Raw genomic sequence first — 115343 nt, forward strand, 5'->3', positions numbered from 1 at the left:
TTGTTTGTTCTATTGGTGAAGCATCTCCTGAGACCATTCGTGAGTACATACTCGATCAGGGGTAATCGCTTACATCCCACAGACTAAAGACCTCTGGGTTTTACGCTCTATTTTATAAAAAGCGCTCGCTAAATACGCTCGCCTTGAAAAACCACCAATTATTGCTTTATCGACACCTAGAGAATCCAAAAGAACACGAAGGTCACTTGCAAAATCAAAAAAATCAGCGTCTTTCTTGGGAATCGGAGTCATTCCATGACCATAATGATCCACCGAAATCACAAAATAGCCTGCCTCTAGCAGCGCATTGGCAAAGGGTTGGAAATCATATGCAGAGAGTAAACTGCCCGGTATCCAGACAAAAACCTGATCTTCAGGATGTCCCCATGACAAGTAAGAAAGTGTGACATTTTCGGTTTGAACATATCTGCGGTGCTCTTTTTCAAAAGCCTGAAATTCTTGCCAGTCATTCGAAAATTGCTTAGTCCATCGGGCATCTTCGGATTGTCCCTGACAAACACCACCCATCAACAGAAAAAAGAACAAGGCAAATTTCAATTATTTCGCTGGGTTAACTGTTATTTTTTAAAAATTTGTAAAGCCTCCTTATCCTGAACAGCCTGGATCTCCTGAAGCAACAGTTTCTTCATTTTCTCCACAACCTTAGCATATTTTGGATCCGTATATACGTTCTTCATTTCTGAAGGATCTTTCTTCATATCAAATAATTCCCAGCCATCCACTCGCTTGTAAAATCGAATTAATTTATACCTTCCCTGGCTTACACCAAAATGGGGTGAAACAGCATGCTCACCATTCTCATAATAATGATAATAGATCTGTTTACGAACCGATTTTTTATCCCCCTTCAATAAAGACAAAAATGATTTACCTTGCATGTCTTCAGGCACAGAAGTTCCGGTAAGTTCAAGTAAAGTCGGGGCAATGTCAACGTTCATCACCATGCCATTAATGATTGACTTGGGTTTAATAACACCAGGCAATTTAGCGATCATAGGGGTGCGGAAGGACTCCTCATACATAAACCGTTTGTCGAACCATCCATGCTCGCCCATGTAAAAACCTTGATCAGATAGGTATAAAACCAAGGTATTTTCTTCTAAATCATGCTCTTTCAAATAATCTAAGACGCGTCCAATATTTCTATCCATCGATTCGGCTGTATTCAAATAATCAACCATATAGCGGTGATATTTCCATTTAGCAAGCTCCTGACCGCTTAGATTCGCCTTTTTAAACTCCTGGTAAATAGGCTGATAATAAGCAACATATTGATCAAACTGCTCATCAGTCATCCGTTTAAAATTGCCATCCTTTCGCATCAATTCAGGGCTTTCAAACATTTTTAAATCGTAACCCATTTGCAAATCTTTTGAAACGCTCATCTCTTGCACCGCGGCCGCCTGTCTGCTGGCATAGGTATCGAAAAAAGTTTCTGGTAGAGGGATAGCACTCGTATCATTTTTACCAAAGTCCTTCGGGTCTGGCATCCAGGTACGATGGGTGCTTTTGTGGCCAAGAATTAAACAAAAAGGCTCTTCACCATCTTTTTTAGCTAACCAATCTAAAGCCCGATCGGTTACCACATCTGCCACATATCCTTCTTTTCTTTCCTTAGTCTCAGGCTGACCGTTTACACTGCTAATAAAATCAGGATTAAAATAATGGCCCTGGCCAACTAAAATGCTGTAATAATCAAACCCTTGGAGTTCTCTCCCCAAATGTATTTTACCAATCCAAGCAGTATTGTAACCATTCTGTTGAAGTTGTTTGACGAATGAGTCTTGACCATGATCAAAATTGGATGTTTCGTTGTCCTTAAAGCCGTTTATATGGCTGTATTTACCGGTTAACAAACTTGCTCTACTCGGGCCACAGATCGAATTGGTAACGTATCCCCGATTGAACAAGGCACCCTGGTTCGCCAATCGATCTAAATTAGGTGTATGCCCTACTTTAGAGCCATATGCTCCGATGGTTTGATAAGCATGATCATCCGAAATAATAATCACAATATTTGGTTTCTTTTGAGCGGTAGCTCCCAAAGATATAAGAATAAAAAAAAGGAATACCAGTTTGCGCATAAATACTAAATTTAGGAAGCAACAAAGATAAACATTCGCAAGATATCATCCTATGCCCGAGGCAACTTAACTAAAAGGAAAAAAATTTCTTTTTTAAAGCAGAAATTCCAATAGGCACTTGGATTTCTTATGAAAATATCGCCAAAAATGCTGTAAAAAATAACCAGGTAAGATCCTTACAATATACGCTGTAAGCTAAGCGAATGAATTCCTGATGGCCGGTTCTGGTCGTGAGTACACAATCTAAAATGACCAAAATTATTTCGTAACTTCCGAGCATGAAAACGGGAAAAATCATGGCGTTAAAGTCTTTATCTAGTGCTTTAAGAAAGATAAAAGGCTGGTATCTAAGTAAAAGAAAGGATCTGTCTATTTCCTTCCAGGATGGAATACATCACGGATTAATTAGCCGGCAGAAGAGCGTCTCCAAACAACCCCAAGGATAAGAACTATGGAATATCAAATTCATACCCTGCATCGCGGAAAATTTATCTGGATCTTATTGGGAGGACTTTTCCTGGTCGGAATTGGACTGTCGTGGATCCAAATGCAGGAAATCTCAAAAATCATAACCCTTTTATGTTGTATTCCATTTATCATGTATGGCGCGGTAAAACTCAATCAACAATCCAGTACATGGGTTTTTTCGGATGATGCTTTGTCCATCACCAGAGCAAATAAAACAACCCACATTCCACTCAAAGAGATTGCCTATATTAAAAATCATACACGTTCAGGAGGAAATTTAATTGCTTTTCATTTCCACTCAAAAACAACCACCAAGAGATTTTGGAGAAACAAACTGTTTGTCTCTGTGGATCAATTCGATCAACTCACCCAAGCAATAAAAGAAAAACAAATCGAGATTATCAGCGGCTAATCAAGAGCGTGAAACAAGACCCATAGCATCCTTTTTGTTACGGCTGTTTGGCTGAGGTGATTTTTTTATATATTTGAATCGTAAACTACCCACGCACACTTTGTGATGGAATGGGCTTTAGACATCAATAATGCACAGTACAACTATACATATCGCATCTTTCGGGCAGATTTACAGCAGCCCCAAGCAAGGCGATGTTTTGAGCGGCATTAAAGTCCGCATCAATCACATCCACCTTGCAATTTTTATTTGTACACTTAAAAACCTTATTGGTTCTTTTACCAATATATCTACAGCAATTACTGGTTTGGGAGGTGTACTGAGGTGCTACAACGATCAACTTAACACCATTCAAAAGAGATTTGTATTCCAGAAAAGAACGCAACTGAGCAAAAGACCAACGACCAAGTTTTGTTCTAAACTTTTTATTTCTAGGTTTCGAACTAAAACGGATGTTAGTCAGGTTTTCAATAGCAATCCCTTGTCTTTTATCCTTAGCGGATTTTACAATCGATTTGGAAATGGTGTGATTGATAATAGCAGATGTTGTTCGTTCTTTGCCACTAAGCGGTTTGCTCAACCTTCTGGAGCTGCGTGTGCCTTTGCCTTGAATAGAACTACGAACCCGTTGTCTTTTTTCTCTGTATTGATTAAACAATACGAAGTATACAAAGTTAATCACATATCTAAAACTAACAGCTAATTAAACTAAAAAATAAGTAATATTTTAATTTTAAAATTAGGGGGTAGCTGCTTTCCCTCCCACACACGCTTAGGCGATCAGTGGGTTTCCGCAGCATTTTTATGAACTTGAAACAAATTCTATTCCTTCTCGCATTATCCTTGACAACATTATCAAGTTTTGCGCAACGAAAGTCTTATTGGGCTCAAAAAGTTGATTATTCCATGGATATTGATGTCAATGAAAAAACATTTCAATACGATGGGAAGATGAAGCTCATATACACCAACAATTCAGGACAAAGTTTGCCCAAGGTATATTTTCATCTTTATTTCAATGCCTTTCAACCAGGAAGCATGATGGACGAAAGGTTACAAAGCATTGTTGATCCCGATGGCAGGATGGTCATTAAAGAGGGCACCAAAGAAAATCCTATTGTAAAAAGTAGGATTGCCGGCCTATCAGCCGATCAGATCGGTTATCAAAAAATCAAATCCGTTAAATATAATGGTAAAGATGTTCCCTTTAAAGAAGACGGAACCATCTTAGAGGTCGATCTTCCACAGGCAATCCAAGATGACACTAAAGCAGAATTCGAACTGACCTGGCAAGCACAGATTCCAGAGCAAATACGACGTAGCGGCCGTAATTCAAAAGAAGGAGTTGCTTTATCCATGACACAATGGTATCCTAAAATGGCTCATTTCGACGAATTCGGATGGCATTTGGATGAGTATGTTGGTCGGGAATTTATTGCACCATTTGGTGATTTCGAGGTAACGATCCACATCAATAAGGACTATGTGATCGGGTCCTCTGGTAAACTTCAAAACCCCTCCCAAGTGAAGGGTTATGTGAAGAAACCAACCATTAAAGCGAAAAATAACAAAGCCACTTGGCATTATAAAGCAGAAAACATTCATGATTTTGCCTGGGCGGCAGATCCAAAATTTATCGTAGATTCTGCAAAAACCAAATCGGGCGTTTCCCTTTACACAGTTTTTCTTCCGAGCGATGCCCAAGTGAAGGAAAATTGGAAACAAGCCTTATCACTAGCCACTGAATTCTTTGATTTTACCGGCCAACATTTCGGCGCGTATCCTTGGCCAACCTACACCATTATCCAAGGAGGAGATGGCGGCATGGAGTATGGGACAGCTACGCTAATTACCGGTGGAAGAAATCTCAAAGGACTTGTTGGGGTTATTTTTCATGAGGCGGCGCACTCTTGGTATCAGCACCTTTTTGGAATCAACGAAACGGTCGACGAATGGATGGATGAGGGTTTCACCAGCTACATTCAAGATATAGCAACCCAAGAAGTATTTCTTAAACCAAACGAGCGTGCATTGAATCCTGTTGGCATGGCATATAGTGGGTATTACCGTTTAGCCGAATCAAAGCTAGAAGAACCCATGAGCTTGCTGGCAGATTATTACAACACCAATTACGCTTATAGCAATGAGGCCTATAATAAAGGCGCCGTGTTTGCAGAACAATTGGGCTATATTATTGGTAAAGAAAACCTAAACAAGACTTTTTTAAATTTCTATGATCTTTGGAAATTCAAGCATCCGACTCCAAATGATTTTAAACGTGTAGCCGAACAAACCTCCGGCATTAATCTCAAGTGGTATTTCAATTTGTTTATCAACACCACAAGAACAATCGATTATGCAATTCTTTCGGTAAGCGATACAAGCATTCACTTGCAAAACAAATCAAATATTGCGATGCCCATTGACCTATTGGTGGAATACCAGGATGGAAGCAAAGAATTATTCTACATTCCTTTACGGGAAATGCGAGGCGAGAAACCAGCTGAAAACTATCCGGTTTATGCAGGTGTAAAACGAACCGTGTTAACGGATTGGTTTTGGACCAAACCAACCTATAGCATAAAAACAAGCAAAAAAGTTAAACATGCTTGGCTAGACCCAACCCAGCGATTGGCTGATGTGAACCAAGAAGATAATACAGTTCAACGTTAACTAAGCGATAAAAAATCAAAAGGAGGTCTAGACCTCCTTTTGATTTTTTATTTTAGCTCCTTCTCTAGCATGTCCTTCATTTGCCGAAGGAGTTTTGGATGCTGTTTTGCAATGTTATTTTGCTCTCCAATATCCTTGGATAAATCATAAAGCTGATCCTTGTCAGAATTACCCAATTCAATTTGAACCAGAGGATAGAAGGCTCGCTTGTCATTTGGCAATATGTATTTGTAATTCCCCTTAATGATAGCTTTAGCACCCGAAGATTTAATTAAATAGTTCCTACCCTTTTGCTCTTTCCCTAAAAAGCTGGCCATATGATCCTGGCTATCTAGATCTAGATTTGAGATTGGAACTTTAAAAAATGAAGCAAAACTGGCCAATAAGTCCACTTGGGAAAGCAAAGCATTTGATATCTGATTTCCTTTAATAGTCGCCGGCCAGCTAATCAGAAAAGGAACGCGAGTTCCTGCTTCAAATGCTGAATATTTTCCACCTCTTAACCCTCCAGCAGGATCATGTCCATTTAATAATTCACGTGCTCCATCCTGATATCCGTCATCCAAAACAGGGCCATTATCGCTGCTAAAAATAACAATGGTATTTTGGTAAACCCCGTTGTCTTTTAAAGCTTGGATTAATTGGCCAACAGAATGGTCCAATTGTAAGATTGCATCTCCTCGAAATCCCAGTCCACTTTTACCTTTGAACATCGTGGCTGGCATACGTGGTACATGAGGTTCAGTCGCATGATAACTTAGAAAAAATGAGGTATCCTTATGATTCCTTATGTAATCAACCGCCTTCTCAACAAAGGTCAAACTAACTTCCTCATCCACCCATCTGGCCTGATTACCACCGCTCATCCAGCCGATCCGGCCGATACCATTGATGATTGTATTGTTGTGTCCATGGTTTGCCGAAGATTTCATTTTTAGAAGTTCTGGATTTTCTAACCCAGTTGGATCATTTCCTATTTTTGCAGCATAAGAAACCTCAATCGGATCATTTTGGTCAAGTCCAATAACGTTATGGTTTTCTAAAAAAACGGTCGGCACCCGATCTGCTGTAGCCGGAAAGATATACGAATAACCGTAACCAACCTCTAATGGACCCGGTAGCACCTCTTGGTTCCAATTTTTTTCGACCTGATGTCCTAAACCCAAATGCCATTTACCCACAATGGCTGTCGCATAGCCTTGTCGTTGAAATAAAAGAGGGAGGGTTAAATTTCCAGGAGTAATAATTAAAGCAGCATCGCCTGGCAAGACCCCTGTTCCCGATTTACGAAAAGGGTATTGTCCGGTCATTAAAGAAAATCTCGAAGGTGTGCAGGTAGCGGCCGTGGCATGTGCATTTGTAAAACGAATTCCCGATTCGCTAAGGGCATCAATATGTGGGGTTTTTAGTTTGGTCGCACCATAAACTGAAAGATCTCCATACCCTAGATCGTCCACATAAATCATTAATACATTCGGCTTGTCCTGTGCGCTCGCGCCTAAACTGGAAAGCAAACAAGCCATTAAGAAAGCATTGACTTTATTCATCATTTTAAAAGGTAGTTTTTAATAAATAACATTTTTAAATTCATCAGGGTAGTCATAAGGATAATCTGTACAGAATTCCTTTACTCCTAAAGATAATACCCGATCGATTTCCGATTTATCGTTGGTGTTCCCACAGAGTAAAATGATCCCCAATTCTCGGCACCTGCGCACTAATTCAGCGTCAATTAACTTAGGAACCGGCGCATAATAATCAAGCTTAAAACTCAAGCGAGCTAAATTCTCATCCAAAGTTCCCTGATTTACATTGAGCATTGTTTTCACGACTGGATACTCTTGGTGGACGATTTCCAAGGTTCGCTCATCAAAAGATTGAATAATTACTCGATCTTGAATATTTTTTTGCAGGATCACACGCATTAACAAACCTACAAATTCTTCCGGGGCAGGTGTGACAAGATGATCACGCGCTTTTGATGTTTTTGTTTCAATACTATACCAAGGTTTTGAAGCGCCAATGTTTGCAGCATGCAATTCCACAGAGTCGATTAAATCAGTAAGCCTGGGAATATAGCTCTGAAAGTTCTTTTGTTTCGGAAAGCTTTTATGCTGTTTACTTCCAACATCATATTGACGCAACTTTTTGTAGGGGATCTCAATAATTGGAAGACCTTTTCCTGATGGAATTTCATTTCCTTGTGGATCTAATGTGATTTGATGATCCAGCCAAGGGTCATGCGAGAGAACAGCTTGCTTGTCCTTTGTGAAGGCAATATCCATTTCTAAAACATGCGCTCCCAAACTAAGTGCATTCTTCATGGAAGCGATAGTGTTTTCAGGCATGAGTCCCCTAAAGCCTCTATGGGCATACACCAATGTGTCCATTTGAGCAAAGCAGTTAAAACAAAATAATATGCAAATTAGGATTAAGGTAATCACTCGAGAGAAATTCATACTCTTTTTAATTTCCTAAATTTAAGAAGATATATCCAAATAGTCCAACCACTATTTCGCTTTCGCCAAAAATTTATCTCCAAGTATTAAGTAGACAGGGCTGTAAATTTACAAGCGAATAAAATTCTGCTAGTCAACAACTAACCTGCCGTTCGGAATAAAAATAATTTTAAATTAGATTCAATTTCTTTATATTCAACGGCACAATACTTTCACAATACGATGCAAATGGTTTCAAGAAATTAGCAAACACTCGTAATTACCCTTTTAACCATGATTTAAACTTTCTATTTAAACCGATTAAAATGTTTACAAAACCAACTCATCTCATAGTATTAGTTTTCCTCCTGTTTTTCAGTTACACAAGCCATGCTCAAGAAAAGGACATCACATTTACTTCTGAGTATGCCCAAAAGAATAATAAAAAAGTCACTATTGAAATTCCAGAGGTCCAAGAGCTAGTTTGCATTATGTTCGCAATTACCAAATCTGGACGCACGGACAGCAATATGGTGAATTTAGGTACGGAATACCATAAAAAAATGATGACACATTTTGGTCCTTATGCCGAACATCCTTCGATCAAAACCATGGACTCACTGTTAAACCAAAGTATTATCTATTACTTACTTCTTTCTGCGAATGCCTATGGATTTACCTTGGAAAACTCGAAGTTAGTTCCCACCGGAGTATATAATTTTCCTGCCAGGGGTGTTGGTAGTTTGAGTGTCGAAACCAATCCAATTTTAAGCTACCAATCGGCTATAGAGAGTTTCGCTCAAGCGTCCAAATTTGAAGAATTTTACCACTCGAACCATGCTTATTATCAACAGATCAAAAAGGACTATAAACAGTTCGGTGCCATCGAAGAACAAAAAAAATGGTTAGAAAAAAGATTTGATCACCAAATTAATAGCTACCGGGTTCTTACAAGCCCGTTAATAGGTGGTATTCATGCAACCAGCACGTTTAGCGATAACTCCTATTCAGAGACCTTACTCTTTCTTCCTGTCATCAAATACAATCCTCATTGGAGCAAAACGTATAATCAGGCCATGAGTACCCGAATCATTTTCACTGAGATTGATCACAATTATGTAGGTCCCTTGAGTGCAAAATACCAATCACAGATCGACTCCATATTTGATAACCGAGAGTATTGGGTCAATCAACAAACCAAGGGTGTTGAGCACTATCCCAGTCCAATAAAGGTTTTTGATGAATATGTAACATGGGGTCTATTTATCCTTTATGCACATGAGCGGTTCAAGAATGAAAAAGACATCATAGAGCGCGTCATTGATCATGTCAATCAAAAATTAACCAAAAGAGGATTTCCAAGATCTAAAGAGTTTAATGAGAAGTTAGTGGAACTATATCTAAAGAGTGAATCGCAAAAAATTGAGTCCATCTACCCTGAACTATTAAAATGGAGCCAACTGCAGACAAAAAAATAAGCCATTAACCCTGGAGCTAATGGCTTACTTATTTACTTATTTATAAGAACAGAATTATTCCCATCCTTGGTTTTGAGTAAGATTTTCATTTTTAACAATTGCCGTTGCCGGAATTGGGTAATAATATTGACGATCAGTCCATTCCCGGGGCTCTGCTTTAAACCATTCCAAATGCTTATCAGAGGTTAGGGTTTGGAAATTTGTGGCCTTCCCACCAATAGCAATTTTGGCAACTCCACGTGGAACCTCAATACTTGGTCCTGAGGTAGCCCCATCGTAGAAAACCACATCAGCAGTTCCGTTTTTGTCCAAATCCATCAAGGTGTTAAGGGTAGGAACGTACATACCTGTCCAAGGTAGCTCAGCCATTAAATGCCCTTCTTTCCAACGCAATAGATCTTTGAATCTAAATCCTTCCAAGGCCAGTTCAATAGCACGTTCACGTCTAATTTCCATTAAAATTGGATCGTTAAGGTTCTTGTAAAACGTTCGCTTCATGTAGCTATCAACCTGAGTTGGCAGCACGTTTAATCCTCCCGTTATTCCAGCTCTTGCCCGCAATACAGCAATAGTTTTATTCCAATCTGCTAGCTTAAAGTCTCCCAATTCAGCTTTTGCTTCAGCATAGTTCAACAATACTTCTGCATAGCGCATCAATGGGATTGAGTTATTATTTAAGGCACCATTATCATATCTGCTTTCATCAAGCGTATATTTAATTGGTTGATAACCTGTATAAGAAAACCCATTAAAATTTGGTGCAGCGGCAACCCCATCTCGTTTATAACCAGGCGTTCTAATCAATTGCTTTAAGCGTGTATCCCTGTTTTGGGTTTCCGTATAAAAATCGTCAGTCAAATAGGAAACATTGTTGGTATAAGGTGATCCATCAGTCTTCAAAAATGTATTGATAAATGGACGTACCAAACTATAACGAGGTCCGTAAGTTGGGGAAGTCCACCACCAATTGGCTGAACCTAAAACACCAAGACCCTCATCCAAGGCTACTCCCAACATCACCTCCGAGGTAATCGGTTTCACACTCGTAAATAAATCCCGCTGAGATTGATCAACACCGGAGGCTACATGGATAGAATGTGGACCATCTTTCATCAGAATATCTCCTGCCTGAACCACTTGATTAAAAAAATCATTTGCAGAATTCTTCAGGTTTAATTCAGTATGGTATTTTCGAAAAGAGCCCTCGAATAAAGCGATCCTGGTTTTCAATCCCAAAACAGTCCATTTGGTCACCTCCGTTCCATCACCACCTGTGGTTTGAAGGTGTTCAAAAGCGAAATCTAAATCTTCCATGATTTTATCCATGACCAATACACGGGAATCACGGTCAGCGTAAAGAATATCCTCTTCTGATACGTCCAAAGGACGGTCTACCCAAGGTACATCACCAAAACGTACGACCTTTTCAAAATAAAAATAAGCCCTAAAAAATCTTGCGAGTGCGGAATAATGGTCACGCACCTGTTGTGGAACTTCCGGATTCACATTCTTGATCAAAAAATGGTTGATATTACGCAAAGCAGACCAACTCCAACCCGTACTGGTCTCAGCAGAATACCCATTCGGACGGATAAAGGAATTTAAATTATTGACAGCTCCATAATCAGCCATATCGTCCAATTTATAGGCTTCAGTGCCACTAGGCAACTCCCTATAAAAAGAATAACTGTATATTTTTAATCCATTTTCAGTACCAAACACAACCTCTTCAGTAACGGTTGCCTTGGGTGTTTCGGTTAATTCACAACTGAACATCGTCAGGGATAAACCGATTATATAAACTATTTTCTTCATAATACTTTCCTTCTAAAAACTAAGTGACAAACCTAAACTATAACTCCGCATACTTGGGTAGTTAAATCCATCCCCACTATTGCTCGAACTAATATCTGGATCTGATTTACCGATATTCGCCACATCGATATCCCGTGTATTTTTATACAAAGGAGACCAGGTCCAAAGATTTTCAGCCGAAGCGCTCACACGTAGGTTCTTTAGACGGATCTTACTAACCATAACCTGAGGAAAAGTATAACCCACCTGAAGGTTTTTCAAACGTATATAGGCCGCATTTTGCAAATATCTAGTTTGTGCATTGTTCTTGATTGAAGCGTTATAACCTGCGTAACGCGGCAGATAAGCATTCGGGTTATCTTCGGTCCAATAATTATCCAAATGCCAAGCAGGCAAGTTGTTATAAGGTCGATTGAACTGTCCCCAGAACACGGTTTCAGCATGTGGATACCAGTCTTGTTTCCCCACACCTTGAAAGAATGCAGAGATGAATATATTATTCCAATCTGCGCCTAAATTAAAGCTATAAATATAGCGTGGATCTGCATTTCCGATAATTCGTTTATCCCCATGATCATCTAATGTGTTGGACCCATAATTGATGACTCCATCATGGTTCAAATCAGCGAAACGCAAGTCTCCTGGATAAATTTTCCCTGAGGAAGAAGATTTAATAACCGTTTGTTTGGGAGCTCCGTCGATTTCTTCTTGCGATTGAAACAAACCCATGGTTTCATATCCCCAAATTTCGCCAATGTTCATGCCTACATAATAATCGCTCAAATTGCCGTTGGTGTTGTAGCGGTCAATAACTGATTTATAATCGGCAAGGGTTGCCTTCAAATTAAAATTCAACGGCTTTCCAGCTAGATTTACATGATTGTTGTAACTTAAGGTCAACTCAAATCCTCTGGTTGTCATATCCGCATAATTTCCTTTAGGAGAACTAGCACCAAAAATATCAGGTAAGGTTTTGCTTTGGGTAAACATATCGCTCGTGCGACGAATATAATAATCAGCCGTTAGGTTCAAGCGACCATTTAAAAAAGAAATATCAGTACCGATGTTGGTTGTGGTAGCGGTCTCCCAGGTTAAATGATTTGGCAAAACTCCAGGTACCGAAGTGTACCGATATCTTTCTCCAGCGATAATATAGTCCATCGTATTTAAATTATAGTTATCCAAGAAAGAATACGAATTAATATTACCATTTCCCAGAGAACCATAAGAGGCTCTAATTTTAAAATCAGAAATCACCTGCGGACTCAATGTCCAAAAGGATTCTTGGGAAACTCTCCAACCAGCAGAAGCCGAGGGAAAGAAAGCCCATTGCTGATCGATCGGGAATTTTGAAGAACCATCATAACGACCATTCACCTCGAACAAATAACGATCATTGAAGATATAATTTAAACGGAAGAACACACCTGCCAAACGGTATTTTTCATAACCACCTGTTGCCGTAACAGTTTCACCCAATGCCAGGTTGATATTATCGGTATCCGGCGTTAACAAACCATTCTTAGTCGTGTAGATAGAATTATACGTTTTTTGTTCGTAATTATACCCGAGTAAACCCTTGAAATAATGCTTATCGGCAAAAGTGTTTTCATATTCTGTATACAAATTGGTAAACAGGTATTTATCACGCTGCGATGCCTCGTACAAATCATTGTATTGAGTCGCTAGTTCAACAATTTTCCCCTGGTCCACAGAATAAGGAATGGGCACGCGCTTACGTGTAGTAAGTAAATCCTTATTTCTAAACGTAAAATCACCCTTTACCCGAAAGGTATTGTTAAAGAATTTGGTTTCAAACCCTGTGGTATTCCTCAGATTGCTCTCGTTAGAGTCAGAACCATTCTTTCCATAAATGAAATCTCCTATTGAATAGGCTGCTGAAAAAGAAAGCGAGCCATCCGGATTATAAATCGAAGATGTCGGGTGCCCCTCATCGGCAATGTTTCGCCAAATATTTCCACCCTCTCCAACTGTGATTGGATTATGGTATTGGATGTTGGAATAATCCAGACTATTGTAAACTCTTAACCAATCGGTGACCTGGATTCCACCCTGCGCTCGTAAGTTAGCACTCTTGTATTTATCTGTATTGTAACGATAAAGCCCCCCATTATCGTAATATCGGCCAGACATATAATAATCCACTTTCTCTGAGCTCCCCGAAATAGAAAGGTTCTGATCATGCGCAAATACATTGTCCTTTAATAAGGTCCCATAGTAATCCTCATTTGCATAGTATACGTATTTTCCATTCTCATCTACTGTCACTGGTTCGTTGATCCCAGCCTCATTTCGACGTTTAAATTCTTCCAACCAATCCAAAGAAAAAGCTTGCGTTTTATTCATCTTGTTAGGAATGGAAGAATAATTATTCCACGCATTGTAAGCCTCGAAAAAATGAGACGCGTAGGTATACCCATCCGTTACAAAATCAGGAAGAGTAGTTGGTTTCTGGGAAGCATAATTACTAGAATAGGCAATAGAGGTTGCTCCGGCTTTTGCTTTTTTAGTGGTAATTAAGACCACACCAAAAGTACCGCGCGAGCCGTAAATAGCCGCTGAAGAAGCGTCCTTTAAAACAGAAACGTTCTCGATATCATTTGGATTCAAGGTACGCGGATCCCCTTCCACCCCATCGATTAAAACCAAAGCACTACCACCCTGACCTATTGAAGTTGTTCCCCGAATGTTGTAGCTTGCAGAACGCGTTGGTTTTCCATCAGCGATATTTAAATTCAAGTTAGGTACAGCTCCTTGCAACATTTGCGTTGCATTTGCCGCCATACGACCCTCAAAAACCTCCGAACCGACCTGATCAACAGCTCCGGTAAGATTTGCTTTTTTCTGGGTTCCATACCCCACTACAATAATCTCATCCAGGAGTTCATTGTCCTTAACCAAAGTAATTGTAGAATCTGACTTGGTAATGTTTATTTCTTTTTTAACAAAACCGATGAAAGAAATAGAAAGTCGGTCCCCGATTTTACCTGAAACAGCAAAACGTCCCTGAGAATCAGAGGTAGCTATACTTTGGTTTTGTAAGTTCACAACGGTAGCCCCAACAACAGCTTGTCCATCCTCATCAGTCAATCGTCCAGTAATTGTTTCTTGTTGATTTTGGGTTAAAGTTTCCCAAGAGGATATGCGTTCGGCATACAATGGAGTAGAACTTACTGCCATTGAGAAAAATAGCCATAAGAGTTTGGTAGATTTACATTGCATAATTTGTAATACGTTAAAGTTTGGCGAATATACCCACCACAGGTTAGGTTAGCAAGTCATCTGTGTTAATAAATTATTAATACAATATTAATTACATAAAATCGAAAATGGCTGCAAACAATCAAGAAAATCACGAATGATTCCGGACGGAGCATCATCACATTTTGAGTAAATCATTAAGCATTTAAAACCTTTGACAAAAAACAGGAGAGAAGTTTTTTAGATAAGGGGAATCACTTCGCTGAAGGGGAATAAGGATACTAACTGAGATATTTTATCTTAGCTGCTTCTTATAAAGAAGTAAAAAATAATGGAAAGTGCTTTTCACTCAACATGCCCACCCTTTATTTCTTTTTTTTCTTCTTGTTTTTCTTCTCAAGCTGCTCAATTCTACTGCTCATAGCAGCTATCGCCTGTTCTTGAGATTGAATACACGTCTGTTGTACAACAATTATCTTTTCCAAAGCGGTAATGAGTTCGTCGGAATGGTCCTGAGTTCCAACTTTTGAGGGAAGTGTGATAGAAATATCCTGATTTCCAAAAGGGATATTTTTAAGCATATCACCCGCGCCACTAATGAGCCATTCAGCACTTATATTTTCATATTTAGCTAAAATACTAGCCACCGCGTCAGATCCTAGAGCGGAATGTTTTTGAGCACCTTTAAAATTTGCATAAGAGAGTCCCAATTCTTTAAAAAAGGTAATCTTACGTATTCCATTCGCTTCGGCAATCAGAAGAACTCTTTCTTTAATACTCAGCATGATTATTATTTAGTACTCTAAGTGGAGGTTAATACAAATTATGAAAATTAAATCAATCGTTTTGAAAAAATAAAAAACTTAACATGATTGAAAGAATAAATTAAAGTAAACAGATTAAAACTGGAAACATTGAGGTAAAAAACACATCTTCTTGTACCTAAGGTGTACCCCAGCGCTGGGGTACACCTTGTCCTTCAAGTCTTTTACCATGATGCGCTTGGCATAAGGAATAAAGATATCAGAAATTCCACAACACTTGGTCCTTATCGATTTAAAAAGAGTACAGATTGAATAATTTTTTTGTTACAAAGTGCATTAAGTATGACTAAATCGTTAAACACTGATTATCAAATAAATGGTGTTTTTTCTTTCAAACAAGCAATCATTGAAAAAACAGAAAGTCTAAAATAATGTTAAATTTTTCCCCACTAAAACGTCAAATTTTATATTTGGGCTTTCATATTCCGTAGAAATACGGGCACTTAGGTTAAAAGTGTAGCCTCCCTCTGCCCTGAGGGAGGCTAATTTTTTTACCGGATAACCATCCCATTTTTCTATGAAATCAATCTTAAAACAGCATAAAAAAGCAAACTATGGTTTCCTGAACAACTTATTTTGTAAAATAACCATTAATTGTTTCGTACCAAAAGAACTTAAATGCTCGCCATCGTAAAAATAGGTCTGACCAGATTCCCCGGATTTCCCCTGGACTCGCCGATACACATCTATATACTCCAACTCACCCCCCAGGGATTTCAAATAGTTATTCGTGTTTTCACGAAAGTCCATAATCTGCTCGCTAGGATCCAGGCCAACCGACCCCTGTAGCCAGTGAAGAACAGGATATTCTAATTTATAGCTTTCTGTTTGTCCAATATAAGTAACCGGGATCCCCAGGTCCAGAAAATACTGCTGATTTCCGTTCAAGAATTCCTCTAGTTGCTTTTTACTATAACCGGAATAATTCGCCATCAAAATAACCCGGTCAATATGTTGATGATTCCTTGGAAGATACCGTTGAAATACGTAATCCATAAGCGCTTTGGGTCCTGCAAATTTTGACGGTGAATGCATACTGGGAAAGGTTTCATCGGCAGTAGCTTGAATGAGGTTAACGTTATTTTCTTTAGCAAGCTGATGAAGGGTCTGAGAAAACATTCCAGCATGGCAATCCCCAATCAACAGATAGTTCGGTAATTGCTGCGAAAAATGATTTAGGCGAGTCGTATCAAAATCCTGGAAACGCTCTCCTTCTCTGAGATGTCCCTGATGAAAGCCGTATTGCTCGAGCGCACGCTGACGGGGATAGGTATAGAAATAGGAGAACAAATCAGCTCGCTCTTTGCTAAAAACATACGCATATAGGTTAGCCCTTGTTCCACAAAAAAACAATGCAGCACACAGACAAATAGCTCCAATAAGAAATTTGTTCGTTACCAAATAACTCTTTTTCTCGACAAACACATAGGTCAAATTCGCGAACATTAAAGATGAAAAAAATAGACCAACTTTTATAAACCATAAATCCCCGAGATTCAAGTAATAAAACAAAACCACCATTGGCCAGTGCCATAAGTACCAAGAATACGATCTACTGGCAATGAATAACACGATCCAATGACCAAATAATTTAATTTCTGAGGAAAAAAACAAGATTAAAGCGGTTGCGAATACCGGAATAAGTGTTAACCAAGAAGGCCAATATGCTGGGCTCCTACTATATGAACTAAAAAAAACAAAAAACAATAGAAGAAAGCCTAAACCAGAACATAACCGACGATACACGGTAGCCTGTTTAAGCGGTAAAACTTTTGCTAAGACAAACACAAAAGAACCCATTGTGAACTCCCATATTCTAGTCTGCAAACTGTAAAAGGCGTACGATTCATTCACCTCCTTAAGCTGGATCATCGTAAGAAAAGAAGCTATCGTTATTAACGCTAAAAAGACGCATAAAACGATATATCTATTTAAAAATATCCTTTGAGAAAATAGGATAAGCACAGGAAAAAGGACATAAAACTGACCTTCTAAAGAAAGGGTCCAGGTATGCACTAAAAAGTTCAATTGAGAGGCCGCATCAAAATAACCGGAATTTAAATAATAATACCAATTGGAAACAAATAACAAGCTGGAAAAAGCAAATCGACTGTAATCATACAGTTTAATACCAACGACGAAGTAAATTGGAAGAACAAACAAGACCAAAACGGTCAATAAGGCAGGAAATAAGCGGCGAAGTCTCGCCTGATAAAATTTCAAAATTAATTTAACGGATAGGTCTGGTTCCTTCAGAAGCAAAGAGCTCATCAAATAACCGGAAAGGACAAAGAAAATGTCCACCCCCATATACCCGGACTCAAAAAACGGGATATGAAGATGATAACAAACCACCGCAATCACAGCAAAAGCTCTTAAAAAAGCAATATCATTTCGAAAGAGAGGTTGAGAATTGGTCATTCTTAAACGAGCTTGTTTTGATCGAAGTTATAACTTAAAATTGTGAATTCGTTATCCTTTAATAAAAATTCAAACTAAGCAATGATTTCTCGCCTATACTAAAAAAAGTTTCAAATCATCCCAACTTAAAATCAAATTATTAACTCCAAAGCTATACAATATATAGAGGTCTTGTACCAATATTTGTAAAAAAAATCTGTAATATTGCTACAATATTCTGAAATACCTTTATTAATCTAGCCCAATGGATAATACCGCTGAGACGCAAAATAATACTATTGCGAGCACAACACTTGTTCAACAAATAGAAAGATACACCCATCATTGGAAATGGTTTGTTCTTTCATTGTTTGTATTTGGATGCTTGGGATATCTTTATTACAGATATGCTGAAAGAACCTATTTTACCCATGCCATGATCCTTCTTCAAGACGAAAAACAAGCATCTGGAGATATGGCAGGCTTGAGTGAATTAGCGAACCTAGCCGGTAGAACAAGCTCTTCTGCGGCGTATGTGAACGATCAAACGCAGATCATCCAATCGCGAAGAATAATGCGCAAGGTTGTTGATAATAACAGGTTAAACGTCAGCTATTTTGCTAAAGGTAAAATTAAATCAAAGGAAATCTTAGAAGACAGCTCTCCCCTTAAACTTATCCTATACGAACCCGAACATCCCAGATTAGATACCGTAGGGTATTCGTTAACCATCACTAAATCAGGAGATGGTTATGTTATAAAAGACGAATTCAGGGAACCTCACCGCTATAAGTTGGGTGAAAAAATCACTTCTCCATTAGGTCCAATCGCTATTGTACAACATAGGCCTTATGAATGGTCAGGAGATATAACAATCAATTACCTGCCGAGCGAAATTATGGTTAATATCCTGCGAAACATGGTGATGGTTTCTCCCAATGAAAAGGTCCAGTCTTTTGCGCTCAATATATCGATGACCTCTGCCTCTAGGGAAAAAGGAGAGTTAGTGATTAACTCCTTAATCGATCAATACAACAAAGACATTAGTTACGATAAAGCACAAGTTTCTAGATCTACCTCTAAGTTCATTAACTCCAGACTGGATTTGGTTGAACAAGATTTGAAATTTGCCGATTCCAGGATAGCTGGGTTTAAAAACAACAATGATTTGGTCGATTTACAGGCAGAAGCGCAACTCAATATGCAAAATGCCACAGAATATGAACGGAAATTAGTGGAGTATGAAACGCAACTTTTTTTGGCTGACATGTTGCACGAGTCCATTAAAGGAAAAAAATACAGTCTACTTCCTTCCAATATTGGCTTAACGGACCCTTCCATACAAACGAGTATTAAATCGTATAATGAAATGGTCTTGGAACGTGAAGATTTATTAAAATCCAGTACCCCGGAACACCCGCTGGTCATCAATATATCAAGAAGCTTGGAAGGCATGAATTTAATCATGCAGCAATCCTTAGACAACCTAAGAGCTACTATTCAGGCAAACGTGAATAGTTTACAAAGGCAACAACAGAGCGCACAGGGGAAATTAGGTAGAATTCCCAACCAAGAACTATCGTTTAAAAACATCGCAAGACAACAAAAAATTGTCGAGACGATTTACCTGTTTCTATTACAAAAAAGAGAGGAAAACGAAATCAATGCCTCAGCGAATCCGGACAACTTAAAAATTGTCGATCATGCGTATAGTTACACCCGGCCAGTTAATCCCAAATTAACATACGTGGCATTAGCATCCATGCTACTTGGTCTTTTGATTCCTTTCGGCATACTTTACATCCGCTTTCTAATGGATAATAAAATACATTCAAGAAAGGATATTGAAGAGCTTTTTGGTGCACCATTACTGGGAGAAATCCCCAATTCCAAAGAGAAAATCATCGAGCATAATTCCAGAACCTCTATGGCCGAGGCCATGCGGATTATGCGAACCAACATCAGTTATATGCTTGGTCAAAGAGATCCCGATACAGGAGCTGTTATCTATGTCACTTCCACAATCTCTGGAGAGGGGAAATCCTTTATTGCAACAAACCTTGCCAAAGTGATCGCCCTGAGTGGAGAAAAAGTGATTTTAATTGGTGCAGACATTCGATCACCTAAAGTCTTAAACTATTTAGGTCTTTCCCACCTAAAGCACACTCATGAGGGGATTACCCAATACCTGATCGACCCCAGTAAGTCCATTGAGAACATGATCATCCGCGAGCCTTCTCTCTATGAATTTGATATTGTATATGCTGGCTATATTGCTCCGAATCCTTCGGAATTGTTGATGAATGGCAACTTTAAAGGAATATTGGATTATGCCCGAGAACATTATGATTATGTGATTGTTGACACGGCTCCGGTAAGCTTGGTGACCGATACCTTATTAATTTCAAAATTCTCAGACATGACTGTCTATGTTGCGCGAGCAAATTATTTAGACAAACGCTTGTTAACAATTGCTAGGGATTATTACACCAAAGGAAAGCTAAAAAACGTTGCCGTCGCTTTAAACGATGTCGATTTTCAAGCAGGATATGGCTACGGATATGGCTACGGATACGGCTATGGCCATCAGAATCAAGAAGACGGCGATCAGAAATTGAGTTGGGTTAAAAAACTATTCAATAGCCTAAATATATTTAATAGAAAAAACACGTAATCACATATTTTCGTTTATAGAAACGACTAAAATGAAGACACATAAATCGTAAGCACACTGACTTCCACCTAACTTAACGTTAAGGTAGCCTTAACACAAATACAATATACAGTACCTGTTATTTCTATAATATTTATATTTTTTTGCAAATACTAAAACTTTTTCATAATATTGTTGTTATAACAAAAGGGCAATATTATTAACCGTCAGTAGGACATATAAATTTTAATTCAGAGCCCCCATTGTTGAAATGGGTGTAATTAAAGTAAAAACAAAACGTCAACACAGGATCCAGAAAAATTATTAACCAATTTATCTGGGCACAATTAATTATAGAAAATACAAAGCCATACAATATTCTAATTTAACCTTAGAATGTGCTGTGTATGTAATATAATTTTTACAAAAAGTATTTTTTTAACCAAAAAGTGTTCAATATGAAAAAAAATGAAACAAAAGTGTATGAGGCACCCCAAATGAAGGTGCTCTCAGTCGAACTGGAACAGGGCATTGCCGCTGCCTCAGTAGCGGCAGGCTCCAGTCCAGCATTGGATGACTGGACTGGTGGAGCTGGTGGTACATCAAATGGAGATTTCTAACCTGATTCTTAATTACCTTAACAAAAATTAAAATGAAATTAATTTCTAAGAATCTTGCAAACAGATTAGCAGGAGCTCTTCTTTTTGCTGTGGCTGGATCTCTTGTAGTAAGTTGTGCAAAAAACACAGATACTAACCAACCAGAACAGACCTACGAAACCCAAATCAGCGTTAAAGTCGCTGGAATTGACGAAAGTCCAATAGCTGATAATAACAAAAAAGCGTCAGCTGCTCAAACGGAACCGAAAATTACCTCTGCAGGTGATTTTGATGTCATGGTAGAAAAAGGCAATCAAATTCAAAGCAGATCAAATAATATTAAAATTAAAGGTTCTACAACCGCAAATGGCCAAGGCTTAAAAGCTGTCGCTGTTGAACCAGGTATCACATACATCTTAAATTTATACAAAGCATCGGATAATTCCTTTGTAAGTTCTACCGCATTAACGGCTGGTACTGCAGGAAATATCGCGGTTGTTAAAGGTGAGTCTTACAAATGGAATGCGGTGAGTTACAACAACACAGATGTTATCGCTCCACTTACTGCTGCAAGCTCAAAAATCGCTGTACCTTCAGCAAAAGATGTGCTTTATGCATCCGGAAATTTAGCAATTGCTGCTGATGCGACCTCAGTACCTTTGGCAATTACCTTCAAACACAAAGTTTCTAGAATTGCTATTGAATTAAATTCAATGGGTATATTCGGAAATATGACAGGAGCTACTGTTTCTGTAAGTGGTTTAAATGCAAAAACTGGAGATTTAGATCTTCTAACTGGAACCTGGTCTAACCTGGTATCTGCTCCTCAAGCAATTGACTGGAATTCATTTGAGAATATCGATCCAGCATTTAACGATGCAAAAATTGCCTATGTATATACAGCAGACGAAGCTACTGCAAACACAATTACTGTTTCAGTAACAAACCTAAACCTTACGCATGCTGACGGTGGATCTCGCGTATATGCTGGTGGTAATTTACCAGATTTCAGTGTGACACCTGTAAATGGTAGCACACATTTATTAAAAGCGAATATTATTGAATCCCCTATTGTAACAGGAACAGGCGCAACCGCTGTAAGATGGGCTCGCTCAAACCTGTACTATACCCCAGGACATAATCCTTACCGTTTTTACGAGAAAAACGTTCAAACTCTTGCTACTGAGGGTAAAGGTTATTTTGCTTTTGGAAGTGTAATTCCTAGAAAATTTGCGACTTCTGGTGGCATTCAGGACCCATGTACATTAGTATATCCTGCCGGAGTTTGGAGACAACCTACTCATGATGAGTTTGCACCACTTACTACTACTGACGGCCTATTAACAAACGTGTTAGGTAACATATTAGGTTTATTAGTTGCAGCACCAGCACCAAATGCAACTGGAGATCTTCCAGATGGTACATATATCGATTATGCAGGTGCAGTTACTGGCGGAACCGGAAACCCGGCTTTTGGTGCAGAAAGCAATACGCTTCGCTTCAACTACAACGGTCAGGTAACAAACATAAGTGCTGTAACAGATATTGGTGTTGATGGTCTGATTGTATTAAACTTAGGAACCAGCCATGGAAATGAAGCGGCAATTTGGACTAAAGATCAAGGAACTAATTTACTTGGACTAGTAGGCCTAGGTGCATGGGGCTATCATGGAGCAAACAAATCTACACTTGGTGTACCTCCATTGATCCCTGGAACACCTTTTATAGGAGCACAAGGAACAGCTGAGCTTTTGTCTGATGTAAATGTACTTGGTCTTAACCTTGTAAGCTCAACATTTAAAAATGTTCGTTGCGTTAGAAACTAAGTAAATCATATTTTTACATTTTATACTCAAAGCGGTCTGATTTTTTCGGACCGCTTTGTCTTTGAGAAAAAACAACAAAGAATCTTTATCAAGCAAGCGAATGACAAACACCTTAATCATTGATAATGAATCCTTTTTTACGGCTGCGAGGCAGGAGTTGCTAGCGGGAAATTCTGTGCGTTTTCAATTGAAAGGGAACAGCATGTCTCCATTTCTCAAAGATGGACAAAATATTCTCCTCACCCAGATACACCCGAACAAAACAAGAATGGGAGAAATTGTGCTTGCTAAATGGAAGAACAACTTTGTCCTTCACCGAATTATCTATCAAAATAAACAAGCTGTTTTTCTAGCAGGAGACCATAACCTGTTTCAAATAGAAAAAGTAGACAGAGCGAACCTGATCGCAAAAATTCAGGGTCGTTACGATCAAAATAAACTCCAAAAACTGGGATTGCTAAATCAATACGTCGGATTGTGTTGGTTTATTTTGCGACCTATTCGATGGATATTTACAGGAATTAAACGTAAATTGAGCGTATAAAAAAATAAATTATGAAATTAAGACAAGACTTAACACTAAGGAAGGTAGGAAAGGAATACTTCATCGTTGAGCCAGATCAAGGAATGGTTGACCTTTCAAAAGTCTTTACCTTAAATGAAACGGCCGCATTCTTATGGAATTCTCTTCAAGGCCTGGATTTCCAAACGCAAACTGCTGCAGACATTTTGGTAGAAGAATACCAAATCGACCCGTTGGTTGCCTATAGCGATTCACAAAATATATTGGAAATGTTTAAAACGCAAAAGTTAATTATCAATGAATAAATAAAGATATGATGCGTAATCCTTCCACATTAGCCTTTTTAGAAGCCCTGCAGAGCAGCCTTTGGAACCGAGAAATACACCGAGAACCTTTTGAGAAATTATCTCGGAGCGAGTGGATCGAAATCTTTAATTTATCCTTTCATCAAACCGTTGAAGGAATGGTTTGTCAGGCCATCCAAAAATTACCTGAAGACCTGCTTCCTTCCTCAGATATTATGCTTAAATGGTTAGTTCGATTGCAGCGAATCGAACAAAGAAACCAACAAATGGATAACGTGATTGCTGAGCAATTTAAGCTTTTCCTGCAGCACGATATTCAAGCTATTCTGCAAAAAGGACATGGGGTTTCCCTATACTATGAAGACCCCTTGGTGCGCGTTAGCGGGGATATCGATTGGTATTTCCCGAGCAAAGAAATTTACAAAAGAGCCAATACGTTAATGGAAAAACATGGTGATGATTTTAAAATCACTCCAGCTTATAGCTCTTGCTATCATTTTATGGATATTGAAATTGAGCATCATCAAAAATTAATTCAACTCCGAAATCCATTTATATTAAAAAAAATAGCACAACTCTATCAAAATCAAAAAGAAGAAAACATTCGGCACATCTTCCAGGATACTGCGGTTACTATTCCCTCGCCTATACTGAACATCGTTCAGGTGAATGCACATATTTTAAAACATCAAATTACTTACGGCATCGGTTTAAGGCAGCTCTGTGATGCAGCCAGACTTTACCATAGTTTATCAACCCAAATCGATGGTCATAAGCTCCGGCAAATTTATTCTGAATTAGGAATGTTAAGGTGGAGCTATGTCTTTCATCAGGTACTGGTGAATACACTCGGTTTGGACCCGGATAAACTACCATTCCCAAGCCCCAAAAACACCAAAAGCAACTGGATGGAGGATTATATTCTTCGTACAGGCAACTTCGGCTTTTATGATCCCGAACATCCTGATATTAACAATCCAGGGGGGCGGGTTGATCGGGCGAGCCGCTTATTTTATAACTTTAGAAAATTTGTAACCCTATCACCAGTGGAAACGATTTGTTTTCCGGCAGTTCATTTATTTAGTAAAGTTCATCATTAATAAATTGGAAGCTACACTAATCAATCAATTGAGGTTCTCTTGGAAATTTTCCAAGCCCTATCGAGGATCCTTATTGCTCTATACGCTAAGTGAATTGGCGGCCATCGCATTGGGATTGACGTTTATTTGGTATTCCAAAAAAGCGATTGATTTAGCTGTTTCCTCCCAATCTACCGATTTAACGAGCTCTCTATTTATAGCTGGGATTTGCTTATTTTCATCTTTTATTTTGGGCGTATTTGGTTACCGCTTAAACGAGCGTACCCGAATTTCAATGCTCATTGACCTTCAAAAAAAGATTCTACACCGGCAAATGACTGCAACTTGGGAATCTAGCAATGACTGGCATACGGGAGATCTATTGGTTCGTGCCAATACCGACAGTAATGAAACGGTACAGGTGCTAGGCAATGTTTTGATTTCCACTTGCATCACTTTGGTAAAGACCTTTGCTGCAACGGGACTATTGTGGTGGATGGATCCAAGCTTAGCGATTATCCTTTTGTGTATCTCACCATTGGTGGTATTCTCAAAAATATACCTAAGGAAACTCAAAAACCTCAATCAGCAGCTCAAAAAAAGTGAGAGCAGCCTGGGAGAAACGATGCAAGAAAACCTTCGTATGCGCATGTTTATCCAGGCCATTAACCTGGAGGATAAACGTTGGAATGAGGTAGAAAAAAAACAAAATCAAATTTACGACATGAAAATGTCCGTCTTAAATTTTATGACATTTTCTAAAGGATTAATGGGGTCGGTCATCCATATTGGCTATCTTGTTACCTTCATCTGGGGTGTTTTCAAATTGCAATCCGGAGAAATTTCTTTTGGCACCATGTCGGCTTTTTTACAGCTTGTTGCCAGAATTCAAGGTCCAGTATTAACGTTGTTCGGGTATATCCCAATCTTGGTTCGTTTCAGGACGGCCCTGGACCGCATCATGGAGTTATTTAGTCAGAAAAGCCAGGATAAACTTGCGGCCATTCCTCTGGATCATATCGAACAAATTAAACTTGAGAATATACAGTTCAGTTATAAAAACGAATCCCTGTTAAAGGACATCAATATTACGTTAAAGAAAGGTATTCCTACCGCCATCTTGGGTCCTAGCGGTCGCGGGAAATCAACCCTCTTACGCATTATTTTAAGCTTGCTTCAGCCAAACTCAGGAAAAGTTAGCCTAGTCCTTGCAGACAAAGAAATTGCGATGTCTCAAGCTTACCGGTGTAATTTTGCTTACGTTCCTCAAGGTGATAAATTGTTAAGCGGTACAATTCGAGAGAATCTCTCCAGCGTAGAAGGATTAGGCGAACAGGAGATTCACAACGCCCTTGAACTTGCCCAAGCAGAATTTGTGCATCAACTACCCAGCGGACTTGAAAACAGCATTGGTGAGAGTGGTCACGGACTCTCCGAGGGACAAGGCCAACGTCTTGGCATTGCACGGGCTTTATTACAAGATGCTCAGGTTTGGCTATTGGACGAAATAACCTCTGCATTAGACAGTCAAACGGCAAGCCAGGTCGTGAAAAATTTAATTGAAACCGGAAAAAATAAGATTATTTTATTTGTAACCCATGACCCCAAGGTAGCCGCTTTATGCGAACAGGTAATCGTTATTGAACAAGATAACCACGTCTTAACGACAAAAAAAGAGATAGATTAATGTTTGAAACCAACCAAATTTTGTACTATAAAATCGCAGATCATTTCCTGATGATTTCCTGCGCAGTTCAGATCAATGAACAGCTGGCATTGCCTAGTTTCATTCCATTTAAAAGCGATCCTCCCAAAGACAACCAAACCATCATCTTATCGGTACACCTTGATACACAAAAATTAACTATCGATGAATCAAAGACAAAATTACTGAGTAATATCTCCTTAATGTGGGAAGAGAGGTTCCGGTTTCAAGAAACAAGCACGCAGTACTTAACCAGCATTTTAGCACAGGATCAGGGAGATGATGATTGGATCATGGCCAGCTCTAAAGACTTCACCGAGGCCCGTATTCACCCTAAACAGGCTGAGATCCATACAACTCAAAAATTATGTTGGCTAATTATGGTGGCCTACGGACAAGCGTGTCTTAAACACAACACCTTAATGATTCATGCCTCGGTCATTCAAAATGGGCAAGAGGCCTTTGCTTTTCTGGGCAAGAGTGGCACAGGTAAAAGTACACACAGTAACTTGTGGATTCAACATATTCCCGGAAGCGAACTGCTCAATGACGATAATCCCGCTATCCGCATTCTTAGAAATGGGGAAGTTAAAATTTATGGGACTCCATGGAGCGGAAAAACAGTCTGTTTTAAACAACAACGTGCAGACCTTACGGCCATTATCCGTTTAGAGCAGCATCACCAAAACATATTAACGCGAAAAACGGGCATGGCAGCTTTAGTAAGTTTACTACCCAGTGGCTCCGCTATTCGTTGGAACAATGAGCTGTATTCGAACATGCTAAATTTGCTCGAACTGCTTGTCTCAACAATCCCTGTCGCCCATTTACAATGTTTGCCGAACAGGCAAGCCGCAGAACTCTGTTTTGAGCAATTGAGCCAAAAAGGAAAGGCAAAGGATTAAAATTCTTTAAGGACCACAGTTTATTAATACCTAAAAAAAGGCCAAATCTTATCGATTTGACCTTTTTGATTGTCCCTATTTCTTTTACTTAATTGTGAATACCGTGGCAACTCCACGTTCACCTTCATGATCGAATTTCTTGTTATCAGAAGGAAAATTCACCACACCTTGCGAATTGACCCAAGCCGTGGAAGACCCTCCACCATCGTAATTAACTGCAGAGACACAACCCAATGCTTTCATCAGGGAAGAAAGATGAGCAATACTCAATCCTTGAGATTGCGCAGAACGCCCGTCAACGACAACAACAATCATTTTTTGATCAGCAGTAATTCCAACGGCAGTCCTTGGATGTCTATTGGCATTAAAATCAACATTTAACTGCGTAAGTTCCTGCCCATCAATAATCATTAATGGACCGGCAGCTAAGGCCATTGGCTCTGAAACAGCATTCCAACCCGCTGATGGTTTTTGGATAATTTTTGGCTTTCCTGAAGCATCAATAACCACTGCCCCATTTTCTCTATAACTATTAAAACCGTTGACAGTTTGGTTAATAACCTGACCTGCTGTTTTAAAAAAGACAGTCGATCCACCGCTGGTGGTATTGAAATAACTTCCATTAAAGGCCACCAATGCTTTTTTAGCAGTACCCGCTTCACTGGTTTTTAAAAAACCCGATTTCACAAAAGGGATATCAATTGCAAAACCTTTTGTTAAATCAACCTCGAACAAGTTAACGTACTGTCTGGAGTCAAAAATCTGTGGAAATTGATAATGTTTCCAGATTAAACCCGGCGCAATTTCAGTCGTTTTCCAGGGAGCTTGATCAATTAATTGTTGTAAATCTTCCTCTTGTACTTGCGAATAATCATATGGAAGTTGTGTACCATCATCTGTTTTCGAACAGCTAACGAAAAGCAAAAGGGTCACAATATAATATAGAACTGTCTTTTTCATTTTTTTTGGTTTAAATTTTTAATCTATCCATTTTAATCGTAAAGGCTTAACCTGTAAAACTTTCTGAAGCTCATCATTCAGACTAAGGAATTCTTGATTTCTAAAAAGCGTAACAGTGCCCGATTTGTAATCCAAACTAGCTGCGCTTATATTTCCCTTTCCCCAGCTGAACGGCCAATTTTCAAAATACTGATCCGCAGACGTGATGGTTTGTAAATCGAAAACCTTCCCATTTTTAACGCCTATAAGAAGTGCATCAGCTGAAAATAAAAAGATCTTATTCTCTTTGATAAAGCCTGAGCTCATTTGATATTCCCAGTTTTCTGGTAAACCTTTCACCAAATCTTGAAGCTTTATTTTCTGCGTCATTTTTCTGGTCTTCTTTTCTACTTTGATAAGATTGCCCTGATTACTTACATACCAAAATTTGCCTGCATCAATAAAACTCAAATCCTGTGATTCTCCGGTTAAATCAGGAAAATACTGGGAACGACTGCCGCTATGAAACGTGCTGTTCTCCTCATTACTCACATACACCATTTCCTGGGTCAGATAAAATATAGAATCCCTTTCCCTCCAGAGGGCCTGAGGTGTTAACCAACTACCTTTACGAATGAGTTTTTCATTATCTGTCTCGGCATTAAAAATCGATGCATAATCTAACTTGTCCGTAGGTTTAGGATCTATAGTTCCTTCAATAAAGAATTTTGCAAATACACCATCGTATTTTTTCAATCTAGCGGCCACCGGTATAGCATGCCAATGATTAGACACCACAAAAACCGTATCGCCTGCCTGTATGATACGCTGACCTCGCTTGTCTTTAAGCTGTCGACTAAAAACATAATTCTGAAGCGTTGTTTTTGCATTTTCTTCTTTGTGAATAATTTGTGCAGGCACTCCATAAGCTAGTAAACCGTTAAACATTTTAGTAGCCTCACAAATGGCCGAACCATGTGCAGCGCAGCCGCCAGAAACAATGATTGCATCAAATTTTTGTATGGCATATAAACGCGCTGCAACATCAATACGTTCTTTAAGAACCACCGAGTCAGCCGAACCTAGGACCAACATCACCACCTTGGACTGCGCGGAGCTCTTGAGAATTACCAGCAAGATGAAAGCCAGAGTTAACACGAAATTTCTCATGGATTCTTCTGTTTTGTTTTTCAAAAATTAATTCACTCTTGCACCCATGATCTTCTGAGTTCTCTCCTTGGAATTCATATCCTGAAGAATCCTTTCTTCTAACACCGGGTTATAGGTTTCAGAGATCGCCTTCAATTCAGTAGCATTCAATCCTTGGCTCAACGCTGGATTATTTGCACCTGTGGGTACATACCCAGCTCCCAACATTGTTAAAGGATTAAAGGTTAAGCCCGCTAGAACGGAACCACTTTGCCCGTAAACGGCCGATGAAATTACAGAATTTTTAAAGATCGGTTGGATATCCTGATCCGTGTAAGCATCTACATCAGTTGAGCTACTTTCTTGAGTATTTCCAGAAATAATTGAATTAATGACTGTTAAATTATTCTTGTTATTACGTCGGTATACCCCTGCTCCAGGACCAGCGGTTTGATTTGCTGTAATTGTAGAACTGATAATATCAGCTTGTGAGTCATCATATAACATAACAGCTCCACCCCCATTTTTAGAGGTGCTGGTATTCTCACTCAATAAACAATTAACCAATATCGCTTTTGAGTTATCACGCATGTATAGCCCCGCTCCATAAGAAGTATTGCTGTTACCAACCACTTGGGAGTTGTATAACGTAATCCTCGCATCAGGATATCCGTGGACCCCACCTGCAGTTCCCTTGGCAAAATTGTCATTGAATTCACAATGGTAGGCCACAAAGTCTGAGGAATGAATCCATACTCCACCTCCATTATTTGATGTGTTTTGATTTTGATTTACTTTGGAATTCTCCATAACAAGGCTTGCTGATGAAAAAACATACAAACCAGCAGCAAAACCAGCTGTGCCCTTTTCATTGGAGGCCTTATTTTCTATAATCTCAACGTTCTTCATGTGCACCTGAGAGCCGCCAATGGTGACACCACCTCCTTGGCCCCTGCTGAAGTTCAGACCATTGATGTTGATGTTTGTGGTTCGATCAGTTGCGTGACCACCGGTGATTATTAAACCCTCCAAATATACCTGAACACCTGTTTCTTTTATCGCAGTAATACTCAAGGTGTGAAAGGCTTGCGCTCCCCCTCCAAGATTACCATCTAAAATAGTCTTATATGCCTGTGCATTAGGTTTTGCGCCAATCGTTGCATCCTTTGAGAACCCGCCAATGACCGATACATTTTTAGGAATTTCAAATGTTTTATCGGACGAAATCCCTGATTCTCCATTGCGAATCGTCTTGGTAGGCGTGTAAACTCCTTCCATTAAATACAGGGTGCTTCCGGTTGTTGCTTTTTCCATAGCGGTATTAAAATCCGTCGTGGATTCCCAAGAAGAACCGTCTCCACTGCCTGAAGGGCTCACAAAAAATACCGGTACTTTTCCTGACTCCTGACTTACCAAAACTTGCTTGGTTAATTCCTGGTTCACGCGAACAGTAATGACCCCGGTACGCTCATCGTCTGAGTTGGCCAGTACCGAGAAAAGTACTTGGCGCTTTCCTTTGGCAATTTCAGGCGTATCCAATACAATCCAATCGACGTCCGCCTGAAGGCTCATATCCAAATTAGAGAGCACATCAAACTGGTAACTTCCCACCTTACTGGATACTTCAATAATTTCAGTACTTGCTAAGAGTTTTTCCTGGAAAGCTTCATTTTCTTTTTTACAACTGCTTATCACAATAAGCAACAATAAAGCACAAAAGCTGCAATATATATATTTCATTATTTTTGTGTGTTAAGTGTTAAACTGGTTTGGTAATCATTCCAGAGAGTTTCATAACAATCTACGATTTCCTTTTCATCGTTAAATTTACATTCATGCATGAAAACTCCCTGGTATCCAATGTGCATCAAGGCGGAGAAAATCTTATTCCAATCGTTATGACCGCGAGGATCACAGGGCAAAAAATGATCCTCCGCTTTTCCCGTTCCGTTGGCAACATGCAGGGTTTTTACACGCGAACCAAATGCAAGCAGAAGTTCCTGTGGATTAGAAATATGGCACATATCGACCGCTATTCCTACCTCAGCTGGAAAAGTTTTAAAAATTTCCTTGCATTCCTGAACCGTCCGCATCAACGGTCTTTCCATATCTCCTTTTCGAAGTTCAGGTCCCAACATATTTTCCACCACCATCACTGAACCAGCCGACTTCACCAAAGGATTCAGGGCCTCAACTGATTTGGTTAATTGCGAAATCCTTTGTGCCCTTTCCCCAAGACCTAGATAATAAGACGGATGGAACAGGATGATCTTCGCTCTTAGCGGTTTTAAGACCTTAAGCACATTGGTATGTGCTTGGATCACGGAAAGTCTGTTCTTTTCATCGATTAAAGAAAGATCAAGTAACCGGCTGAAAGGCATATGAACAGACCACACCTGAACATCATGTCGCTTTAAAATGCGCGCTATTTCTTTGAATCTGATTTCCCATTGTGCATCCACCTGGGTACTTGTCAGCTCCTTATCCAGTAAGGCACCTATCCCAGAAAGCTCAATATGATCAAATCCTAAGGATTTTATGTATTTCACTTTCTCGTCCGTAATCTTGGCTATGCTCAAAGCATAGCCAATTTTTAATTTATGGTTTTTGTTCTGCGCAAAAAGTCCATTAAAGGTCCCCAAGAACAAAATTAAGCCGATGCATATAATTTTTCTCATCTTATTGCCAACCTGGGTTTTGAACTAGATTTTTATTCAATGTTAAATCCTCGGAAGGAATGGGCGCATAATAATCCCGGCCCTCCACAAAAACTCCACCTTGAGCGAATGGATCCAAGTTTCCAGAAGTCGCTTTCTGTTCCCCTGTGATGGGGTTGCGCAAAGTTCTTTGATTTATATTGATCATGGAGCTCACCGAGGAAGGTGCAGAAGAGGTATTACCGGTATGGACATACACATCAGCATTCCCGTCTCCTGTAAAATCATGACTTCCAGTCCCCGAAAAATAAACACCAACCATAGGTTTGGTTAATTTCTGTCCTTCTTTCCAACGCATCAGATCGTCCCATCGTTGTCCCTCATTGAATAATTCAATTCGGCGTTCACGGCGTATCTCAAGAATAACCCCTTTATTTGCTGCCTGAACATTGGGGTACATTTGCTCCAAATAGGGATCCGGCAGGCTATTCGCCTGAGACAAACTTAAAGCAGGCATGCCAACTCTATCTCTTAATTTATTGATGGACATATCCAGGTCACCCTGAGTTAGGGTCATCAGTTCAGCTTTAGCCTCGGCATACACCAATAGCGCCTCAGCATATCTAAACAATATAATATCAAAAACCGACCCTCCCGTTGCCCACTGGGCACGGTTAGGGAGCGCTTTAATCAAACGATAACCCGTGGTGGTAATATTTAAGGTAACGGGTTCGTTTTTACTCTCTCCGTTAACTCTAAAATCTGGACCTGCTGTGGTTTGGATTAACCGTGGATCGCGGTTTTGCATTTCCTGGAAATAAGACATCGTCTGGTAACCATTTTTATCTGTGAAGCGAGAACCATCGGTCATCAAATAACTATTTACCATGTCTTTCATTAAGCCATAGGCTCCCGAGGTCGGTGAGGTAAAGGTTGATGCTAAACTATGCACTTTAAGCCCAAATTCATAATCGACAGCTAAGATGGTCTCGATAGCATCTTGTTTATCCCGAGCAAACAAATTGCGGTAAGCAGCTTGATTTCCACCTTCGGTATACAAGGAATAAGCCCTACTGTTTATCAACTCGGATGAGGCTTTTACGGCTTCATTTAGGTATTTTTCATACCCATCAATTTTATGATATTTACGAAAGGTTCCCTCAAATAAAGCGACTCTTGACTTGAGTAATAACGCAGTGTATTTGGTAATCAGGTTAACCTCCTTCTGCGCAGGAATATGTTGAATCGCGTAATCCAAATCTGCGAGCACAGAATCCATAACCAACTCTCTTGAATCGCGAGCTTTGTATAGATCAGGGTCTTTTGCATCCAATACCTTCGAATACCAAGGCACATCGCCAAAGGTTTTCACTTTATCGTAATAGAAATACGCCCTAAAAAACCGAGCTATTCCACTGTATTTATCCTTTGCCTGTTGGTCTGGAACCTTATGGTAATTAGCAAGAAAGTAATTGATCTTACGTAAATCTCCCCATGCCCATCCTCCTGATCCACTAGCCACTGGAACAATTCGATTGCCCTTAACCTTATTGGCAGGATTCAAAGGCATTAAATTATCTGAGCTGGCATCTTCCGTATACACGGTAGTGGTTGCCAAAAAGGAATACATATCGTTGGTTGCTACCTCCAGATCTTTCGCCGTATTGAAAAAATAGGGAGCTTCTACCTGATCCTCCGCAGGACGCTCTAGAAAATCCTTATTGCATGAGCCAAAAAACAATACGCTCATCGCTGCAATTGTGTATAAATTATATTTAGAGTTTTTCATTTGTTCTGAACATTATAGATTTAACATGACACCAAAAGAAAAGGTCTTACCCATTGGGTAACTACGAAGATCTCCGCGATCATCGGCAGAAGCAGGTGAAGAATAATTCACCGCGCCTCCAGCTTGTTCGGGATCCAAATATTTGGTCAGACCACCAAAGCTCCAGGTCAGGATATTTTCACCGCTAAAGAAAACCCGGAATTTATCCAGCTTAACTTTTTGCGTCCAGGCTTTAGGTAAAGTATAGCCTACACTAAAATTCTTCACTCTGATATAACCCAAATTCTTCAAATAATAATCATTGAGTTCATACAGTGATCTACCAGAACCCAAAGAGGAATAACCACGATAGATTTGGGGATAGGTGTTCTGTGTTTGTTCTGGAGTCCAAGCGTTGTCCACCATGTCTTTACGAATGAACGATAGATAAGGCCTTTGGTAAGATCCCCAATATAAATCACCTGTTGGATACCAATCCTGACGTGCAACACCAGCTACTGCTATGGCCATATCAAAATCCTTCCAGCGCATATTTAGGTTCAGCCCAAATGGAAACTGTGGCATGGAATTACCAATGCGTTGCAAGTCACCATGGTTCTTCACTGTGTTGTCTCCTTTGTCTATTTTTCCGTCCTTGTTTAAATCAATGTACTTGATGTCCCCTGCCCGCAAATGATTCCATTCACTGTTTTGCATAATATTAAGGATATCGTTATATACCATGGACAGATTATTCTCCGGATTTTCAAATGAATTCTGATAATCTAGGGCTTCTTGATCGCTTTGAAACTGACCATCCACGTGGTATCCCCAGATCTCTCCGAGTCGTTGGCCCTCATAATAAGAACTTAAGAGTCCTTGAGAATTATTATAACGTGTAATGATTCCTTTGAAATTCGAAACATTTGCAGATACATTAAAATTAAAAGGAGAACCCGCTAAATCAAATTTGTCCTGGTAACTCAAACCAATTTCATAACCAGTATTCTTTAAAGAGGCGTAATTTTCTTTCGGTTCATTTGCCCCAAATACAGCAGGCAAAGGCTCCCCTGGTAAATACATACCTTCCACATCTTTACGATACCAATCAACATTCAAGAACATTTTATTGTTTAATAGTCCAATATCTGCACCTAGATTGATACTTTTTGTCGATTCCCAGGTCACTACATTGGGAAGTGGTCCGGGAGAGGAAGCGTAAATCAATTGCGATCCATTATTTAACCAATTCGACACCCCAACAGACATTAACTCTTTGAAGGTATTGACATCCACCGTCTGATTCCCTAATTTACCATAAGATCCTCTGAGTTTAAAGGCTGACACATAAGGACGTATTGGCTGCCAGAAATTTTCCCGATCGACTTGCCAGCCCAGCGACAAGGAAGGAAATAATCCCCAACGGCTTGTGCTTGGAAAGCGAGAGGAACCATCATAGCGTCCATTTACCTCCAAGAGGTATTTATTGTCAAAATCGTAATTCAAACGACCAAAATAGCCTTGAATAGCCCAATTTGTTGCCGATCCGGAGATCGAGTTCATCACTGTAGCAAGGGATAGATTCGACAGATCTTCGATCAATAATTCATCTCCTGTAGCCGCTACACGATCTCTATCAAACATTTCCTGGTTGTAACCTGCCAGAATTTTCAAGTTATGCTTTGAACCAATGCTTTTGGCATAGGTAGCAAATAAATTTAAGGCATTGTATTTATCCTTCCAGCGGTATTCGCTTAAACGGTTAAGACCAACAGTGGTGTGTGTCAATTTATTACCAGCCAGATACTCGAAGGGATTTAAACGGAAAGTACGCGAGGTATTTTCAATTCGATTGCTGTAATCAAAATTAATTTGCAAACCTTCGATGGGTTTTGCAACTACCCTGAATGTATTGGTAAATTCTTCATTATTAAATAAACGCCAGGTTCTTCCTGAATGCATACCGGCACTACCTCCTTGGCCTCCGGTCCCTGTACCTATATCGGTAGGAACGCCATCCACCATAATGGGATAAAACGCCATTAAATTGTACCAGGTTGTTGTACTCCACAATCCCCCAAACCCGTTGGAATACCCTCCATAATCTTTATCCTGTTCATTGATAAACTGAATATTATTGGATACCTCTAGCCACGAATTGGGTGTGAAGACTAAATTGGCCTTCATATTCTGACGGTCCATATTTGCATCTTTATTGATGTTATTGATGCTCTGACGCTCATAGATTCTTCCCGAAAGATACCCCTTCAATTTATCACCTCCCCCTGAGATGGAAATGTTGTGAAAGTTAGAGGCTTGGTTCTTTCTAAAAAGATAATCCCACCAGTTCGATTTGTAAAATAGTTTATTGGTACCGTCGTTTTGCAACTCATGGAACGGTTCAATTTCTCCACGGGCAACCATTTGGATCGTCTCCCAATCCATCTCATTGTAATTGGTATAAGAGGTTCCGTTATAACCGTATAAAGCTGCATCCACGGTCTTGCCGTAAACATAAGGATCTGTAATGTAATCCGTTCTAGCGGTTGGAGTAGTCCAGCCGAAATTATTGGTATACGCAATAGAAATACTTCCTGATTTACCGGTTTTAGTGGTGATTAAAATAACGCCAAAAGCGCCACGAGCTCCATAAATGGATGCCGAAGCCGCATCTTTTAAAACCGTAACACTCTCAATATCACTTGGATTAACCCTGGTAATATCACCCTCGATTCCATCAATTAATACCAATGGACTTCCTCCGTTAATTGAATTGAAGCCGCGTACATTGATGTCCGGCGTTTCAGTAGGATCACCATTGTTCATCTGGATATTCAATCCTGGCATTAAGCCTTGTAAGCTGGCAGCGATATTCGCATCAGGACGCAAAGCAATATCTTCGGCATTTACTTGAGAAACTGCTCCGGTCAGGTGCGCCCTTTTTTGAACGCCATAACCCACCACCACTACTTCGTCTAAATCACTAATTGCTTCCTTTAAAATAATCTGTAGTGGTTGTTCAGTTGTCGCTTGTAATTCCTGTGACTCATACCCTAAGGCACTAATTAAAATACGGTTACTTTTCACTGCACTTTGAAGACTAAAATAACCCCGTTCATCAGTAGAGGTGGCTAAATTGCTGTTGAGCAGGGTAACGGATGCGCCTAGCACAGGTTTATTGTTTTCGTCTTTCACGTACCCCTGAATCAAGGACTGCATTTGTATATCGGGTGATGACAACTCTGTCCGGGTTTTAATAAGGACCATGTTATTCTCGAAAAAATAAACCAATCCTTGAGGCGTTAATACCTTATGAAGAACCTCTTTGATATCTTTATTTTGCATAGAGACATTCATCGGTTTGAGATTCTTCACCTGGGTGTTGCTATACAAAAAATCATACTTTGTTTGATTTTGTATATCCTGCAAAATATCATGTAGAGTTGCTTGTTTGGCATGCACAGTTATTTTTTGTCCGAAAGTAGACGCGCTAAGCTGTAGCATGGATCCGAGTAACAACATCGAAACCAGTTTCATAATTAACAAAATTTTGTTAACCCCTAGGTTCTGGGAATAGGGATTTTTGGTAAAAAAATGATACATTTGATTAGTATAGGGTAAATAATTCACTGTTAATAAGGTTTTTATCCATACAAAATAGCGGGAGCGTTGCCGCGCTTCCGTATTTTTCATTTATTTAGGGTATTAATTTCTTACGAATACCCTCCTTCCTCTAATTTCAAATTTCAGATTTGAAATTTTTTCTATTCCAGCCAACACATCTTTTAAGCTTCTACTGCGTTGAATAGAACCTGTAAAAAATTCATTGGTATTACTTTCATAAACGATTTCCTCAACAGCATACCAGTTCATGATATCCTTCATAATTTCTTTAATTCCCAAATTAGAGAACCTAAAGTAACCCTCTCTCCAAGCTAATACTTCACGAAGATTTGCCTTATTTTTCCCAAGAACACCAAGGGAAGAAATCGTTGCTTGTTCTCCCGGCATTAATTGCAATTCACGACCTTTGGCAGATACATGCACCAAGCCTTCTACTAAACTGGTATTCGATCCAGTGCTTGATGGATAGGACTTGATATTAAACTGCGTCCCATAGACCTGGATGAGTTGATCAGAAGTTTTCACGCTAAACATTTTCTCTTTGTTATGCTTGACATCAAAATAAGCCTCACCGATAAGTTCACAATCACGGTTAGCTTCGTTAAAGCCCGCGCTCAATTTAAGTCGAGAACTGGAATTAAGATGCACCTTTGTTCCATCGGGCAACAACAAACTATAACTGACCCCTCTTTTTGTCGAAAATTCATGAAATTCATTTGCCTTAGGTTTAAGGGCATTGACAAGCGAAATTTTAATCAGATTATCTTCACCTTTTGAGAGTAGCACGCCATCATAATTGACTTGCTGTTGAGCAATGTCTTCCAACTCTAGTTGCGTTCCATCAGCGAGTCTAATGGCTCCCCCCTTGTCCTCCGTTAGGCTAGAAACGACATTCTCTGAGCTGGAATTATTCTGGCTCAAAAGACGATCATTGGATGAGTTGCTCCAGGGATAAAGTGAAATCCCTAAAACGAATAGCGCACAAGCCGCAACCCCTGCAAGCGTATAAAGATTAATCCGTTTGATTTTTCTGGAAGATTTAAAGCGTTCAGATTGAACAAGTTTCTCAAAAGCAGGTTGACTCGAAAAGTCATCCTCCTGGGGTAAAATCTCCTGTTGATCAATTTCCTGCTCAAGCAAATGCTCATACCGATCCAATGAAGAAAAAAATTCACGGAGCTCCTGTTGATCAATGGAATTGTTTAAATATTTTTTAATGAGGTATTTGAATCGTTCTTCTTGCACTTTGAATATTTAGTCTATATCTCTTAGTACACATGAAACCAGAGAGAGGACTATAAGAAAAACAAAAAAATATATAGATAAAAATAATCTGCCTTTTGAAAGACGTTGCGGAGGGTTTTTAAGGTTTGAACCATGTTATTTTTAACCGTATTGGGTGAAATACCCAATTCATCGGCAATCTCCTTATGTGATTTTCCTTGTTCTCGGCTCATCAGCCAAACCTGACGTTGCCTTTCTGGCAACCGTTCAACAGACCGTTGAAGTAAAAACTGGATATCCCGGAGGTTTGATCTAGAATCCTCAAAAGAATCATGGATATGATGGATCAATTCCTGTTGGTAAGCCAAATCATATTTAATAGTTCGCAGCTGATTAAAACAAAGTCTCTTGGCAATCACATATAGGAATGGCCAAATTTCTCGACTGAGATCCAAATCACTTCGGGTAAGCCATAATTTTAGAAAAGTTTCCTGAACAATTTCTTGCGCCAGCTCTTTATTTTTTAAAAGTTTTACGGCTAAACTGTAAATACTTGGGCTGTAAGCTTCAAATACCACTTCAAAAGCAGAAAGATCTCCCGCTTTTAAATTAATTTGTATACGCTTGCTTACCTCCATTAATTGAAATCTTTGAAAAGCTCAAAACTAAATTGGCACAAATTTAAAATTCTAATATTAACCTGATGTTAAGTATTGAGATTAACAGGTTTTATTGGTTATCTATGATTAGAAACTATTTACAAAAATAGAAATAAAAAACTAAAAGCCTAGAGCAATCCTTTGTAAGGGAGTAAAAACCGTTTTCCCGTCTTTATCCAAAACCAGGACATTAATCTATTCGTTCAACATGGCCGTTAAATCCACGCACTTGCTCAGGTAAATTACGGATGTTAATTTGTGAATGGTCTCTGGCAATATATCCTTGGATTTTGGCTTTTTTAACACGCGAGCTTCTAGGAATTTCAATAACCGCATAGGATTTATACACAGGGCCATCATGTCCTATAAGTCCACGCGGACCTCCTCCTAAACACCCCGCATGCAGGAGCGTTACCTTTTCCTTGGAAGCTGGATAAAATACATGCTGGTGACCTGAGATATACATGTCAACCCGGTGGGTCTTAAAAAAGGAAAGTGTTTGATCGGATTCCTGCAGAACCTCTCCCATTTTATTTTTAGCCTCCACGATCGCATAAAGGGGTAAATGCCCCATAACGATTCTTCCACGAGCTTTTTTTGCACTATTTGACTCCAATTGTCCTTGCATCCAGCGTTTTACCTGATCAGGAATGTTGGAAGAAGAGGCATCCCAGCTGATGATAAAAATATTGTTTTTAATGTATGAAAAGTAATATGGAAAATGCTCGTCATCGATAAAGGTAAGGCCAGTCTTTTGCTTATTTGCTATCCAGAAACTAGAGGCGGCCTTGCGGTCATTGGTGTAATTCGGTGAAGCATCATGGTTTCCCAATGTAAAGCCAAATGGTAAACCGCGTTCAGCAATGGGATCTAGCACATCCCGTAAAAAACTAGCCCACATCGCATTCAATTGGTCTACCGTTAAGGATTTCTTCTGCCCGGCAACCATGTCCCCCGCGCATAAAACAAGGTCAGGTTCTAGACGATCGATTTGTTTAACAACATCGTGTACCTGCTCACTGTAAGTCAATGAACCGTAACTATCGTTTAAATCCGAGATTAGCAATATCTTTAAAGATTCATTACGACGCTCATCCTTAAGTGTTTGAGCAAAGACCCCAGAATTTATAATAACTCCAAAAAAAACAAAAATAAACACCTTCATAAAAATGTGAACTTAACCCGAGAGCATTAACTATTTCCCGGAAGAACGAAATTTGCTATAAAGTAACCGAAAAAAAAGCAAACCAACGAGTGCATACCGAGTTGATAATTCACAATTTAACGTATCTTGCTTATAAACTCCCCACGCTCTAAAGGTCTGGGAACTTATATCTCAATTTTATGAATTTGTTACCTTTATTCTTGATCCTCTGTATGTTGTTTTTTAGCGGTTGTGCGCTCAAAAAAGAAAAATCGCAACCAGCCTCATCTTACCATTCAAAAACCAATCAACCCCTCACACCAAAATTAAAACAGGTGAAAATTATGCCCAGAAGCAGCTGGAATGCACAACAAGCACGCCCATTTAAAAAGCATAAACCGGTTCGTATAACCATCCATCATGAAGGGGGAAAAGTTTTAAAAAAGAGCGATCTGGCTACCCAAAGGTTAAAAAACATACAAACTTGGTGCATGGGAAGCGATAGAGGATGGACGGATATTCCCTATCATTATTTAATAGCACCCGATGGAACCGTATATCAAGGTAGAGATCCATTAACAGTTGGAGAAACCAATACCGATTATGACCCCAGCGGACATCTCTTAATTTCTTTTTTGGGAAATTACAACCAGCAAAAACTTGACGAGCATCTGCTCCAAGTTCTGACCCAATTAATTGCCGGCTTCTGTGAACAATATGCTATCTCTGCTGAAACTATTGCAACCCATCAAGACTATTGCGGAACCACCAATTGTCCTGGGGAACATATTTATACCTATTTTGAAAATGATTATGTTAAAAATAAAGTAAAAGAAATCCTGAACTCCAACGGACTTTAGAGTAACATCTCTCCGTCCAACTCTTGAGAAATCTGCTCTTCTTTTTTCACTGCGCAAAGAACTTATTGATGCACTAAAGCATCCGATAAGATTTGATCAACTCCTCTCTTATTCTCCTATCTCTTAAATTCTTTACATTCTATAGAATTTCATTGTACTGATAACCAGGTTATTATGCAAAACTTAAATTGCTTGTTTTTAATTAATCTAAATAAGATTTACATTTGACAGACAATTTTAAAACAAATGAAAAAATATATACTAAGCAGCATCCTGATGTGCATCGCTTTTTTTGCCCAAGCACAAGTTCATGTTTCCGGTAAGATACAAACAGAATATTTGGAGCCTCTAGCCGGGGCAACGGTATCTTTAGACACCTTAAACCTAAAGGTTCAGGCCGATCAAGATGGGGCGTTTTCTTTTGATCTCCCTCAGAAGGGCAATTATACGCTTCACATCCAATACCAGAACAAGGAAGTCTATGCTCAGGCCTTCAAAATTCAAAGCAAGGATCATTATATCGGACTAATCACCGTTAAAACAAATCAAATTCAAATGGAAGAGGTCCATGTGACAGGCTATAAAACACCGATGGTCTTGGAAAAGCCGACGTATAATGTTGCAAAAATTCCGTTAAAAAATCTTGAAAATGCCCAAGTATATAGCGTCATTGATCGTAAACTTTTAGATCAACAGCTCATTTTCACTATTGATGAAGGGGTCCGAAATATCACCGGGCTTCAAAATATATGGAACGCAACCAGCCGATCTGGGGATGGAGGAGCCTATGTAAGCCTAAGGGGTTTTGTTTCTTCCAATACGTTGAGAAATGGTTTAGCAGGCGGGATATCAGGAACGGTTGATGCGGCAAACTTGGAGCGTTTGGAAGTATTAAAAGGCCCTTCAGGAACCCTTTTTGGAAATGTACTTGCTGGGTATGGTGGGATGATTAACAGGATTACAAAAAAAGCGCAGAATTACAACTTTGGTACGGCTAGTTTATCCGGGGGATCAAATCATTTATTCCGTGGACAATTGGATCTAAACACTGTTTTAAACAAACAAAAATCGGCGTTATTCAGAGTAAATGCAGCCTATAACACCGAGGCCTCTTTCCAAAATAAAGAACTAAATACTTCGTATTTTTTTATTAGTCCAACTTTTACCTATAGCCCAAATCCTCGTACTCATTTAACCCTAGAGGGGGAGTATACCCGAGGAAAGAGTAGCAACCTAGGACAAATGCTTGGCTTTTATTACCACAACACACAATATGGAGTAAGATCCATCAAAGATTTTCCAATCGATTATAAGACATCCTTCCAGGGTGATGGTCTGGAGCAAGATTATAGAAATCTAAACCTCTTTGGCAGTTTAGATTATGAGCTTTCTGCTTTTTTAAAATCAAGCACTAATATTTCATATTCCAAAAATTATTCTGATGGATTTGGGGCCTATTATTATTTTCTTCCAAATTCAGCGATATCGGAAAATCCGCAGGATATCGGCGCCGACTACCTAACTCGTGCTGATCAATCAACTACCGAGAGTCAGAAAAGTTACTTTCAAATTCAACAAAATTTTAATGCAGATTTTAAAATCGGTTCCATGCGCAATAGAACGGTTCTTGGCTTGGATTTTCTACGGGTAAAAGATGATCAGTATTTTTATGGCAGCACCTATGATGTCATTGATTTAAGAAATACTGGGTTCGATTTGTCTGGTTTTAATGGACAGAACATGTCCGATAAATACGCCAAAGGCGAAATTGACTTTACTTATCCGATGGACGGGACCACTGAAACCTATAGCGCATATATTGCGAATGTTCTAGATATAACCCCCAAGTTAAACTTTATGGCTGGATTAAGGGTAGATCATTTTGACAATACGGGAGGACTCCTGGGAGCTGTTGAATCTGAAAAATACAATCAAACAACATTATCACCAAAATTTGGTTTGGTTTACCAACCCATTAAGTCAATCTGGTCGATTTTTGGGAGCTATCAGAACAGTTTCACCAATAAAGGAATGTATATGGCCGAAGGAGGTGTGAGCAAAAGTGCAGTTCCAGAACACGCCAATCAATGGGAATTTGGCTCGAAAGTCGAGCTTCTCGGGAAACGCTTGAACGGAACAGTATCATACTACCATGTGAATGTAGAAAATGTTTTACGTGGAATTCCAACCAGTACAACCGGGGAAATGGTTCAAGACGGGACCCGTTTGAGCCAGGGGGTCGAGTTAGAGATCCAAGGAACACCAATCAACGGATTGAATATACTAGCCGGTTTTGCCTTTAATCATTCGGAATACATCAAAGCGGATGCAGATGTTCAAGGAAGACGTCCAGGCACAGCAACCTCCCCCTATTTGGCGAATTTTTATGCCAGTTATAGCATATTGAATGGACCTGTTAAAGGTTTGGGTCTGGGAATAGGCAGTAATTATGCCAGTGCGTACGATGTGGTTAATTCGGTCAGTTTGGGTACCATCGAACTGCCTGAATATGTACTGATCAATGCCAATGTCTTTTACGATTATAAAGCAAAATATCGTCTAGGAATAAAACTAGATAACCTGAGCAATCAGAAATATTGGATAGGCTGGGGTAATGCCGTTCCACAGAAACTAAGATCTTTCTCCGCTAACCTAACCTACAACTTCTAGGATGTCAAGAAAAAAGAACCTTTTCACCAAACTTATCGGCAAGATCCATTTGATATTGGGTCTGACGGTTGGCAGCATTGTTTTAATTGCCTCCATTACAGGATGCTTGTATGCTTTTCAAAAGGAAATAGACACCTTTTTTAGAAAGGATATCATCTATCATCGTGAGCCAGATGTCCAAGATAAAAAGGTGCTTCCTTTAGCCACTCTGGAGAAAAATGTTATGGCTTATTCCAAGGAGGAGTATCCGGTATTTTGGGTGGAAATTCCCTTGGATAAACAAAAATCCTATATCTTCACCTATCTGGAGATGGATGAGAATGCTTGGAATTATTTTGATGAATTCGTGTGTTACAAAACCGTCTACATAAATCCGTATTCCGGGAAGGTCTTAAAAATGATTAATGAAGAATTAAACTTCTTTCATATTGTAAAATACATTCATTATAGTCTGCTACTTCAATCCACCTGGGGTAAATATATCGTCGGTATTCCTTGTCTGATTTTTATCGTGATGTTGCTCTCGGGCCTGTATCTATGGTGGCCAAAATCACGCAAAGCCATAAAACAACGATTCTGGTTCCGCTGGAAAAATGTAAAAAACTGGAAGCGTAAAAACTATGATTTACACAATATCCTGGGATTTTATGTCCTTCCTTTTGCGCTGGTGTTGACCATTACGGGAGCCTTTTATTCCTTCTTTTTTGTCCAAGGTTTAATCTTTTCTGCATTCGCAAAACCAGGCGAGACCTTTCCGGATTATTCCGCTTATATCCGCCCGATCGATCAACAGAATTATCAATTGGAGATGTTGGATAAAATCAGTCAGCAGGCCGCTGAATTGCATCCCCTGGCCTCAAGCTATTTTATAACATTTCCTTACGAACACCTAGAACATACGCATCCGGAACATCCATACGAAGTGTATATCAAAGAGTTGGATCATTCCTATCACATCAGTCATATGATGTTATTTGACCCCAATACAGCTGAGTTACTTAAAAGCGTAAACTACAAAGACAAAAGCTTTGCCCACAAGGTAGTGGATGCTAATTATGATATACACATTGGAGCCATTGGAGGGATTTGGGGAAAAATACTCGCCTTTACAACCAGTGCAATCTGTGCCACACTACCCCTGAGCGGCTTTATGATTTGGTATGGTAGAAGGAAGAAAAAAAGAAAGAAAAATCTAGAAAGCTAAACGCCAATTTGCCAATTAAGCACTTATCTGAGTCGGCCCTGGGTACAATCATGGCCAGGGCTGACTCAGGCAAGTGAACACAGATCCTTGAAAAATATCTTGGTGCTATGGAACAAAAACAGCGCACTAATATAGCCTCGTTTCACACGTTTTATTCAGTCATGAAGTATTTATTCACTCTGGAGAATAAATTCAGAGACTCACACGCTGCCGCAAACAACCGTATCGAAAATAAAATCTAAGCAAGTATTTTCTCAATTCGTTTGTCTGGAATAATCCATAACATGGCGATCACAAAATATATCAAAATACCAATCGTAGGATATACAATGGTTGATCCGATACCCAATAAGTAACCCACAATGGAGAATAGTTCTTTTCGTTGGCTACCGATTGATTTGGCCAAGGTAGATTCTTTTCCTTCAAATTTTAACGAGACTTTTTCAACAATGGTAAAGGCGATGCTGCTCATCAGCAAGATTGCTCCATAAATTGCGACAGGTGCTTTTTCAGTATAATGTTCCCCCATCCAACCTGTTGCTACAGGCAACAATGACAACCAAAATAAGAGGTGAAGATTTGCCCAAAGGACAGCCCCATTGATTTTAGTGATCGCTTGAAATAGATGATGATGGTTATTCCAATATACTCCGACATAGACAAAACTTAACACATAATTCAGAAGTTTTGGGAATACAGGAATCAGATTATGCAAATCATATCCAGTGGGAACTTTCAATTCTAGAATCATTATGGTTATAATAATCGCTAATACGCCATCACTAAATGCCTCTAATCGTCCTGTTGTCATCGTTATTTATTTAAAATTAGGTATTGCTATTACCGAGAACAATTTACGAAATTTAGGATGATTTGCAATAGACTTGACGACTTGCTTAATCCTCATTTTCAGCAAAAGGCCGGCCTGAGTAATCTTGTTTAATGTGATCAGCAACCCAAACACCGCAACTAAAACAAGCCTGCAACAAGTAACCACCGGTTGGCGCCTCCCAATCTAACATCTCCCCAACACAATAAACATTCAGGTATTTTTTCAAGGCCAAGGACTCGTTGAGTTCATCAAAAGGTACTCCCCCAGCACTGGAGATAACCTGATCAACGGGTCGAAAAGAAGTAACCTGAATAGGAAAATTTTTAATGGTGTAGGCTAATTTCACAGGATCGAGATAGGTTTGTTTGTCCAGGAATTTTAATAACCTAATGCCCGTCTGGGAAAGATTTATACTATTTTTAAGAACCGCTGCAATATTGGCCTTACCCTTTAATTCCTTCTGAATACCCTGGATTGTATACGACGGTTTTAAATCAACAAACAAGGTCAGAGGGAAGGATTGATCACGGATGAAACGATTCATATAATATACCGGAGATCCCTCAATTCCATAGGACGTAAAGACGATCTCTCCATGTTTTAATGTATCCAAAAACCTGATTTGACAATTTTTCAAAATCTTACCGGCCAACTCAGAAAAATCAATTTGCGTATTAAGCCCTGAATTTGCCGGGGTGAGTTCATTCACTCCAATCTGTTTTGCCCGCAACAAATCCACCCATTTGCCGTCTGAACCCGTTTTAGACCAAGAGCTTCCTCCTACGGCTAGAATAAGCTTTTTATACTTTAAGGTGGTTAATTTCTGTTGATGCATAAAAGTTAGCGATGATTCATCAAAATTAATCATTCGATAGCCATAATGAATCTGCACGCCCAGATCAGTTAGTTTACCCAGAATAGCCTGCAGGACCGTTATTGGTTTTATTCCCTTTTGGGGGAAAATTTTCCCAGAACTTCCTACATAAGTAGGAATACCCATTTCCTTTAACCAAGCGATGGTCGATTGATTATCAAAATGTTTGACAATTTTCTGTATCTCAAGCCTGTCATAACGTTCCAGAAACGTATGGATATCTTCACTATGGGTCAGGTTAAATCCACCATGACCAGCCACCAAAAATTTTCGGGCAGCGGCCTTATTTTGTTCATAGATATCAACCTTGAAACCGCTCAAAGCAAGTCGCCAAGCCGCTATTAGTCCAGCAGCTCCAGCTCCAATGATACTGATTGGTGGTTTTAACATCTGACAAAAATAGAGAATTATTTTGGACCGCTTGGAATCCCGATTTTCGAGCTTTAGAAATACATACTAAATAACTATCCGCACGGGAGTTGCAACCACTAGTTATAGTAATTCAAAACAAAAACATGAATAGAGCTTGGGAGATGACAATGGAGTATATGTATTGTTTGTCCGGGAAACGGGTTTAAAAGTAAAACCCACTCCTTGGAATGGGTTTTACTAAGTTCAAGAAAGCACTTTTTTAACCACTCTCCTGAGCTACCCTAATCATCCACTGCAAGATGAATGTTCAAAATGAATGAGTTTTTCAAAAATTGCCCCTAAGAAAACAGGTGTCATTCAGGTTAAAAACGTATAAATTCACTAGTCTATTTATAAATTTTTATTTGCACTAAAATATTATCTTTTGTAATAAAAGATACCGTCGTATTGTTGTTGTTCAATACAGCATTCTCAAGCATGCGATCCTTGATTAACGTGATCCGCTCAATTAAATCCTGTTCGATTGTTTTTATCTTTAACTTTTTCATAGTTAATGAATTGATTTGGTTAGTATGACCCCTATGATAAATTAAAGATAGGCCAAATCAAGAATAGAAAAAATACCCTATACTAGGTATTTTACTATTTAATAGAACTAGAAAAGTTTATCAAATCCACTGTCTTTATACCATTTTAAAGTTCTGTAATAGCTGTGAACCGTGTTTTCATTTTCAGCATTAGGCACATAACAAGTTAATCCTGAATTAGTGTTAATTTCATATCCGTTAAAAAAAGCAGTATTTGCTGTATAACGGACAGTCTCATTAACGACTTTATTCAAGTTTTCGGTCCCTCCTGGAGAATAATTTTGGTTAATAAAATCCAAAAAATCGAAGGCTATTAAAGGATTGGTAAATCGATCAAAATCCATTCGCTGAATTTTATCTCTGTTTAAATCAGAAAATAAGGGGGCTTGAGTGCTTAAAATTTGCTTTGTAAGTTGGGCTATTTGAACAAGTTTTGCGGCATCGATAACGGATATGGTTGCCGATTGATATAAACCGTCCATTTCATTGTAATGTTGAAAATACTTTTGAGCGATCGAGTGATAGGCCTGCTCTCCTTTTTCAAAGAAAATATTGATGGTTTTATCGTATGGCATTCCATTTGAAATTACCTCACCCGGAGATGCAATAAAATATTTTGCCTTATCCTTTATTTCATACAAGACCTCTAAACTGGCCATAGAACATGCGTCAAAAAGAATAAAATCCAGACCAGCAGGCAGAGCCATTGCCAAATCTTTTACATCCATTTCCCTTCCTTGATCATCGCCAAAAGATTTTAACTTAATTCCCGCGGATCCTGGTGGAATCCATCCTGTAGCATGAGACCATAGAATCAGACCATACGAGGAAGCCTCAAAGTTTTGTTTTACATCCTCAAAAACGCTTTTGAGTGTACTTGGATCAGAAGAATTGTGATTTGGATATTCTTTTATTTTGATTTTGCGATCCGTTTGTTTATCCGAGTTGGAAATTTGGTATAGAGCAGGAGCTTGATTGGGTAATTTGGTATAAACAACCAAATGACCATCAATATCTCCAATACCTTGTATCATCTGCTCAATGTTTTTATACGCTTCCAATTCCAAGCTGTTATCGGCCGCCAGATACACCAGGACTGTTCTAAATTTCTTTTCCTCTTGAACAGGGTGATTCGACTTCTCACAGCTCAATAAAAAAAACACGAGTAGGCTAACGAATAGATAAATTCGGTTCATAATTACTCTAAATTAGTTATATAATTCCAGTCATTCCAGATCTTGAGGTTGTTTTTTTACAAAACTCGAAACGAATAAAGTAAACAGAAATATCAGTGTACTTATCGGAATACAAAATAAAAGTTCAGTTAATTCTTGTGACATGGTACAAAATTTAAAAAAGGGCGACATGTTATTGCCGCCCTAAAATTTAACAAACTATTCCACTTTTAATTCTAAATGTTTGGGTTAACTTTAATTTTAACCTCTTTAACAACTTCAGATTTTGTAACCGCTACATCACCAAGGTTAAACTTGTTCGTTACTTTAATCGTATAAACTAAGTAAATTGGTTGTTGTAAGTTAGCGCCTGAATTTGTCCAAACTAAATTATCTCCAGCAACACTTGCACTAGCACCTCCTTGTAGAGAGATCGTATTTCCAGCTGCATTTTCTGCACGTGTGAAGGTAACATCAGTAACACTAAATGTGTTGTTTACACCGCTGATGCCATAATCGCCGATCAATGTTGCATTAAATACATTGCTCGCAGGATTATTATTGAAGTCAAACAAAGTAACATTGTTGAAATCCGATAATTTAATTAATCTTCTTACATCTACATTCGAAGTATTCGTTCCTGAAACTTCCTTATCTTTAAATTCTTTATAAGGTGCTTTGGCAGTAATTGCTTTTACAGGATTAATGAATTTAACATTGAAGTCACGTTGAGGCAAGTCGTAAACAACACCATTTACGCTTCTAGTTACTCTCAAAATTACATCTCCATTATTCACTTTTGTACGACCAGCAAGAAGCGCTTCATTTAAGATCACCTGATCAGCTACCACGGTAATACCTGTCAATGGATTTACAACAGAATAAGTATACGTAGTTACTGGTTTAGTTGGATTACTGATTACTGTCTCAGTCCAATAATCCCATAGATCAGCTTGTAATTTCCAGTCAGCTCCAACAAGTTTACCGTTAATAATACCGTAGCTCAATGCTGTATCCCAGAATGGAGTATCCTTGGTTAATGAAGAAATTAAGTTTCCACCCACAGTCACAGTGATCGTTACTTTCACTACTGGATCAATAGAGATTGAAGACCTGTATTCACCTGTTAAAGTATACGTTCCTGGCATAACTGTATTAGCAATCATCAAATCACGTGCTGTTCCTTGTGTACTGTTATTCATGCTAGCCATATCAAAGGTAAATCCTGCTGGATTTGTTGCACTTGGCGTGAAGGTATATACAGAGTGGAAGTCAGCAGCAGATCTACTGGTTTTATTGTAAGCTGCATCTAAGGTTAATGGTGTACTCCAAGTTATTGTTTTTGTTGAACTTAAGGCACTAACAACCTGATGAGCTACCGTACCGTTAACCGCAATATCTTGAGCTACATCCTGTACAAAATTAACTTTAATAAAACGCGAACCAATTAGCTGAGGTGCTGCGTTTCCTGAGCCAGCAAAAATTTTAACACGAACCACTGCTGAATTATTAATAGCTGCAGAGTTGTAAGTGTTCGAATTTGTTGTTGAAATCTTCACAGAAATTTTACCTGTTTCCGGATCCAAAACCAACCAATCTCTTTCCTGAGCTGCCGGAGCATAATGATCCAGATCGTAACGTAAATTATAGTCGCTCAATCCGTGGTCGTCCATAGAGACAATCACATTATTGATTTGTGTACGTGCATAGAATCCATTCAACGCATCGTCTAAAACGATACCACCTGAATAATTTGAATTATTGTCTAAATTACTCTCAGCATCATTTTTAAAGTGCAAAGTGAAATGAGAAGCCGTCCGAGCATCAGCCAACACCTTAGTGTGAGCTAAAGTTGAACTTGCTGACCCAGCATCAATAAAGGCGCCTGCTGCAAAGGTAGGGTTAACACCATTTAACAACGTTACTTTATCTGTTGTTGCTGATGCATTTCTTGCTGATTTTTCGATGGTAATCTCATCTTTTTCAACAATCTCTTCTTTTGCAATATTAAACGAAGAGGCAACAAACTGCTGGTTAGAAGCCGCTTTATTATTTTTAACCTGTAGAGCAATATGCAAATCATCAGCATCTGTTGCCTTCGGGAATAACATATTTGCGTTTGTTGGTTTGTATTTTACGGTAATGTCTCCAAAAGTTTTCATCGAGGCACCTGCCGATACAAAACTAGAACTAACTGCTGCTCCTGTGGAACGGAAAGTCACTTTATCTGTATTTTGGGTTAATAAGCCCGTTGCATCATAATTTGCTGTAGCTACACCAAATGGATTTACATTATATTTAATGTTACCGTATCCTTGTAAAATTGTCATTCGTGTCGTATTTGCATCAACTACACGTGGAAAGAATACAACTGGTGTATTACTATTGGTCAATTCAGGAATTAAAGACAGGCTACTTACAGCAACGGCCTCAGTGGCTAAAAAGATCGGCGCTTGCGCAGTACCATCCGCATCCGTAATAGCGACATTGTATCCACCATCAGTTTGGATAAAGGAAATATCCCCAACTGCGGCTACTACATTTGTGTTTGCGTCATTTATAAACCAGTAATACTTGCCACCCGCACCAGGTTTAATTTCTAATTTTGCGTCTTTCCCGTTGGTACCATTTGTGCCATTTGTGCCATCAGTTCCATCGGCTCCGTCCGTTCCATCAGTTCCATCCGTTCCGTTTTCACCTTTAGCTTTAATTGTGGTGTTTACCCATGTTGCTCCACCATCACTTGAGGATTGCCACAAAGAAGTTGCTGCGTCAATTTTCCACATCGTGCCTGGTGCACCATTCGTTCCATTGGTACCATTCGTGCCGTTGGTACCATTGACAATATCATACGAGAATGTACTGCCGTCGGGTTTCTTAAAGGTAACTTTAAAACCTCCTGAAATAGCAGTAACAGATTCAACAACGTTCGTAGCTGAAATTGATTGCAATTGAGATTTTAATGTACTCAGATCAGAAGTATTCTGATCAATGCCTTGTTCAAGTCGTGTGATGTCATCATCATACTTCTTACAGCCTTCAAGCATCACTGCGCTACTGATCGCAACAGCTAAGGCTAATCTGGAGAGGTTTCTAATTTTCATATTCGATTTTTAAAATTGTTTTTCGAAAAATTAATAATTGATATATTGATTGTATTTATTTTTGTAAAAGTACAATATATTATTGTATTTGCAAATATTTTTTTTATTTGTTCTAAGAATACGTTTTAAGCTCCATCTTTAGGTTATAAGTCTCCCCATCGATATCTTTTATGACAACCTCATAAATCGTCTTTGTATTTGATTTTTGAATAGAGATATGATCTTTTACATAGTCCCAGTCCTTTACATAGATGTTTTTTAATGATATAAGATTAATTACATCAAGCACTGTAATCTCATTACTCTTCACATGAGCAGGAGAGTCATGAACTTTTTTCTTGCTTTTACCCATACAACATATTCGAAGTAAACTTCTGGCATCTGGTTAATTGTTCCTTATACCTGGTTAATAATTCGACAATAATACAATATTAATTTGTATATTTCAATAATTTATTGGTTTTTACAATTTTTTTCGTTTTCTAATCTTTTGGCCTTATTTTTGCCTTTAACACGAAGTAGCTAAAAACATCGCTTCATTATTTATAATATCCACAATGACTAATTGGGAACGTCTAGAACAGGTAATACAATATTTGGGTTTAAATGTCAATTCTTTTGCAAAAGAAATTGGCTTAAAACGATCGGAACGCCTTTATCAAATAAAAAAAGGGAATTATGCTATTAGCAAAAATTTAGCAGGAGTTATTACGAGTCGCTTTCCAGAGATTAATGAAACTTGGTTGATTACCGGAGAGGGACCTATGTCAAAAGACAAGGAGTTAACCACTAAAATACCCTTGTACAATATTAGTCCAGATCAATTTGCAGTAGACTTATCTAGCCTACCGGTTGCTCATGAACTGGAAATCCCATTGCTATCGGGAAGTGATTTTGCGTTTGTAAACCACGGCGATGCAATGAAACCAGAGATTGAACACGGAAATATTGTTTTTGTTAAAGAAGTTGATAAAAACGCTGTTATTTTCGGTGATATATATTTGGTTATATCAGATCATTTGAACATCGTACGCTTTATCAGGGATGGAAATGACAACCAATGGCGTTTGGTTGCAAAGAACTCAGATGATTTTGACGAATTAAGTATCGACAAAGATTCCGTAAAAACAATTTACAAAGTAAAGGGTGTGCTCTCAATGGTCTCCCTATAGTTTTGAATAGCACTTATTTTTTATCAAAAGTTAAGGCTTGAAAATCGAAAAGTTCGATTAGTTTACTGAGCTCCGATATTTTATTCACTTTGAGTTTTTTGTAAATATTTTTGGTATGCGTTACCACCGTGTCCGAGGAAATAAATAATTGATCGGCTATTTCTTTTTTGCTTAAACCCGAAGCCAACAACATCGCAATTTCCCGCTCTCTTTTGGTCAGTGAGGTAAAGTTTGAATACACCGAAGGCTCCACTCCTCCTGAGAGCTCATCCATCACCGTAAGGGCTACCTTGGGACGATCCTTTTCATCTCTGATAATAGTCGTGGTTGAACCCATGGTTAATTTCCACGAATTGTTTGCATCCCGGAGTTTATAATTTAGATCAAGAATCCCCTGTTTATCCTTTCGAAAAAAGGAAATAGATTCGATAAGCGCATGATAGGTAGAGGTGTGAATGGTTTGCAAATAATAAAAATGGTCAAAACCTTTTAGAACCTGTTTTTGGAACCCATAGAAGGCCCGCATTTTTTCGTTCACACAAAGCGGTCGAAAATATTCAACATCATGTACAGTGATATAATATTTAGATTGATTAATCACCTCAAGAAATCTTTCCTCTTGAGGAGCCCGAGAATCGAGCAAATCAACTTGAGCTAAATCAGAAATTAATCTTTTTAATTCCTGATGAAGTTTCTCATATCCATCCATAGACTAATACTGGTTAATTGGTTTAACGTACCCAAATATAACCAAAATACTCGTGTGGGGAAATCAAAAATAAACTAAATCGATAATTTACCCTCTTTTCTTTAAATTATGGAATAGTTACAGCAATAAGGACCTTTCAAAAACAACATGACACCCCATGATGGTTAAACAAATTTTGATGGGTATCTTGTTTAATGCGCTACACCCTATCACTGATTATTTCTCTGGGATATATATTATCCGTTTCTGCTCAAAATCAGAACAACGTATCCCCTGTGGGACCATTGCATTTCACCAAGATGAAAGTATCTTCAGAAACCTACGAATCCGTCGGTGTGCTGGATGTGAACGGGGATGGTCAAGCAGATCTAGTTTCTGGGGCCTTCTGGTACCAAGGACCACTTTTCATCCAAAGACATTTCATTGCAGAGGTTAACCGTGTTCAAGAATATTGGGATGACTTTTCAAGTATTCCATTGGACGTAAATGGGGATGGAAAAATAGACGTTGTAACCGGCGGTTGGTTTGCAGGTACGCTTTTTTGGCTGGAAAATCCTGGAACAAACGGGCCATGGAAACGGCATATTATTGATGAAACAGGAAATATTGAGACCGCAAGAGGATGGGACCTTGACGGGGATGGAATTATTGAGATAATTCCTAACACGCCTGGTCTTGCACTAAAGTACTATAAGTTACAAACTAATTCACAGGGAAAAGGAATTGGAAAATTCACAAAAATAGATGTTGACTCAACGCAAGGTCATGGTTTAGGCTTCGGTGATATCAATGGAGATAAAAAAGACGATATTATTGTTAATAACGGCTGGCTTCAGGCACCGACAAGCCAGAACGCAAAATGGATCTTACATCAAGAATTTGAGTTTGGAGACGCCAGCGTTCCAATGTTAGTAGTGGATATAAACAAAGATGGACTTAACGATTTAATTGTTGGTCAAGGTCATGGCTATGGTCTGGATTGGTATGAACAAAAAATAGGTTCTAACAGTAAACGGGAATGGATTAAACATCCAATAGACCCCAACAACTCACAATATCACACCATGGAATGGATGGATATAGATGGCGATGGCCAAAGCGAACTTATCACCGGAAAACGCTACAGAGCCCATAATGGAGCAGACCCTGGAGCAAACGACCCTTATGGTCTATACTATTTTAAATGGAATGGGGAGTCATTTACCAAAAACATAATTAGTTATGGTCCCGTGGATCAAGGAAAAGGCGCTGGTATTTATTTTTCAATTCATGATTTGAAAAACACGGGACGAAAGGACATTATTGTGGCTGGTAAGGATGGTCTGTATATATTTTTTAACGAAGGGTCAAAATAAGGATTTGCTCTCTGGTAAAAATGCGTTGTTAGCCTGGTCTATTGGCTTCTGCTTCTATAGACGGAGTGTACTGCTCAAAATTCTTTTTCTTCAAGTTTGAAGATTTCATCCACAGTCGTCTCGAAAAACTTGGCAATTTTCAAAGCTAGAAAAGTGGAGGGAACAAATTTCCCAATTTCAATCGAATTAATGGTTTGACGTGAAACATTTACCTGTTCGGCCAGCTGCGCCTGGGTAATGTTCTTTTTTGCGCGTTCTACTTTTATTGAATTGGTCATTTCGGGTCAATTACCTGAAGGAATAAAATCTGAAATAATAAATTAATAAAGAAAGAGAGAACACCAATATCATAAAATGATTGATTGCTGTCATTTCTATAGGAAAAAGATGATGGGAATACAGATTTGAACTCAGAATCTTAAAAACATACGCTAAAATAAACCCGGTATATAATGATGATGTTTTTAAACTTACCGATCTCTCATCTTCTTGTTTTTGGGAAGCGGTGAACAACGTAAAAAGACCAACCAATAACAACATTTCAGAACCCTTATTTGGATCTAAAAAAAGAATGGGAATCCCAATAATAATACAAAAAATACCAACATATCGTTGGAAAGTAAATAGCTTAACAAAGCTCTTGGATCGTCTATCCATTGTGTTAAATTTAAAGCAACATAAAGATAAATAAACTTTTCATAAAGACAAGTTTATTTTACATTTTCCATTTAACAGTCTAGGCAATCGCTCCAGCAATGCACTATAAAAACAACAAGGCCTTTGTTTTTGCAAAGACCTTGTTGTTTTATAGTGTATCGGAATTATTTCTCCCACCATACTTTCGTATGGAAATCATCACCGCCCATCTGCTCTACCGCCTTAGCATAATTATCTGGATTAAATCTTCGCGGATCTGCATGGTACATAAATCGCGAAGGCATCACCCCATCGTAAAACATAAAGTCCGTTTTTGGCAATTTTGGAAACCCTGTTCTACGGTATTCAAACCACTGTTGGTAGTCAACCATAAACAGCCCAATATATTTTTGCAACATAATTCGCTCAAGCGTCCCATCGTACTGCGCTAATTCATTGGAAAAGTAATCGTTGGGTAATGTCCCTCCGTATTGCTCTACAGAAGCTTTTACACCTTTTTCATAGGCCTGTTTAGCGAGCTCGTTTTGTCCCAATCCTAAATACACTTCTGCTTTGATGAATTCAACTTCAGAATAAGGCATAATAATTTCCTTGATCACTGTACCAATGGTACTTGGATACATCAAGTCTCCATTAGGGGTACTTGGATTATAGTCTAATCCAGTAAGATCACCCGAGTGGCCCGCTTGGATCCCGCGATACCCTATACGTTCAACAGTACCATTAACAAGCCGGCTTGCTTCTGTCATAATGAATGGTCGTCTAGGGTCATTCATTTCATTTAGGTTGTCCACAAAAAAATCGGCCATCGCTGTGAAGTTCACATAATCTTGTCTTCTACCCCAAGCATAATCATAAGGAGAGAGACCATTTATGCTTACCATGGCGGCTTCTTTATTTGAGGTGAATATAGGATACTGATCTGGTTTGTCTAAAATTTCCTTAATCTTTTGATAAGCATCTGTACGTTTAGAAAGGCGTAGGTAATACCGCAACAATAACGAATTATTGAATTTTCGCCACAGTTTTTTGTCATTATTATATAAAATATCCTCGCCTTCCATTACACCTTCATTGGTATAATGGATGTTTGCCTGTTCGAGTTCAGCAATCATCTCCGTGTAAATTTGCTCCTGAGTATCAAATTTTGGTTGCGTTACTCCCTGTTCGGCAAGTAATCCTTCAGAAATCGGAACATCACCAAAACTATCCGTCAAAATTCCGACAATATATGCTTTCAAGGTTGTTGCGACTCCTTCATACACCGGGTTATTTATACGCTTGGCGGCTTGTTCCATCTCGCGAATGTTCCGAAGATATTGATAACATGTATTCCATGTCCCATTACCACTAGTTTCGGTAAAGTAATACCGGTGAATGCCATTCGCTGCGCTTGGATGGGAAAGGCCTGTTTGCATGATTTCCCAAGTAAAGGCATTGCTCCTTACGGTAAAATACGTGGACATACCATACACCGTTGGGCTCACCAAAGAACTAGGCGTAACCTGTTCAATCTTATTTGGATTTGTATTGAGTTCATCGAAATGATCTGTGCAACTGCTAGCCACCGTTAAGGTAGTCGCCAGCAACACACTGTTTATATGTTTGATTTTCATCTTATTTCCTCCAGTTAAAAGTTAACCCTTAAATTCACACCGTATGTTTTTGTACTTGGCATCTGCCCCATTTCTACCCCAGGCATAATCGTTGCTCCGTTAAGCGCCGCGGTCTCAGGATCGTACATCGGAAAATCTGTTATCATAAAGAGGTCTCTTCCGAACACCGCCACTGATGCACTATTCATTTTCCAACGGGATACCAATGATTTAGGCAAACTGAGTTCTAAACGTACTTCTCTCAATTTTAGGTAAGAAGCATTAAAGCTATTCGTTTCCACGTTCGCTCTACGGTAATAATCACTATACCATGTATTTATGGCTACTTCTTTTGAATTTTGCGAAAATGTACCATCGCCATTATCAATCACACCTTCTCCTATAATTTTTCCAGTCTCACGTCCTACCAAAGTATGTTTTAGTTTACCCTGCTCGGTCATTTTATGATGCGTTTGCGAATAAACAATTCCACCGTATTGCCCATCAATCAATGCGCTTAACGAGACATTTTTATAGCGGAATTCGTTGTGAAACCCTCCGCGCCAGTCCGCATACACATTACCAATCTTCACTTTATCTTCTGGTCGAACAGCAAGTCCTGTACCTGCATCAATGATCACATCACCTTGATTATTTCTCACCAATCCATACCCCCATAAATCACCCGTTGATCCCCCAACGGTCGCTATAATTTGTGCGGCACCTGACCCACTTGAGGAGATAATTTGTTGAGGAGTTTCTACACCTTCACTGAGCTCCAAAATTTCATTCTCGTTCGTTGCCCAAGTTACTGTTGAATTCCATGAAAAATTTTCATTTCTTACCGGAGTCCCTGTTAAGCTGAGCTCCCATCCTTTATTTTGTATTAATCCTCCGTTGATGATTGCCGAGCTATATCCTGTTGTAATGTCTAATGGCACCCTTAAAATCTGGTTTCTAGAACGGTTATAATAGAAATTAATATCAGCAGTAAGTCGGTTATCAAAGAAAGCAATATTTAGACCCGCCTCTGTAGAAGTTGAAATTTCAGGTTTTAATGAAGCATTATGCAATACCGAAGGTGCCTCTGCTGAACCTGGGAATACGGAGGATGAATAATATTTCAAAGTCTGATATGAATCAGCATCATTACCTACCTGCGCCCAAGACAAGCGGAGCTTAGCAAATGAAATCGCTGCCGGCAATCTCATCAAATCACTGAGCACAAAACTACTACTTACTGAGGGGTAAAAGTACGAACGGTTATCAGAGGGGAGTGTTGAGGACCAGTCATTACGTGCCGTTACATCCAAGAAGATCTTATCTTGCCAAGATAAGTTCACCAATCCAAAGATACTTTGGATCTCTTTACGCACCAAACTGTTGTCATCAGCGAGTGAATTAGTGAGTGCATTGCTTAACTTGTAGATCCCCGGCAAGTTCAATCCGCGTGCCACGCCCATTGCCTCTTTCAAGTCCTGTTTCATCACATTCCCTCCTAATGAGGTACGGATCTTAAAATCAGCGCCTAAATTATCGTTAAATGATAACAACGCATCTGTGTTGGATTCCATATAGAATAAATCCTGTTGCTTATAATATCCTTTAGGAAAATTTGCCGTATCCCAAGGGCGACGTTGTTCACGTCTATCTGATCGCATATTTATCCCAGATCTTAACATAATCTCCCATTTTGGGTTAAAGGTATATGCTCCTTGCAACATCCCATCAAAGCCATTACTCACCAAGCTATTCGTCATCTCGTGTGCAATAATAAATGGATTTTCGATATATGAACTAAAGGGATGAATCTGCTGAACATTTTCTTGATTTTTCATCCACATCGGACGGTACCAATCCAAATCAATGCTTGGATTTTGGAAAATCATAAAATAGGCAATAGACTGGTTATTGTACCCAGTCCCTGGCAAGTTATCGCTGCTTTTATTGGTGTAATTTCCTTTGAAATTTATTTTTAACTTATCGCTTAAATTAGCAGAACTATTAAACGAGGCCACCAATCGCTCAAACCCAGTATTTGGCATAATCCATTCATTCTTGGTGTGAGTTAAAGACATTCTAGAGGTAAAGTTATCGGAACCTCCATCGAAAGCTACACTATTCATATAGGTTGCCCCTGTCCTAAAAAATCCTTTAACATTATCTTCATAAGGTACCCAGGGTGTACGGGTTAACCCCTTCCCTTCAAGCTCCGGATCATACTGAAAATAACTTTGTCCATCGAACTTAGGTCCCCAAGCACTTGAAGTGCCACGTGTACTTGCTCCGTCTTCACTCAGATCATACGAATAATAGAGCTCCCCATCAGCATTACGATTCAAATTACCTTGCCCATATTCATATTGAAATTCAGGCCATTTTAACACATTCTGAAAGCTACTGTTTGAGTTTACAGTTACCCCTATTCCCTTGCCATTCCTTTTTCCAGACTTGGTGGTAATAATGAGCGCTCCATTACCGGCACGGCTCCCATATAAAGCGGTAGCAGCTGCACCTTTCAATACTGAAATTGATTCAATATCGTCTGGATTAATATCACCTAACCCATTACCGAAGTCAACCGGTACATCTTTATCAGCACCGCTCGAACCCGCTCCATAGGCATCTGTAACCCCGGAGCTAAAACGACCATTCACCAGTGGAATTCCATCCACTACAATTAAGGCTTCGTTTTTTGCAGGGTCAAGCGAACGGTCACCACGTAAATTAATTCGCGCGGTATTCAGCGGACCTGAACTGGCTTGGCTAATATTTAACCCAGCAACCTTTCCTTTCATCGCATCTACCCAATTGCTTGATGCGGCATCTGTCATTTGTTTCCCAGAAATTTTGCTTACCGCGTAGCCTAATGATTTTTCCTCACGTTTGATTCCTAGAGCGGTCACCACAACCTCAGAAATTTGTTCATCCGAATGTTGTAAAGAAATTGCCACATTGCTCGCAGCCGCTGACCATTTTCTGGTTAAGGACTGAAAACCAACAATCCGAAATGTCACCTGCTGATCGGCAGACACCTGAATCTCAAACCTACCTTGGTTGTCTGTTGTGGAGACAGAAGTCCCATTAACAAGAATTGTGACACCGGCTAACGGCGTACGCACATGATCATCTATTACGTAGCCCGAAACCGTAAATTTTTGCTGAGTGATTTCGACTACCTCTAAAGGTTTGGATAAATAGCCTGCAAACACAGGTGTGAAGCCGAGCCCTGACAACAAGAGACAGGCTCTCGCCGTCCATGCAGAACTACGGTAATACCTTGAAGTCATTTTTTTCATCTTTTTTAGTCAATACAGGTAATAAAATAAGGATATAATTCTTACCGGGACGAAGCTAAGGATGCAACATTAACCCGGTGTTAAGCAAATATTAATTTAAATATACGATTAATATTAATTACTTAAAACGATCATAATCACACACTTGAAAGAACACGCTCTAGTGAAATTTCAGTATACTCTTTCTGATTAAGGACAGTACGAGCAACAAACAGGAAACATTTATTTCTTTTTTACTGAAAATTGGTTATCATTTTTAAACACATTAATTTATCTTTATTTTATTCTTAACCAGTTATTAAAAAAATGAAATTCTGGAGTCTTTGCCTATTTTCCATTGCCTTGATTACATGTTCATGTAAACATTCTTTCCATGTTGTTGAAAAGTACAATTCAAATTCAACACTAATTAAAAATGGAAAAATCTACAGTGTTATTTTCTCCAAAAACGCAGAGTGTTTCCTTTGTAATCTTGGAGAACAAAGATTTACGCCAACAATTGATGAGATAAATACAGCTGAAGAAATTTTACAAGCAAACATAAAATCAGCTAATAATCCCATGCATAACCAGGGAAATGGCTGTCCTGTTATTCATAATAATCTAAAAAATTACAGAAGGCAATACTACGGTTATCTTGATAGAAATGGGAATAGATTACTTTATGTAAATTTTTCCTGGGCAAGGTATAGGTTATCTGATAGGCTAAAGGGTTTCCATAAAGACGAATCAAAAGCTTGGAAAACAGATAGAGTAATGGTGCTTGATGGTTGCAGTAATTACTGGGAGATAGATATTAATCTGACTCGGAAACACGTACAGAATTTACGAATAAATGGGATAGCTTAAGCACTAACAGCAATATTATCTGATTGGATTGTTCGTATATGTAAGCGATTTGTTTAAATTCGACTTTCTTTCAAGATTTGATAAACGAACACGAATAGCCAAACGAATGAATCTGACATTATCTGAAGATAAAAATCTTCCAATTGATCAAGTAATTAAACTCTATACGGATAACAAATGGAGTTCTGCCAACAAACCAAACGAGCTAATGAAAGCTCTAGAAAATTCTCATTCATTAATTACGGCTTGGCAAGGGGATACTTTAGTTGGATTAGGAAACGCCATTTCCGATGGTCATTTAGTTGTTTATTATCCTCATCTATTGGTATTACCATCTCATCAGGGAATGGGTATCGGCAAATTAATTATGAAAAAAATGCAAGAAACCTATGGAAATATCCACATGCAAATGTTAGTAGCGGACAAAGATTCTATCGATTTTTACACAAAAGCAGGGTTTACTCAAGCTGGTCAAACTACGCCCATGTGGATTTACTCAGGAGATGACCATTAGCAAATACCTTTTTCAAATTAATTAGTTAAATGATTAAAGTTATCAAACAGCATCAAAAATTAGTTAAAGTTCTATTTTATTAAAATCTATTACCAGAATCTGATCCATTTAATTGGACTTCATAAATCTGATTAAACATAAAACCATTAGAATTCATTGGCTTAATTTCTTTATTATCAAAAAAAACCTTGGTAATTTTCATGTTGTTTTTCTCAAAAATCCAATCTGTTTTTAATCTAACTTCCTTTCCCTTGGTAATAGTAGAATGATGGATCGTATAATTAATCGAATTTATGATTTCATTCGGTCCGCTGGCAGCCTCTATCCTTAAGATGTTTTGTTGATTTACGTCAATCATCCGGGTTGAAGAACGCATTGTAATCCCTTGCGAAGTTTCTACGTTAAGGAAAAAGCCCATTTGTTCCTTTTGCAAGGTATTTAATAGATTGTTACCTTGATCGTCTGTTATTTTCAGCAGAAATTCGTACACTTTTGGGACCGGAACAGGAGTTTCTTTAGTTTTATCACAACCTGCTAGCAGAGCGATTATGAACAGCAGATTAAATACGTAAATTTTCGACATGATTGTAGGTATGAATACCAAATTCTTTCTTCTCAAATTAAAATTCATCCAACCTCTTGTCTTATTCCATAAATTTATAGGACGAGCTGATTTTCAATGTCATATTTCCAAACCTCAGTCTTTGCTCTTCTAATAATTTAGATTTATCTTTCGAATAGTATCCACTTCTTAAATGATTAAAAATTAATCCCCAATCATTATCAATAAGCGTATAGGACTTATCGTCCTGCAAAACATTAAGCTGGATTAAAACGTTTTCTTGTTCATCTTCTGTGCGATGGATTTTAGGAATTAAATTCTTTTGAGGAATTTTAAAATTCAACCCAGCACCCTCTCCATTAACGTCCTTTACCAGGTCTGTCTTAAATAAAGGTTCCTTGCCCGTAATCATATCGCTTTTATGTTTATATATAGACACGAAGGCATCTACAGACTCTTTCTTATTTAGTCCCCAATTGAGATAGGGACTACTAAAGGATAACGTGTCCACTAGGACGGAATCTATTTGAAATAGGTCATCAACTTTTAGAACCTTGGAGACAGAATCTAAAGGATGAATAGACCTCTCCCTATCATCATTGTTTGCATAAACGTATTGAGTTAATTTATATCTACCCACTTTATATATATTCAATGTGAGTTCATTCCGACTATCGGTGGATACAATTGATCCATTGGATAAATCCATAAGTTTCCATTGAATAAAAACATCTTGATGAGTTGGTGTTCCTTTTCCTGATTTATATTCTCTTCGGGAATTACTTTTAAAAGTAGCGCCATTATACCCATCATATATCCCGTCCATTTCAACAATAAATCCATCAGCCGGTAAATAAATGATCGAGTCCGAAAAACTCTTGCCTTTAGGATTTACATAAGAAAAATCAGTAATTAAGACGCGATCATTCAGATTTTCAGAAGGATCATCTTTTTTACAGCTAAAAAGGAACAGAATGGAAATAAAAATGATGGACAGCTTCATAGTTAAGTAATTTGCAACAATTACTAAGATAAGTGAATACTTACATAAAAATTAACTTTATGTAAGAAAAATAATCTAAATCCACTATTTTTTTAACGTACTATGTATGTTGTCTACTTAAAATACGGATTATTTTCCGTTAACGTTTCATGGAAACAATAAATTGATTGACTTTGATTTTTAAATAATTTTTTCAAAATATGTCAGTCTATCATTATCAAAAAAACTTTTACGAATTAATGGAATAGCTTAAATCAGAAGAGTAAAGGGCACTAATAATATTCTTTAGTATAATCATTAGTTTAACAAAAAAGTAGCCAATAAAAAAACAATCATTCCTAAAAGTTATTCGATAATTCGATCACTATCAGTCTGATAATATTCTATATTGTTGGTCTGGTAGTTGTTTGAGTTAGTGATCCAATGTACTTTATGAGTTTAGGAGGAATATTTGGATAACCCTCATAACTGAGCGGTGATCTCCAATCACATAATACTTTCCGCTGGAATCTCAAATAAGAATCATGGGATTGAAAATTATACCTGCTGTCTGACGACAAAGAGAGTTTTCTAATTTTTTAACTTTAATTTAAGTCAAAGGCATATTCATAACTAATTACACCTTTGCCTTTTTCGTTTTTCTTCCAGGCTTCTTCCAAATGACTTAATTCAATAATGTCTTTTGTACTTGTTTCTTTAAATGCAGCCGCCACTTTTTCCATTGTTTTCAATTCATTTTCTGAAAACAAATCTGGATTAAACGGTCTATCTTTTCGTGCTACAAATCGTTCACCTGTATAACCCTGTGGAAATTCCGTGGTAAAAACATCCATTTCATTATTATTAACTAAGTACTCATATATACTTTGAAAATTATTAGGCACAGGTCCCATATCTATTGCTTTGTAACGCACTCCGCTGATGGAAAAACAACTTTCCTTAAACATTAAAAAGTCTGCATAGAACAAAAGTTTGTTCATTTTGGTTTTGAATGGCGATAATTTGAATGAAAAATAAACCACCATTTCGGTGAATTTTTCCAAGTTTGGATTTCTGTAACCTGAAAAAACATCTGCTAAATGTCTACCCAATAAGTAATCTTTAAGATTTAAATTGAAGATATTCCTTTTCTCTTCCTCAACCAATAATTGTGCTTTTTGTATATATTTAATTTTGAGTTTATCTTCTAATGTACCGCATAAGGTTACCATTTCGATGAAAATTTTTGGATCCTTGACCATTTGAATCAATTTGGCATTTGCTACACTTGGCATTTCCCCTGCTTCGTACTGGCGATAACTGTTTATACCAAATCCTAAAATCTCAGACATCTTAGCAGCAGATAAATCATATTTTCCGCGTATTCTAACGACTTCGTCAGGAAATGGAATATTGAATCTATCGCGGTATTGGTTATATATCTGATTGATATTCACTTCATCCAATGTTGTGGTTGTAAAGTGTTCTCCGCTATCCTTGCATTTAAAATAGTGGAAAACAATTTCAAATGTTTCCTTTCTGAACTCCATTGATCTGCATTCTTTGATCATTAACATTTCTTTACCTGTGATTGGACTTTTCATATCATTTGTTTTAAAGGATAGTTCATTTTGTGTTGAGCCAAGTGAAAGGAAATGCAAATAACACTGCTACCCATTGACCCCATTGTAATTTTGATATACACTTCTTTTTTTTTAATAATTTTTCCAAACACCCACATATCAGCAGTTCCATAGAGTTTTTCTTCAAGGGGACCTTCACTATAGTCCAAAATTTCGAGTGCCTCCAATTTATCTTTACGATCTATGGGGCGAAGTTCTAAATCTACCAATGCTTGGACATTCTTCCCTCTATCCTCACGAAAGAGTACATCCCAAACCTTCATTTTATCTTTGAAGTCTTTTAAAAAATGTGCTACTTCTCTTTCTTTGCTCATACAATAGGATTGGTGCGTCAAAAATAAATAAACCATTTTAAAAAAACAACTATAACATTGAATATATCACTTTAAAATACAGATTATAAACTTTAACGTTTAATACAGTATTACACAACCAATTTAAGTGACTTAATCCCATAGCTTTTCAATTTACCTACATATAACCGGAGTGTTCACGTAACGTGAACGATTAAAAAAAATGAACAAATGATAACTCAACAGGAAATCAAGATCGTAAATCTAGCTTGAACAATCTCGAAGCCGTAACTGGTATACATGGGGAGTGGAAGTTCTTAGAATATACTGAAAACACAGGGATAGATGGAGTATTGACAATTGCTTTTGGCGAAAATCGAATTAAATTTAAAACGGACGTAAAGAACGAAATCCGCAATATACATTTACACAAATTAGAGCTCGAGCTTACGTAAATGATACGTTCTTACTCTTAGCACAAAATATTTTTCCTAAAGCTAAGGAAATGCTAAGAAAAGAAAACATAGCGTATTTAGATATTGTCGGCAATTTCTATTTCCGAAATGAGCAATACTATATTTTTATTGAGGGTAACAAAATCCCTGCATTAGAAAAAGAAAAACCAAACAGAGCTTTTACCCCTACAGGACTCAAAATCGTCAATTGAATTGAAACAATTTATTAACAGGTTTCAAAAACACTGGCCAATTCGCTAATTCTTGCTTACTTCAATAGCTTTTTCTAATAGTTCATCTTTTCCCTTCTTGATTCCATCAACCGTTGGTTTTACAAAAACATCTGGAATAATACCAATCTTTTGTGTTTGTTTTCCATCCGGATATAAAATGCCTATTCCAGAAATTGAAGTGGATAGTCCTCCTGGTAAGTGAAAACTAGACATATTTCCATCAGCTCCAGCGGTAGCATTACCCAATAAAGTAGTATTTAATCCTGCTTTAAGTGCCATTGCTGTATATTCTTGTGAGCTTTGCGTATTTGCATTTACCAGCACAACTACTTTCCCTTTAAACGTATCCCCAAATGGGTGGATTTTATGTGGTGACCGTAAAATAAATTCACCTGGCCTATTCATATTCATAACCGCTGTACTAACGAATGGGACAGAACTATCAACAAATAATGATCCTAATGCTTGATATATGTTAGCCCCCGGTACTGCGTGTCTTAAATCGATTATTACTGCTTTAGTAGATCTCAATTTTTCCCTTAATTCAGCCATATGCTTTGGTGAAAAAGAACTTGTATTAATATATCCTACATTTGATTCTAAAACTTTAAAATAACTCTCCCTCGACTTTTTATTATAATAGTCCAACATATTTAGCTCGTTTCTTGGATATAATATAATCTCTTTTTCAACAGGGTGTCCGCCGCTTAAGAAGTTAACTTTCACTTTATTATTTACTGATCTTAGAATTTCGTGCGCTAAATCTCTTTTTATTGTTCGCTCATTAGATCCGGAGTAAAATATTTTTAAACTATCTATAAGATACTCTACTGTTTTATCATCAATATGTGTGATAATATCCCCAATTTTAAAAGGGGTATATATTTTTGGAGCTACTCCAAAGTGACCTGTTACAACCAGTTTGTTTTCTATAAATTCAACTTTTGATGGGGAGAAGTAATTCCCCTTTAATTGGTCTATTTTGTCAGCGCCAGACCATATATTAGCATGAGAATCCCCGATTTCACAAATTAATTTTAAAGTCGCTAACTCGTACTCTAGCTCGTTTTTGCAAAGAATATACTGAGGTAGATATTCCTCAAAAACTTTATCCCAGTTTTTTTCTATTAAATTTCTATATGGATAATAATATTGGATAATATTCCAGTAACGCATTAATGACAATAAACGAAATCCTGCATCGGGATATGGCATATTTTCATAAGCAGATTCATTTCTAAAAACAGGTGTCTCCGATTCTTGACCAACCCTGATATAATAGTGATTGTTGGTTTCATTCCATCGATTTTCGTATATCTGTGTAAGCTTGTTTTTTAAATTTGAAGAAAATTCCCCACCTTTAATCCAATCCAAATTATTTTTTAAGAATATTTGAGGATTACCTTGATTGCGTTGGACAAATGTGTCTAGTTGTAGTTTTTATTACTTATATAATATTTCTTTGATTAATTAATAATGTTCACTAAATTCGCTTGTTCACGTAACGTGAACGATTAAAAAAAATGAACAAATGATAACTCAACAGGAAATCAAGACGGTAAATAAAGCATTGAACAATCTCGAAAATGTAGCAGGTATACATGGAGAGTGGGAGTTCTTAGAACATACTGAAGATACAGGGATAGATGGAATATTGACAATTGCTTTTGGCGAAAATCGAATTAAATTTAAAACGGACGTAAAGAACGAAATCCGCAATATACATTTAACACAAATTAGAGCTCGAGCTTACGTAAATGATACGTTCTTACTCTTAGCACAAAACATTTTTCCTAAAGCTAAGGAAATGCTAAGACAAGAAAACATAGCGTATTTAGACATAGCTGGAAATTTTTATTTCCGCAATAAGAACTACTATATTTTTATTGAGGGAAACAGAATACCAACATTGGAAAAAGAAAAACCTAACAGAGCATTTACTCCTACAGGACTGAAAATAGTGTTTTTGTTACTCACTAAAAAGAACGTTTTAAATATGACTTATAGGGAAATTGCTCATCGAGCAAATGTAGCATTAGGCAATGTCCCTTTAGTCATAAATAACTTACAAGAAGCTGGTTATCTAATCGCCAAAAATAAAAATAAATATATACTAACGCGTAAACGAGAGCTACTAGACCGATGGATCACAGGTTATGGCGAGACATTAAGGCCTAAACTAAAGATAGGGCGGTATCGGATTTTAAAAAATAATAAGCATTGGACAGAGCAACAGCTTGTGCCTGGTGATGTATGGGGAGGAGAAGCTGGTGCGAACCTGATGTCAAATTATATTGAACCCGAAATAAAAACACTTTACACCAAATTATCAAAGATGGACCTAGTGAAAAAAATGATGCTTGTACCGGACTCTAAAGGTGATATTGAAATCATACAACATTTTTGGCAAGAAACGGATAATTTAGAGAGAGACTATGCCCCGCCAATATTAATATATGCTGATCTAATCCTTAGTCAAGATCCAAGAAATATAGAAGTTGCAGAATTGATTTTTGACAGCTATTTAAAAACTGATTTTTACTAATATGAACACGGAGAACTTAAACATATATTTGATATATTGGAGCGTAGCTTCAATCAATTAAATATAGACTTTTACCTAATAGGCGCATTAGCTAGGCAGGTATGGTACGAAAAAGGTAGCATAAGTTTTAGAACAACAAAAGATGTTGATTATGCTGTATTAGTGAGTAATCACGATGAATACCAGCGGATCAGAGTGTATCTTATAGATACAGAAAAATTCACGCCATATAGAGAAAATGCATTTGTTCTGATTGCCCCAGATGATACGCAAGTGGATATATTACCATTTGGTGAAATTGAAGATGACGGAAGTGTCACTGTTAGTGGACAAGGCATGACCAGCATTCGTATAGATGGATTAATAGAGGTATACAATAATGGGATAGAAGATGTAGATTTTGAGACCGGACATTCGTTCAAAGTAGCAACATTACCTGCAATAGCCTTGCTCAAGTTCATCGCTTACGATGATAGACCGGAACAGCGTCAAAAAGATGCTACTGATATCTCGAATCTAGTTATTCATTTTTTTACATTAAATGACGAAATGATATATGAACATCATAACGATTTATTTGATGAAACAAAAAGTATAGTTTTCGAAAGCATTGGCCTTATTGTATTAGGAAGAGAAATGAGAAAAATTGCAAATAGCAACGAGGGTTTAGTAGTAAGACTTAATAATATTTTAGAAAAACATATACAAGTGGGAGAAAACAGTGCATTTGTACGATTAATGGTTCATCCATCAAATGAAGATTCAACAGTTGATAGTGTTATAAGCATCTTAAAAGATATACATAAAGGTTTTAGTAATTCTGTATGAATATTTGCACATGCTAATTCCTTACCATTGTTACATCAAAAACGGGCACCAAGAACATTTAATTAACTAAATTTCAATACGTTACAATTTGTAAACAACAAATTAAAAAACATAGATTTCTTTATTCTTTTTTGACAATTGAATGATTCAACAACATTATTGTTTATTTTGTATACAGAATTATCTACTTAATGAAACCAAAAAACTTCATTATTTACTTAATAATATTATTGAACTGTTCATATAAAAGTTTATATTATCATATAGAATCGCTCGATTCAAATGCCGAATTGATAAAAAAAGGGAAAATAGAAAGTGTAATTTTTTCAAAAGATGCCGATTGTTTTCTATGTAATTTAAGTGTAAATAGATTTACTCCAACTATACAAGAAATTAATGAAGCTGAAGAAATTCTCAAAAAATATATAAAGTACGCAAACGATCCTAGGTATAATCAAGGGATGGCTGTCCAATTATACATAAAAACCTAAAAAATTACAGAAGACAATATTACGGCTACATCGATAATATGGAACACAAAATTTATATGTGAATTTCTTATGGGAGAGGTATTCTGTATTAGATCGACTAAAGGGATATCATACGGACGACTCTGAATATTGGAAAAATGACAGAGTTATTGTCTCGATGGATGCAGTTACTATTGGAGTATTGATATAAATATCACAGATCAAAAGTTACAGAATATGAATGTAAATGGTTCTGCTTAAATCAGTACCTTTGTCTCATAAGAACTGAGCGGGCACCCATGATTTATTTCCATATTCCTTTTTGTAAACAAGCATGTCACTATTGTGATTTTCATTTTAGCACTTCCATGCAATACAAGAATGAGATGTTAACATGCATGTTAAAGGAAATTGACCTTAGGGCTCATTATCTTGAAGAAAAGACCATTCATTCCATCTATTTTGGTGGTGGCACTCCTTCGGTGTTAGAAGAATCAGAGATCAGTATATTAATCGATCGAATCTCCAAGCATTTTGACATTAGTGCTAATGCAGAAATCACACTTGAAGCAAATCCAGATGATTTAACCCCTCAGAAGGTCCGAGAATTAAAATCATCCTCCATTAATCGATTCAGTATAGGCATTCAATCTTTCTTTCAAGAAGATTTGACATGGATGAATAGAGCCCACAATGCTCAACAGGCAAAATCTTCTATCATGAGAGTTCAAGATGCAGGATTTGAAAATATCACTTGCGATCTAATTTACGGATTTCCTTTATTAAGTGATGAAAAATGGTCTTCCAATATGCAAACCTTAATTGAATTGGAGGTACCGCACATCTCAAGTTACGCGATGACTGTTGAAAAAAAGACGGCTCTAGATCACATGATAAGTAAAGGGAAAACACCCGCATTAGATGAGCAGCAAAGTGCTCACCAAATGATCATGTTGATTGAAACACTTTTTAATGCAGGCTATGAGCAATATGAGATTTCTAATTTTGCTAAACCAGAAAGATTTGCCAAACACAACAGCAACTACTGGAAAGGAGAGCCCTATTTAGGAATTGGCCCTTCAGCACACTCGTATAATGGCAAATCAAGATCATGGAATATTGCAAATAATGCACGTTACATCCAAAGCATACTCATCAAAGAACTTCCTTTGGAAACAGAAGTTTTAAGCAAAAACGATCAATACAACGAATACATCATGACTTCCTTGCGAACAAAATGGGGAGTAAATCAAAAAACCATCCAGCAAAATTTCGGATCAGACTACCTGAATGAATTCCTTAAAAATATTGAACCTTACCTAGAAAGTAAGCAAGTACTTCTCTGGGACAACAAGGTCTTTACACTGAGTTTAACAGGAAAGTTGATGGCTGATCAGATAGCCTCTGCTCTTTTTATCGTTGGAGAAGAATAATATTTAGCATCTTTTTCATCGCCGCTCACCTTAAATTATGGTTGAGTTTGTGTTACTGTAAAATACCATCAAGGTCCTCCACTAGGGAGACGTCCATGATATAAAAACAAAAGGGCTAGCGCGCACACGCCAACCCAATTGTGGATAGAATCTCTACTCATTTTGGCAAACGAGTAGGTTCACGATTCAAAAACAACCAAATCTAACTAAATCTATTTCTTGATTTTATCTTCTAACATCTTTATAAAGTAACCACCTACAACTGATCTTGCCTTAAAACCTCTGCGTTCATTTTTATCCGTAAACACCCAATCAGACATCGGAACCCGATCTACTGTTTCATTCATGAAACGATGGACTGGTTTAATAAATTTCTGGAAGTCATTCGCATTATCCGCCATAGTTGCAGACCAAAATATCCAATCTGTTTTGGTATATGTTTCACGGTTATCCAATGGTAATCCATATTTATTTTGTTTTCCGAGATAATACTTCACTTCTTTTTGGATGATCTGTGGATCAAAGATTCCCATTCCCAAAAGCTTGTCCCAAACCAAATTGTACTTCTGGCTCCAGGTTCCCGCTTTATCAAAGGTCAACTTATAATGATCACCATCATTCGCCATCACTTCCCATTGTTTGGCCATTTCCTTTGCCTTGCCCAAATACTGATTCGCTTCTTGCTCACGTCCCATCATTTTAGCTAAATGACCATAGGAGGCAATTCCCAGGATCGCTTTCACCGATAAGTTTGCATTGTGAGCGAAATGTCCAGCAAAGTCATCTGTACAGAGCTGGTTTTCAGGATCCAACCCCTTTTCAACCAAATAATCAGCCCAAGTAGTTAATACTTTCCAATGCTTTTTAGCATACTCTGCGTTGCCTTCTGCCCGGGCGATCGCATAGCTTAAAATCAGCATATTTCCGCTTTCCTCAACAGGCATGTCCCCACCATAGGTTTGACCATTCGCAATGGGATAGGTTCCTATGTCATGAGCAGGAAAAGGCTTCTGCCATTTTGAGGATTCTGAATAATAGAAAATAAAATTAACCAAAGCCTTCGCCAGTTCAGGGTTATAGTAGAGAAACAACGGGGCTGAGGGGTAGGTAACATCCACTGTACCGATTGATCCATTACTATCGTTTTCCTTTGAGAGTAAAAGTAGATCTCCATTCGGGGATTCCACCAATTTATGCGCCGCGATGGCCTGTCTATAGGCTAGCGCACATAACTCAGCATATTCCCTTCCATGCTTTTGATAATCTTTCATGAATTTTGCATCAAAGGCGTCACTTTTCTGAATGATTTGATCATAATCAGAGAAAGCAAGCTTTATTTGCTCTTCTATATTACTTTTGCCATCTTTATTCCAATATGGTCTCAAATTCTCTCCAAAATACTGGATAGCATACACATCATCATAAGCAATAACGAACCTTCCTTTAATGGCTGAATTTTTTAGCTGAATTTTTTGGCTTAGGGCGAGTTGTCTTGTTCCAGTCAGCTCGTGGTTTTTGCTTGCGACTCCGGTCGTAAAAGATTTTCTTAGAGCGGTACTTGTCCCTGTTTTTACAGATGTATTTTCAGAATCGCTGGCCAAATAAAAATACCCCCAATCGTTGCGAACATGATCTCCTTTGCGCTCAAGAATCTTTTGCGCTTTAGACCCTGTTTTTAAATAGGAAATCCCGTTCTTTTGAAAGCTCTCCGAGATGGACTCCTGAGTTGGTAAATGCAATGCCCAATTTGGGGAAAGCTCTACATATAATTCCACTTGTTGTGGTTTATCTGCCTTTATTTCATAGGACAGATAATTCACTGGTCTACTTAACAAATTCAAATCATCTAGGAATAGCGGGGCAGTAAAAGTGAATTTTAACTCCACCTCTCCACATTTGAATACATAATGTGTTTGCATAGGCTGAACCTCCACACTGATTTGCTGAGCAGTTTTTCCAAAAAAGGCTCCATCACTACGCTCCATTAATAAACCAAAATCCAAAAATCCATTTGCACCCCCATTAAAGCAATAAGCAGCAATGACATTTTTACCCTTCTTCAAACTTTTTAACGCTTCACCCTGAATTTTTATTCTCTTGTTTTTACCTGTACCGCCTTTAGCAAGCACACGAATTCCATTGATAAAAATTTCCGTATCGTCGTCGTGGGAATATTCCAGAAAAATACTTTTGTCTGATAGATTTTCTTTTAAATCAATGACTCTTCGTACCCAAATTTTTTCGGTGGTCCAATTTGTCTTACTTAAGGGTTCGTTTTCAAGCGTACCAAAGGCGCCCTTTCCATCTTTCCAAGAGGAATCGTCAAAATTCACGCTAGCCCAATCTTCGGCTGATACTGAAGTGCTGTATTTCCCTTGCCAGGGCTTATCCTCACCCGAGGGGACAAGCGTAAAAAGATCGAGCTCTTCTGTACCCATGAATCTATAAAATTCTTGCCCAACCTTTAATACACCCATCAAAGGAAGTTTCTTATCTGACCAATGTGCGGGGCTCGATTCATAGAGCTTATCCGAATAAGACCAGGCACTCACGTTCGGATCCAAAGTAATCAAGGGATAGGCCGGTGCCCTGAGGGAATTAATCTGAGATTGTCCGTGTGTTAGTAAGCTATTGCAGAACAGCAAAACCATTAGAACAAAAAATGCATTCGTTTTCTTTAGGTATCTCATCGTTGATTTTATCATTAATTTAAGTACGATTTAGTCTAGTATTTGTAGCAAAGCCACCGCGGCGCTAGCATCATAAACTTCATTTTTATCTGGAGTTTTATGGTGAAAATTCTTGCCCATTAATCCATTTTTATCTCTATTTTTCCAAGCCAAATCAGTATTCTTTTTGATCCATTTTCGGTAGATTCCCGAGGAATCATAAGGAAAAAGCTGTTGGATGTATTGCGCAAAAATTGCGGTATAAATTCCTTGCTCTATGCCATTTTTAAAAGGCAATATGCCTTGATCATCCGCCATAGTATGCATCACATAATCTGCACAAAGCTTAGCATGGTCAAGGTATTTTCTATCCTTGGTTTGCTCGAATAAAAGAACGGCAGCCCCGATACAAGTGGCCTGATTATACAGATTAACGGTCCAATTGGTCTTCTGACCAGGAACTTGATGATCTCCAACCTTTCCCAGAGATTGATCGAAAAGATTTTGGTAAGACCAATCATAAACCTGTTTGGCCTTTTGTAAATAAAGATCGTCTTTGGTCGAATCATACAACAACATTGCGGCCACCACCGCTGGATAATTTATGCAAGCGGTCTTGCCACGTTGATCGGATTTCCATCCCCAGTATAGCCCGCCCCGCTGGGGATCAAAGGCACCCTTATCTGCAAGTTTTGGCGTTCCACTCCAAACCCTATCAAAACCCAAAATGGCATGGGCCAAATAAACAGGATCTTCGGTCAATTGATAACCCCTAGCAAAAGAAATGACCCACCACATAATATCGTCATAAATAAACCAGACATCCGTATTATTCCAGTTAAACCCATCGTAGTGTTTATAATTACCTTGATAAATTTTATTCATTAAATCTTTCGAGGATTTATCTTTGCTCTTGCTATAAGCAGTCATGGCCATATCCCAATAAATTGCTTGCGTCCAGATAGCTGCAACTTGTTGATTCTTCCCAGGATCTACCCGATAAATCCCTGTGGAATCAAGGTAAGACCGGTTAAAATTATGAAAGGCAAGCTCAGAATCCTGAGCTTCAACAGACCCCGTTAAACAAAAAACAGTAAGGATGGAAATAAAAAATCGCATGTTTACATTGGTTAAGATGACCGAGGTTATCTATGCTAAAGATAGAAACTAAAACGTTTTATCAAAACTCTGTAAACAACTTTTTACAATTCATTACCTTTTTAGTTCTGGGAAGTCCAAGAACTCTTCAGAATAAAGAAATAGAGAGAAAAACTTGGTAATATCTTCAAAAATGATAAAAAAGAATGTCCTCATAAGATTCACAAAACTGTTTAGATGAAGGCGTCAGGATGATAAAAATAAGGATGGTAAAAATCTGGCCAGCAAACCTTCTGTTTATAGCTATTTCATAATACTTTCAGTTCCTCCTGCTTTTTGTTGCACAATTTTGAGGGAAGCGCTCATATAAGGGCTATGAAAAAAGTATATATGAGCGCGATCAAGATTAGTCAAGATAAATGTTTGCCCACAATGTGGATGGATTTAATTTTACGAATGGTACGTATGGAAAATTTAATGGTTGCAAAAAGCTTCCTAAATGAACGCTTACTGCTAATGATAGTTAGGCAATTTGTGGTGTTTTATGTAAAAAACTCTTATTAAATTATTTATTAATTTCGCTGCACGTGAGGGACTTTTTTGGGTTATGAGAGTTTAGACAAAACTGACCACTTTTTACCTCTCAAGCCACTTTTCTAAGTCCGGAGACATCAATTTATCTTTAAGAATATTACTAGCTGCTAAGCGTCGAAGTTTAAATGGGATTATTAGAGCTGCGTTAAAACGTCTATAAAAACAGTCCAATCTGAAGGTTTGTTTTGCGCTGAAAAGGCGGGTGAAGGGAATGAAAACGGGTTGAGCTACTTTTGTTTAGTGCAGGTTCGGTGGGTTAAGAATTAATTATCTTTAATAAGACTTCGTGGGGCATTCGCTACCATTCTCGGCAGCCTCTCAGGGTTACAGTTTGATCCGAAACAAGGGGGCGGTTTCATTGTCGTTTTATTCAACAAAAACCTAATTTAACTAACGCACTGATAAATTAGTTGGCGCCAGAGGACACTATAATACGTACTAATGTTCCTTTTTTGTTCAAGATCTGGATTCCGTTTTTTTTTGTACTTTAGTTTATTAAACCTGAAAAATCCGCTTCATGACACTTAATCATAAGCACATATTTTACAAGGCGTTATACCTTTGGATTGTTGTCCTGTGTTTCATTGCCTCATCTACTTACGGGCAAGATGATACTATTGCCTTTAAAACTGCTTCGGAAGCGTTCCAGCTGGCCTTTACAAATCCCGATTCAGCATTGCTGCTGGCTAGAAAGCTTATACACACATCCGATAACAACACTTCAGCAACAGCCAATGCTTACAACTCAATTGGTTGGGCCTATATGCATAAAGGTGATCTGGATTCATCATTGTTCTATCTTAATAAGTCGCTGAAGCTATTCACAAATCAGGGCAGCCTACGTGACATAGCCAGGGTGAATATAAATATTTCGGAAGTATATACGCGGCAAAGCAATTTCACCCTGGGGTTAAAGTATATTCTTCAGGCGGATTCTCTTAGTAAGATTTTGGAAGATATCGGTTTGTTGACGCATAGTAAAAGACAGTTGGGGATCATCTACAGAGAATCTGGTGACAATGAAAAAGCTGCAAAGTATTTTAAAGATGCTTTAAGGGGATTCGAATTGCAGCAGAATTATCCTAAATATATAGATGTCATTGTAAGTCTGAGCATACTATACCGAAGCATGACTCAGCCAGACAGCAGCTTACAGGTTCTGTTGCATGGTATTCAACTGGCTGATAAACATAACGCTTCTCCCTATCAAAAAGCCATGTTACAGGAACATCTTGCGGATTCTTACCTCATGAAAAAAGAATACCAGCGGGCACTCGGACATTATACCAATGCCTATCATCATTTTCGTAAATCGAATAATTTAGGGGATCTTGCTTATGAGGCATTTAATATGGGTAAGACGCTCGCTTTATTATCCCAGTATTCCGAAGCGGAAAAGTATTTGCAAGAAGCCTACACATTGAGCGATTCGCTTGATATGCTGAACTTCCAAGTTGAAATTTCGGAAGCCCTTACCGATATGCATGGGCAATCGGGAAACTGGCAAGCAGCTTTTCGTTATTCGCAACAAACAGGTGCTCTGAAGGATTCATTCAATATCCATGCAAAAATAGCAGCCACTAACGAAATAAAGGAAAAATATGAAGCTGAAAAAAAGGAGGCCCGAATACAACTTCTGCAAATAAAAAACAACCGGATCAAGTGGGGATTCCTAGCACCCATATTAGGCCTAGCTCTTGCCTGGGCAATGATATGGTTGTATCGCTCCCGCAAAAGAATAAAAGAAGAAAAAATTCTCAACTATTTTGCTACTTCATTGTATAACCAAAACACGGTGGATGATGTCTTCTGGGACATTGCCAAAAACTGTATATCCCGGCTCAATTTTGAGGATTGCGTTATTTACGGGTATGATGATCATCGAAAAATGCTGGTTCAAAAAGCGGCTTTTGGCCCTAAAAACCCAGATGGATTTACGATTGCTAACAAGATTGAAATACCTTTGGGTAAGGGTATTGTAGGATCAGTTGCTGCCTCCTTAAAACCTGAAATCATCGGTAACACAACCAAGGATCCACGTTATATCGTCGACGACCAGACGAGGTTTTCAGAAATTACGGTACCCATTATACTCAACGGAAAACTGTTAGGAATTATTGACTCAGAGCACCGCAAAAAACACTTTTATTCCAAGCGTCATTTAAAACTGCTACAAAGGATAGCGGACACCTGTACGAAAAAGCTGACTAAATATTTTGTGGAAGACAATATCAGGAAACAGATTGCAAGCGACCTGCATGATGATATCGGATCTGAGTTATCGAGTATTGATATCAGCAGCCGGACCGCTCTGGTAAAAAATAAAGATGCCGATTTTGTAATAGACCATCTGAAAGCGATCAGCCATCAGGCACGGCAGACCATGGAAAACATGAGTGATATTGTATGGTCGATAAACCCTGAGAACGACAATTTTGAAAGCATGCTGACCAGAATGAAGGGTTTTGCAATAGAGCTTTGCGAGCCGCTGGACATCAATTTTCAATTTCACGACAATCTTTCAGACAAATCATTCATTGCCCTTGACCCGATAGTCCGCAAGAGTGTATTCCTAATTTTTAAAGAAGCAGTAAACAATGCGGCTAAATATAGTGAGTGTACACTGCTTACTATTCGGTTCATCAAACAAGCTCCTAATATCCTAATCATGGAGATTACTGATGATGGCAAAGGATTTGATCCGGCAACCGTAAAAATGGGCAACGGTTTGCGGAATATGCAAAACAGGGCAGCACAAATTAATGCCGCTATTGCCATCCGGTCTGAAGTGGGACAAGGAGCCAATATTGAATTGCGGCTTACGATTTAAACCCGAATTTTGGGGTCTTGATTTATGTAGGAATTCCTGAAATTTGACTAAATTATTATGATGATAACCATATGGATATTTGAAGATAAGGACTTACTGCGCAATGGATTGGAAGAATTGCTTAAGCTGTCGGAAGAATTTGTAGTAACCGGCTCTTTTCCGGATTGTCTACAAATAACGGAAACCATGACTTCAGGATTGCCAGACGTCATACTGATGGATATTGACATGCCTGGCAGAAACGGCATCGAAGCTTTAAAGCTGATCAGAGCGCAAAACCAAAAGACTGCCATTATTATGCTCACAGTTTTTGACGATAACAAGCATGTACTGGATGCCATCTGTGCCGGTGCTTCCGGTTATCTACTCAAAAAGAATATTTCAGGAAGACTTATTTCAGCCATTCATGAAGTATTGGAAGGTGGTGCTCCTATGAGCCCGCCTATAGCCAAAATGGTAATAGAATCCATGCAACGCACATCGGACAATCCCTATCAATTCACCAAAAGTGAACAGGAAATTCTCGCCCTGCTCTGTCAGGGCAACAGCTACAAAATGATAGCAGCTTCTACCCGGTTTAGTTTTGAGACTATACGTTCCTATATCAAGAATATCTACGAAAAACTTCAGGTACATTCTGCCACCGAAGCGGTATCCAAGGCCATCAACGAACGCCTGATTTAAAACGGACGTTTGATATGAAAAAGCAATTACGCACAGTAACCAATCGTATCAGTCCGAGCACTCCGCACGCCCAGCCACCGTCTCCACCTAGAACGAACATGTCGCAGCGCGCAGGCCAAATTGGGAAGCTATGGGCTTTTCTTGCAGTCGCACTTATCTTTCTGAACTTGCTGCTGTTCTCAGGATGGATTATCCTCGGGACAGGTGCCCTGGGCTCCATGACCTCGATAGTCGTCATTACAATCACGTTTGTCGCCTTTTTTATTGCCATTGTAGTGGTTTTCTGTCAGCGTTTAGACCTCGCCTTAAATCCAATCGTGTATCGTGAAACGCACGAGTACGGGTTGCCAGCGATGGCGAATGTGTTGAAGATTGAACGCACCATGTGGCGTGTTAGGCGCAGTCGTAATTTTCGCCTGCAATTGCGTCCTCAGCGGTTCGAGTATCAGATGTGGGTGCGGGTTACACGAGAAGGTGTGGCGGAATACGAAGCATACCTAGCGGAGTATCTCGCCGGGCATGATGTGCCCAAGAGAGGTGAGATAATCGCTGTGAAGGTTCACCCGCAGCACCCAGAGGTCGTGGTGGTGTCGCGAGATATATGATATTCCTATTCTCTTCTGAAACAATATATTAAACCCTCATTTTGGGGTTGTTCGGAATTTTATCAACGCTCAACTTTACATAAGCTTAGGGCAAGCCTGACACAAGGATGCCATGAGCAAGAATATCATTGAAATTGAATATATGAAAACTGCAAAACTATTGTTGATGCTACTGGCCATTGGATATATGCTGACGGCTTGTAAAAAAGAACAGGTGATTGGGCCTCAGGGTGTCAAGGGTGAGGATGGAACCACCATTTACAGTGGTATTGGTGTTCCGGAGGTGGGACTGGGTATTACAGGTGATTTTTACTTTCGCACCGTTACAAGTGATTTTTACGGGCCTAAGTCTGCCACAGACTGGGGTACACCGGTCAGCCTCCTGGGCAAGGCAGGTGCAACCGGACAGCAGGGAACACGGGGGCCTTCCGGAAGCCCAGGTGCCCGGATACTGAGTGGTACCGCCGCACCCACGACTGCCATTGGCATAACAGGCGACTGGTACATACGAACAACCAATGCTGCACTTTATGGTCCCAAGACCGCCTCTGGCTGGGGTAATCCGATCAGCTTGCGTGGCCCGCAAGGTCCAGCTGGCCCTCCAGGTACAGCCAATGTGGTGTCTTCCGGCTGGATCGACTATCAGATTAATGCTACCCCCAATACCTCAACCGTAAAAACGATGGAATATACCTTTCCCGCCAATGTGCTTTCGTTGATTGGCGCCGCAGATATTGCAACATTTCTATCCAACGGCGGCATACTGATTCTATATGGAAAGAATTATGGAAATACACAACATAAGATGTTGCCCTATAACCATTCCGATGTAGATTATACCTGGATGAGTAAGGGACTTGGAGGAGCCAACGCTATTCATATTCAGATCGCAAGTACCGACGGATCGGCACTTACAGAATATGATTATGCCGGTTTCAGAGGGAATGAGTTCCGTTATGTGCTGATACCTGCAGGTATCAGGGTGAGCGGGATGGCCCATGCCAGGGATATTGACTGGAGCAAGATCAGCTATATCGAAGCAAAAGAAATGCTCGGTTTAAAAGACGAATGAAACCATGATAAGCATACAACTTACAAAAAGCAATGAATATGCTGATGATAGCTTCTTAGCCAAGAAAAACAAATTATATACTGATGAAAATAAAATTTGAATTGAGATGTTTTTAGCAATATATAAAAATACGATCGTCCTTTTTTCATTGTGCGCCTTGTTTATATTCTATACCAGTTGCAATCCGCTTACCAACCGTATTGCCTCGGAGCATGATGAATATGCATGGCTTGGGAATGGCTTATTATATGAGCAAAAAAACACAACCATTGCAGTGGGCATCAAACGGCATGGCGACGTGTATTTCTATAAAGAAAACCACGGATCGGCTACCAAGGCGATGGAGAACAGCTACTATTTGGAAAGTTACGATGCGGAAAACATGCGCCGAATCGCTGGGGTGAAAATAGATGTAAATGATGACAAAAAAAAAGGAACAACGCCGCAGATAATTGGAAAAGACGCCGAAAAGATTTGGATATTCACGGATCAGCTTACGGCCTACCATCCTTCAACATTAGCCCTAGTGGCGGACCGGAAAAAAATAGAGGAAAAGAATCCGGGGCTGAAGGCCCTTTTACTGAATGAAGTAAAATATTACCGATGGGATAATCAAAGTAAGGTAATAAATATTACCACCGCTGATGGAAACATCTGGCAATTAAACACCCAAACCCTAGCGGTTTCACCTGCCACCACTTCCAGCGAAAACAAAGTGACGGCAAGAAAGAGGAAACGCAGTGAAGACCTGTGGCGCTCTGGCTCAGAAAGGGCGTTTATAAGCAGCCAGGACACCCTGGACAATACTTTTTTTGGATTATACAGTGCTGAAGAATTACCCGTATATGCCAGAACCATTAGAAATGACGCGTCAAGTTCTCTGAATGCTATCAGAAGCCTTTGGTCTGCCTCACTCAATAATAACAACGCTAAGGTGACGATTGATATCAACAGCCTTGAACCCTTGTCTGATAAAAAACTTATCAATGGTTTTTTCCTGGTCAGCAGGAATACATCCGGCGTATTTCACTGCACCAATCCTTCGGGTTTCATCATTGGTTATAAAACCGCTATAGGGAAAAGCAGCCTGATCAACTTTACCAGGGTCGCAAAGGATGGTAACGAGGTATGGAGCATTGAAACGAATATCAAAGAAATTAAAGGATTGGATTTTACAGATCGCTATATGCTTATTCAGGCTTCACAGAGTGATACTGATGATAATCATCTTATTAATAAAATGTACAGCATCCGGTTAACCGACGGCAAAATATCAGAGGCCGGGTCGTAAATAATTATGCTCTCCATTTAAAATCTTAACGATATGAAACCCATTCGAACATTGATCTTCTTCTGCCTGCTTTCATTTGGTAATATGCTTTTTCATGCCTGCAAAAAAGAAAATGGCAATTCTCCGAAGACATCAGAGACGCCAGATTGCCGCATCCTGACAGTTAACTCCGGTAGCGAGATCTCCCAAAACATCACCTATAATTCAGAAGGGAAAGTAGCCACCATTACCGAAACGCTTTCCGGTTTTACAATCGTCAAAAACTTTCAATACAGCGGAAACATGATCATTATCAACGCCACGAAATCCGGTTCGTTTTTTCAACGGCATACGATTACGCTGAATGACCAGGGCCTGATAGCGAATATGAAATCAGAAAAAAATGCCTCGGGTACGTCCTGGGATAAAAGGGTGTTCGAATACAGCAACGGCAAGCAGCTTATTAAAATCACAAAGACCACTTCTTCAGGCGGTACGCCGGATCTCGAAACCTATACCTGGAAAGATGGCAATCCTCTTAGGCGGGAAAATGCCGCGATCGGCAGCATTACATTTGATTATTACCCCGACAAGCCAACCGCAACAGGAGATTATTTCTACCTGAGCCAGCTGACAAGTTATGGCGGGCCGATTTATCTTACCCCTAAAAGCCTGCTTAAATCCATAAAAAAAGGATCTGACCTGTTGTATACCATCGAATACAAGTACGATGGTGGTGGAAACATCACACAGATGGAAATCAACGACGGCTCACCGCAACGAATAACGACCAGTTATCAGTATCAATGTAACTGATAGGCACAAGCATGAATATACCTATAAGAATACAGACATATAACCATCTATTGATAATTTAAAAAACTAAAACCTATCAACCATGAAATATTCAATGATTCTCTTGACAGCATGTTTGCTGATGGGCAGTTGTAAAAAATCAGACAATCCGCCAACAGCACCTCCTCCCGGTGGAAATGCCTTTAATATCACAGGTAGCCCTGATGCAGTAATTTACTTGGGAGACGAAGTCACTATAACCGGAACAGGTTTTAGTACCAACAAGGCGGATTACCAGGTGACGATGGCAGAATTTAACATTCAGCATCAGGATCCCAATAAGCCAGAAATTATATCTGCTACCGCTACAGGTATAAAAGTACGGATTCCAAAAGTAGCTAAAACGACAGCATCGAGTGAAGTGTACTACGATGGACCTGATTGGGGCGATCGGATTATCATTGATATGAAAGGTAAAAAGGATACTACCCAAGCATTAAAAATAGCTGGGTGGTCGGATATAGGTGATGTGTATACCGCTGAAGATGGTAGTACTATAAATTTGGTTTCGGGTCAATATATCGAGCTGGAGATATCCGGCGCGACAAATCCCCTGGCGCCTAAGGAAGTAGAAAGAAATGTGGAACTGCATGCAATTGTGAAGGGAATGAGCCACTTAATCTCATTTGAATGGGTGGAACATACGCACAACCAGGCGACAGCAAAATTTTACTTAGACCCCAATTTTTTTGCTGATGTCGACGTATGTGAAGAGGATATTGATTGGAACAATGGCTACCGCGAGATTGAATTTAAAGTGAAGGTGCCCGGTACAAATGCAGAAACATCCAAAAAGTTTAGAATGAAATGGCGCCCCCTTTCCAGCACTGATAATGTTTACGGGACACTGACATTTCAGAAAAACACAGGGCCGTATCCTCTAAATGCCGAGATGAAAGTAACCGGCAAAAACATGTACCACAAAACGGCTAAATTTATTCCCTATTCCAATGAGGTAGGCTCTACATCAATAGCTATTGTAACAACTGGCCCCCCTGTCTTCTACGATGAAGGGTCGATTACGATTCCGTTATATAATCTCCAGGCTACATACATCTATAAAGTCTATCTCGTAGATCATTGCGGTAAGCAAAAATACTTCAGAGATGTAAAAATCATACCCTAAAATTTACATAGCATGAAAACGACAAGCAATAAAAACAGTAAATTATTAACCAGTATCCTGGTGCTTTGCACCCCTATAATGCTGCTCCATTCTAAAGACGATAACACCCCAAGTTCCACAACTTACAAAACAGATGTTTGCATGGCTGGCGATGTGTATAAGAGTATAATAGTCATTAACCAAAGTATGGAAGAACGTTCAACCAACCAAACTTAGCACTAATGGTGCCGGTGCACTGTGGGTGGGCTGACGACTTACAAATATCGCCAGATCGCGCCAATGCTTCAACGTGATAGGATATACCTTCGAATTACAATGATCAATTATAATATATAAAAATATGGCAACAAATAAAAGGCTTACAGATTTAACCGATTATAAATCTGTCCTACCTTATTCAAGCGAGATATTTGGAGTTTATCAACCTTTATTGGGTTGGAAAGGAAAACGAAATATAGAAAGATTTATTGAACGACCCGACTTCTCAAACACGATAAGAGACAAACGTTTTTTTGAACGACTAAAGGAAAATGTTATTATTAACATGGCAGAGAGACCTGCCGCCATGATGAACACGGGTAACAACCTTGTGAAAGACTTATCTATTTTTACTGCAACATCTGATAGCAACAGAAGCCTTTTTGCAGATGAATTGGTCAAATTATTTGAAGGTAAATTCGATGAAAATAGAGCTAAACGTTTTTTTACTACTCGAATGTTTGATGAGGTATTGCAAAGAATAGCAGCATCTATTTTAGAAAATTATAAAAAAGATGTTTTAGAGCATTCGCCTTCGGCATATGAAATATTAAATAGAAGGGCAAGGCAAGAATCAATCATGGCCGGTTCATTATTAAGTTTATTTGAACGCAAAGAGTTTAAGGCAATTGAAAAAATAATTTTTTCAAAAAACCCCTTTATTACTGTAAAGCCTTTAATCGAAAACCCTTTTGAAAGCTTTGATCCTACACATGAATTGGACAGAGTTTGCCTTTCACCTGTTGGCATTGTACATTTATTTCGCCAATATTTTTATGAGTTAGACACTTTCTTAGGGACCCCTGTGGGGCATGTATGGTTAAGTCCAGGCTCTACTGTTGAATTGATAGAGTCTAGTACAAGAAGGGAAATAATAGAAAAAACGACCGAGTCTTTTGTAGAAACGATAATAAAAAATGAATCTACAGTAACCAACAAGGATGAAATTTCCGATGCTGTAAAAGAAGAAAATGAAAACAACACTAAGTTTGGAGCAAATGTATCCGGCGAGCAAAACTGGGTTTGGGGAGAAGCTGCCCAATCTGCAAGCTTTGATATGGGTACAACTCAAAAAACAGCAAGGGAAAAATCTCATAAACAAATGAGAGAACAAACTACAAAACTTTCCTCAGAGATACGGAAAAATTATAAATCAACATTTAAAACGGTTACAGAAGTTACAGATGTAAGTAGTAAACGAATGGTAATTTCCAATACTACTGATAAGTTAATAAATTATGAGCTAAGAAGGAAAATGAGGCAAGTAGCCGTTCAAGTACAAGACATAGGTACTTATTTATGTTGGCAAACTTACGTAGATGAACCTGGAAGTGAATTGGGTTTAGCTAATTTAGTACATATTGCTAAAAAACCTGATGGAGATTCTCCCAAGACCCCTGATGAGTTAGAAATATTGCAGCCATACAAAACTACGGCTCCCTTGGTGATAGCATATGTATCTGTTGGTGAGGTAAATGATGATGATGCTTTGGATGAATTTTATGTTATAAACCCAAAACATAATGATGAGCTTATTGAAGACAATGGAGATGGTGAAGATGATGATAACTATAGAATACGCAGATTTCATCACATGAATATGAAGCCGGATAGACAAGGATATAAATTACAAGCTGTACATGTACAAGGCAACTCAAATGTAACACTTAACACGGAAGTGACCGATGCTTTAAATGGAGACTTTACAGTCATACTTAATACCATACATTTTAACGATCAACAAAGTGTAACAGTACAAGCAGAGTTCGAATGGATAGTATGTGAGTCAAATGAGAGCAGTTATATTTTTGAAAGAAATAAAAAACAAGATGAGAAGGTAGAAGCCTATAAAAACGAGAAAAAAGAACTAGTAAAAATGCAGTATATAAATGCTGCAAGAGAAAGAATAAAATTAGCAAGCAATATTTTGCCCAGAAAATATGAGGAGCTAAGAGAGGAGGAGCGGATTATCGTTTACAGACGACTAATAAAAGATTTGGGGAAAAATGTAGTTGGACCTAAGAAAAAATCAACAGATACAGATTATCATGTTTTTTCGGAATTACTAAACTCAATATTCGATATTAACAAGATGCTATATTTTGTTGCTCCAGAATGGTGGAAAGCAAGAGAACAGAGTCATTTACAAATGGGAGGCGTGGATGCAGAGAATAATCAATCTACCCCTAACGTAGTCATTCCAGAGGAAAATTTTGTTTCATGGGGTACACCACGTAAGGATAATTATTTAATAACAGAAGAATCAAACCCCGCTAAAATGGGCAGTTCATTAGGTTGGTTATTACAACTGGATGGTGATAATTTAAGAAACGCCTTTTTAAATTCTCCTTGGGTAAAAGCAGTAATTCCTATAAGACCAGGAAAAGAAAAAGAAGCCCTAAACTGGTTGAAACATATAGAAGGGATGAATGGAATAGGGCCCACCGATATGTACCAAGGTCCTGAGCCACAACATCAAGGCAAAACGATTATGACTGTTTTAGATGAGTTGGCAGAAAAAGTAAAGTCGAAACACAAACAAAGTTTTATTACAAAAAATTTTCCTGAAGATGATGAAACGGAAACCATTGATGATAGAAATATCGTATCGGCAACGCCAGTAGATCGGGTATACGAGCATGGTTTTTATCCCTTACAGGGAGGTTTTAGACTAGATGTAGATAAAGAGTTTCAACTATTTGACCAATGGCTAGAGGTATTACCAACTGATCAGGTGGTGCCGATAGAAGTTGAATATGACCCTAAAACAGGTAGACAAAAATAAACCTGAAAATGGCAAAAGACTATTTTATAACATCCGGCTTTCCTAAAAGAGATAAAAATTTTGTAATGCCGTTCATTAGTGGTGAGGAAGCCTGGCGGCAAGTTTCTTTAGCACTTAAAAATGCCAAAGAGTCCATTCACTTGGCATTTTGGGGCTTTGATTTAGATGCTGAATTAAAACGAGATTCTAAAAAAACTTTTGAGGATCCTGATAAAAGAGAAAATGATAAGTTAGCAACTATATTACTTGACAGGCATAATAATGGAGTAAAAGTAAGAATATTACTTTGGGATTGGGCAGTACCTACGGCTATTAATCCTGGCATTGATAGCATTTTATACACTTGGGGAAAAAATAATGTGTTCGAAGTAATTTATCAATCACATCCTAGTGTCATAGGATCGTGGCATCAAAAAACAATTATCGTTGACGATACAATTGCATTTGTAGGAGGTATGAATGCCAAACAAAACGACTGGGATACAACCAGCCATCCTTTATATGATTATAGAAGAACGCCACATAAAACATCGGGTAGTGAAAGAATCAAAATGAAAAATAATAAGGATATTCCTACATACCCTCCTCGACAAGATTATATGGCACAAATGTTAGGAGAAGTTGTTGCAGATGTACAAAATAATTTTATTGAAAGATGGAATGATTGTATAGATGTAAAAGCTGATTTTTCAAGTAAGAGTTCTAAACTTGTCAAAATAAACCCAAAGGGTTTTAGTACGTTAAAAGCACAAATCAGTAGAACTGTACCTATATATCCACCGACTCCTACAGGTGAGCAAAATATTTTAGAGACATACCGCAAAGCCATCTCCCTTGCGGAAAAATACATATACATTGAAAATCAATATTTTAGATCACAAGTAGTGGCAAATGAAATAGCCAAAGCTTGTAAAAAAAATAATAAATTAAAAGTAATCGTTATAACACAACCAGATTACTTGTCGGAGATCGAAGAAGATGAAAAATGGAAGTTAGCTAGCCCTTCTGCATTCTGGACTACAAAGGCCTTTGATATAATAAAGAGCGCTGTGCCAGATTTTTGCTTGTTTTATTTAAATGTTACAGAAACGGATAGTGGTGGTAAACGTATTTTTAAGCCTATAAATTTGCATGCAAAAATTATGATTATTGATGACGAATGGTACACTTTGGGTTCATGCAACTTTAACGATAGAGGGTTTCAAAGCGAAGGAGAAATAAATGTTTCGGTACAAGATGAATCAGTAAAAGATTTTCGAAAAAAAATTTTCTCTATGAATCTAGAAACCTCTTGTCCAGATGATATTGACGATACTATAAAATTATTTTATAATCATGCACAAAAAAATCACGAAGCCTGGAAGCATAGCACATCACCAGTAAGTAAAGTATATCCTTTTAAACAAAAAGGGCCAGCTTTGCCATTGGTACCTAAAGATTGGTTTTGATATAAAATGTTTTGCCGTGTCATAGTTTGGCATTGATGCAAAGTGGAAGTATATCCAAAAATGATAAAAAAGAATGTCCTCTTAAGATCCACAAAATTGTTTAGGTGAAGGTATCAAGATGCTATAATCAGCCCAGCAAACCTTCTGTTTGTAGATATTTCATAATAATTTCAGTTGCACCAGCTTTTTGTTGTACATAATTCCTTGCTGCCAAACCTGAAAAGGAACGTTTTACAGGGTCAGATAAACCTGCAAATACATCGAGTAGCTGCTGTTGATTTGAGATAGAAAACCCAGAGCCGATTTCAATTAGATCCCTGGCTTCTTGGAATTTCTCATATTTGGGCCCAAAGATAACTGGAATACCATAGGTCGCAGCCTCAAGAGTATTGTGAATTCCGGCTCCAAAACCACCACCAACATAGGCTATTTTTCCATAAAAATAAAGCGAAGAAAGCAACCCAATTTGATCGACCACAAGAATCTGGGACTCCTTAAGTTGCTCAGAGGTGTAAGAATCATATTTGGAAAGTAGCAAAGCATCTGCAAAAATCTGCTGAATCTGGGCTATTCGAGCTGCATGAATCTCGTGTGGGGCAATAATCATTTTCCACGCCTTATGTTGCTGCATTAAAGCTTTTAAAATTTCCTCATCCTGCTGCCAACTACTGCCGGCAACCAGAACATCACTGGACTGAATAAATGCTTCAATTTGCGGGTTGGGTTGATGTATAACAGGTAATTCCCTAACCCGATCAAAACGTGTGTCACCAGCTAGACCAGCCTTGGTAATGCCAATCCATTTGAGCATATGAACGCTATCCATATTTTGCGTAAAAAACCAACTCACTTTTTTTAGCATGGAACGATAAAATCCACCATAAGGCTTAAAAAACAACTGGGATTCTCTAAAAATTGCAGAAATCATCAGTAGCCTCACCGAGCGTTTATTTAATTCCTTAAAATAATGATACCAATATTCATATTTGGTGAACACGGCAAATTCTGGATTAATCAAATCTAGAAATTTACGCGCATTGGAGGCTGTATCTTGGGGTAAATAAAAGACATGATCAGCTAAGGCTGTATTTTTCCGGATCTGATAACCAGAAGGAGAAAAAAATGTTACAATTATTTTTTTATCAGGATAACGCTTTTTGATTTGCTCCATGACGGCGCGTCCCTGTTCGAATTCTCCTAAAGAAGCAAAATGAAACCAGATGTGTTTTTGTCCTTTTTCAACCGATTGTTCTATGTGATCAAATAAGCGATTGCGGCCGCTCACCCATAGCTTCGCTTTGGGGTTAAAAGGCGATAGGATCCTCAAAAGAACACCATAGAGAAAAATACCTAAATCGTAAAGGAAACGCATAATTTTAAAATATTGCTTATCTTGCCCAAAGATATTCAAACCTTTTCAATTTCACTATTGTGCAACAAAACAAGCGCAAACGAATTTTAATCACCGGAGCAGCAGGATTTTTAGGATCACATCTTTGCGATAGGTTTGTCGATGAGGGGTTCTTAGTTGTTGGAATGGATAATCTGGTCACAGGCGATATAAAAAACATAGAACATCTTTTCCATCTCCCAAATTTTGAGTTCTATCATCACGATGTTACAAAATTTGTTCATATTCCGGGGGACTTGCATTATATCTTGCATTTCGCCTCCCCTGCCAGTCCAATTGATTATTTAAAGATTCCCATCCAAACCTTAAAAGTGGGCTCTTTAGGAACGCATAATTTGCTTGGGCTCGCCAAAAACAAAAAAGCCAGAATCTTAGTTGCTTCCACCTCGGAGGTGTATGGAGATCCTTTAGTTTCACCACAACCAGAAGAGTATTGGGGAAATGTGAATCCCGTTGGACCAAGGGGTGTTTATGACGAGGCCAAACGATTCCAAGAGGCGATGACCATGGCATACCATAATTTTCATGGATTGGAAACCCGTATCGCTAGAATCTTCAATACTTTTGGTCCCAGAATGCGCCTGGATGATGGGCGAGCGTTACCCACCTTCATTGCACAAGCTTTGCAACAGAAAGATTTAACCGTTTTTGGAGATGGAAGCCAAACTCGATCATTCATCTACCTTAGTGATCAAATCGAGGGAATTTATAAATTGTTGTTTTCTGATTATCACTTGCCGCTGAACATTGGCAGCCCGCAGGAGATTCCATTAATTGAGATCGCCAAAGAAATCATTGCCCTTACCCAGAGTCAGTCCAAAATCACCTTCCAAAAACTACCTGTTGATGATCCAAAACAACGGAGACCTCAGATCAATAAAGCAAAAGAAATACTAAACTGGCAACCCGTTGTTTCCAGAGAAGAAGGTTTACAAACAACAATAGCATATTACCGCAATATATTTGCAAAAGATAAACACAACAACACGTTATAAGATATGAACAAAATACTAGTCACTGGCGGAACAGGATTCATAGGATCACATACCGTTGTGGAATTACACAACGCAGGGTATACCCCAATTTTAGTGGATAATTTATCCAATTCAAGTATAAAAATCCTAGATCAGATCGAAAGAATAATCGGTGTTAAACCTGAATTCCATCAATTTGATCTTTGTGATTCCATCAAAGTAAATGAATTTGTTGAATCCAATCCAGATATTACGGGTATCATTCACTTTGCAGCCTCAAAGGCGGTAGGTGAGTCTGTGCAAGACCCATTGAAATATTACCACAACAATTTTTTCTCCTTAATCAACCTGCTGAATGCGTATAAAGGAAAACCAGTAAACTTTGTTTTTTCCTCCAGCTGCACGGTGTATGGAGAACCGGATGAATTACCTGTGAGAGAGTCTGCTCCTGTAAAGAAAGCCACCTCACCTTATGGGAATACCAAACAAATCGCTGAAGAAATTTTACAAGAAACAGCACAGGCCAGGGATAACTATAATATCATTGCCTTGCGTTATTTTAATCCAGTAGGCGCACATCATACTGCGCTGATTGGCGAACTTCCAATAGGAGTTCCTCAAAACTTGTTGCCCTTTATCACCCAGACAGCAATCGGCAAACGCGAAAAGCTAACCGTATTTGGAGGGAATTACCCAACCAAGGACGGTTCAGCAGTAAGGGATTATATTCATGTGGTTGATTTAGCAAAAGCGCACGTTGCAGCCATCAAACTGTTGGAAAAGGGAAATCCCAATGGAAATTACGATGTCTTTAACATCGGAACAGGTATAGGATACTCTGTACTTGAAACCATAGCAGCTTTTGAAAAAGCATCAAATGAAAAATTAAACTATGAGGTTGGTCCCCCTCGCGAAGGAGATATCATTAAAGTATGGGGAGATGTGACCAAATCAACCCAAGAATTGGGCTGGAAGGCTGAATTAGGAATAGACCAAATGATGGCATCAGCGTGGGCCTGGGAAAAATACCTGAACGAACATCCCATCCAAGAAGATTAAAAAGTCGTTCGCAAGCGTTTTCAAAGACTAGGAAAAGGGTGGTGAATTTTTAAACCCACCACCCTTACTTTTGATAAAACTAACAATTAATACAAGCAAAAAACTATTCTTTAGGCTGCAATTTCACTTTTTCGTATATTTTTTGGTTGAAGGCAAATGAAGGAGTCATCCAATAAAGAAGGATGATTCTTGAAAAACGATTATTAAACGGCGCCAGCAAGACAGTAATGGCCAAGGCTACAATCACGTACAGCCAAACATTTTCTAGATTTCCAGACAACACATAGGTTGCTACACAGGCAGCAACTAATTCAGCCACACTCATCGCGTAACTAACATACATCGCCACATAGAAGTACCCAGGTTCTTTTTCGAACTTTAAATCACATGCTGGACATCTTACCAACATTTTTTGCGATCTAAAACTTAATAACGGTGCGGAAAACATATTTCCAGTTCTGCATCTAGGACATTTTCCATTAGCTGCACTTTTTAGTTCCGATGGAATGCTATAGTGTGTTTCCATATTTGTATTTATCTCCATTGTGATTTCCTAAATTCTTCAGGGGTCATCCCCTCTATTTTCTTAAAAAACTTGGTAAAGTATGAATTGTCATTAAAATTCAATGTGTAAGCAACCTTAGACACCGTCCAGTCCGCAAGAATAAGCAATCGCTTAGCCTCCAACAGAATCCTATTTCGAATCACCTCGCCTGCCTGCTGCCCAAAATATTCCCGACAAACTGAATTCAGATGATTAGGGGTTACAAACAACAATTCCGCATACTCTTTTGGCAAATGATATGTTTTATAGTGCATATCAACCAACGAAATAAAATTCTTTATCAACACCAAATGATAATCAATTGCTTTAACAGGAAAACTTGGCACATAGCTCTGATCCAGCTTAATCAAGGTATACAAGAGTAAAGAACGCTTTAAATCCTTGGATGAAGGCTTGTTGCTGAGTTCTACCAATTCAGTAAACAAAGAAATCGTATCCTTAAGCAAATTCTCTTTTAACACAAATACGTTATCACTCAGGGAGGTAAAAAGAGAAAGTCCATCTACGTAATCGTTCTGCAACAAGAGAGATTTGAAGTAATCGGTGTCAAAATTGATCGTAAATCCTTTAATTTCCCCCTCAAACATCCAAGAATGCACCTGACCTGGGGCCATAAAGTATATTTGACCAACTTCGATTGGATAGCGTTTGAAGTCAATCTCATGGTATCCCTCTCCAGAGAGAAATAATACCATATGGTAAAAATTATGTCTATGGGGAAAAACCATGTCTTTATTTCGGGTCAAAAAGACCTCCAGGCGATCTGCTAAAAACTGCTTATCCTGTTGATAAGATATGGTACATTGCGATATGACAGGTATTTTTCCCATGCCTTGCAAAGGTAAGTAAAAAAGCAAAAGAAACGTGGTAGTAAAAAGCACATTAATGGTACTAATTACTGATGCAGCTCAAATAAACCGAATGTCAAATTAAATGACCACCGTCGGGATGAATGCAATTTTGCTTTTGATTAAGACAATTACTACCTTTAGTCATGTCTTTGCATAAAAACCCAGAACTTAAAGCTGCAGTACTTAATCTGCCTATTAAAGATAAAGATAAATTACTGGTGAGGTTAATTAATAAAGATAAATTATTACTCAAGCAACTTCAATTCCAGCTTCTGGAAGACCAGGAAGACCTCAAAATTCGAAATATAAAAATCAAAAGAGAATTGGAAGCCATTTTTGAAAAATCCAAATCAAGCATAGGCGACTCGAACCATCATCATAATTATTCTTCACTTTTGCACTACATGAGGTATGCAAATGGATTGGTCAATGAACATGAAAAGGTGACCAAAGACAAAATTGGGGTGTTGGAATGCAGGATACAAATTTTAAGCTTTGCTTTTAAATTATATCCATTTTTGTTTTCACCCTCCTATTTCAATGATGCCTTCAAACTCCAAAAGTACACCCATGGCCGATTAAAGAATTTAAAAACCACCTTTGAGAAGTTCCATGAGGATATTCAATTCGATTATCGGGATCAAATAGATTTTATACTAGAATTTGCGGAACAAAACGATCTAAATTTGGATTAGCCAAAAAAAAGTTTAGTAAATTCGCAAAAATAAATGCCAGCGTGAACATTCAAAACATACTAGAAGAGTACTGCAAATCCGAAAACCTCAAGACGCTACAGCACAGCATCCAACAGCAAGGAAAATCAAAAATTCAACTCAAAGGATTAGTAGGTTCTGCTGATGCAATGGTGGCTGCTGCCTGTTATACCCTTGAAAAGAAACTAAATGTATTTATTTTGCCCAATCATCAGGAAGCCTCCTATTTTTTGAGTGATTTGGAAAGTCTTTTTGAAAAGCAAGTACTATTTTTTCCGGCATCTTACCGCAAACCTTTTGAATTCACGCAATCCGACAGTGCACATGTACTGCAGCGGGCCGAAACTTTAAGCTCACTCAACACCAACTCAGAATTACCCAAGATCGTTGTTACCTATCCAGAGGCGATCGCTGAAAAAGTAATTAATCGGACTGATCTGGACAAGAACACCTTGTCCATTACCTTAAACACTAAATTAAGCATCGAATTCATTAATGAATTCTTGTATGAATACGATTTCGAAAGAGTTGATTTTGTGTATGAACCTGGGCAATTTGCTATACGTGGTGGGATTGTTGATATATTTTCTTTCTCGAATGATCTGCCTTACAGGGTAGAATTTTTTGGAGACACTATAGAAAGCATACGAACTTTTGAAATCGAATCACAATTATCCGTTGCAAAAATGCATACGGTAACCATTGTACCAAATGTTCAAGCTAAATTCTTATCCAAAAATCACATTTCACTTCTCGAATATATTGAGCATGATTCAATTGTATGGATAAAGGACGTGCAGTTTACTTTTGATATTTTGAAGCAGGGGTATAAAAAAGCATCCGAATTCTGGAAAGCGCTCTCTGAAAAGGATCTGCAGAACAACCCACAATGGATTGATCCTCGATTTACCTTCACCGACGAGCGAAATTTCGGCGCCATGTTATTCGAATATACTATCATTGAATTCGGAAAACAGTTCTTCTATCCGCCTACCCAGACCATTCAATTTGATACCCATCCCCAACCCTCTTTCAATAAAGATTTCAATCTATTGATTCATAATTTTCATGAGAATGAAAAACATGCCATCAAAAATTATATATTTTCAGACTCCACCAAACAAATCGAACGCATATATGCGATTATAGAAGATTTGGATAACACAATCCATTTCACACCGATCTATAAAGCACTTCGCGAAGGATTCCGGGATGATGCGCTCAAGATTGCCTGTTATACCGATCATCAGATTTTCGACCGGTATTACAAATACAAACGAATCAAAGGTTATGAACGTTCTCAGGCCATCACCCTGAAAGAATTAAGCGATTTAAAACCAGGAGATTACATTACCCATATTGACCATGGGGTTGGAAAATATGCTGGATTAGAAAAGGTGGACGTCAATGGTAAAAGTCAGGAAATGATTCGGTTGATCTATGCGGACAATGATTTACTATACGTTAATATCAACTCTCTAAACCGCATCGCTAAATATTCAGGCAAAGAAGGTGCTACACCGAAAATGAATAAACTTGGCACCGATGTTTGGGATAAATTAAAGAAAACAACCAAAAGAAAAGTAAAGGATATTGCCCGTGACTTAATTGTGTTGTATGCAAAACGAAAAGCGCAGACCGGGAATGCCTCTAGTGCCGACACCTATTTGCAGCGCGAACTGGAGGCCTCCTTTATTTATGAGGATACCCCGGATCAAGAGAAAGCTACAGCAGATCTCAAAAAAGACATGGAGTCCCCGCATCCAATGGACCGTTTGGTTTGTGGAGACGTCGGGTTCGGTAAAACTGAGGTTGCCATCCGAGCAGCCTTTAAAGCAGTCGCTGATAGCAAACAAGTCGCAGTTCTTGTTCCGACTACAATTTTAGCACATCAACATTTCCGAACCTTTACCGAGAGGCTAAAGGGTTTTCCTGCTAATATCGATTACATCAATCGCTTTAAATCAAGTAAACAAATTAAAGAGAGCTTGAAAAAGCTTGCCGAAGGAAAAATAGACATCATCATCGGTACACATCGCTTAGTCAGTAAGGATGTAAAATTCAAAGATCTAGGGCTGATGATCATCGATGAAGAACAAAAATTTGGGGTATCCGTCAAGGAAAAGCTCAAATTAATGCGGGCAAATGTGGACTCATTGACGCTAACGGCGACCCCAATACCCCGCACACTTCATTTCTCATTAATGGGTGCTCGCGATTTAAGTATCATCTCTACCCCACCTCCCAACAGACAACCTGTACAAACTGAACTTCATGTGTTTAATGAGCAGTTAATTCAGGAAGCAGTTAGTTTTGAGATCGACCGGGGGGGACAGGTATTCTTTATTCACAACCGAGTAGCAGACCTTCCTCAATTGGGTATGTTGGTCCACAAACTAGTCCCGGGGGCTCGGGTTGGAATTGCCCATGGGCAGCTGGACGGGGATGAGCTCGAACAGGTGATGCTCAAATTTATAAATCATGAGTATGATGTATTGATGGCTACCACCATCATTGAGGCCGGATTAGATATCCCCAACTCCAATACCATTATCATTAATCATGCGCACATGTTTGGTCTGAGTGATCTACATCAAATGCGTGGACGAGTTGGCCGATCAAATAAACAAGCTTTTTGTTATTTACTGAGTCCGCCACTTTCCACACTTACCCCGGAGGCCTACAAACGCTTATCCGCTATAGAAGAATTTTCAGAGTTAGGTTCTGGATTTAATGTCGCTATGCGTGATTTAGATATTCGCGGTTCAGGAAATCTCCTGGGTGCAGAACAATCGGGATTCATCGCCGAGATCGGGTTTGAAATGTACAACAAAATTCTTGATGAGGCCGTTCAGGAACTTAAAGACGATGAATTTGGAGAATTATTTGCCGATCAGAAAGATAGAAAATACGTTTCGTTCACCCAAATAGATACTGATCTGGAGGTATTGATTCCGGACGAATACGTGACCAACGTTTCTGAACGCTATAACCTATACAACGACATCGCAAAGCTCAAAGACGAAGACCAGTTAGGCGCTTTTGAAAAACAGCTTGCGGACCGTTTTGGTCCCATACCCAAACCGGTCTTTGAACTCTTCAACACCCTACGTTTACAGTGGTTAGGCAAGGACATCGCATTGGAGAAAATATCCTACAAAAAGGACACATTGAAAGGCTTTTTCGTCAACAATCCCAATTCCAGTTATTACCAATCTGATAAATTCGGGAAAGTACTGGCCTTTGTTCAAAATCATCCTAGTAACAGTAATCTTAAAGAAGTCAAAGGACAATTGAGATTGGCCATTAGCAATGTAAACAGTATAGAGTACGCCATAGAACTACTTCGCGAGATGTTATAAATTTTCCCGAACACAAGAAAATGGGATTGTATTCCTTACAATCCCAGTCTCATAGTAAACCTCCACCCCTTAGTGCATATCCATAAATAGCGCATTCGCCATGATCAACTTACCACTTTGCCAGAAATTACGGAAAAGGATATTGTCGTTCAAATAAATCACGGTACCTTGTCCTAGGTTCTGAGTGCCCAAGACCAAACCATTTTTCAGCTTTTTGGATAAGGAATTTCCTACGAAACCACTCATTTTAGCATCCTGGGTAAGGTAGCCTACATTCCAGCCAGAATTGTTTTCAAAATAAGAATACAATTGTCCATTTTGGCGCAAGGTGTAGTAACGGGAAAGTCCGTACATCAGAGGATGAGTTGCATCAAAACTTAATTTATAAATTGCACCGGCCGTATAATTATCTATCGCACTGCGTTCCCGATCAGCATATTTTTTTAAGTTTTTGGCCGGCTCCTTGTCTTTAGATTTTGCCGTACTGTCTGCCTTGGCTTGTTTAAGGGTACTCCATTTCTGAGCGGCCAGTTGAGAAACAGCACCCTCCAGCGCAATCACCTTACCACCAGCTTTTATCCAGTTTTCAAACACCACACTTTGTTCCTTGTTTTTTAAAAAAGAATACATACCGTTAGGCATGATAAATACATCGATTTCATTTAAAGGTACACTGGAAAAATCATCCGGCTGGATCAAGGTGATCGGGTAATTCAATTGCTGATCAAAATAATGCCAAATTTCCCCAACATTCGTTGCTCTGAGTCCAGGCCCGGCCATCATCATGACTTTAGGGGTTTTTAGGGGTTTGACGTGTGCACTTCCAAGGTCCTTTGCACCCTCGAGGATACCTGAATTTAGGGCATACAGCTGAACTTGAAACTGATCCGCATTCTTTTTTAGCTTCTGCTGCAGTGCTTCTTTTTTAGGGCCATTGCCAGGTACCATCACCGATCCCGCAGGAAATTCTTGTCCATCTATTTTAAAAGGGGCATCGGACACCCGAAGTTTGATTTTATCTTTTAGCAAGGCGGCAACCAATTGAGCCGATGCAAATCCATCCCATTTAAAGGCATACCCAAATCCTGCGCTTAGCGCATTGTTCACCGGGCTTAGACTATATTTCTCTAAGGTGGAAATTTTTTGTTTAGAGGCAATGCCTTGTAAGCCGTAAACGTAAGGCAACGCCCATGCTGTAATATCGTAAGTAATGGAATCCGTTAATTTGGCTTCAGGTTCAAAGAGAACGCGGATCAAGGACGCTTTGGCTTGATTCGCAGGGATAACCAAGTCTTTGGAAGCCAAGGTGTAGTTCTGCTGCGTTTTGCTGCCGTAATCTAAACCCTTTATCGTTCCAGAAGAGGAATAATACTGAATCTTATTCTTATCCAGCAAATCCATTAACGCTCGGATATTAGCTTCCGAGGAAGCCTCGTGTTTTATGATATAGCTTTGGTAAGAAGACAATTCACCCTGGACCGATTGATCCGCAAATTTCTTAAATTCCAGAACAACCTTTGCCGCGTTCTGCGAAACGATTTCGAGAATATTCATGCCTGAGGCATGATGCTGGATGACCCGATCGACCAAAGTTAAGGTATCTTTCTGATCCGTATAAACCCCCAACCCCGCAGAACCATTACCTGCCTTTTCAAAGGTCATCCCAATCGCACCATTGTACATGGGATAGGTATCTCCATAGGATGGGTAAAATAGATCAAAGCGCTCCTTGGTAAAATACAGCCACCCTTTGCTATCAAAATAGGAAGCGTTGTGTCTTCCAATGCTTCCTTGAAAGTCTCTTTGCCAAGGTGTAATCACTTCATGCAAAGGCTCCGCTGCTGGAGGAAAATAATACGGTGAATTCACCCCTTGTTCATGGAAATCCACATGGATATGCGGAAGCCATCTATGATAGATTTTCGCCCGAAGGGTACTTTCAACTTGTGTTTGCCAGGCCCAATCTCGATTCAAATCAAAATAATAATGATTATACCGACCACCTGGCCAAGGCTCTTGATGCTCCCTGGCGTATAATTCTGGATTATAGTTTGTCCCCAAAACGCCATTATACCAATTGTTATAACGTTCAGTACCATCCGGATTTAAACATGGATCGATAATCACCAAGGTATTTTCCAACCAAGATTTACTCTTTGGGTGAGAAGGGTTGAGCAGTTCGAACAAAGTCAACATGGCCGCCTGAATTGAGGAAGTTTCATTTCCATGTACATTATTGCTCATCCAAACAATTGCCGGGGCTTGCAGCTCTCCTTCCCCTGGTAGGGTTCGCGCAAGCTTTAAGTTATTGTTTCGTATGGATTCCAAGTTTGCAATGTTTTTGGCAGAAGAAACATAATACACACGAAGTGGTCTACCCTGAGTCGTTTTTCCATAAGATTCCATTTTTACTTGTTCTGGAAAACTCTCAGCGATGTAATCAAAATACGCCAATACCTCCCAATATGGAGTCACTTTGGATCCCAGAGGATAGCCCAAGAATGTGGAAGGCGATTTGATTTGCCCCATGGCCAGTGTGGCTAGCAAACAGCCCAAAACAGTCAGTATTTTTTTCATCGAATTGCAGGTTAAACTTTTGATGGATGTTAAATAATTTCAGTGCTCAAATTAAGAATTTACAAGTTATTTTCTTTAATTTTCGTTTCGTTATTTTTAAAACCATCTGATATGTCTCATTTAGAAACCGACCTTATCCATAAAGGACGTAAGTTCAACGATAGCAAAGCCGTTGTTACCCCTATCTATCAAACCTCAACCTATTACGCGGAGGATGATTTGCAACAATACATTGTTGCTGCGACACAGGCTAAACATCCTTATTTTTACCATAGGCACGGTAACCCAACAAATTCTCAAGCTGCCGAAATTATTGCCAGTTTGGAAAAAACACAGGATGCACTGGTCCTTGCCACCGGAATGGCGGCGATCAGCACGGCCATATTAGCTGTAGTAAAAACGGGTGATCATATTATCACACAAAACTCGTTGTATTCTGGGGCCATGTTATTTTTCAAAGATTTCCTCTCCGATTATGGAATCCAAGTAAGCCATGTGGATCAAAAGGATAATCAAGCATTCGCATCAGCTATTCAAGCAAACACAAAGCTAATTTATATTGAGACCCCATCGAACCCAAATTTAGATGTCACCGATTTAGATTATATTGCTCAACTAGGAAAGAATCATCACATCACCACAATGGTTGATAACACCTTTGCCTCCCCTATCAATCAACGACCAAGCGACTATGGTATCGATATCATTATTCATTCAGCCACCAAATATCTAGGTGGACACAGTGATCTGACCGCAGGTGTGGTGTGCGGAAGCAAAGAATACATCCAAAAGGTTTGGAGACGTTCTCTTTCATTAGGTGGATCACTGAGCCCATTTGACTCATGGCTGTTGCTACGGGGATTAAAAACCCTTTCCATGCGCGTAAAGCAAATCAATAGCAATGCCTTAGCCCTGGCACAATGGTTTGAAAAACATCCAAGCATCAAAATGGTTCGCTACATAGGCTTGGAATCACATCCTCAATATGATTTGGCTAAAAAACAGATGCGTGGGGGGACAGGAATGTTATGTATCGAGGTGATTGGCGATTCTCAGGATCAAGCCCATAGCAACGCACAATCCGTATTGAGTAAACTTGAAATATTCGCAAATGCGGCGAGCTTAGGAGGAGTTGAATCCCTGGCCGTTCATCCGGCAAGTATGTGGGGTTCACATCACGATAAATCTCAAAAAACAAGTTCGGGGATTACTCCTGGAATGCTACGGATTTCCGTTGGCATTGAACATATTGAGGACCTTATTGCTGATTTTCAAAATGCACTTGAACAGCTAAAAGCTTAACCATTTTTACCGTATACTATTCAGGAATGTTGGGCTTCAGGTTCAGCATTCCCTATTTAAAAGCGCATCAAAGTTTAAAGAATATCCGTTTCTTGTACAAGAAATAACACAGCGACCATTCTAAAGAAAACACCACAATCGAACAAAGAATCAGCACAAGGGAATGGGGGAAATTAATCGCAGCAAACACTGGATCAAGAATCATCAGCACATAGCCATTGAACCATTTCTTTCCCACAATATCAAAGAAAAGGTAAATGAAAATGGAATTCATCCCAATAACCTGAAAGAACAACAATCCTTTTCGATGGCCTCTCAGATCTATCCACCAATACAAGAGACTTACCATAAGTAAGCAAAAACCCAAAGAAGCTAACATGAAAGAGCCTGTGGCAATCGGTTTCATGATCGGAACTAAATTCAGCACATCCAGGGTATATCCAACAATTAAACAAAATAAACCGCAAATTGATAGCGTCTTTATTGAAGCGTTGTTTTGCAAAAAAAGCTTCCCTACAATGACGCCTGCTATCGTATGAACAGCTGTGGGAATCCAATTCACAAAAACATACATATTACTCTTTTGTCCGAACAATACCCAGTCTAGCCAATTCCCAAAGTTTTCTTTGGGGGCAAAACCCTTATCAAAGCCTGGCACATCCCAGAAACGGTACATAAGATCCGTAAACAGCAGCAATAAAGCACAGGCCAAGATTAAATAACGAATTCGCAAATTAAACAGGAAAAATGCAATCAGAGAGGTGAACGCTAGCTGAGTTAAAATATCCGTTACGTCCAATGCATCTAAGGCAAACCATTCCGAATTAGAGATTCGCTTAAAAATTCCCCAAAAAATAAGTAATCCACTCCGTTTTAGCGTTTTGGTTAACCGCTCAGACCAGGGAATTCCATTTTGAATTTGTCTATGTAAAGAATAAGTCATCGCAATTCCAGCCATAAACATGAAAGCCGGTTGAATCGTATCCCAAAAGTGAAGTCCATACCAGCCTGCGTGAAAAAAATGATTTAGAACTCTGGAAAAAATACTGGGTTCAGTACTTAGATTTGCCAGGTGAGCATAGAATTCACAAGCCTCCAAGGCCAGTAAAAACATAATCAACCCGCGCATGAAATCCAAAGATTGTAGTCGTTGAGAATTTGAGGTCGTTTGCATGGTATACTGGTTTAATGACAACAAATGCCAATCATTCCTTTCTGATTGGCATTTGTTTACTTCTCTGAGTTAATTCTCGCCTCTTCGTTTACCAGAAAATGGTATATAAAGCGGCCGTAATACCCAAAACAAGTAGTGCTCCAACGGCAAAACCTGTTGTGGTCTTAAACATTTTAGGATCCACTTCGAGCCCTTTAGGTACAATCCCTCTTTTATTCTCAACCATACTAATCAAATACATACCGATTAAACAGAAGATAAATACAAATCCTACACGGTCGATGAAAGGAATTTCGTACACGCCATTTACAGGAATAGAAAAACCGGTAGAAGATAAGAATGATAAATCTGCAAACTTTGGTAAAAACTTTAGAATTAACGACATAATGAATCCCCCGATAGTGGCGAATAGGGCCGCATTGGAGGTTGTCCTCTTCCAGAAGAATCCCAGCAAGAACATCGCAAAAATACCCGGAGAAACAAACCCAGTGTATTCCTGAATGTATTGGAAACCTCCTTTTTTGTCAATTCCCAAATGAGGCGCAATCAAAATAGCAAGGATCATTGAAACCACAATGGTGATCTTCCCTACATTCACCAACTTCTTCTCGCTTGCATTGGTTGAAAAAATCTTTTGGTATATATCCAGGGTAAAAATTGTTGCAATGGAATTTGCTTTACCGGCTAAGGAGGCTACCACGGCCGCTGTTAAAGCAGCAAAAGACAATCCTTTCAGTCCAACAGGAAGTAGGTTCAATAATACAGGATAAGCGCGATCTGGATTTATTTCACCACCGGCCATCATTTCACTCTGGAATAGTCCATCTTGGTACAAAACAAAAGCTGCAATACCAGGGAGAACAACAATGATTGGCATTAATAGTTTTAAAACTGCGGCAAACAACAATCCGTTTCTAGCGGTGGATAGATCTGCCCCTAAAGCCCTTTGGGTAATGTATTGATTACAGCCCCAATAATTTAGATTGACAATCCACATACCGCCCACCAGAACACTCAGGCCAGGAAGATCTAAGTAGTTTGGATTATCAGGTTTTAAAATCATATGAAAATGATCAGCCGCCTTATCTTGAACAATAGAGAATCCTTCTAAAATACCTGAACCGCCGAAGTGATCGGAAACCAGATCAAGCGCTAAATACGTGGTTGCCAATCCTCCTAAGATCAGAAAGAAAACCTGAATCACATCGGTATACCCGATAACTTTCATTCCTCCTAAGGTGATCACAATGGCAAAAATGGCTAGCCCAATCATACAGGTCTGGAAGTCTATTCCAGCAATACTTGAGACCGCCAAAGCACCCAAGAACAAGATGGATGTTAAATTCACCACAATGTAAAGCAATAACCAGAAAACGGCCATAATCATCGCAACCGTCCCGTTATAACGTACATTCAAAAACTGCGGCATAGTGAAAATCTTATTCTTCAAGTACACCGGAAGAAAAAAGACAGCCACCACAATCAGAGTCGCTGCGGCCATCCATTCGTAGGTCGCAATAGCAAGACCGATCTTAAATCCTGAACCACTCATCCCGATAAATTGTTCGGCCGAGATATTGGAGGCAATTAATGAGGCGCCGATGGCCCACCAAGTGAGTGAACCCTCTGCTAAAAAATAATCTTTCGAGCCTTCTGTGGCAGATCTTTTCTTATAATAAATATAGAGCCCGTACCCCGCAACAATGAAGAAGTAACAGAGAAAGACGATATAATCTTTAATATCCATGAGGCTTATTTTGAAGTAAACTTGTAAACTGATTTAGTTGAATAGGTTTCCCCTGGATTAAGTAGTGTAGAGGGGAAATTTGGTTGATTTGGTGAATCTGGGAAATGCTGAGGTTCTAAACAAAAACCGGTGCGAAAACTGTCCTTAGCGCCCGATTTCAAGGTCACTTTTTCAGCCATAAAATTTCCACTATAAAATTGAATTCCAGGCTCCTGAGTATAAATATCCATCACAATTCCACTTTTATCGCCACGAACTGTAGCGGCATGATTTAAGCCATTCACTTTGGTTTGATTCAAAACAAAATTATGATCATACCCTCCTCCATATTGCAATTGGGTATCTTTTTGATCGATATCCCTTCCAATGGTTTTTGCACTCGTAAAATCAAACGGACCACCTTTAACAGGGGTTAATTCGCCTGTGGGAATCAAGGTGCTGTCTACAGGAGTGATCTGATCGGCGTACAAGGCGAGCTCATGATTTAAAATCGTTCCGCTCCCTTCACCATTTAAATTAAAATAAGCATGATTTGTTAAATTGATCACCGTTTTGCGATCCGTGGTGGCCTGATAATTAATGGTTAGTTCATTCTGATCTGATAAACTATAGGTCACCTCCATATGAATATCCCCCGGAAACCCCTCCTGTTTATCAGGTAAGGTGTAGGTAAAAGTAACCGAGTTATCGCTGGCGGTCTTAACTTTCCAATTTCCAAAATGAACTCCTTTAAATCCACCATGCAGCGTGTTAGGCCCGTTATTTACAGGCAAGGTAAATTCCTGAGAATCAATAGAAAACTTCCCTTTAGCAATCCGGTTACCAAATGGACCAACAATAGGCCCAAAATAAGGTTCCTGCGGATTGTGATACAAGGAAGCCTGATCAAAGCCCAAAACCACATCACGCAGCTCTCCATCTTTATCAGGGACCAAGAGTCCAACTAAGCGCGCGCCAAAATTGGTCAAATACGCTTTTGCTCCAGAAGCATTTTTTAAGGTATACAGGTGTGCTCGCTGGCCTTCAATATCCTGAGAAAAGGAGATCGAATCCAGCATAATTCCCGCCGAATCCGTCTGGGTATCGGTCTTCTTCTCTCCAGTATTTCCACAAGAAATTACCGAGAGAATCCCCAGGCAAAGCAATACATTTGCTAATGTCTTTTTCATAATAGCTGTTTATAATTGATCTAATATATTAATTCTGTTCCATTGCCCGTAGTAACAGCAATAGGAGTTAGTTCCAATTGAAATTTAGCGTGATAGGCCGGACTTACGTGTGCAATTAATTCATGGGCATAACCCTTTTCAACAATATTAATGGTACAACCACCGAATCCACCCCCCATCATACGCGCACCAATCACCTGGTCATGCATTTTAGCTTGCTGTACTAAAAAATCAAGTTCTTTACAGCTAACTTGGTATTGTTCGCTCAACGCATCATGTGCCAAAAACATCTGATGCCCTAATTCGTGAATATTTCCTTGTTCTAATGCTCTACAGGCTTTATTCAAGCGTTCGTTCTCTTGAACGACAAAGCTGCTTTTTTCATACCAATCCTGCTGTTCAGGTTTGACCATTTCATCGAGCATTTCCTGGCTAACATCCCTTAGGCTTTTCACCTGTGGATACTTCTTTTGAACCAGGGAAACAGCATTTTCACAGGATTTCCGGCGATCGTTATAGGCCGAAGATGCTAAGGAATGCTTCACGTTGGTGTTTAGCAATAAAATTTCATAATCTCCCAGTGCCAAAGGAAGATAGTTATACGATAAATCCCGGCAGTCTAAACGCAGAACTTGATTCGCTTTACCCAAAACAGAGGCAAATTGGTCCATAATTCCACACATCACTCCCGCGTAGGTATGTTCAGATAACTGGCCAATTTTGGCAATCTCAATGCGGTCCAGCCCTAAATCATACAATTCATTCAAGGCAAAAGCGCTCGCGCATTCCACTGCCGCCGAAGAGGATAAGCCGGCACCGACCGGAATGTCTCCATCGAGATACAGGTTAAACCCAGAAAGTTTTAAACCTCTTTCTTTTAACTGATTAACCACCCCTAAAATATAATTCGGCCACCCCAACTCCGTAGGTGCTACCTCGTCCAAATGAACCTGATAGGCCTGTTTAAAGTCTTCTGCATATAGATAGATGAATTGATCCTCCCGTTTGCTGATCCCCACATAAATGGCTTTATCGATAGCCGCTGGCAGAACAAACCCTTCATTATAATCTGTATGTTCGCCGATGATATTAATCCGGCCAGGTGATTTTACAACTAAAGCAGCTTGCTCATGAAATACCTCTTTGAATCGATCACAAATTTGCTTTCTATCAATCATTAATCTTTGTTTTTATAGTGAATGGTTGGTTGATTGCGTAATACCTGGGCGGCATGTTCGGCGGTTATATCGCGTTGTGGATTGGCCAGCATTTCATAGCCTACCATGAATTTCTTCACCGTTGCCGAGCGCAATAAAGGCGGATAGAAATGCATATGCCAATGCCAATGGTCTATATTTCCCGAATTCACCGGGGCCTGGTGCATACCTGCTGAATACGGAAAGGAGGTAGAAAAAATATTATCGTAACGAATTGTCAGTTCACTCAGCGTTTTAGCCAAGTCTTGTTTTTCCTCCTCGGAAAATTCTGAAATGTTACGAATGTGTCTTTTGCTGATGACAAGGGTTTCAAATGGCCAAGCAGCCCAAAACGGCACCAAGGCAACAAAATGCTCATTTTCGATAATAATGCGCTGTTTTTTCTGTAACTCCAAATCCAAATAATCACGCAAAAGAGAAACTCCATGGCTTTGAAAATAATGCTTTTGTTGTCCTTCTTCTTTTTGAAGCTCAACAGGAAGACTACTTTGCGCCCATATCTGGCCATGAGGATGTGGGTTACTACACCCCATAATAGCGCCTTTATTCTCAAAAATCTGAATGTATTTTATCCAATCTTTCTGTGCTAATGTTATAAATTCCTGTTGCCAAACATCCACCACCTTTTTTATATCATCCAGTTCCATTTGAGCAAGCGTTAAATCATGTCTTGGACTGAAAGCGATTACCTTACAAAGGCCACGCTCGGTTTGAGCAACCAGCAAGTTATTCTCATTGAGTTCAGCAAATGGCGTATCCTCAAGCAAAGCCGAAAAATCATTGGTAAAAACGAAACTCTCCTGATAATCCGGGTTCAAAGAGCCGTCTGCTCTGGAATTTCCAGGGCACAGGTAACAACTCGGATCATACCCGGGTCTATTGTCTGGTGGTAAATCCTCTATTTGTCCTTGCCAAGGTCGTTTACTTCGATGCGGTGAGACCAAAATCTTCTCCCCGGTAAGCAGGTTCAACCTGGTATGTGGAATATCATTAATTGCAAAATCGGACATGGGTTTAAATTAATTTAGAGGGTCTAATATACAAATTCCATTACTATTTTGTGCTGGGACCATTGATTTTTAAACGGCCAGCCTCATCTATCTCCATCAAATCAATAAAAACAACCCTTTTTTCACCAGTTCGTTTGGTACGTCCATGGTAAACACAATACATTTTCCCCTCGCTGGTCTTCAATACAGAGTTATGGCCGGTCCCTGTCACATCACCACCTTTAGCCGTATTTTGAGCAAGAACCGGATTGTCTGAAGATTTATTAAAGGTTCCAAGTGGGTGATCGGAGGTCGCATAACCAACCGCATAATGCGGTCCGGCATAATGATTTGCAGAATACATCATATAATAAATGCCATTTTTTTTCAACAGGTAAGATCCCTCTGTCCACCTTCTATTAATTTCAGCTTGTAGAACAGATTGACTTTCCCAGGTGGCCTGTTTATCGTCCATTTTAAGCGGAGGTCTTAGCAAAAGCTTAGGTTCGCCAATCACCCCTGTGAGGTCTTTGGAAAGTTCAACGCCATAAACCCAACTCTCTTCTATTTCCTGGTAACCATTGTGTTTTTTGGCCCATTGCGCGATTTCAGATTCAACCGGATGTTTGTAGCAACATCTGGAGTAATACAAATACATTTTCCCATCATCATCCACAAAAACGTTCGCATCTATAATCGGATACCCCGGATCAAACAAAGGTTCACCGGTCATGTCCTTAAAAGGTCCTAAAGGACTGCTTGCCTGGGCCACGCCAATTTTATAATTTTCCAGTTCATCACCAGGGTTATTCTTCCAATGTGCACTGTAAAATAAATAAAATTTATCCCCCCATTTATAGACCTCAGGAGCCCAAAAATCTTTGGTACCCCAAGATTTTTCTTGCTTATTGCTGTAAATTTCGCCCTGCAACTTCCATTCTTTTAAATCTTTAGACGAATAAGCCACAAAACCATTGTGGGTTCCTCCGGTTCCATACATATAATACATCCCGCTGGATTCATCGAAAAGAATATAAGGGTCGCCCAAAGCTACATCCAAAGGATTTCCAGGTAATTCCTGAGCCAGCCCTTTTTGGGAAAAGAATGTAAAAACCAGCGTTAAGACTGGTAACCAAAAGTTATATTTTACACGTATCATTTATCGTTTATTTTAAGGAGTTAATTACAGGAGATAGGGCATTCGTTGAAGGTGTAGTTTCCGCTATAAAAGGCCAACCTTCTTTCCAGGACAATTTATCCATCATCAATACCCGCCGGTTTGTTCCGTTAGCCAACTTCCCCTGACTGGCATCGATGGCATGATAATAGATCCAATCTCCCTTGAGATCATCCTGAACAATCCCAGAGGTGTGACCGGTACCTACAAAACGATCATTTCCTTTAAGCAAAAGCGTCCCATTTCCACGTGTTTTTATATCCCGCCCCTGCTTATCCAAATAGGGCCCCAGTAGGTTTTTAGAACGGGCAACCAAGACATGATACGTACTTTTAACACCTTCACAACAAGAACCTTTTGAACCTATGAAATAATAATAGCCTTTTCGTTTATAAAGGGTCGAAGCCTCAAAATCTCCAGCGGCTATCTTATGTTTTTTGTTTCTTCCAATAGCTTTGCCATCTTTTTGAAGTTCAATAGCATATATTCCCTGATTGGGAGCATCACTAAAACTACCCCAAAAAATATATTTTTGACCTTTATCTTGAATATAGAATGGATCGATCGAATTAGGAACATCAATTTGTTTGCTGTTGAAGAGCATACCCTGATCTACAAAAGGTCCCTTTGGAGAATCTGCTATGGCCAAACCAATACCCGGATTGGGATCTCCCCAGGTGGAATACGAGTAATACATATGGTATCTCCCATCCACAAGGTGGACATCTGGAGCCCATATCCCTCCCTTTTTTTTCCAGGTTGGCCGTTCAGATAACGCTTCTCCAACATAGCTCCAATTCATCATGTCCGTGGACTCCAGAATAGGGACCAGTTTGGATCCCTTTCCATCATTCCAATTATCTTGCGTCCCATAGGCATAGAATTTTTTACTCAAAGGGTCTCGAAAAACCGAAGGATCAGCCAGGACAGGTTCGAATACAGGATTGGTATACCTACTTGCAGCAGGCAACTTACCTTCCTGCGTACTTTTTGTAAAACTAGAAGAACAAGCACTCAGCATCAAAAGCAGGCTCGGCAATAGAAAAGTTTTATAAGGCGTGGAAATCATACAAATTAATAAAAATAACGCTTTCTAGGTTTACCCAAACATACAGGTTAAAACATTCCAAAACAAAGCAGAATGTAGACACGAGTGATTGGAATTAAACAAACTGAAAATATGAGTTTAAACTTAACTAAATCGGTTAATCAAAACATTAAGGTACATTAATTTTTCGAAAAAACAGGAAAACTCATTTTAAATCTAAAAAAAAGAAAGCTGAAGAATAAAAAAAATAAAAAAATTTAGCAAGCCATTTCCTTTTAGAATTCACCCCAAATTTGGGTGACAAAGAGGATAGTTATCACGTGCTCGTCGAATGTTTTTGAAAAAAAAATTAAAGACAAAAAAGAACAAAATACTGATTTAACAATCCTGCGAAGAGGAATCACCCGGTTGCCAGAAAATAAAATAAAATTTTTAATAAAAACATTCTCCCCTTTTCGAGCCGCTGAAGTCATTAAAAATCACTATTTGTTTAGCTCATTTTTGCCTGATTAAGTATCAAAAATAATACGTTTAACAGGGCGACCTTATCCAATTCTTTTATAATTTTAGTACATTGCTAAATGGAGTTAGCACAAATTAGCTCCAAAGACAATAAATCTAGGTGTAAATTGATCGAAAGAGAGTAATGAGTAGTTATCAGATTAAAGAAAATCCAGAAGTTTTTGATGCCATAATTGTTGGTTCTGGCGCCGGTGGCGGTATGGCTGGTTACATTTTGGCTGAAGCGGGTTTAAAAGTGTTGATGCTTGAGGCCGGACCATTTTTTGACCCAGCCAAGGATGCCCTTCAACTTAAATGGCCATGGGAATCACCACGTCGTGGTGCCTCAACAACTCGACCATTTGGGGATTTTGATGCCGCATATGGCGGATGGGAACTTGATGGGGAGCCCTATAGCAGCGTTGCAGGCACTGAATTCGCCTGGTTTCGGGCTAGAATGCTGGGGGGACGTACGAACCATTGGGGACGTATTTCATTAAGAATGGGTCCAGATGATTTCAAACCAAAAGACGGCATTACCGATGCATGGCCAATCAGTTATGATGAAGTAAAACCATTTTATGACCGAGTAGACCGGATGATCGGTGTGTATGGTAGTGTGGAAGGAATTCCAAACGAACCGGATGGAATTTTCATGAAGCCACCAAAACCGAGACTGAACGAACTATACATATCAAAAGGAGCCCGAAAAGCTGGAGTTCCAGTAATCCCGGGACGTGGAGCAGTATTGACAGAATCTTCACCCGAAATAAAAGGCAGAGGTACTTGTTTTTATTGTGGACAATGTGGAAGATCTTGTAAAGTGTATGGGGATTTCTCATCCTCATCATGCTTGGTGATTCCAGCGATGAAGACTGGAAATCTAAAATTGATTGACAATGCCATGGTCCGCGAAATTCTAACCAATGATGAAGGACTAGCAACCGGAGTTTCCTACTTAAATACCAAAGATCTTCAGGAATATGCCGTAAAAGGAAAAACGGTAATATTGGGTGCAAGCGCGTGCGAAAGCGCACGCTTAATGCTAAATTCAAAGTCCAAAGCTCATCCCGCAGGAGCAGGTAATAGCAGCGGCTTAGTTGGAAAATACTTACACGACTCAACTGGAGCGAGTTTAGGGGGATTTTTACCTCAACTCTTAGACCGAAAACGATACAACGAAGACGGAGCAGGAAGCGTACATATTTACTCGCCATGGTGGGGTGACAATTCCAAACTTAATTTCCCAAGAGGGTATCACATTGAATATGGCGGAGGTTTACATATGCCATCCTATGGCTTTATGAACTGGGTTCCTAGTGTAAACGGCTCTGTGCCGGCAAAGAATGGTGAACATAAAGATGCAGGAGGATATGGCGCTGAATTGAAAAAAGATTATCGCCGCTTTTACGGTGCAAATGTTGGAATGGCTGGCCGTGGAACCGCACTTGCTCGTAAGGACAATTATTGCGAGATAGACCCGAATGGAGTAGATAAATTCGGTATACCAACCCTACGTTTTCATTACAAATGGGCTAATGAAGAGGTTGCTCAAGCCAAACACATGCAAGAGACTTTTCAAAGTATCATGCATGAAATGGGCGCTGTGATCACCTCCAATATCCCTGGAGCGGATACCTTGTATGGATTAGAGGCACCTGGAAAAATTATTCATGAAGGTGGTACCACCCGCATGGGTAATGATCCAAAGACATCTGTGCTAAACAAATGGGGACAAGCACATGATTGCAAAAACCTCTATGTGGTAGATGCCGGTCCTTTTGTACAACAAGGAGATAAAAACTTAACGTGGACTATTTTGGCACTTTCTATGCGAACTGCGGAATACATCCTCCAAGAAAAGAAAAAATTAAATAGCTAATCTCAAAAAATTATGAATAGAAGAGATTCACTAAAAGCATTAGGTTTACTTGCAGCGGGTTCTGGAGTCATTGCAAGTTCGTGTAATACTGAAAATAAGCAGGATCAAGGAAAACTTGCTGCAGATTCAGACAAACACCCCGGAGTCCAAGACTTCGAATTTGAACGAAACAAGCGACTGCATGAAGAGACCTTTTTCTCTGAACATGAAATGGCAACCATTACCGTGCTAGCTGATATCATTATACCAAAGGATGAGATCTCGCCGAGCGCATCTGAGGCGAAAGTTCCGGAATTTATAGAATTCATCGTAAAGGACATACCAAGTAACAAAATACCCATGCGTGGTGGCCTAAAATGGCTCGATGTATACTCACAAAAAAACTACGGAAATGCATTTATCAAATGTAAGAAAGAGCAACAAATTGCTCTAGTTGATCAAATAGCATATCCTGCAAAGGCAAAACCGGAAATGGGCCAAGGTGTTGCATTCTTTTCTTTGATGCGAAATTTAACGGCATCTGGATTCTATACCAGTGAGATTGGCGTTAAAGACATCGGTTATCAAGGCAATAAACCCGGCGTATGGAACGGTGTTCCAGCTGAGGTGCTCACAGAACATGGCTTTGATACCGAGCGGTTTTTTGGTTAGAAACATAGATTCTCGTTTACCACTCTTGGTAGGTGCTTGAGAATGTTTAAAATTAATTCCGCAAAAATCATCAAAGATTAAAAAAGTCAAAACGGTTGTAAATATAGATTTTACAACCGTTTTGACTTTTTCAACAAGTATAACCATTGGGAACTTACCAACCAACTAAATTACCCACTACAATGCATGCTGAGAGGCTAGGTTTTCAAATCTCCGCTTAAACATGGTAAAAGTGTAAAACAAAATTTTAAATTATCAGTAACTTACCTTGTTTTTCAAACGGTTTCATAACTCACTTAAGTGCGATATTTTGCACTTAGAATTGAGCATTTGGAAACAATAAACCATTTCAAAATATCGAAATTATGAAGACAAACTACATCACATTAGAGGAAACAGAGAATGATGATTTAAATGCATTTTTTGAGTTTCAGCTGGATAAAGAAGCGAACCATCTAGCCGCTTTCACAGCCAAGGACCCAAACGATAAAACGGCTTATATTGAGAAATACACAAAACATTTGATGGATCCCACCATCAATACGAGGACAATAAAGGTGAATGGCGAAATTTCAGGAAGCATCGCAAAATTCATACTGGAAGATGATGCAGAAATTACCTATTGGATCGATAAAAAGTTTTGGGGACAGGGCGTTGCCACCGCAGCTCTCCAAAAATTTCTGACAATTGAACAAACAAGACCGTTGCGCGCACGCGTTGCATTTGACAATTATGGTTCACAAAAGGTGTTAGAGAAATGCGGTTTTCTAAAAATAGGTACAGACAAAGGATTTGCCAATGCTCGGCAAACAGAAATTGAAGAATATATTTATAAACTCACCCAGTAGCAGCAAGGCAGCGGCAATTCAAGCGTCCAGCTCCTCTAACGGTGATCTCAAATGCCCATTTAATAATCTGCACTAAGCATTAACCAATTCAAATACGGTGATCTCAGGAGCAATGCCTACCCTTCCGGGGTAACCTAGGAAACCATAACCTGTATTAACATATAATTGAGAATGATCTTCCCGGTATAAACCAGCCCATTCCTTGTAAATATATTTTGCAGGGCTCCATTGGAAATCTACTCCACGAACTCCAAATTGCATCCCATGAGTATGTCCGGCAAACATCGCATCTATATCGGTATCCAACACTTCCGCTCGCCAATGAGATGGATCATGAGATAATAACAATTTAACAGGCTTATCCTGCGTCCCAATCAATGCTTTTTGGATATCTCCCTTTTTTGGAAATCTTCCTGTACCCCAATTTTGAACACCAACGATTGAAAGCTCATCCTGACCGATTTTAAGCGTTCTGTTTTCGTCCATTAACAAGTCCCAGCCCATCACCTTGTGCGTCTCAATAACATCCTGAAGGTTCTTCCTCTTGGCGGGAGAATCGGTAGGTCCATAGTAATAATCGCCATAATCATGATTTCCCAAAGTAGAATAAACGCCCAAAGGTGCCTTTACTTTACTGAAGATATCTTGATAGTCTCTCATCTCGGAAGCAACATTATTCACCAAATCACCAGTAAAAAATATGACGTCTGGTTTTTCGTTCAGTAGCATATCCACACCTCCTTGAACAGCAGTTTTATTATAAAACGATCCAGAATGTACATCAGAAATCTGCGCAATTTTTAATCCATAAAATTCTTTTGGCAAATTTGGCAAAACAAGTTTTAACCGGCGAACCCGATAATCATAAGCCGTCGAAATAACTCCCCATGCTAAAGGCAACATAGGTAAAGAGGCGACAATCAGTCCGGATTTCAACAAAAAATCAGACCGCGAAATCCCTTTTCT

The 115343-nt window shown here is 38.9% G+C and carries 89 protein-coding genes (1 of these 89 running past the window's edge); 41 read left to right on the plus strand and 48 right to left on the minus strand.

Going from position 1 to position 115343, the window contains the following annotated elements:
* Positions 1-69 precede the first annotated feature (69 nt).
* On the minus strand, positions 70-558 hold the full coding sequence (locus AC6CHH_RS10995; protein ID WP_498282750.1) for an alpha/beta fold hydrolase: 489 nt from the start codon (positions 556-558) through the stop codon (positions 70-72).
* A gap of 20 nt (positions 559-578) precedes the next feature.
* Positions 579-2105 (minus strand): sulfatase family protein, encoded by a 1527-nt coding sequence (locus AC6CHH_RS11000; protein WP_498282752.1) that lies wholly within the window; start codon positions 2103-2105, stop codon positions 579-581.
* A gap of 451 nt (positions 2106-2556) precedes the next feature.
* Between AC6CHH_RS11000 and AC6CHH_RS11005 the strand changes: the two genes are divergently transcribed.
* A complete protein-coding gene (locus AC6CHH_RS11005; RefSeq protein ID WP_498282754.1) occupies positions 2557-2985 on the plus strand; it encodes a hypothetical protein in 429 nt (142 codons plus the stop codon).
* A gap of 124 nt (positions 2986-3109) precedes the next feature.
* Here AC6CHH_RS11005 and AC6CHH_RS11010 read toward each other — a convergent pair whose 3' ends face one another.
* Positions 3110-3667 (minus strand): RNA-guided endonuclease TnpB family protein, encoded by a 558-nt coding sequence (locus AC6CHH_RS11010; protein ID WP_498282756.1) that lies wholly within the window; start codon positions 3665-3667, stop codon positions 3110-3112.
* Between the two features lie 161 nt (positions 3668-3828).
* Here AC6CHH_RS11010 and AC6CHH_RS11015 point away from each other — a divergent pair, with 161 nt between their 5' ends.
* On the plus strand, positions 3829-5658 hold the full coding sequence (locus AC6CHH_RS11015) for a M1 family metallopeptidase (RefSeq protein ID WP_498282758.1): 1830 nt from the start codon (positions 3829-3831) through the stop codon (positions 5656-5658).
* Positions 5659-5705: 47 nt separating this feature from the next.
* On the opposite strand, the gene AC6CHH_RS11020 is transcribed toward AC6CHH_RS11015, so the two are convergent.
* Together AC6CHH_RS11020 and AC6CHH_RS11025 are read right to left on the minus strand one after the other, a co-directional pair.
* Positions 5706-7208, minus strand: coding sequence for a sulfatase family protein (locus AC6CHH_RS11020; RefSeq protein WP_498282760.1), 1503 nt, complete (start codon positions 7206-7208; stop codon positions 5706-5708).
* Between the two features lie 15 nt (positions 7209-7223).
* On the minus strand, positions 7224-8048 hold the full coding sequence (locus AC6CHH_RS11025) for a glycerophosphodiester phosphodiesterase family protein (protein ID WP_498282762.1): 825 nt from the start codon (positions 8046-8048) through the stop codon (positions 7224-7226).
* A 374-nt stretch (positions 8049-8422) separates the two neighbouring features.
* Here AC6CHH_RS11025 and AC6CHH_RS11030 point away from each other — a divergent pair, with 374 nt between their 5' ends.
* A complete protein-coding gene (locus AC6CHH_RS11030; protein ID WP_498282764.1) occupies positions 8423-9574 on the plus strand; it encodes a DUF4932 domain-containing protein in 1152 nt (383 codons plus the stop codon).
* A gap of 54 nt (positions 9575-9628) precedes the next feature.
* On the opposite strand, the gene AC6CHH_RS11035 is transcribed toward AC6CHH_RS11030, so the two are convergent.
* The 4 genes from AC6CHH_RS11035 to AC6CHH_RS11050 all read right to left on the minus strand — a co-directional run bounded on the left by AC6CHH_RS11035 (position 9629) and on the right by AC6CHH_RS11050 (position 17856).
* Positions 9629-11389, minus strand: coding sequence for a RagB/SusD family nutrient uptake outer membrane protein (locus tag AC6CHH_RS11035; protein ID WP_498282766.1), 1761 nt, complete (start codon positions 11387-11389; stop codon positions 9629-9631).
* Positions 11390-11401: 12 nt separating this feature from the next.
* Positions 11402-14632 carry a SusC/RagA family TonB-linked outer membrane protein gene (locus tag AC6CHH_RS11040; RefSeq protein WP_498282768.1) on the minus strand — a complete coding sequence of 1077 codons (3231 nt, stop codon included), beginning with the start codon at positions 14630-14632 and terminating at the stop codon, positions 11402-11404.
* 344 nt (positions 14633-14976) lie between these two features.
* Complete coding sequence (locus AC6CHH_RS11045; RefSeq protein ID WP_498282770.1) at positions 14977-15396, minus strand: hypothetical protein; 420 nt, start codon at positions 15394-15396, stop codon at positions 14977-14979.
* A gap of 591 nt (positions 15397-15987) precedes the next feature.
* Positions 15988-17856, minus strand: a complete 1869-nt coding sequence (locus tag AC6CHH_RS11050) for an acyltransferase family protein (RefSeq protein WP_498282772.1) — start codon at positions 17854-17856, stop codon at positions 15988-15990.
* Between the two features lie 244 nt (positions 17857-18100).
* Here AC6CHH_RS11050 and AC6CHH_RS11055 point away from each other — a divergent pair, with 244 nt between their 5' ends.
* The 8 genes from AC6CHH_RS11055 to AC6CHH_RS11090 all read left to right on the plus strand — a co-directional run bounded on the left by AC6CHH_RS11055 (position 18101) and on the right by AC6CHH_RS11090 (position 27430).
* Complete coding sequence (locus AC6CHH_RS11055; protein ID WP_498282774.1) at positions 18101-20509, plus strand: GumC family protein; 2409 nt, start codon at positions 18101-18103, stop codon at positions 20507-20509.
* Between the two features lie 437 nt (positions 20510-20946).
* Positions 20947-21108, plus strand: coding sequence for a hypothetical protein (locus AC6CHH_RS11060; RefSeq protein ID WP_498282776.1), 162 nt, complete (start codon positions 20947-20949; stop codon positions 21106-21108).
* Positions 21109-21140: 32 nt separating this feature from the next.
* Positions 21141-22913 carry a fimbrillin family protein gene (locus AC6CHH_RS11065; protein WP_498282778.1) on the plus strand — a complete coding sequence of 591 codons (1773 nt, stop codon included), beginning with the start codon at positions 21141-21143 and terminating at the stop codon, positions 22911-22913.
* Positions 22914-23013: 100 nt separating this feature from the next.
* Positions 23014-23457: a S24/S26 family peptidase gene (locus AC6CHH_RS11070; protein ID WP_498282780.1), complete on the plus strand. Its 444-nt coding sequence runs from the start codon at positions 23014-23016 to the stop codon at positions 23455-23457.
* Between the two features lie 11 nt (positions 23458-23468).
* Entirely contained in the window at positions 23469-23741 is a 273-nt protein-coding gene (locus AC6CHH_RS11075; protein WP_498282782.1) for a PqqD family protein, read from the plus strand.
* 8 nt (positions 23742-23749) lie between these two features.
* Positions 23750-24841 (plus strand): nucleotidyltransferase domain-containing protein, encoded by a 1092-nt coding sequence (locus tag AC6CHH_RS11080; RefSeq protein WP_498282784.1) that lies wholly within the window; start codon positions 23750-23752, stop codon positions 24839-24841.
* A 4-nt stretch (positions 24842-24845) separates the two neighbouring features.
* Positions 24846-26507, plus strand: a complete 1662-nt coding sequence (locus AC6CHH_RS11085) for an ABC transporter ATP-binding protein (protein WP_498282786.1) — start codon at positions 24846-24848, stop codon at positions 26505-26507.
* A complete protein-coding gene (locus AC6CHH_RS11090) occupies positions 26507-27430 on the plus strand; it encodes a hypothetical protein (RefSeq protein ID WP_498282788.1) in 924 nt (307 codons plus the stop codon). Before AC6CHH_RS11085 ends, AC6CHH_RS11090 begins: the two co-directional genes overlap by 1 nt.
* 84 nt (positions 27431-27514) lie before the next feature.
* Here the strand turns inward: AC6CHH_RS11090 and AC6CHH_RS11095 are convergent, their stop codons facing one another.
* From AC6CHH_RS11095 to AC6CHH_RS11135, 9 genes are all read right to left on the minus strand, one after another.
* Entirely contained in the window at positions 27515-28390 is an 876-nt protein-coding gene (locus tag AC6CHH_RS11095; protein ID WP_498282790.1) for a phosphodiester glycosidase family protein, read from the minus strand.
* An 18-nt stretch (positions 28391-28408) separates the two neighbouring features.
* The gene (locus AC6CHH_RS11100) at positions 28409-29539 is read right to left on the minus strand and encodes a YdcF family protein (RefSeq protein ID WP_498282792.1); all 1131 of its coding nucleotides are present in this window, start codon (positions 29537-29539) and stop codon (positions 28409-28411) included.
* Positions 29540-29566: 27 nt separating this feature from the next.
* Positions 29567-31258 (minus strand): BACON domain-containing protein, encoded by a 1692-nt coding sequence (locus AC6CHH_RS11105; protein ID WP_498282794.1) that lies wholly within the window; start codon positions 31256-31258, stop codon positions 29567-29569.
* Positions 31258-32196, minus strand: coding sequence for a sugar phosphate isomerase/epimerase family protein (locus AC6CHH_RS11110; protein ID WP_498282796.1), 939 nt, complete (start codon positions 32194-32196; stop codon positions 31258-31260). The genes AC6CHH_RS11105 and AC6CHH_RS11110 overlap by 1 nt, the downstream gene beginning before the upstream one ends.
* A gap of 1 nt (position 32197) precedes the next feature.
* A complete protein-coding gene (locus tag AC6CHH_RS11115; protein WP_498282798.1) occupies positions 32198-33964 on the minus strand; it encodes a RagB/SusD family nutrient uptake outer membrane protein in 1767 nt (588 codons plus the stop codon).
* A gap of 12 nt (positions 33965-33976) precedes the next feature.
* On the minus strand, positions 33977-37636 hold the full coding sequence (locus tag AC6CHH_RS11120; RefSeq protein WP_498282800.1) for a TonB-dependent receptor: 3660 nt from the start codon (positions 37634-37636) through the stop codon (positions 33977-33979).
* Between the two features lie 12 nt (positions 37637-37648).
* Positions 37649-38812, minus strand: a complete 1164-nt coding sequence (locus AC6CHH_RS11125) for a FecR family protein (protein WP_498282802.1) — start codon at positions 38810-38812, stop codon at positions 37649-37651.
* 50 nt (positions 38813-38862) lie between these two features.
* The gene (locus AC6CHH_RS11130; RefSeq protein ID WP_498282804.1) at positions 38863-39429 is read right to left on the minus strand and encodes an RNA polymerase sigma-70 factor; all 567 of its coding nucleotides are present in this window, start codon (positions 39427-39429) and stop codon (positions 38863-38865) included.
* Between the two features lie 211 nt (positions 39430-39640).
* Positions 39641-40615, minus strand: coding sequence for a metallophosphoesterase family protein (locus tag AC6CHH_RS11135; RefSeq protein WP_498282806.1), 975 nt, complete (start codon positions 40613-40615; stop codon positions 39641-39643).
* 179 nt (positions 40616-40794) lie between these two features.
* Between AC6CHH_RS11135 and AC6CHH_RS11140 the strand changes: the two genes are divergently transcribed.
* The 3 genes from AC6CHH_RS11140 (at position 40795) to AC6CHH_RS11150 (ending at position 45328) form a co-directional block, all read left to right on the plus strand.
* Positions 40795-41454 (plus strand): peptidoglycan recognition protein family protein, encoded by a 660-nt coding sequence (locus tag AC6CHH_RS11140; protein ID WP_498282808.1) that lies wholly within the window; start codon positions 40795-40797, stop codon positions 41452-41454.
* Positions 41455-41700: 246 nt separating this feature from the next.
* Positions 41701-44124, plus strand: a complete 2424-nt coding sequence (locus tag AC6CHH_RS11145; protein ID WP_498282810.1) for a TonB-dependent receptor domain-containing protein — start codon at positions 41701-41703, stop codon at positions 44122-44124.
* Position 44125: 1 nt separating this feature from the next.
* Positions 44126-45328 carry a PepSY-associated TM helix domain-containing protein gene (locus tag AC6CHH_RS11150; protein ID WP_498282812.1) on the plus strand — a complete coding sequence of 401 codons (1203 nt, stop codon included), beginning with the start codon at positions 44126-44128 and terminating at the stop codon, positions 45326-45328.
* A gap of 238 nt (positions 45329-45566) precedes the next feature.
* Here the strand turns inward: AC6CHH_RS11150 and AC6CHH_RS11155 are convergent, their stop codons facing one another.
* From AC6CHH_RS11155 to AC6CHH_RS11180, 6 genes are all read right to left on the minus strand, one after another.
* Positions 45567-46139: a TMEM175 family protein gene (locus AC6CHH_RS11155; RefSeq protein ID WP_498282814.1), complete on the minus strand. Its 573-nt coding sequence runs from the start codon at positions 46137-46139 to the stop codon at positions 45567-45569.
* 85 nt (positions 46140-46224) lie between these two features.
* Positions 46225-47424, minus strand: a complete 1200-nt coding sequence (locus AC6CHH_RS11160) for a TIGR03862 family flavoprotein (RefSeq protein ID WP_498282816.1) — start codon at positions 47422-47424, stop codon at positions 46225-46227.
* A gap of 368 nt (positions 47425-47792) precedes the next feature.
* A complete protein-coding gene (locus AC6CHH_RS11165) occupies positions 47793-47954 on the minus strand; it encodes a hypothetical protein (RefSeq protein WP_498282818.1) in 162 nt (53 codons plus the stop codon).
* Positions 47955-48061: 107 nt separating this feature from the next.
* Complete coding sequence (locus tag AC6CHH_RS11170) at positions 48062-49189, minus strand: clostripain-related cysteine peptidase (RefSeq protein WP_498282820.1); 1128 nt, start codon at positions 49187-49189, stop codon at positions 48062-48064.
* A 215-nt stretch (positions 49190-49404) separates the two neighbouring features.
* Positions 49405-52272 (minus strand): hypothetical protein, encoded by a 2868-nt coding sequence (locus AC6CHH_RS11175; RefSeq protein ID WP_498282822.1) that lies wholly within the window; start codon positions 52270-52272, stop codon positions 49405-49407.
* 112 nt (positions 52273-52384) lie between these two features.
* Positions 52385-52624, minus strand: a complete 240-nt coding sequence (locus AC6CHH_RS11180) for a hypothetical protein (RefSeq protein ID WP_498282824.1) — start codon at positions 52622-52624, stop codon at positions 52385-52387.
* A 205-nt stretch (positions 52625-52829) separates the two neighbouring features.
* Here AC6CHH_RS11180 and AC6CHH_RS11185 point away from each other — a divergent pair, with 205 nt between their 5' ends.
* The gene (locus tag AC6CHH_RS11185) at positions 52830-53444 is read left to right on the plus strand and encodes a S24 family peptidase (protein WP_498282826.1); all 615 of its coding nucleotides are present in this window, start codon (positions 52830-52832) and stop codon (positions 53442-53444) included.
* Between the two features lie 13 nt (positions 53445-53457).
* Here AC6CHH_RS11185 and AC6CHH_RS11190 read toward each other — a convergent pair whose 3' ends face one another.
* Positions 53458-54153: a helix-turn-helix transcriptional regulator gene (locus tag AC6CHH_RS11190; protein WP_498282828.1), complete on the minus strand. Its 696-nt coding sequence runs from the start codon at positions 54151-54153 to the stop codon at positions 53458-53460.
* 194 nt (positions 54154-54347) lie between these two features.
* Between AC6CHH_RS11190 and AC6CHH_RS11195 the strand changes: the two genes are divergently transcribed.
* Positions 54348-55508, plus strand: a complete 1161-nt coding sequence (locus tag AC6CHH_RS11195) for an FG-GAP repeat domain-containing protein (RefSeq protein ID WP_498282830.1) — start codon at positions 54348-54350, stop codon at positions 55506-55508.
* Positions 55509-55582: 74 nt separating this feature from the next.
* On the opposite strand, the gene AC6CHH_RS11200 is transcribed toward AC6CHH_RS11195, so the two are convergent.
* The 4 genes from AC6CHH_RS11200 to AC6CHH_RS11215 form a co-directional block, all read right to left on the minus strand.
* Positions 55583-55786, minus strand: coding sequence for a helix-turn-helix transcriptional regulator (locus tag AC6CHH_RS11200; protein WP_498282832.1), 204 nt, complete (start codon positions 55784-55786; stop codon positions 55583-55585).
* 10 nt (positions 55787-55796) lie between these two features.
* Complete coding sequence (locus tag AC6CHH_RS11205; protein WP_498282834.1) at positions 55797-56165, minus strand: hypothetical protein; 369 nt, start codon at positions 56163-56165, stop codon at positions 55797-55799.
* 164 nt (positions 56166-56329) lie between these two features.
* Complete coding sequence (locus AC6CHH_RS11210; RefSeq protein ID WP_498282836.1) at positions 56330-57781, minus strand: SusD/RagB family nutrient-binding outer membrane lipoprotein; 1452 nt, start codon at positions 57779-57781, stop codon at positions 56330-56332.
* Between the two features lie 14 nt (positions 57782-57795).
* Positions 57796-61050, minus strand: coding sequence for a SusC/RagA family TonB-linked outer membrane protein (locus AC6CHH_RS11215; RefSeq protein WP_498282838.1), 3255 nt, complete (start codon positions 61048-61050; stop codon positions 57796-57798).
* Positions 61051-61365: 315 nt separating this feature from the next.
* Between AC6CHH_RS11215 and AC6CHH_RS11220 the strand changes: the two genes are divergently transcribed.
* Together AC6CHH_RS11220 and AC6CHH_RS11225 are read left to right on the plus strand one after the other, a co-directional pair.
* Positions 61366-61908: a hypothetical protein gene (locus tag AC6CHH_RS11220; RefSeq protein WP_498282840.1), complete on the plus strand. Its 543-nt coding sequence runs from the start codon at positions 61366-61368 to the stop codon at positions 61906-61908.
* Between the two features lie 106 nt (positions 61909-62014).
* Positions 62015-62422, plus strand: a complete 408-nt coding sequence (locus tag AC6CHH_RS11225) for a GNAT family N-acetyltransferase (protein ID WP_498282842.1) — start codon at positions 62015-62017, stop codon at positions 62420-62422.
* A 79-nt stretch (positions 62423-62501) separates the two neighbouring features.
* On the opposite strand, the gene AC6CHH_RS11230 is transcribed toward AC6CHH_RS11225, so the two are convergent.
* The 4 genes from AC6CHH_RS11230 to AC6CHH_RS11245 all read right to left on the minus strand — a co-directional run bounded on the left by AC6CHH_RS11230 (position 62502) and on the right by AC6CHH_RS11245 (position 65923).
* Positions 62502-63005 carry a hypothetical protein gene (locus AC6CHH_RS11230; RefSeq protein WP_498282844.1) on the minus strand — a complete coding sequence of 168 codons (504 nt, stop codon included), beginning with the start codon at positions 63003-63005 and terminating at the stop codon, positions 62502-62504.
* A gap of 61 nt (positions 63006-63066) precedes the next feature.
* A complete protein-coding gene (locus AC6CHH_RS11235) occupies positions 63067-63987 on the minus strand; it encodes a hypothetical protein (RefSeq protein ID WP_498282846.1) in 921 nt (306 codons plus the stop codon).
* A gap of 584 nt (positions 63988-64571) precedes the next feature.
* The gene (locus AC6CHH_RS11240; protein ID WP_498282848.1) at positions 64572-65570 is read right to left on the minus strand and encodes a type II toxin-antitoxin system antitoxin SocA domain-containing protein; all 999 of its coding nucleotides are present in this window, start codon (positions 65568-65570) and stop codon (positions 64572-64574) included.
* Positions 65567-65923 carry a hypothetical protein gene (locus tag AC6CHH_RS11245; RefSeq protein WP_498282850.1) on the minus strand — a complete coding sequence of 119 codons (357 nt, stop codon included), beginning with the start codon at positions 65921-65923 and terminating at the stop codon, positions 65567-65569. Before AC6CHH_RS11245 ends, AC6CHH_RS11240 begins: the two co-directional genes overlap by 4 nt.
* Before the next feature lie 248 nt (positions 65924-66171).
* On the opposite strand from AC6CHH_RS11245, the gene AC6CHH_RS11250 reads away from it, so the two are divergent.
* Positions 66172-66357, plus strand: coding sequence for a hypothetical protein (locus AC6CHH_RS11250; RefSeq protein ID WP_498282852.1), 186 nt, complete (start codon positions 66172-66174; stop codon positions 66355-66357).
* Between the two features lie 50 nt (positions 66358-66407).
* Complete coding sequence (locus tag AC6CHH_RS11255; RefSeq protein ID WP_498282854.1) at positions 66408-66569, plus strand: hypothetical protein; 162 nt, start codon at positions 66408-66410, stop codon at positions 66567-66569.
* Positions 66570-66614: 45 nt separating this feature from the next.
* Here AC6CHH_RS11255 and AC6CHH_RS11260 read toward each other — a convergent pair whose 3' ends face one another.
* Entirely contained in the window at positions 66615-67964 is a 1350-nt protein-coding gene (locus AC6CHH_RS11260; RefSeq protein ID WP_498282856.1) for a S41 family peptidase, read from the minus strand.
* Positions 67965-68121: 157 nt separating this feature from the next.
* Here AC6CHH_RS11260 and AC6CHH_RS11265 point away from each other — a divergent pair, with 157 nt between their 5' ends.
* The 3 genes from AC6CHH_RS11265 (at position 68122) to hemW (ending at position 71866) form a co-directional block, all read left to right on the plus strand.
* Entirely contained in the window at positions 68122-69135 is a 1014-nt protein-coding gene (locus tag AC6CHH_RS11265; protein ID WP_498282858.1) for a type IV toxin-antitoxin system AbiEi family antitoxin, read from the plus strand.
* Positions 69136-69171: 36 nt separating this feature from the next.
* Complete coding sequence (locus AC6CHH_RS11270; RefSeq protein WP_498282860.1) at positions 69172-69963, plus strand: nucleotidyl transferase AbiEii/AbiGii toxin family protein; 792 nt, start codon at positions 69172-69174, stop codon at positions 69961-69963.
* A 769-nt stretch (positions 69964-70732) separates the two neighbouring features.
* Entirely contained in the window at positions 70733-71866 is a 1134-nt protein-coding gene (hemW, locus tag AC6CHH_RS11275) for a radical SAM family heme chaperone HemW (RefSeq protein ID WP_498282862.1), read from the plus strand.
* A 212-nt stretch (positions 71867-72078) separates the two neighbouring features.
* Here hemW and AC6CHH_RS11280 read toward each other — a convergent pair whose 3' ends face one another.
* Both AC6CHH_RS11280 and AC6CHH_RS11285 read right to left on the minus strand, forming a co-directional pair.
* Complete coding sequence (locus AC6CHH_RS11280; RefSeq protein ID WP_498282864.1) at positions 72079-74556, minus strand: glutaminase family protein; 2478 nt, start codon at positions 74554-74556, stop codon at positions 72079-72081.
* A gap of 30 nt (positions 74557-74586) precedes the next feature.
* Positions 74587-75654 (minus strand): glycoside hydrolase family 76 protein, encoded by a 1068-nt coding sequence (locus AC6CHH_RS11285; protein ID WP_498282866.1) that lies wholly within the window; start codon positions 75652-75654, stop codon positions 74587-74589.
* Between the two features lie 1090 nt (positions 75655-76744).
* Here AC6CHH_RS11285 and AC6CHH_RS11290 point away from each other — a divergent pair.
* The 10 genes from AC6CHH_RS11290 (at position 76745) to AC6CHH_RS11335 (ending at position 89160) form a co-directional block, all read left to right on the plus strand.
* Positions 76745-79057 carry a GAF domain-containing protein gene (locus tag AC6CHH_RS11290; RefSeq protein ID WP_498282868.1) on the plus strand — a complete coding sequence of 771 codons (2313 nt, stop codon included), beginning with the start codon at positions 76745-76747 and terminating at the stop codon, positions 79055-79057.
* A gap of 57 nt (positions 79058-79114) precedes the next feature.
* Entirely contained in the window at positions 79115-79741 is a 627-nt protein-coding gene (locus AC6CHH_RS11295; RefSeq protein WP_498282870.1) for a response regulator, read from the plus strand.
* Positions 79742-79755: 14 nt separating this feature from the next.
* Positions 79756-80346 (plus strand): hypothetical protein, encoded by a 591-nt coding sequence (locus AC6CHH_RS11300; RefSeq protein ID WP_498282872.1) that lies wholly within the window; start codon positions 79756-79758, stop codon positions 80344-80346.
* A gap of 112 nt (positions 80347-80458) precedes the next feature.
* Positions 80459-81418: a collagen-like triple helix repeat-containing protein gene (locus AC6CHH_RS11305; protein ID WP_498282874.1), complete on the plus strand. Its 960-nt coding sequence runs from the start codon at positions 80459-80461 to the stop codon at positions 81416-81418.
* 106 nt (positions 81419-81524) lie between these two features.
* A complete protein-coding gene (locus AC6CHH_RS11310) occupies positions 81525-82709 on the plus strand; it encodes a PA2928 family protein (RefSeq protein WP_498282876.1) in 1185 nt (394 codons plus the stop codon).
* A gap of 33 nt (positions 82710-82742) precedes the next feature.
* Entirely contained in the window at positions 82743-83504 is a 762-nt protein-coding gene (locus AC6CHH_RS11315) for a hypothetical protein (RefSeq protein WP_498282878.1), read from the plus strand.
* Between the two features lie 82 nt (positions 83505-83586).
* Positions 83587-84669 carry a hypothetical protein gene (locus AC6CHH_RS11320; protein ID WP_498282880.1) on the plus strand — a complete coding sequence of 361 codons (1083 nt, stop codon included), beginning with the start codon at positions 83587-83589 and terminating at the stop codon, positions 84667-84669.
* Positions 84670-84681: 12 nt separating this feature from the next.
* Positions 84682-84885, plus strand: a complete 204-nt coding sequence (locus tag AC6CHH_RS11325) for a hypothetical protein (RefSeq protein WP_498282882.1) — start codon at positions 84682-84684, stop codon at positions 84883-84885.
* Positions 84886-85009: 124 nt separating this feature from the next.
* A complete protein-coding gene (locus AC6CHH_RS11330) occupies positions 85010-87712 on the plus strand; it encodes a hypothetical protein (protein ID WP_498282884.1) in 2703 nt (900 codons plus the stop codon).
* 8 nt (positions 87713-87720) lie between these two features.
* Complete coding sequence (locus AC6CHH_RS11335) at positions 87721-89160, plus strand: phospholipase D-like domain-containing protein (protein ID WP_498282886.1); 1440 nt, start codon at positions 87721-87723, stop codon at positions 89158-89160.
* A 127-nt stretch (positions 89161-89287) separates the two neighbouring features.
* On the opposite strand, the gene AC6CHH_RS11340 is transcribed toward AC6CHH_RS11335, so the two are convergent.
* Entirely contained in the window at positions 89288-90532 is a 1245-nt protein-coding gene (locus AC6CHH_RS11340) for a 3-deoxy-D-manno-octulosonic acid transferase (protein ID WP_498282888.1), read from the minus strand.
* Between the two features lie 59 nt (positions 90533-90591).
* Between AC6CHH_RS11340 and AC6CHH_RS11345 the strand changes: the two genes are divergently transcribed.
* Entirely contained in the window at positions 90592-91566 is a 975-nt protein-coding gene (locus AC6CHH_RS11345; protein ID WP_498282890.1) for a UDP-glucuronic acid decarboxylase family protein, read from the plus strand.
* A 3-nt stretch (positions 91567-91569) separates the two neighbouring features.
* Positions 91570-92604: a UDP-glucose 4-epimerase GalE gene (galE, locus tag AC6CHH_RS11350; RefSeq protein ID WP_498282892.1), complete on the plus strand. Its 1035-nt coding sequence runs from the start codon at positions 91570-91572 to the stop codon at positions 92602-92604.
* Between the two features lie 103 nt (positions 92605-92707).
* Here the strand turns inward: galE and AC6CHH_RS11355 are convergent, their stop codons facing one another.
* Positions 92708-93148: a DUF983 domain-containing protein gene (locus AC6CHH_RS11355; RefSeq protein ID WP_498282894.1), complete on the minus strand. Its 441-nt coding sequence runs from the start codon at positions 93146-93148 to the stop codon at positions 92708-92710.
* Positions 93139-93999 (minus strand): helix-turn-helix domain-containing protein, encoded by an 861-nt coding sequence (locus AC6CHH_RS11360; protein WP_498282896.1) that lies wholly within the window; start codon positions 93997-93999, stop codon positions 93139-93141. Before AC6CHH_RS11360 ends, AC6CHH_RS11355 begins: the two co-directional genes overlap by 10 nt.
* 164 nt (positions 94000-94163) lie before the next feature.
* On the opposite strand from AC6CHH_RS11360, the gene AC6CHH_RS11365 reads away from it, so the two are divergent.
* Together AC6CHH_RS11365 and mfd are read left to right on the plus strand one after the other, a co-directional pair.
* Positions 94164-94715: a hypothetical protein gene (locus AC6CHH_RS11365; RefSeq protein ID WP_498282898.1), complete on the plus strand. Its 552-nt coding sequence runs from the start codon at positions 94164-94166 to the stop codon at positions 94713-94715.
* Positions 94716-94756: 41 nt separating this feature from the next.
* A complete protein-coding gene (gene mfd, locus AC6CHH_RS11370) occupies positions 94757-98095 on the plus strand; it encodes a transcription-repair coupling factor (protein WP_498282900.1) in 3339 nt (1112 codons plus the stop codon).
* Positions 98096-98164: 69 nt separating this feature from the next.
* Here the strand turns inward: mfd and AC6CHH_RS11375 are convergent, their stop codons facing one another.
* On the minus strand, positions 98165-100672 hold the full coding sequence (locus AC6CHH_RS11375) for a M14 family metallopeptidase (RefSeq protein ID WP_498282902.1): 2508 nt from the start codon (positions 100670-100672) through the stop codon (positions 98165-98167).
* Between the two features lie 111 nt (positions 100673-100783).
* Here AC6CHH_RS11375 and AC6CHH_RS11380 point away from each other — a divergent pair, with 111 nt between their 5' ends.
* A complete protein-coding gene (locus AC6CHH_RS11380) occupies positions 100784-101974 on the plus strand; it encodes a trans-sulfuration enzyme family protein (RefSeq protein ID WP_498282904.1) in 1191 nt (396 codons plus the stop codon).
* A gap of 67 nt (positions 101975-102041) precedes the next feature.
* On the opposite strand, the gene AC6CHH_RS11385 is transcribed toward AC6CHH_RS11380, so the two are convergent.
* The 7 genes from AC6CHH_RS11385 to AC6CHH_RS11415 form a co-directional block, all read right to left on the minus strand.
* Positions 102042-103148 (minus strand): acyltransferase family protein, encoded by a 1107-nt coding sequence (locus AC6CHH_RS11385; protein ID WP_498282905.1) that lies wholly within the window; start codon positions 103146-103148, stop codon positions 102042-102044.
* A gap of 88 nt (positions 103149-103236) precedes the next feature.
* On the minus strand, positions 103237-104895 hold the full coding sequence (locus tag AC6CHH_RS11390) for a sodium/sugar symporter (RefSeq protein ID WP_498282907.1): 1659 nt from the start codon (positions 104893-104895) through the stop codon (positions 103237-103239).
* Positions 104896-104900: 5 nt separating this feature from the next.
* Positions 104901-106064, minus strand: coding sequence for an aldose epimerase family protein (locus AC6CHH_RS11395; protein ID WP_498282909.1), 1164 nt, complete (start codon positions 106062-106064; stop codon positions 104901-104903).
* Positions 106065-106084: 20 nt separating this feature from the next.
* Entirely contained in the window at positions 106085-107242 is a 1158-nt protein-coding gene (galK, locus tag AC6CHH_RS11400; RefSeq protein ID WP_498282911.1) for a galactokinase, read from the minus strand.
* Complete coding sequence (locus AC6CHH_RS11405; protein WP_498282913.1) at positions 107242-108291, minus strand: UDP-glucose--hexose-1-phosphate uridylyltransferase; 1050 nt, start codon at positions 108289-108291, stop codon at positions 107242-107244. The genes galK and AC6CHH_RS11405 overlap by 1 nt, the downstream gene beginning before the upstream one ends.
* 43 nt (positions 108292-108334) lie before the next feature.
* Entirely contained in the window at positions 108335-109429 is a 1095-nt protein-coding gene (locus AC6CHH_RS11410) for a glycoside hydrolase family 43 protein (protein ID WP_498282915.1), read from the minus strand.
* 7 nt (positions 109430-109436) lie between these two features.
* On the minus strand, positions 109437-110516 hold the full coding sequence (locus AC6CHH_RS11415) for a family 43 glycosylhydrolase (protein ID WP_498282917.1): 1080 nt from the start codon (positions 110514-110516) through the stop codon (positions 109437-109439).
* Positions 110517-111141: 625 nt separating this feature from the next.
* Here AC6CHH_RS11415 and AC6CHH_RS11420 point away from each other — a divergent pair.
* From AC6CHH_RS11420 to AC6CHH_RS11430, 3 genes are all read left to right on the plus strand, one after another.
* On the plus strand, positions 111142-112878 hold the full coding sequence (locus AC6CHH_RS11420; RefSeq protein ID WP_498282919.1) for a GMC oxidoreductase: 1737 nt from the start codon (positions 111142-111144) through the stop codon (positions 112876-112878).
* A gap of 12 nt (positions 112879-112890) precedes the next feature.
* Positions 112891-113529, plus strand: coding sequence for a gluconate 2-dehydrogenase subunit 3 family protein (locus tag AC6CHH_RS11425; RefSeq protein WP_498282921.1), 639 nt, complete (start codon positions 112891-112893; stop codon positions 113527-113529).
* 365 nt (positions 113530-113894) lie between these two features.
* The gene (locus tag AC6CHH_RS11430) at positions 113895-114377 is read left to right on the plus strand and encodes a GNAT family N-acetyltransferase (RefSeq protein WP_498282923.1); all 483 of its coding nucleotides are present in this window, start codon (positions 113895-113897) and stop codon (positions 114375-114377) included.
* 72 nt (positions 114378-114449) lie between these two features.
* On the opposite strand, the gene AC6CHH_RS11435 is transcribed toward AC6CHH_RS11430, so the two are convergent.
* Positions 114450-115343: the 3' portion of a metallophosphoesterase gene (locus AC6CHH_RS11435; protein WP_498282925.1), read on the minus strand. Its footprint extends 363 nt past the window's final position; the window shows 894 of its 1257 coding nt (coding positions 364-1257); its start codon lies off the right edge, out of view; the stop codon is at positions 114450-114452.

Source organism: Sphingobacterium sp. GQ94 (assembly GCF_059758715.1).

Excerpts from the sequence above, each read along its gene's own strand:
- AC6CHH_RS11000 (WP_498282752.1), bottom strand. The coding sequence starts at position 2,105 with ATGCGCAAACTGGTATTCCTTTTTTTTATTCTTATATCTTTGGGAGCT.
- AC6CHH_RS11005 (WP_498282754.1), top strand. The coding sequence starts at position 2,557 with ATGGAATATCAAATTCATACCCTGCATCGCGGAAAATTTATCTGGATC.
- AC6CHH_RS11020 (WP_498282760.1), bottom strand. The coding sequence starts at position 7,208 with ATGATGAATAAAGTCAATGCTTTCTTAATGGCTTGTTTGCTTTCCAGT.
- AC6CHH_RS11025 (WP_498282762.1), bottom strand. The coding sequence starts at position 8,048 with ATGGACACATTGGTGTATGCCCATAGAGGCTTTAGGGGACTCATGCCT.
- AC6CHH_RS11030 (WP_498282764.1), top strand. The coding sequence starts at position 8,423 with ATGTTTACAAAACCAACTCATCTCATAGTATTAGTTTTCCTCCTGTTT.
- AC6CHH_RS11035 (WP_498282766.1), bottom strand. The coding sequence starts at position 11,389 with ATGAAGAAAATAGTTTATATAATCGGTTTATCCCTGACGATGTTCAGT.
- AC6CHH_RS11040 (WP_498282768.1), bottom strand. The coding sequence starts at position 14,632 with ATGCAATGTAAATCTACCAAACTCTTATGGCTATTTTTCTCAATGGCA.
- AC6CHH_RS11045 (WP_498282770.1), bottom strand. The coding sequence starts at position 15,396 with ATGCTGAGTATTAAAGAAAGAGTTCTTCTGATTGCCGAAGCGAATGGA.
- AC6CHH_RS11050 (WP_498282772.1), bottom strand. The coding sequence starts at position 17,856 with ATGACCAATTCTCAACCTCTCTTTCGAAATGATATTGCTTTTTTAAGA.
- AC6CHH_RS11055 (WP_498282774.1), top strand. The coding sequence starts at position 18,101 with ATGGATAATACCGCTGAGACGCAAAATAATACTATTGCGAGCACAACA.
- AC6CHH_RS11060 (WP_498282776.1), top strand. The coding sequence starts at position 20,947 with ATGAAAAAAAATGAAACAAAAGTGTATGAGGCACCCCAAATGAAGGTG.
- AC6CHH_RS11065 (WP_498282778.1), top strand. The coding sequence starts at position 21,141 with ATGAAATTAATTTCTAAGAATCTTGCAAACAGATTAGCAGGAGCTCTT.
- AC6CHH_RS11070 (WP_498282780.1), top strand. The coding sequence starts at position 23,014 with ATGACAAACACCTTAATCATTGATAATGAATCCTTTTTTACGGCTGCG.
- AC6CHH_RS11075 (WP_498282782.1), top strand. The coding sequence starts at position 23,469 with ATGAAATTAAGACAAGACTTAACACTAAGGAAGGTAGGAAAGGAATAC.
- AC6CHH_RS11080 (WP_498282784.1), top strand. The coding sequence starts at position 23,750 with ATGATGCGTAATCCTTCCACATTAGCCTTTTTAGAAGCCCTGCAGAGC.
- AC6CHH_RS11090 (WP_498282788.1), top strand. The coding sequence starts at position 26,507 with ATGTTTGAAACCAACCAAATTTTGTACTATAAAATCGCAGATCATTTC.
- AC6CHH_RS11095 (WP_498282790.1), bottom strand. The coding sequence starts at position 28,390 with ATGAAAAAGACAGTTCTATATTATATTGTGACCCTTTTGCTTTTCGTT.
- AC6CHH_RS11100 (WP_498282792.1), bottom strand. The coding sequence starts at position 29,539 with ATGAGAAATTTCGTGTTAACTCTGGCTTTCATCTTGCTGGTAATTCTC.
- AC6CHH_RS11105 (WP_498282794.1), bottom strand. The coding sequence starts at position 31,258 with ATGAAATATATATATTGCAGCTTTTGTGCTTTATTGTTGCTTATTGTG.
- AC6CHH_RS11110 (WP_498282796.1), bottom strand. The coding sequence starts at position 32,196 with ATGAGAAAAATTATATGCATCGGCTTAATTTTGTTCTTGGGGACCTTT.
- AC6CHH_RS11115 (WP_498282798.1), bottom strand. The coding sequence starts at position 33,964 with ATGAAAAACTCTAAATATAATTTATACACAATTGCAGCGATGAGCGTA.
- AC6CHH_RS11120 (WP_498282800.1), bottom strand. The coding sequence starts at position 37,636 with ATGAAAAATACGGAAGCGCGGCAACGCTCCCGCTATTTTGTATGGATA.
- AC6CHH_RS11130 (WP_498282804.1), bottom strand. The coding sequence starts at position 39,429 with ATGGAGGTAAGCAAGCGTATACAAATTAATTTAAAAGCGGGAGATCTT.
- AC6CHH_RS11135 (WP_498282806.1), bottom strand. The coding sequence starts at position 40,615 with ATGAAGGTGTTTATTTTTGTTTTTTTTGGAGTTATTATAAATTCTGGG.
- AC6CHH_RS11140 (WP_498282808.1), top strand. The coding sequence starts at position 40,795 with ATGAATTTGTTACCTTTATTCTTGATCCTCTGTATGTTGTTTTTTAGC.
- AC6CHH_RS11145 (WP_498282810.1), top strand. The coding sequence starts at position 41,701 with ATGAAAAAATATATACTAAGCAGCATCCTGATGTGCATCGCTTTTTTT.
- AC6CHH_RS11150 (WP_498282812.1), top strand. The coding sequence starts at position 44,126 with ATGTCAAGAAAAAAGAACCTTTTCACCAAACTTATCGGCAAGATCCAT.
- AC6CHH_RS11155 (WP_498282814.1), bottom strand. The coding sequence starts at position 46,139 with ATGACAACAGGACGATTAGAGGCATTTAGTGATGGCGTATTAGCGATT.
- AC6CHH_RS11160 (WP_498282816.1), bottom strand. The coding sequence starts at position 47,424 with ATGTTAAAACCACCAATCAGTATCATTGGAGCTGGAGCTGCTGGACTA.
- AC6CHH_RS11165 (WP_498282818.1), bottom strand. The coding sequence starts at position 47,954 with ATGAAAAAGTTAAAGATAAAAACAATCGAACAGGATTTAATTGAGCGG.
- AC6CHH_RS11170 (WP_498282820.1), bottom strand. The coding sequence starts at position 49,189 with ATGAACCGAATTTATCTATTCGTTAGCCTACTCGTGTTTTTTTTATTG.
- AC6CHH_RS11175 (WP_498282822.1), bottom strand. The coding sequence starts at position 52,272 with ATGAAAATTAGAAACCTCTCCAGATTAGCCTTAGCTGTTGCGATCAGT.
- AC6CHH_RS11180 (WP_498282824.1), bottom strand. The coding sequence starts at position 52,624 with ATGGGTAAAAGCAAGAAAAAAGTTCATGACTCTCCTGCTCATGTGAAG.
- AC6CHH_RS11185 (WP_498282826.1), top strand. The coding sequence starts at position 52,830 with ATGACTAATTGGGAACGTCTAGAACAGGTAATACAATATTTGGGTTTA.
- AC6CHH_RS11190 (WP_498282828.1), bottom strand. The coding sequence starts at position 54,153 with ATGGATGGATATGAGAAACTTCATCAGGAATTAAAAAGATTAATTTCT.
- AC6CHH_RS11195 (WP_498282830.1), top strand. The coding sequence starts at position 54,348 with ATGCGCTACACCCTATCACTGATTATTTCTCTGGGATATATATTATCC.
- AC6CHH_RS11200 (WP_498282832.1), bottom strand. The coding sequence starts at position 55,786 with ATGACCAATTCAATAAAAGTAGAACGCGCAAAAAAGAACATTACCCAG.
- AC6CHH_RS11205 (WP_498282834.1), bottom strand. The coding sequence starts at position 56,165 with ATGGATAGACGATCCAAGAGCTTTGTTAAGCTATTTACTTTCCAACGA.
- AC6CHH_RS11210 (WP_498282836.1), bottom strand. The coding sequence starts at position 57,781 with ATGAAAATCAAACATATAAACAGTGTGTTGCTGGCGACTACCTTAACG.
- AC6CHH_RS11215 (WP_498282838.1), bottom strand. The coding sequence starts at position 61,050 with ATGACTTCAAGGTATTACCGTAGTTCTGCATGGACGGCGAGAGCCTGT.
- AC6CHH_RS11220 (WP_498282840.1), top strand. The coding sequence starts at position 61,366 with ATGAAATTCTGGAGTCTTTGCCTATTTTCCATTGCCTTGATTACATGT.
- AC6CHH_RS11225 (WP_498282842.1), top strand. The coding sequence starts at position 62,015 with ATGAATCTGACATTATCTGAAGATAAAAATCTTCCAATTGATCAAGTA.
- AC6CHH_RS11230 (WP_498282844.1), bottom strand. The coding sequence starts at position 63,005 with ATGTCGAAAATTTACGTATTTAATCTGCTGTTCATAATCGCTCTGCTA.
- AC6CHH_RS11235 (WP_498282846.1), bottom strand. The coding sequence starts at position 63,987 with ATGAAGCTGTCCATCATTTTTATTTCCATTCTGTTCCTTTTTAGCTGT.
- AC6CHH_RS11240 (WP_498282848.1), bottom strand. The coding sequence starts at position 65,570 with ATGAAAAGTCCAATCACAGGTAAAGAAATGTTAATGATCAAAGAATGC.
- AC6CHH_RS11245 (WP_498282850.1), bottom strand. The coding sequence starts at position 65,923 with ATGAGCAAAGAAAGAGAAGTAGCACATTTTTTAAAAGACTTCAAAGAT.
- AC6CHH_RS11255 (WP_498282854.1), top strand. The coding sequence starts at position 66,408 with ATGCTAAGAAAAGAAAACATAGCGTATTTAGATATTGTCGGCAATTTC.
- AC6CHH_RS11265 (WP_498282858.1), top strand. The coding sequence starts at position 68,122 with ATGATAACTCAACAGGAAATCAAGACGGTAAATAAAGCATTGAACAAT.
- hemW (WP_498282862.1), top strand. The coding sequence starts at position 70,733 with ATGATTTATTTCCATATTCCTTTTTGTAAACAAGCATGTCACTATTGT.
- AC6CHH_RS11280 (WP_498282864.1), bottom strand. The coding sequence starts at position 74,556 with ATGAGATACCTAAAGAAAACGAATGCATTTTTTGTTCTAATGGTTTTG.
- AC6CHH_RS11285 (WP_498282866.1), bottom strand. The coding sequence starts at position 75,654 with ATGCGATTTTTTATTTCCATCCTTACTGTTTTTTGTTTAACGGGGTCT.
- AC6CHH_RS11290 (WP_498282868.1), top strand. The coding sequence starts at position 76,745 with ATGACACTTAATCATAAGCACATATTTTACAAGGCGTTATACCTTTGG.
- AC6CHH_RS11295 (WP_498282870.1), top strand. The coding sequence starts at position 79,115 with ATGATGATAACCATATGGATATTTGAAGATAAGGACTTACTGCGCAAT.
- AC6CHH_RS11300 (WP_498282872.1), top strand. The coding sequence starts at position 79,756 with ATGAAAAAGCAATTACGCACAGTAACCAATCGTATCAGTCCGAGCACT.
- AC6CHH_RS11305 (WP_498282874.1), top strand. The coding sequence starts at position 80,459 with ATGAGCAAGAATATCATTGAAATTGAATATATGAAAACTGCAAAACTA.
- AC6CHH_RS11310 (WP_498282876.1), top strand. The coding sequence starts at position 81,525 with ATGTTTTTAGCAATATATAAAAATACGATCGTCCTTTTTTCATTGTGC.
- AC6CHH_RS11315 (WP_498282878.1), top strand. The coding sequence starts at position 82,743 with ATGAAACCCATTCGAACATTGATCTTCTTCTGCCTGCTTTCATTTGGT.
- AC6CHH_RS11320 (WP_498282880.1), top strand. The coding sequence starts at position 83,587 with ATGAAATATTCAATGATTCTCTTGACAGCATGTTTGCTGATGGGCAGT.
- AC6CHH_RS11325 (WP_498282882.1), top strand. The coding sequence starts at position 84,682 with ATGAAAACGACAAGCAATAAAAACAGTAAATTATTAACCAGTATCCTG.
- AC6CHH_RS11330 (WP_498282884.1), top strand. The coding sequence starts at position 85,010 with ATGGCAACAAATAAAAGGCTTACAGATTTAACCGATTATAAATCTGTC.
- AC6CHH_RS11335 (WP_498282886.1), top strand. The coding sequence starts at position 87,721 with ATGGCAAAAGACTATTTTATAACATCCGGCTTTCCTAAAAGAGATAAA.
- AC6CHH_RS11340 (WP_498282888.1), bottom strand. The coding sequence starts at position 90,532 with ATGCGTTTCCTTTACGATTTAGGTATTTTTCTCTATGGTGTTCTTTTG.
- galE (WP_498282892.1), top strand. The coding sequence starts at position 91,570 with ATGAACAAAATACTAGTCACTGGCGGAACAGGATTCATAGGATCACAT.
- AC6CHH_RS11355 (WP_498282894.1), bottom strand. The coding sequence starts at position 93,148 with ATGGAGATAAATACAAATATGGAAACACACTATAGCATTCCATCGGAA.
- AC6CHH_RS11360 (WP_498282896.1), bottom strand. The coding sequence starts at position 93,999 with ATGGGAAAAATACCTGTCATATCGCAATGTACCATATCTTATCAACAG.
- AC6CHH_RS11365 (WP_498282898.1), top strand. The coding sequence starts at position 94,164 with ATGTCTTTGCATAAAAACCCAGAACTTAAAGCTGCAGTACTTAATCTG.
- AC6CHH_RS11375 (WP_498282902.1), bottom strand. The coding sequence starts at position 100,672 with ATGAAAAAAATACTGACTGTTTTGGGCTGTTTGCTAGCCACACTGGCC.
- AC6CHH_RS11380 (WP_498282904.1), top strand. The coding sequence starts at position 100,784 with ATGTCTCATTTAGAAACCGACCTTATCCATAAAGGACGTAAGTTCAAC.
- AC6CHH_RS11385 (WP_498282905.1), bottom strand. The coding sequence starts at position 103,148 with ATGCAAACGACCTCAAATTCTCAACGACTACAATCTTTGGATTTCATG.
- AC6CHH_RS11390 (WP_498282907.1), bottom strand. The coding sequence starts at position 104,895 with ATGGATATTAAAGATTATATCGTCTTTCTCTGTTACTTCTTCATTGTT.
- AC6CHH_RS11395 (WP_498282909.1), bottom strand. The coding sequence starts at position 106,064 with ATGAAAAAGACATTAGCAAATGTATTGCTTTGCCTGGGGATTCTCTCG.
- galK (WP_498282911.1), bottom strand. The coding sequence starts at position 107,242 with ATGATTGATAGAAAGCAAATTTGTGATCGATTCAAAGAGGTATTTCAT.
- AC6CHH_RS11405 (WP_498282913.1), bottom strand. The coding sequence starts at position 108,291 with ATGTCCGATTTTGCAATTAATGATATTCCACATACCAGGTTGAACCTG.
- AC6CHH_RS11410 (WP_498282915.1), bottom strand. The coding sequence starts at position 109,429 with ATGATACGTGTAAAATATAACTTTTGGTTACCAGTCTTAACGCTGGTT.
- AC6CHH_RS11415 (WP_498282917.1), bottom strand. The coding sequence starts at position 110,516 with ATGATTTCCACGCCTTATAAAACTTTTCTATTGCCGAGCCTGCTTTTG.
- AC6CHH_RS11420 (WP_498282919.1), top strand. The coding sequence starts at position 111,142 with ATGAGTAGTTATCAGATTAAAGAAAATCCAGAAGTTTTTGATGCCATA.
- AC6CHH_RS11425 (WP_498282921.1), top strand. The coding sequence starts at position 112,891 with ATGAATAGAAGAGATTCACTAAAAGCATTAGGTTTACTTGCAGCGGGT.
- AC6CHH_RS11430 (WP_498282923.1), top strand. The coding sequence starts at position 113,895 with ATGAAGACAAACTACATCACATTAGAGGAAACAGAGAATGATGATTTA.